Raw genomic sequence first — 115,343 nt, forward strand, 5'->3', positions numbered from 1 at the left:
CCCTCATCTTCCCACTCCCCACTCCCTACTCCCCTAATTCCTAACAATCAGGACAAAATAGCATGAGAGATATTTTAACCTACCCAAACGTGATAAATTTTATCACAAGTTTAGCAGATGGTGATCTGAACATAGCAACAGAATTAGTGTGGCTAATCATAGCAGTAGTATTGTCTATGGTCGGTGGTGCAATTGGTGGAATGCTGTTAGCTGGGAAAGATATAGGCTATCAGTTTTCAGCAATGCTTGGTGCATTACTTGCCCCTGCTGGTGTAATTCCCGCCATTCTCTTAGGGCTTGCTGCTTTAAACTTATTGACAAATTATTAGGAGAAAAGATGTTAGAAATAGGATGGTATTCTGCCAAGTTATTTTTCAAGGGAAAGCTAATACGCGATCCAGTATATTTTGTCAAGCAAACTACTATTGGTAGTGCTGTAGGTTTTTTACTGTTAGTGTTACTCGCACAAGCTCCAATTCCCTTCTACTTACCAATAATATTATCTAGCTTAGTGACGGGTATAATTATGCCATTTCTTCTTAAGGATTTCAAAATGAAGTAATTTGTCATTGGTCATTTATGAATAAGCAATGCCCAATGCCCAATGCCCAATGCCCAATGCCCAATGCCCAATGCCCCATGAGTAATGACAAAGCTTGAAGAATTAGTTCAGGAAATTAACCGCTTTGAGGCGATTATATCCGAGTGGGATGAAAGCCAAAGGTGCGTAGCAGTAGGACTGAAAAGAGCAATTGAGGCTTTGCATAAAGCTGCATTGACTAATTTAATTAAAAGCCTCAAACAAGAATCAATGTCAGCTTTACGCCATGCTGTTGCTGATGAAGTAGTGTATGGAGTGCTACTTTATCACGAACTAGTTAAACCACCAAAACCACCATTAGCACAGCGCATTCAGACAGCCCTTGAAGAAGTTCGCCCAGGTTTAAAAAGCCATAATGGGGATGTAGAACTAGTGGCAATTAAGCCACCAGATACCGTAGAAGTCAGATTAATAGGAACTTGCAGTAGTTGTCCGACTTCTACTTTAACTTTATCTCAGGGAATAGAACAGGCAATCAAAAACCATTGTCCCGAAGTTACCAAAATAGTTGCAGTAAATCACAACCCTACTGTTAACAACAGGAATTCTGGTTTAATCAGTCCATTCTCTTCAAAAATAACTTCTACCTGGATCAAAGTGGCAACTATTGATCAAGTTCCTGAATTTAGTATCTTGGCAGTACAACTTGCTGGTACTTCACTAATTTTACATCGTCAAGGTATAACGGTAAGATGTTACCGTAATGCTTGCAGTCATCTAGGATCTCCCTTAGAAAAAGGTAAAGTTGAAAATGGGGTTATTACCTGTCCTTCCCACGGATTCCAGTACAGTTTAGAGACAGGTAAATGTTTAACTGCACCTGATGTTTCGCTTCAGTCGTATCTAGTAAAGATTAAAGACGATAAGATTTTTGTGAAACTGCAAAAATGAGCATGCGAAGATAAGATTTCAGCAAATATACTTGACAATTAGTTAATCACCGCTAATTTGCTTTTTCATTTCAGTAGTTCGCGCATTCATTTTAGTGTTTTGTGCAAACAAAATGCCTGAATGCTTTCTCAATATTCCTGAATTCATTCTCATTTGTGTAATTTAGGTATTGATTTTAGTGTTTTGAGAAAGTAAAAAGCCATATTACTTTCTCAAAAGGTCATTTGACTTATTCAAACCCCACTTTGCTTACTCATTTTAGTGTTTTCCGCAAGCAAAATGAGCTTTTATTTATTCAAACTCCAGTTGTGCTTACTCATTTTAGTTTTTTCCGCAAGCAAAAGGTTATTTGACTTACTCATTTTAGTGTTTTCCGCAGGTAAAATAAGCTTTTACTTTCTCAAACCCCAGTTTGCTTTCTCATTTCTGTAAATCCCGCACTCATGCCAAAGATTCGTTATGTAGCAAAAGTTACTAAAAGCTATGTTGATTTTTTTAAGCTTGATTAATACATAAGTTGATTAGAGGTTTTAACTGAATTTGAAAAAAGCATAATGCAAAACCGTTACTGTTGTTACATGCTAATCAACATTAATGTTTTTAAATAATTATCAGCCTCTATCTGCGGTTCATGGATATCCCAATCAGAATTAATCCCATATCACGATTACCGCTAGAAGCAACAGAAAATCCTCAATATTTACCTCTATCACCTCAAGGTGCGAGGGTAATTTTAGGTAACATTATTGAACCAGAACAATTAGTCATACCTGTAGCACCCAATGCCACAACAATGTTTGGGCCTCGTGGTGCTTGCTTGTTATCAGAAACAGGCCCCTTATGGGTATCAGATACAGGACATCATCGATTATTAGGATGGCAGAATTTACCCACCAGAGATAGTCAATCGGCTGATTGGGTAATTGGACAACCTGACTTTTATCATGAGGGGCAAAATGCTAAAACTACACCGGGAAGGGCAACCTTAAGTGTACCAACAGGGATTTGTGCTTGCGGTGAAGGGTTAGCTGTAGCAGATGCTTGGAATCATCGGGTTTTGATTTGGAAAAACTTACCAGAAGATAACAATGTTCCAGCAGATTTGGTGTTAGGGCAAGTTAATTTTACCGATAATGAACCAAATCGAGGAAATCAAGCAGCATCTGCTAGTACAATGCACTGGCCCTATGGTGTTTTTTATCATCAAGGACAGCTATTTATTGCTGACACTGGTAATCGAAGAGTATTAATTTGGCATCAGTTACCAACAGAAAATGGTCAACCTGCTGATGTAGTTTTGGGACAACCAGATATGATATCTCGCAATGAAAATGGCGGTGGTTCTCCAACCGCAGCGAGTATGCGTTGGTGTCACGACATCACCTTTTGGGGAGAAAATCTGGTTGTTAGCGATGCAGGTAATCACCGGGTAATGATTTGGCAGAGAATACCCACAGAAAATAATACACCTTGTGCAGTAGTTTTAGGACAAAAAAGCTTTGATTTTGTGGAAATGAATCAAGGAGTTTATTTGCCAAGTGCTAGTAGTTTGAGTATGCCTTATGGTGTGGGTGTGGCTGGCGATTGGTTAGTAGTTGCAGATACTGCTAATTCTCGTTTGTTAGGATGGAAGAAGCCAGAATCAATTTTATCACTGCAAGGTGCGACGGCAGATGCGCTTGCAGGACAAATAAATTTTCAAAGTAAAGGTGAAAATCGTAATTTCGGACTACCAAAACGAGACAGCTTAAATTGGTGTTACGGGATAAAAATTTGTGGCAAAACAGCAGTCATAGCTGATTCTGGAAATAATCGAATTTTGCTATGGCAGTTTAATAATTCGTAATACTCGCCTCCGGCGAGAAGCAAGCTACGTAATTCGTAATTCGTAATTTTTGAAAGTCAGATTTATATGGCGACTGAAGAAATTAGAGTTCGCGGCACAGTTCAAGGAGTAGGATTTCGCCCTACCGTATATCGTCTGGCTAAAGCTTGCGGTTTGCGTGGAGATGTTTGTAATGATGGCCAAGGTGTATTAATTCGGGTATCTGGTAGTGAGGAGGCAATAACCGAATTTGTTGCCAGATTGCAAACAGAATGTCCACCGTTAGCAAAAATTAATCAACTAACAAGAATTATTTATAAAGGTGAATTTAAATTTGATAATTTTGTGATTTCTACTAGTGTCAGTAATGCCATTAAAACAGAAATTACCCCTGATGCAGCCACTTGTCCGCAATGTCAAAAAGAAATATTCGACCCTTTTAGCCGCTTTTATCGTTACCCATTTACTAACTGCACTCATTGCGGCCCCCGCTTGAGTATTATTCGTGCGATTCCATATGACAGAAGCAATACCAGTATGTCTGCGTTTGCTATATGTCCAGAATGTGCAAAGGAATACCACGATGTCGAAAACCGCCGTTTTCACGCTCAACCTGTTGCTTGTCATGCTTGCGGCCCTTCAGCTTGCTTAGAACGCGCCGATGGAAAATCGGTTACTGCTTCTATGTTCTCCATGTTGGATGATGTTGATGCCGTTTGTACCTTGTTGCAAAAGGGTGAGATTGTAGCAATTAAGGGCTTAGGTGGTATTCATCTGGCTTGCGATGCAACTCAGGAAACCGTTGTACAAAAACTGCGTCAGCGTAAAAAGCGCTATCATAAAGCCTTTGCTTTAATGGCGCGGGATATTGAAGTAATTGAACAATATTGTAGTGTCAACGCCAAAGAGAAAAAATTATTGACAAGTTCTGTTGCACCAATTGTTTTACTACAAGCGACAGGTAAAAAAGTAGTACCATCGATAGCATCGGGGCAAAATACCCTTGGTTTCATGCTACCTTATACACCCTTACATCATTTAATTTTGCGGCGGATGAATCGCCCAATTGTTTTAACAAGTGGCAATATTGCTGATGAACCACAATGTATTGATAATGATGAAGCGAGAGAAAAATTAGGGACAATTGCCGATTATTTTCTATTTCACAATCGAGAGATTATTAATCGGGTAGATGATTCGGTAGTGAGAGTTATCGGCGATAAAGTCCAAATAATTCGCCGTGCCAGAGGATATGCACCAGCACCAATTAATTTACCACCGGGATTTGAGAATGTACCGCAAATTTTAGCAATGGGTAGTGAGTTAAAAAATACCTTTTGCTTATTGCATGAAGGAGAAGCAATTCTCTCTCAACATCTGGGAGATTTAGAGAATGCTGCGGCTTTCAATGCTTACCGAGAAACTTTGAATTTATACCTAAATTTATTTGAGCATAAACCAGAAGTAATCGCTATAGATAAACATCCTGAATATCTCTCAAGCAAACTTGGGAAAGAACTTGCGGATACAAATAAAATCAAAATCTATCCAATTCAACATCATCACGCCCACATTGCCGCTTGTATGGCAGAAAATAGCATTTCTCTAGATTCGCCTCCAGTATTAGGCATTGCTTTAGATGGTTTAGGTTACGGTGATGATGGTACACTCTGGGGCGGAGAATTTCTTTTAGCAGATTATCGAAAGTTTCAGCGACTAGCAACATTTAAACCAGTAGCAATGATTGGTGGTGAACAAGCGATATATCAGCCTTGGCGTAATACCTATGCTCAATTAATATCTGCTAACTTTTGGGGTGATTGCCAACAACAGTATGCTGATTTAGAAATAGTAAAATTTCTGAAAAGTAAGCCACTCAAACTACTAAATCAACTTATAGAGAACAGAATTAACTCTCCTCCAGCCTCCTCAGTGGGGCGGTTGTTCGATGCGGTGGCTGCGGCTATCGGTATTTATAGAGATGAATGTAGCTATGAAGGACAAGCTGCGATCGCAATGGAAGCTATAGTAGATGTTAGCAGCTTAAATAATAATGAAGAAACGCTAATCTATCCTTTTAACTTTAGCTTTTCAGATAGGATTTATTATATAGACCCGCGTCCAATGTGGCAAGCATTGCTCTATGACTTACAGCAGCAGATTCCACAACCAGTTATAGCTGCCAAATTTCACAAAGGTTTAGCTAATGCGATTGTGCAAATGGTTAAACATCTTTCTCAAGAAAATCTGATTCATCAGGTAGCTTTAACAGGAGGAGTATTTCAAAATTGTATATTGTTAGAGCAAGTTACCAAACGATTACAAACATTGGGGATAAAAGTACTTACTCACAGCTTAGTACCAGCTAATGACGGCGGGTTATCTTTAGGAGAAGCAGTTATTGCAGCCGCACAATTCATACATGAGTCTTGATTTTTGAAAAAACTCACAAAGAATTCTCTCTGTGTTCTCCACGCCTCTGTGGTTAGTTTATCTTAAAAAATAAAAAAATGTGTTTAGGAATACCCGGACAAATTATAGAAATTACCAACGTTAACTATAAACTAGCCCTAGTTAACATTGGTGGTGTTAAGCGCGAAGTAAATATTGCTTGTATCGTAGATGAACAACATCCTCCCGAAGCTTGTATTGGCGATTGGGTACTAGTGCATGTTGGCTTTGCCATGAATCGAATTAACGAACAAGAAGCGGCAGAAACATTACAACTCTTCCAAGAATTAGCAGCAGCACAAGCAGTAATTAATACTTAAATAATATTTTTTCTCACACAGAAAAAGAGTTTCAAACATCTTTCTTTTTTTCTCTCTTCTCTACGAGACGCTACGCGAACGCGCCCTTCGCGGTTCGTTAAAAAACTCCCTACCACAAAAGCGAAATTAACAGATACATAAAACTCAATACTCCTCACTTCCTATGAAATATGTTGACGAATTCCGCGAACCAGAAAAAGCTGAAGCCATACGCCGCGAAATCGCCAAATTATGCAACCAGCTAGAGAAACCCATCAAAATCATGGAAGTATGTGGCGGGCATACCCATTCCATATTTAAATACGGTATCGAAGAAATATTACCCCAAACCATTGAACTAATTCATGGGCCTGGTTGTCCAGTATGCGTTATGCCAAAAGGGAGATTAGATGATGCGATCGCAATCTCCCAAAATCATAACGTCATTTTTGCCACCTTTGGCGACGCAATGCGAGTTCCTGGCTCCAAAACCACTTTACTGCAAGCCAGGGCACAAGGTGCAGACATTCGTATGGTGTACTCTCCCCTAGATAGCCTGCAAATTGCCAAAGATAACCCCGACAAAGAAGTAGTCTTCTTCGCATTAGGCTTTGAAACCACAGCCCCCAGCACCGCCTTCACCATCCTGCAAGCAGCAGCCGAAAAAATTCATAACTTTAGTCTGTTTAGCAATCACGTCCTCGTGATTCCCGCCCTCAAAGCACTATTAGATAACCCCGACTTACAACTAGATGGATTTGTTGGCCCTGGCCATGTCAGCATGGTAATTGGCACTGACCCTTATGAATTTATTTCCCAACAATATAATAAGCCAATTGTTGTCTCAGGATTTGAACCCTTAGATATTCTCCAATCAATTTGGATGCTGTTGCAACAGCTAGTAGAAAATCGTTGTGAAGTCGAAAACCAATATAACCGAATTGTCCAAAAAAGTGGGAACAAAGTAGCCCTGCAAGCCATAAACAAAGTTTTCGCCGTGCGAGATAGTTTTGATTGGCGTGGCTTAGGTGACATTCCCTATTCAGGATTAAAAATTCAACCTGAATATGCCCAATTTGATGCCGAACTTAAATTTACCATTCCTAATCTCAAAGTAGCCGACCATAAAGCTTGTAAATGTGGAGAAATTCTCAAAGGAGTCTTAAAGCCTTGGGAGTGCAAAGTATTCGGTACAGCTTGCACACCAGAAACACCAATCGGTACTTGCATGGTATCTTCCGAAGGCGCTTGTGCAGCCTATTACAAATATGGGCGACTCTCCACTATTGCCAAAAGAACAATTGCCCAAAAACCAAAAATAACTCAAGAACCTCTCCCCGCCTGCGGCTTCTCCTCAGACTTATAATACTCCGCGTACCTCTGCGCTTCCCAGCCTCGGCAAGCCGTAAAAGCGTCTACTGCGTCCCTTTGCGTTTAAAAAAATTTTAATATGAACATTTCCCCCACAAACCCAATACAAAATCCCCTATTCCAAAAAATAGAACAAGTCCGCCGTCGCCAAGGTAAAGTGCAAGACACTCATATAACTCTCGCACATGGTAGCGGTGGTAAAGCCATGCGTGATTTAATAGACGAAATCTTTGTCAGCAATTTTGATAACCCAATTCTCTCACAACTAGAAGACCAAGCCAGCCTCAATTTAGCCCCTCTCCTCCAACAAGGAGACAGACTCGCATTTACAACAGATTCTTATGTTGTAGACCCTTTATTTTTTCCCGGTAGTGATATAGGAGAATTAGCCGTCAACGGCACAGTTAATGATTTAGCTGTTAGCGGTGCTAAACCTTTATATCTAACTTGTAGCGTAATTTTAGAAGAAGGATTAGCTGTAGAAACCTTACGCCGTGTTGCAAACAGTATGAAAGCAGCCGCAGAAAAAGCGGGTATTCAAATTGTCACTGGTGACACAAAAGTTGTACATCGAGGTGCTGCCGATAAACTCTTTATTAATACTGCTGGTATTGGTATCATCCCGCGAGGAATTAGTATTTCTGCCCAGAATATTAAACCTGGAGATGCAATAATAATTAATGGTGAAATAGGTAATCATGGGACAGCAATTTTAGTTGCCCGTGGGGAATTAGCCTTAGAGACTAATATTGAAAGTGATTGTCAGCCGTTGCATAGTTTAGTAGAAAATATTCTCCATGTATGTCCCCAAGTTCATGCTATGCGAGATGCTACACGCGGTGGTTTAGCTACAGTATTAAATGAATTTGCCCTCAGTTCAAATGTGGGAATTCGTCTGTACGAAGAATCTATCCCAGTGCGAGAAGAAGTCAACGGAGTTTGCGAAATCCTCGGTTTAGACCCGTTGTATTTAGCTAATGAAGGTAAGTTAGTTGTAGTGGTTCCAAAAAAGAATGCTGAAAACGTTTTATCAGCTATGAAATTACACCCAGCAGGCAAAGATGCTTGTATTATTGGCGAAGTTATTCCTTCACCCGCAGGTATCGTATTATTAAAAACAGCTTTTGGTGCTGAAAGAATTGTTGATATGCTGGTAGGCGACCAATTGCCACGAATTTGTTAATATTTAATAGATATTATTGTATGCACGAACTTGGAATTACCCAAAATATTGTGGCAATTGTGACTGAACACGCCAAAGGCGCAAAAGTGCAGCGAGTTTTATTAGAAATTGGTAAACTTTCAGCCATTATGCCCGACGCTATTCGATTTTGCTTTGATATTTGCATTCAAGGCACAGTTTTAGAAGGGGCGACGTTAGAAATTTTGGAAATTCCTGGATTAGGGCGATGTCGCCAATGCGGTGCAGAAATTTTTTTAGATAAACTATTTGGTATCTGTAATTGTGGAAGCGTGCAATTAGATTTAATTACTGGTGAAGAACTGAAAATTAAAGAAATAGAAATAGAGGAATTATGTGTGTAACCTGCGGTTGTTCTGATGATGGCGAAATAAAAATTACGAATTTAGAAGCAGATGAAGGTGAACATAATCATACTCACACTTTACCAGATGGAACTATCATCAATCATTACCACAGTCATAACACTGATATAGAAGCACCTCAAATTCATGCCAAAATACACAATACAACGATATCCTTAGAGCAGGATATTTTAGCAAAAAATAACTTGATAGCTGCTCAAAATCGTGGATGGTTTAAAGGTCGAAATATTCTCGCCTTAAATTTAATGAGTTCTCCCGGTGCTGGGAAAACAACTCTTTTAACTCGCACTATTAATGATTTAAAGCATCAATTATCTATTAGTGTCATTGAAGGCGATCAAGAAACTGCTAATGATGCCAAAAAAATTAAAGAAACAGGTTCTAAAGTCATCCAAATAAATACCGGAACAGGTTGTCATTTAGATGCATCAATGATAGACAGGGGTTTACAACAACTAAATCCGCCACTAAATTCAGTTGTGATGATTGAAAATGTCGGAAATTTGGTTTGTCCAGCTTTATTTGATTTGGGAGAAAATGCAAAAGTCGTGATTCTCTCCGTCACGGAGGGAGAAGATAAGCCGCTAAAATATCCGCACATGTTCCGTGCTAGTGACATCATGATTCTCACGAAAATCGATTTGCTACCTTACGTGCAATTTGATGCTCAAAAGTGCATAGAATATGCTAAAAAAGTAAATCCCAAAATTCAGATTTTTCAGGTTTCTGCAACCACTGGTGCTGGGTTAGAAAATTGGTATGCGTGGCTAACTGTATCGTCATAGCAAAAACTTTGCGCCCCTCTGCCTTTAAATTCAAACCTATCATCACAAAATTAAGTCATCGATAATCCCTCTGCGGTTTGATGAAAAGTGGTGCTATTTGGAGAAGTAGCTTGGATAAAAATTGTAACACCCTGTACTTTAGGAGTACAGGGTGGAAGACAGCTATATTTAGTGTGATTCCCAGTTTCGATTTACCTCAAAGCCAATCTCGGTAAGCTGATATTTCATTTACGCTGATTTCAAAGGGCATCCCCTTGCCAAATGGCGGATAAACGCGGATTTTACCGTTGCTAGCAAACCGCTCTAACCTATTACCTAACTGAGCAATATTGCTGACTATATGCCAGTAAGATACTAAGTCAGGACAGTCAACAATTAATGTTAGAATGCTAGCATTTGTTGTGACATACCACTGACAATTAGATAACAGGACTCGCGTAATGCGATCGCAGGCTAGATAAAAGCATCTACCTGTAGACTGTTCTAGCTCCATTTGCAGCATTCCATCCTCTTTTGTTACCTCAGAGGGAGGTAAATCATCGGGAGGAAGCAGGTATAGTTTAGAAGACATAATTTCGCACCTCTTGGTTGTAGCGCGTCAAACTCTCCAGGTTTTTTTGCATATCCGAAGACGAGGGTTTGAGTGCTAACGTACCTAAATTTAATTCGTCTTGAAATTTCTTGATTTTGTCTCGACAAGTCTCCACATCACCAATAATTGAATTCTCAATCAAATAATCTTCGTCGAAACAAATGTTTGTGCGATCAAATGGTTTTTGGTTGGGATTCGCACTATTCTGTAATACTTCAGCCGAATTAGCTGTCATTTTCTTGCTAAATTGGCGGATGAAAGGTAATGCCTCACTCACTGCCTCATCAAATGTTTTGCCAACATAAAAAAAGCGTGCCAGCACGAAATTTTCCGCACCACTAGAATTTAAGGCTCGATATTTAGCAACAGTATCCTTCAATCTCTGTAGGGAGAATGGCGGCCCACCCATCAAGCTGAAGGAATGTTTAGCAGCAAACTCGATACCATCATCCCCGCCAGTGGCAACATACACTGGTATTTGACTCTGCAATGGTTTTGGGTAAATTGTTAAGCGATCGCATTGATAATACTTGCCATTAAATGATACATCAGTTTCATATAACAGCTTGTGAATCAGTGCGATCGCCTCTAGCATCCTGGGACGGGATTCACTTGGGAGTGTCGCAAAATGCTTATTTTGTTGGGGAAAGGGGCCGCCTTTAGCAACCCCAAATAATAATCGTCCATTGCACAGGTTATCCAGAGTGGCGATATCTTCCGCTACCCGAATCGGGTTATGGAATGGCAGTAACACCGCCGCAGTGGCTAATTGGATAGTTGAAGTCAGCCCCGCCAAATGTGCCATTAACAGCAACATAGAAGGGCTGAGATTGGATTCACTAAAATGATGCTCACTCACCCAGGCTGACTCAAAACCTAAACTTTCTGCCTGTTTTATCAGCGTGACTTGCTCAAAGATGGCACGATGAGCATCTTGGTGATGATTATCGTAATTGCAGAAAATTCCAGTTTTCATTACTTGCGTTAATACTTTGTGCTGGCTATTCTAATGGTCGATAGGTTCGTAGTAAGCACTTTAGTACTTAAATATTTGAGGACTAAAGTTTTCACTACAAACACCTTTACTCCTCTCAATTAATGCGATCAAAGACTAATTTGCAACCCACTGCAACTCCAACCATAGACGTGGGTTATTGTGTTTGATGTTCGACATCGGGTCGCGCAATAATCGTTTGGCATTCATGCAGACTACCTGTACTAGACCCATGTTGTCTGCTACTTCTCTGAGTATTTCTTTGTGGGCTTGCACACAGGAAATCATTTCGTCAGAGCAATAAATTCCTATATATTGCAAGCGTCTAGCAGGTCGTCCCCAAAAACAGGTGATGACTTTCACATAACACCCGTCTAGTAGTTCTCCAACTTTTGGGTAGTAGTCATTGAGGACTCTTGTGAATTCTTTGGCTAAGATATCTTCAGCAATCATTGGAACTGATATTTCTGTAGCGTCCATCACGCTATTTAATATAACATAATTTTATCAATTAAACATGACAAAATAGCCTAATAGGCTTAAAGAAAATATTAAACATTACGAAAAAAAGAGGCATACATTGTTTAGTATTACCTCAAATTTGCGTAAAGCATCTTTATATTTAAATATCAAACTGCAACGCCAGAGTCATTAGTCTAAGAGAAACCACACCCAGCTAAGGGCTTGCTCAGGGCATCGCAAGGAATATGGTTTTAATTAGCCTGATATCATCAAAGTATTGGTTTTAATACCCCTAGCCTTGATGAATAGAATGAGACTGTTGGCGAATTAATAGATAATCTAACTCATCAGTCCAAATCAATTTCAATTTCTTTAAGTTTAGTGCGCGTTTCAACGCACTTTAGCTATTAGCTCACAATTCATTGCAGGGCGGTAAAGCAACACCAAAACAAAGATTTTCTCGACACGGATATTGGCAAATGTAAGATGCACCCAAATACTCTAATAGCGAAAATTATGAATTCAAATAAAATGCATTTAAATAGCATATCTTAATATTGAATTCTAAATTTTGTCTTTTTAATTATTATCGAGCATTGCGTTCACAAGCTAAGACTTCCGCTACAATATCCGGCACATTTCCAAAGTCCGTAAATCCTTCAAAACCACGGATTGGTGATATAAATGTGTAGTTTGGATCACACACTCCATTGTCATATACTTGAATAAACCATCGATCGGGAAATCCTTCTACACCTAATTCTACAGTGTACCAACTCTCGCCAATTAGACGAGAGTTAAAGATTGTAAACCACTCCCGATTCTCTTCTGAAATATTCCAATCTGCCATCAGCAGTTCTAAAGCTATTTGTCCTGCATCCGTCGAAGTCAACAGCATTTTTACTCCTTATTTGCGGCTTCAGTGTTTGCAACTTCAGGATTGGCAACTTCTGGGTATAAACCCAGTTCTTTAGCTAGCTCACGCGCTACAAAAAATAAAAACTTAGCACCATCTTGATTGCCTTCATGGGCAAACATAGTCGCTACTTGTAGCATTGTTTCTACAAATCCAGAATCAATCAATTCTGGCTTACTTTGCAAAACTTCTGGTTCCTGACCATTAGGGCATTTGAGTAGCTCATCAATCAGATTGAAATACAGTTTTTGGCGTTGTTCTGACATAATAAGCTTCCTGATTTTAGTGAGTTAATTGTGAATTGGTTACTGTTCGATACTGTGCTGCCATAGCCTTTCCAACATTTCAACTTGTTCTTTTAAAACAGCAGCACGATGAACAAGATATCTGTCGTAAAAAAGAATCCCTAACCCAACACAAATAGGGGTTAGCAAGAAGAACCATTGTAGGATCGTGGCAAATTTATATTGTTCAGCAACAGTCAGCATTTGATGAATCACATTACGGTCAGAGGATTTGATGCTAGTCTGAGGGGAATGTGTACCCTCTGTCCGGGGATCCAAGATAGGAGCATCTCTACTAGTCTTGTTAACTTCGCAGGCTAAAATCTGGGATTTTACTAACTCCAAATGTCGCTCCCAAACTATGCCAAATACTACTACTCCTGGAGAAAGCACTACTAAGGTAACTACGCAAACTGTGAGAAGATTTAAAAGTTTGGCTTTCATCTCGGCTCTCCCTTGCTAGGTAGTATGCACTCAGCAAGAAAATATCTTTTGCTGTTTATCTTAAGTAGCTATATATTTCTACTTTTCAAACAGTTTTGATATTAAAATATGTGTAATCGGTAATTTTCCTAATCCTTAGTTGCCAGTCATTTTTATAGTTACCACTGACTACTGACCACTGAAAAGTTACCAAGATTTTCACAAAACGTAGGATTAATCAGTCATAAATAACGCACTCAGATTCAGAGAATGTGATTTCATCCTCTTATCAAAAGAGAGATTAAGAAGTCCCCCCTAGTTCACTAAGCTTTCGCTCAGGAATGTTGGGGGGTAGAGGGGAATCTCTGCGTAAATCCTATACGATTTATATCAGCAGCTCTCCACAAAACAGTTTACCTTAGCCCCGTTAAGATTATTAAATTCATTAGAATAGTACTCAAAGCCTGTAATCGTTGCCTGATAAGTCTTACAAAAATTAATTGGGGTATGGGTGCTAGTGTTTTTAGGACGGGGTTCTAGTGTTTACGAGGTGGGGTTCTGGTATTTCTGTACTCAACCTCAAAGCAGTGTAGGCAATGATTAAAGACTGTTTCTGATGCAGTTTTTATCTTCCAAAAAATGCACTCAAAATAAAATATCAATATCTTTTGATAAAGATAGACTAATAATTTGGAAAAAACAATTAAAGGTTTCGAAAGTAAATTATATTTCTATAACAAATAGAAGATATTGAAAATAATGGTAAAAATTATGCATATATACAGAATTCTGCCCAAAAAGCAATAGTCAGCAATTGCAAATGGTAAAATATAAGTATGGCAAGCTAGCCCTCTGCTGAAGTAAGAATCAATGGGAACGAACATCTAATAAAGGTTCTTCCTAAACTTTCAGATTTTGTGGTTGAGTTAGAATACATAGTATATGCACTCATTGATACCAAACTACAAATTAAATACACAAAAGCTTATTGTTACAAGTAAATACTCTGTACTAGGATTTAGAATTTTAGGAGTTAAATAATGCGGATTGCTCAAGACATAACAGAACTGATTGGACGAACTCCTTTAGTTCAACTGAACAAGATTCCTCAAGCTGAGGGAGTAGTAGCAAGGATAGTTGTCAAATTAGAAGGGATGAACCCAGCAGCTTCGGTGAAAGACCGCATTGCGTTAAGTATGGTACTCTCAGCAGAAGCTGCTGGCTCAATTTCCCCTGGAAAGACGATTTTAGTTGAGCCTACCTCTGGTAATACAGGAATTGCTCTAGCGATGGTAGCAGCCGCGCGTGGCTACCGTTTGATTTTGACAATGCCAGAAACCATGAGCCAAGAACGGCGGGCTATGCTCAGGGCTTATGGTGCTTCTTTGGAATTGACACCAGGCGTTGAGGGAATGCGGGGAGCTATTCGCAAAGCCGAAGAAATTGTGGCTAATACTCCTGATGCTTTTATGCTGCAACAGTTCCGCAACCCTGCCAATCCTAAAGTTCACCAAGAAACCACCGCCGAAGAAATTTGGGCAGATACAGACGGGGAAGTGGATATTGTCATTGCTGGGGTAGGTACTGGTGGGACAATTACTGGGGTTGCAGAAGTACTCAAACAGCGTAAGCCGACTTTTAAAGCGATCGCAGTTGAACCCAGCAATAGCCCAGTTCTCTCCGGTGGTGAAGCCGGGCCACACAAAATTCAAGGTATTGGTGCCGGATTTATCCCAGATGTTCTCCGCCTAGAATTGGTTGATGAAGTAATTAGAGTCAGCGATGAACAAGCGATCGCTTATGGGCGACGTTTAGCAAAAGAAGAAGGCTTATTATCTGGGATATCCTCTGGTGCAGCCTTGTGTGCTGCAATTCAAGTAGGTAAACGTCCAGAAAACGCCGGACGTTTAATCGTGATGATTCAACCTTCCTTTGGCGAACGTTACCTCAGCACACCCATGTTTCAAGATTTATCCTTAGAAACTGCTGGCGTCCGTTAAAGACAGAAGTAGGGGCATACAGCTGTATGTCCCTACTTCATGCAAATGAAAATTGCTGTAGTCAAGCTATGTCTTCTAAGAGTGGATGTTCGCACAGGAGAGTTTTGACAATGACAGAGACATTATCGGTTTCTCGCCGTCCACGATAAATGACGGTTTTACTACCGGAGTGAAGAGTTTCGAGGAGTTGATAACCAGATAAAGTAGCTATCATTGTTTTCTCTTGCAATATAAGCATTCTTAATATGCCCATGCAAGTTTAGCGTTGTAACATTTGTGACAAAACTCAGCATAGTTTCACGAGATGTTACAAAGATCACTCCAAAATTGTATGTTGATATTTGAGAGCATTGTTGCATCTTAGCCCCCTCCTCGCAAGCGGGGAGGGGGTTGAGGGTGGGGTTTAGTACCTACTCAACCGAGAACGGCCATATCCTGTACTAATGTTTACAGTTACCTTGCTTTTGGTGTTCATGATCATGTTCATGATGATGACCATGACCGTGGGAACAGCCTTGCAAATTCTCCTTCATCAGATTGTCGCTGATTTTTTGCAAGGATTCATCCAGAGCTTGTAAGCCAATCCAAGCATCAATTTTTTGTACATCAAATCCTACCTCGCGCTGTTCGCCTACTTCTAACAAAGGACGGCGAATCAACAACGGCTCTTTCAGCATCAGCGCCAAAGCGGTTTGTTCATCCACTTTTTCAGGAACCACCTCACCAGATTTTACCTTTGGAGCGGAAGGATTAAACCATTCAGCTACAGGGCGATCGCCAAAAAATGAACGCAACCGCTCAACTGTCCAAGGTTCTGTTAGCAGGTTGTATGGTATCACCTCATGACCAGCAGCTGTTAGCAAAACTTTTTGCTTAGTACCACCTTTACAGCCTGGTTTGCTATAAAAAATTACCCTTGCCATTCAACTACCTCGCTATAAAATACTATTCGTTTTTAAGGGCGCACAAATGTGCGCCTCTACCGCGTGATGCTAAAAGCTTTTAGCACTACACTTAACCGGGTCAAACTCAAATCTCTCATTTGGATCAGTTTCACCGTAGATATTAAAAGTCACAGTTGGTTCATCGCCCACTGCTTCTACACAGTGAATTGCATCGGGAGTGAAGCTAATAATATCCCCTGGAAATAGACTTATCTCTCCCGTCTGCTCAATTTTGTCCTGAAATTCTGGGCTAGGAGTGCGTCGCCAAAAACTATTTTTCTCCTGGCCTTGTAACACCGCCACTATTCCCCACGTCCCATGATTATGAATGTTTGATCGGGTTCCAGGTGCAAATGTTACTGTTTGCACCGTCAACGGAAAACCCAATTCATCATATAGGAGTAAAACAGAGGTTCCTGTTTTGGGCGAAGGTTCTAAACGTTGACTTCGCACCCAGTAGGAATTTACTATCAAGCGCCGGACGAGCATTCGGATTTCTGGTAGACGACTGGTTTCATCATCCGCATTATTGAGAACATCTTCGACCTCAGTTAAAAACCGATAAAGACGATAATTTTCTCTCAATAAATCCCATGCTCTTACAGCTTTACAGGCTTGATACTGACCGTCCCCCGTTAGCAGCCAATCCCTACCTTTCATAAGTTTCAAATTGATAGCTGAGAAGATTGGATGATAATGATCGGAGAGACATTAGGAATATTATTACCTCCAGGAAGTTTAGTAGGTATAGTAATAGAAGGAATGATAGAGTTGCTATCAGTAGCAACTCCTAATAGGGAGTATGAGGAATATGATGTAGTAGATAACCAATTGTTCATGATTGTTCACCTTGATGGTAGATTGTTGACTAATTAATCATCTTCTTCTGCTGGACGTGTCAAAATATCCAGGAGGATTCCGGCTCCAAAATCATGCTTTTCGTCTATCTCTTTGACTTTGGCGCTGATTTCTTTTGCCTGCTCAATTTCTCCTAAGTTGGCTAGCACTAATCCAGAAGCAGCATAAGCATTTAAGTACAATCGAATTTGTGGATCTTCTTTGCGATTGACTAATATAGGCTTAAGTTGCTCCCAGTCATCAGGCAATTTTTCTACTTCTTTAATTTTATCTAATAATTTAACTGTTGTTTGCAGTGCAAGAGAATAATTATTTTTATAATAGAAAAATCTATATGCTGCTACTAAGACATCTGTATTATCACCAGTTTGGGCTAAAGCTTGTTGAATATATTTTTCCGATTCTGATGTGTTCTCCCAATTTTGTGCAGCTAAAATTAAGAGATTTTTAACGTCATCTGGAACCTGGAACCATGAGAATTGGTTTGTATTAGCTTGCATAATGAACTCCTGGATAGTTATGAGTTAGGAGTTAGGAGTTATAAGTTAGGAATTATGAGTTAGAAATTGTGAATTCTTAACTCCTCACTTCTCACTCCTAACTTTTGTTAAAACAAAGTAAGAACGTACACCAAGGTGAATAAAACAATCCAAATAATGTCTACGAAGTGCCAGTAAATTTCTGTCATTTCGATGAAAGTATGATTGGTTGCAGAATATTCACCAGGAAGACGCGATCGCCACAATGCACGTAAGATCAATAACAATCCCACGAAAACGTGCAAACCGTGGAACCCTGTCATGATATAAAAGCAGTTAGCGAAGACGTTGGTAGTCAGTCCGTATCCTAATGTTGAGTACTCATAAACCTGACCACCTAAGAAAATTGCCCCCATGATTGCGGTAATTGCGTACCATAGTTGCATTCCCTTGACGTTATTCTTTTTAATTGCCGTATCACCGAAGTGAATGACGAAACTACTAGACACCAGGATAATGGTGTTAATCGTCGGCACGAGTAGTTCTACTTCGCTTCCTTCTGGAGGCCAAACTGCTGTAGTACTCCGGAAAAATAAATAAGTGGCAAAAAATCCCCCAAACATCAGGGATTCAGAAGCGAGGAACGTCAACAATCCCCAAACTCTTAAATCTGGATGTTCTTCGTGTCCTGCACTGTGAGCTTCGCTTGTCGTAGCTATGGTCATATTGTTTACCCTCAAAGGTGAAGCGTCGGGCAATTCAATTCTTCACAGTCCTGATTTGCTTGTGGGATGGGTGTTTCACTTGTTTTAAATTAAGGCAGGATGCCCAAGCCCACAAGAGTTATTTTTTAACTAAGTACAGCATTTCATTAATTCGTAGCGAATTAAATTTGGCAATACCCGACAATGTTAATGCGTTAGCTTGCATTGTTAATGCATTGGCTTACATTGTTAATGCATCGGCTTGCATTGTTAATGCGTTAGCTTGCATTGTTAATGCGTTAGCTTGCATTGTTAATGCATTGGCTTGCATTGTTAATGCGTTAGCTTACATTGTTAATGCATTGGCTTGCATTGTGAATGCATCGGCTTGCATTGTTAATGCATTGGCTGTTAATGCGTTGGCTTTTACGCAAAGCTGTACTAAGCACTAGCTTCCGGCGTTGCAGATGGCTGTACTTCATTACTATGACCATGACCGTAGTCATAAGGGCCATGAGTGACAATCGGCAACACTTCCCAGTTTTCAATTGCAGGTGGTGAGCTTGTTGTCCATTCTAAAGTCAAAGCTTGCCAAGGATTATCACCAGCCAAAGGCCCTTTCAACCAACTGTAGATCATGTTGATGGCGAAAGGAATTACGGATATCCCCAAGACAAATGAACCAAAGGTACAAATTTGATTCAGGTCGATAAATTGGGGGTCATACATTGCCACTCGTCGGGGCATTCCTTTCAAACCCAATTCGTGCATGGGTAAAAAAGTTAGATTAGTACCAATGAAGGTAAGGGCAAAGTGAATGCGTGCCAAGCTTTCATTCAGCATTCGTCCGGTCATTTTGGGGAACCAGTGATAAATGCCGGCGTAGATGCCAAACACGGAACCGCCAAACAGAACGTAATGGAAATGTCCTACTACATAATATGTGTCGTGGACATGAACATCAAAGGGGGCTGTTCCCATCGTCACGCCACTTAAGCCGCCCATGACAAACATGGACAACAAGCCAATGGCGAAAAGCATCGCACCTGTGAAGCGGATTTTACCACCCCAAAGGGTAGCAACCCAGGCAAAAATCTTAACGCCAGTGGGAACTGCAACTATAAGAGTGGAGATGGTGAAGAACATCCGCATCCAACCGGGTGTGCCACTGGTGAACATGTGGTGTACCCAGACGAACAAACCGACAACGCAGATTGCTACACTAGAATAAGCGATCGCTTTATAACCAAAGATTGGCTTACGGGCGTGAACTGGAATTACCTCCGACATGATGCCGAAGATAGGCAGAATCATTAAATATACAGCCGGGTGAGAATAAAACCAGAATAAGTGTTGATAAATTACAACGTTACCGCCTGCATCTGGTTTAAAGAAGGAGGTGCCAAAGTTGAGGTCAAACAACAGCAGAACTAAACCGGCTGCTAATACAGGTGTGGAGAGAAGTGCCAGCAGGGAGGTTGCCAAGATTGCCCAGCAAAATAGGGGAACTTGATCCCATTTCATGCTAGGAACCTTCATCATCAAAATGGTGATCACAAAGTTCAGTGAACCCAAAATTGAAGAAGTTCCCACCAAGACGATCGCAAGTATCCACATAGTTTGAGCAATTGGTGCTGTCACCAAACTCAAAGGTGGGTAAGCTGTCCAACCAGATTGCGAACCGCCAAAAATGAAACTACCTAATATGAGTAATCCTGCTGGTGGGTTTAACCAAAAGGCGATCGCGTTCAGCTTCGGGAAAGCCATATCCCTAGCACCGACCATCAACGGCACTAAATAGTTACCAAACCCCCCAATCGCGCTAGGAACAATCCACAGGAAGATCATGATCGTTCCGTGATTGGTCATGAAAGCGTTATACAAATTGGGATCGAGTACGTCTGCATCTGGTGTTGCTAATTCGACACGCAGAGCGATCGCCATCAGTCCGCCGATGAGATAGAAAACAAACGCCGTCACTAGATATTGGATACCAATAACCTTGTGGTCAACATTAAATGTAAAATAGTCCTGCCATTTCCACGCCTTCGGATGGGAGGTGTGGCCAGCCACCATTTCCGGTTTTTTTTCTTCTGGTGGAGTATTCCGTGGAAATTCTACCTGCGTCATATTTTTTACCCTTATGCAAAGTCCAGGGTCAAACATCCAAAGTAATTAAATTTGACTCTTGTACAGACGCGATTAATCGCGTCTCTCCTGACCAATGACCAATGACTCTAAAGTTGCTGCACTAATTCCCATATCATGGGTATGGGGCGCGAGAAACTCTGATGTTGATAAGTCGGCTGGATTAATTGCAACGACTTGATTTAAATTTTGCTGTTGAGCAATTTGGTTTTCTGTCCGCCAGTTATCATATTCTTCTGGTGTGTGGACAATTACTTGTGTCCGCATTGAACCGTGATAACCACCGCACAACTCAGCACAAACTACGGGATATGTACCTGGTTTGGTGGCGACAAATCGTAGTTCGGTAGGGATACCGGGAAGTGCATCTTGTTTCAAACGGAAGTTTGGCACCCAGAAGGAGTGAATTACATCTTGTGCTGAAAGGTTGAGTTGCACATCAGCACCGACGGGTATGTGCAATTCCCCAGAGGTAATGCCACTATCGGGGTAATTAAATATCCAGGCGTACTGTATGCCTTTGACATCAACAACTAAGTCGGCTGGTTTGTTTATAGTTTGAGGAGACGCGCCGATACCAATTGTTGGGGCAATTGTCGGAGCAATTGTTGGGGCAGTTGTTGTTTCAGTATCGCTTAATGTGGCTGCAATAGCACTCCCCGGTATATGAGCAACATGAGCTGCTGAATGAGGATGACCCGCAGGCTCAAAGCCGCCCATTTGGTTAAAAACATCTACACTGTAGATGCCCAAGCCGAGAACAATCACTGTTGGGATTGCTGTCCAAAAGATTTCTAAGGGAACGTTGCCTTCTACTCGCACACCATCGGTATCATCACCGCGACGGCGACGAAACTGAATCAAAAAAAGTACAATTGTTCCTTCTACAACTAAGAAGAGTGCGATCGCAATGGTAAACATGACGTTAAAAAAACCGTCTACCAAAGGCGCTTGTAACGATGCTTGCACCGGCATCAAAGTGTGATTCTGACCAATCCAAATACTGATTGCTGTAACTACTATCCCGGCAACCAGAGTCCATAGTGAAACAGGAACTTGTTGCATACATGCTACCTGTGTAAACAGTCTTTAAAGGTATAATTTTCTGGTATTAGGTATTTAGGCACTGGGCATTATTATCTATTCCCCATTCCCTATTCCCTATTCCCTTTTCACCTATTAACTTTCTAACGTGCAGCCATAAAAAATGGGGGAAACTTCCAGATTTTTTCCATATCTTTCCCCCAGAAACTTACAAATTATATTTCAACTCCTATGAAAAAGGTAGCCCCCCTGCTCCCAGAAAAGCTAGTTGTTCTAAGAGGGCACTGTTAGACCTAATATTGATTAGGCTATATTAGCAGCAAGTTTAAATTTGTTAATAACTGGCATTTTGCGATTTACGGATTTGTTTACTGTGAACTTTTTATTAGTTACAGTAAATATTTAATATTCCCCTCAAGTTACCTTGCCTAGCGCATTTGCGCTATATACAAACAGTGCCTCCTTGAATGAACAACAATTTTAACTAACTTCAAAAACCTTAGTTGTTTAATGCAACATGTGTGTAGCAATTCTTGGGGCAAATCCGTGAACACGCTTCACAACCAATGCAGTTCTCTGGAGAAGTAACTGCCATTACTTTCCGTTCAATTTCTTCATCATCTTCATCTTCTACAAATTCGCCTTCTTCATTGAGCGCCTTCAAACCTAGCACATTGTAACCGCATACTTTAACGCATCTGCCACAGCCGATACATTTATCTTTGTCAACTTCTTGAGCGAATTTTGGTGTCCAAGCTTTACCGCCAAATGTCAAACCTGTTAGTTGTGCCATGAATAATACCTCGGCAATCTTGCCTATCAATCTGTTTCTGCATTAATCATCATATTATCCTAATCTTTTATTGTTTTATATTCAAAAATTACTTTTTAATCATCAATTTTCGATGACTTTGAACACAAAATTACATTGTTTTTAATTTCAAATTATAGATCAAGCTTATTGATAATAATTGTCTAGGCGTAGGAGAGTAAAGTAGCCCGTCCATACTCTGTGTTGATTAAAAAAAGGATAATTATTATTTCCAGCAGATACAACTATCCTCATAAGAGTGATGATATTCTTTTTCAAATATTTTTATTATTAGGCAGATAAATGTATGCAAATAGTATTAGCTTATACTAAAAAAAATGTTCAATAGTTACATTTTTATATATGCAATATGTATTTTAAAAGCCAATAATTTCTAATTTATCTTTAATTAATTTATTTAGATAAATGATGACAAAACATATTATTTTTTTATTTAAAGAAAGTAAAGTTAATTATGAAGGAACTGTAAACTTAGTAGCAGAATTTTATCCTGCATTAAATATTAAAATCATTAATAAATCAAATGAAATCCAATTATGACAGACTTCAAAATTTCCCGAAAACACTTTATGGTCAAGCCTAAAATTTTAATTAGATGTAAATTTAAATAAATGTTAAGATTTTTTCTAAGCTCGGTACGAACAAATTAATCATTATTTTTATGAAATGTATAGTTAATAAATAAGTTTTATCCGGCTCAGTTTTAAAGCCTTAAATAGCTTTCAATTGGATGCGAGCAATATGGATGTGGGGAGGAAGTGTGGTGAGAAAAGATTATTCTCGCCAGAAAGATAATGTGGTAGCGAGTCATGAATAAACAGGACTCATCCAGGGGAGACCTGAGCCAGACATCTCAACGATTAGAGTGGGAAAAGAGCCAAATGCCTTATACAATTCCTAACAACAGTTGCGTTGGATGTGACAACTGCCGCCCCCAATGTCCTACGGGTGCAATCAGAATAGAGGACAATGAATACTGGATTGATCCTGGCCTTTGTAATAATTGTGAGGGCTATTATTCAGAACCGCAATGTGTAATAGCTTGTCCAACTAATTCTCCGATTCCTTGGCAGTCGAAAAAGGGGAGATGCAAAATAGAACCTAGAGATGCTAGCAGTTTAGACTTATTTTCTAACGGCAAGAATAATCCATTTGCTTCAGCGATCGCTATTTGGGAAGCTTGTAATGTGCTAGCACAACGCACATCGCTACATTGGGAAACCGACGAAGAAGGCTACATAAGTTACAGCCGGCAAATCAATCAGGGCCGAGGTGCGATCGCTTTTCACATCCAAGATCCATTCAAAGTTAACGACAAGGCCACAGATTTAGCAGCAATTGAGGGGCTTGATATCAGAGCCGCTTGCATACATCTAATTTTTGCAGCTTATGCCACAGCTTTAGAGCAACCTTGGGAGCAAGAATTTGCGATCGATGAGCGACAAATTGAGAAATATTTAGGGATGGAGAAACGCAAAGATTTAAGCAAAGCAGCCAAACTAGCTTTAATGAAAAATCTTGTCCAGCAAGCTTGCTCCCTGCTTATCTCCATTGACTGGCCTCAACAAGGCCGAATTAACGGATTCTCTATTACAGGTAGCCGCTTATGGCACTTAGTAGATATTCAGCACCATTTTCAAGAAGACAATCTTGGATGCAAATATCTTATTGGGCTAACTTTTAAAGTAAAAGCAGGTTTATGGGCACAATATTTCTTAAACAAACAAGCATGTAAAGAGCGAACCGCATTCTATCAATACGGCAGTCTTCCCAAAACATTGCTAACTACAGTCATGAGCATTTGGCAGCAACATGAAGGCGCAGTCCGATTAATGCTGTGGTTGCTGTTTAAAACCAAAATGGGCAAGGAACAACGCATTACTATTCCTACCTTGCTACGTATTGCTTACGGAGAAGAAAAAGTTGCCCTTGCATCCAGACAACGGGAAGAACGCAAACGTCTGCTGCGAACTTTTGAAAGCGATTTAGAAATTCTTAATCACTATGGAATGAAACCACTTTTCGATCCAGTTACCTACCCGCCAGAAATTCAACCTTTATGGGCAAAGTTAGTTGATCTTCCAGAAGATCCAGATGAAGCATTAGAATTTTGGACTAATGACGGTGGTGCTGAAACTCGCCTCACAGATACAGGCCCCCGTGGTAAGTGGAATCTCTTAATGAATGCGCGGATTTTGGCTTTTGAACTCCCACCAGAATGGGAACAGCAAATCTCAGAAGCGGAAAAGAAGCAACGGCGAACTGCTAAAGCTAAAAGGAAGCCTAAAGCTACAAACGATTTGCTTGGTGAACAGATTTTGCAAGCGCGAAAAAATTTGAATCTTTCCCAAAGAGAATTGGCAAAGCTTACAGGTAAAAGCCAAAGCTGGATTAGAGATATCGAAAATGGCCGTTTAAAAGCCAAATTAGAAGACCAAATACTTTTACGAAAAGTCTTAAATATGACTTAATCCTGATTCGGAATTTCAACGCAGAGGGGCGCAGTAGACGCTTTTGCGGCTTGCCGCAGGCTGGGAAACGCAAAGGTACGCAGAGATTTTATTACGAATTTGTGCAGCATTATACTAAATACAGCAATACTCCGCGTACCTCTGCGCTTCCTTTTGCGTCCCTCTGCGTTGAAAAACTCTCCTCTTTTAAGTACTATAACTCATCACCTTACTAGAAGTAAGCCAAAGACTACTTACAGCATATTTAGTAACTACCAACTCTCGTGTAGCATTGCATGAACTCTTCAGTTGTTGAGTCTTGTTTTCATCTCTCACAAGTTTAGCCTGGTAAGTGTAGAGAGAACCAGAAGGTTGTTCAAAACTTAGCTCACCCAGAATAGTATTATTATCTAAACTTTGCTCCAAAATTTTGCCTGCAACTTTGTAATTAAACCAATCCCATCCATTACAAAGCATTAGTTCTCTTTCCAAAACCTGAAGTGCAGCAGGCAGAATTCCCCAACCTCTATAGACTTTATTTAAGCATTGAATATTACCAGTACGAGTCAAAATCGATCTAAATGAATCTATATCTATACGACCGTAATATCTTCCTTCTGGCAAGTCTATAATTGTTGGTGCAAACCGATGTCCACCAAAGTGTGATGATTTCCAAATTCGCACATTATTCAAGCACAAATCAGCGTTCCTTGCTGTAACATTGAAGTAAAAAGGAGCGCCATATCTGGCACAACATTTATCATGGCTACCGTGGGTACAAACTAAAATATCTTTAGTTGCGGTGGTTTCTATCTCAGAATTAGAACTGATACCCCATAACCATTTTTGGACAACTGCTGCTACTTGCTCAATATTTGCTAGCTTAAACTCTTTTTTATGGTATCCATTACTTAACCCCTCTTCTTTTTGATAAATCAAGAGCGTAGTATGGTTTACTTTATGTGATACATCATTAGCAATTAAGAGGAATCTAATCGGTAGTTTAGCACGCTTCACTTCTTCTACCAAAATCCTCAAGTTTTGGGGTATCCATTTGGAATTAAAAGCTTCTGATGTCCAAGGTAAAGGGCACTCAACTAAAATATAAGTTTGATAATTGGTGGCGCTACCAATAACATCTTCTCCTACTTGCTGTGAATCGTCAGAACAAAAAAAAGTATTCATCTCGCTGTACTCATTAGCGTATTTTATGGACGAAAGGTATTACAAAATACAATTGTGTTCTTAGCTACAATATCCTTGGCTAAAGGAGATAAAAAAGAACAATATTCATTTCCCAGTTAAAACTAGGTATCCACTTTATAACATCATTACTGATCAAGGTCTTTCCGGTTAATAAAGTCTCCACAATAGAGATAAACAGCATCAAAATAGATTTTTCCGTATGCGCGGCGTTAATTTTGTATCTAGTTTTATTGTTATTTGGTATTTTCTAAACTTTCACTTGCTGAAACTCAGTTTTTCTAAACTTGGTTTCTTTCGCCAAATCAAATATGTTCAATCTTTTGCGTAGATGCATTAGCGTTCGCGCAGCGTCTCGCAGAGAAGGAGCGTCAGCAGCTTGTCGTCAGACATCGCTTGGAGAGTAACAGGCAATCAACTTGCTTACAATATAGATGTAGCTGATATTACAATCAAAAATATTGCTAGCACCAACATAGTTATTTAAAGTTTTGCTGAATTTTTTTACATAGTTAGTTACAGTTGTTGTTTTTACATATAAACATCTAATTTTATGTTGCTTTTGCGATAAATATATTCCTAAAAGTAGATGCGAGAACACCTGATAAACAGATAACACTTTGGTAAGGCAATACTGTTTTAAAACTTTTTTATCTGCTTTTAATGTATTTATCCATGTATGCATATTGAGAATAATTATCAATTAATTTAGAAAAAATAAAAACAATTAAATTAGGGGTAAATGCTTTGTGCCCCGTACTTCATGCACGATAAGTTAATGAGCAAAATTAGTGACTAATTATTAGCAGCGTCACTAACATCAACATTAACAAACCTGGTATTTACCCTTTTACCTAATCTAACTTCCTGAAGCTCATGTCAGGGTTTGATTATATGCCTCTGTCTTGACTGTAACTGAACTCAATAATAAATGCAAGTTTTTGAGAATCTTTCTAATTTATTTAGCGTTTTTCGCCTCTAGAAGGTTAGTTAAATCAAGGTTAACGGGCATCTTATAGCGGAAATAGCTCACTTGAGCAAGCATTGATTTTTTCAATACAATAGATAAAGCTTTGCAATTGTGACAAATTATTGCCAGTAAGGGGATACAGCAGCTCCTAGTAATCTAAAGATTTTTAAGTATGGCGATCGCATATTTCTTTTTTCATGGAGAATTGAATCATTTTTTACCACGGCATCATAAGCAGGTGAAAATCTCTCATTTTTTTGAGGAGAGGGCGTCAATTAAGGACATGATTGAGTCCTTGGGTGTCCCTCATCCAGAAGTTGCTTTTATCAATGTTAATGGTGAATATGTAAATTTTTCTTACATAGTTTCGGATGGAGATACTATCAATGTTTATCCAATTTCTGCTAGGGGTACTATTATAGCAAACGTTTCGGTTATGCCAGAACCGCTTAGTATTATCCACTTTGTTTTAGATATCCATTTGGGGAAGCTGGCGACATCTCTACGACTTTTAGGTTTTGATACTTTATACCGCAATGACTACGAGGATGAGAAATTAGCCCAGATATCCTACAGCCAAGCACGGATTCTCTTGACTCGTGACAAAGGTTTATTAATGCGTAGTTTGGTAACGTATGGATATTACGTTAGAAATACTAACCCTCAACAACAAATCATAGAAGTACTGCAACGCTACGACTTATTTAAATTAGTCTCACCATTTAAAAGGTGTTTGCGCTGCAATGGATTATTAGAACCTGTAGATAAGCAATCTATCGTTGACAAGCTACCAGAAACAGTGCGATCGCAGGTTGATATATTTCAGCGTTGCCAAGACTGCGATCGCATTTATTGGAAAGGTTCACATTATGAACGATTGCAACACTTTATTGATGGAGTACTTAACTCAGATAGAGATGAGTAAGCTAGTAATGGCAATATTCAACCAGCTGAAATATTGCCACTAATTATTTGACTACCCCCGATTCTTGGATTTTCATCTCCGCTATTCAAATCATCAGGAGTGGGGTTTAGCTTACTCTCTCCAGTAACTTCTTCTGGTTCAATGGGATCTGCCTCTTGAGCTTTATCGATATCAAGAGAGAGAGGAGGTTCTTTGGCGTGAGAGAAATCGATAAGTGGATTGGGTTGATCGGAAGTCATGAGTTGCTAAATTATACAGTCTTCTTTAGTGTTGAATTTATTTTGCTTGTCAACATCTTTCCTGAGAAATAAACCACCGATTATAAAAAACTATGACATTAATTTTAGCTCTCGATTTTGGCGGAACTAAATTGGCGGCAGGATTGGTAAATGTCGGTTCTAGAAAGTGGTTGCGTTATGAACGCCGTCTCTCGCCAGCGAATGCAAATGCTAGTACTGACTTGGAAATTATGCGATCGCTAATATACTCATTGCTAGAAGACACAAAACCTGCTGCGATCGGTGTTAGCTTTGGCAGCCCTGTAGATGCTTCTACGGGGACGGTGCGACTATCTCATCATGTAGCTGGATGGGAGAATATTCCTCTCAAAAGTTTGTTGGAGGGGGAGTTTGGCGTTCCTGTTGGTGTAGATAATGATGCTAACGTTGCTGCTTGGGAGAACATCGTTTTGGTGCGGGACAGGGGTACGATAGCCTGTTTTACATAACTATCAGCACTGGCGTGGGTGGTGGTTGGATACTCAACGGCCAGCCTTGGCGGGGTGCTAGTGGGATGGCTGAGGATAATTAGACATATCGTTGTAGATCCTCCTGGGCCAGTTTGTTTGTGTGGGAAACGTGGATGTGTGGAACGTTTGGGGTCAGGGCCTTATATGGCACAAAATGTTAGGGAAATTTTGGAGAACGAACCGCAGAGGCGCATACTCACAATTTCTAAGATCCTTTCACAATAAAACAACCGCATTCCCACTACATTTTCAAAGCTAGCTTGAATCGCTTTAAACTGTTCCCAACTTAATCCACGTTTGAAGAAGTGTTGTTCTTCTGGGAAGTTAACAGCATTTTATAACGTTTGAGTCATAATATTTTTTACTCTCGCAGTTAGTACTCACGAAATTTATCTTATTTCGATCCTAAATCAAAACCAAATTATCCCGATGAATCACGGTTTCCACACCCGCATAGCCTAAAATCACGGAAATTTCCCGCGAATGACAGCCGCGAATCTTTTGCAATTCATCGCTGTTGTAATTCACAAGTCCTCTGGCAATTTCGTTACCCTTGCTGTCACACAATTGCACTGCATCCTGTGTGCGAAACTCTCCTTCTACTACTTTAATTCCAGCTGCTAATAACGATTTTCCCGCCAGAGAAATTGCCGCGATTGCACCTTCATCTAAATACAATTTACCCATAGGTAAAAGTCCGTAAGCTATCCAACGTTTACGCGCCGAAGTTGGTTCAGGTTGCGGTTCAAAATGCGTCCCAATCAGTTCACCTTGGATAATTTTTTCGATATTCTGGGGAAATCGTCCTTGGGTAATTACGGTACGAACTCCCGCCGCGATCGCAATTCTTGCAGCCGAAATTTTTGTCACCATACCGCCAGTACCCCACTGAGAACCTTGGGAACCTGTTTGTATTTGTAATTGAGCTAATTCTTTAATGCTACTCACTAAAGCGATCGGCCGCGCATCTGGTACGGAACGCGGATCGGCTGAGTACAGTCTATCGACATCGGTAAGCAAAAATAGCCAATCTGCTTCTACTAGGCTGGCAACTAATGCCGAAAGGGTGTCATTATCACCAAATTTTAGTTCATCTATGGCTACGGTATCATTTTCATTGACTATAGGGATCACTCCCAGCCCTAATAGCTCCTGAAAAGTATTGTAGGCGTTGAGATAGCGGCTGCGCTGTACTAAGTCGCTGCGAGTCAGCAATACTTGAGCGATCGCCTGTTGCAAGGTAGTAAATAAATCATCGTATATCCGAATTAACCTGCCTTGTCCAACTGCTGCTACAGCCTGTTTTAGTGCGATCGCTTTGGGACGTTCAGTTAAGCCCAACCGCGCACAACCCACTCCCACAGCCCCAGAAGAAACCAAAATCACCCGGTGTCCTTGTCGTCTTAAATAACAGAGTGTTTCCGCCAAGGTAGCAATGGTAGAAAGTGCTAATTGTCCCGTTTCTGGTTGGGTTAGGCTCGAAGTGCCGATTTTGACAACAATTGTTAATGACATCTAAAAAGTGAGGAGTTAAGAGTGAGGAGTTAGGAGTTGAATTTAATTCATAACTCATAACTTCTAACTCCTAACTAAATTTGTAAAGCGCCAATCCCTCTATAGTGAAGGCTGACGCTTTACGGGTTTATATTTATTTTGTATGCTGTAGGGTCTTTTTTGGCTGACCCCATATTATTAATAATTATGATCCCCGATTTTTGAATTCCATTAAGATTCCTTAACCATTTCTTTAGATTTACTTTCCTGATGATTTTTTAGCTTTTGTGAATCTTAGTTTTTTTGGGGGTAATAGAGGCTCCCAGAATTTCAGATATCCAAACTTCAAAGTTGCGGACAGGATGAGAGCGCAGGGCTGCGTCTGCATGGACAATGGGTTCAACTAGAATGGTAAACATTCCCAAGCGATTACCTGCAATGACATCCGTAAATAAGCGATCGCCTACCATCCCCACTTGATGTACTGGTAGATCCATTCCCCTAAGTGCTGCTCTAATTTTGCGTCGGGAGGGCTTGGCTGCACCTAAGTAGTAAGGTAGGTTAAGCGATCGCGCAATTCCACCAATTCGCGCTTCACTCAGGTTGTTACTCACTAAACACAATGCAGTACAGGAACGAATTTGCTCCACCCAATCTTGTAGTTCTGGAGAAGCTATTCCTACTGTAAAGGGTACTAAGGTTTCATCTACATCCAATACCAGCCCTTTAAGCCCGTATTTTTGGATAATATCTGGTGTTAGGTTCAACACTGAACCTTCTAAAATCAAGTCAGGCTGTAAAAGATTGTTCCAGGCCATAGTCAACAGTCAAATTTAAGTAGCTTTAGACAAATGAGCATAACCCAATATAGTTTAGTTAGTCGAACTCGATTCTGGTATATCTCCCTGAACAGTTTGAGATAAAATCCCTAAAATCTTATCTATCTCTTTAATGTAATAATTATTCAAATCAATAAATATATCGTTTTCTTCTAACTTCAAAAACTTCCAAATATCCCCCGTTGTTACCGCGCCATAAATTTTCCTAATATCATTTCCTTCTCGTTGATTAAACAATTGTGCTGCCAACATTGTCGCCGCACATTGGCCTAATCCACCTTTAATATTTTCATTTTTCGCCTCAATAATAACCAACACAGGCACATTAATTGTTAATTGCTCTTTAGCACGACTGATAATAAAATCACAATAGCCATTTAGACCTTTTTCGGCATCTACATTAAAATCTGTTCCTGAAAATAAACTAATTGGATAATTAGCCCTGCGCCTTACCTCCAACAATATTGGAGTGATAATCATTTCTGAACGAGCTTTTTCAGTATTAATTGCTAAAGCCAGTTCTGTCGTTTCTTCTAAAGAATTTATGAGTTTTTCGCTTGGCTGTAAAGGTTTTATGTCGGCACATAAATCAGTTTCTTCATCAATGTGGATGCTGAATGACTTTTTAAATTTACTTAGTGTAAAGTCGCTATAAGCCATTGTCAGCACCTCATGCCAATTTTGGATTTTGCGGAAAGTTGTAAGGAGGGCTTCCCTCCGTAGCAAACTTTTCAAGAGGGATAATGGAATTAAAATCCCTAGCAAAATGCTTTTTTCCGAATCTTAAACAATACTAATTGTCCCAATTTAGTCTCAATGATTCATTGCTTCCACATTGAATGGGACATGGTAAAAGGTTTAGCTAGATTTTGATTACAATGAAAACTTTCAATTAAAAAATTCAAAATGAAAACGTTACATTTTGAATTTTTAATCTTATTCCACTTCATTAAAAAGATGTTCTTCTAACAGAGGTTGCACTTTACGAAACTCCTCTGGAGAAAGTAATTCAGGTTCACCTGTTTTTGTTATCCGTGCAAAAAACAACAGGGGATCGAGGGGTGTATAAATTGCATACTCCTGATCTTCATCATAGAAGCTAGCGAGTAGCTGTAATTGCTCCGGATCTAAATCCGCTTCTTCGTCTTCGATTTCTAAGGTGAAGAGTTCTGATTCTTCAACGGGCGGTAAATCACCTGCAACAGTCAGAGCATAAGCTGTATTCTTCAATATCAGGTTCTGCTCCGATAGTACAGCTTGGGCAGTGGCAAAAATTTGCTCAATAATGCTGTCATCTTCTACCAGAACCGCTTCTTCTTCCTCACCGTCACCTTCCCAAGAAAAAATTTCTACAGGTGAGTCTACAGGAAGAAGTAAAACGTATTCTTGTTCATCGACTTCGAGGGAATGCTCTATGTAACATTCGAGCGATCGCCCTTTGTCATCGGTTAAAGTGATGGAACCCGCATGAGCGTTATCATTTTCTTCAGGAAAAGGAGAGGAAAACATAGCCGAAATGTAGAAATTTAATAAATACCAGCAACATTGAAAATCGCTTAACTATTTAATGACATTATTATGCCAACCAAATAGCCTTATACGTAGATACAACTGCTGGCTAATCGTTTTCAGAATATCATGTTAAAAGGTATCAATATTCAATAGCCGCAACTGAACTGTGGGAGTTAGCACGCTTAACATCCAACCATTGTTGTAAAATCAAAGCGGCTGCCTTGCGGTCAATCAAACCTTTATGGCGTGACGGGGAGCGGTTCTCAGCTATCAGCAGTTGTTCTGCTTGAAACGAAGTTAATCGCTCATCCATATATTCCACAGGCAGTTTCAGTGCTTTAGCAAGTCTTGTAGTAAATTTTTGAACTTGACGCGCTTGAAATCCTACTGAGCCATCCATTGAATAAGGTAAGCCCATTACCAGGATTTGCACCTCGCGTTCATTAACTATTTGCCGGATTTGCTCCACATCCTGCTCAAAAGATGTGCGCTCAATTGTGGTAATCCCCGTGGCAATTAAACCCGTGCGATCGCACCCAGCCACACCAATGCGTTTGCGACCAAAATCTAGTCCTAACGCTGAAATAAAAGGTTTTGGTTGCTGTTGGGATATCACAATTAATTCTCCTGCTGTGCATCTGCTGATTCAGAAATCGGTGATGCTTCCATGCTAGGATTTTTTACCGAAAAGTTAATCGGTTCTGACAAGCTTTGCAGTGGTTTATCTGACGATGGCAGTTGTCCTGGTTGTATCCATGACATTCCACCTGGTATAGGTTTACGTGCCGGTTGTAAACCTTGCAGCATATCAGTCCACTGAATTCCTTCTAAGGAGACGAATTTAGACTCTCGTAGCTTGTGCCATACAGAGCGAGACATAACTAATGTATGTTCTATGCGTTTTGCCCCAATTCGCTCCAAATATTCTTCTCGCTCTGCTTGATAGTCCGAGGAAGCGAGTTGCAACCCTTGTTGGGGAAAATCTTGGGCAATACGAGCCAGTTGAGATAGTAATTCTGGGTACAGCCAAGTATAAGCAGGATGCACTGTCAGCGTTGCAACGTGGGGAACTTCACCCTTACGGTCAAGTTGCACCTGAAAATAGCCGATCGCAGCTTTGCGTTGCGGTTCAAATACGTAACCACTCACTACTTCTGTTTTGCTCGCCCATTGCATTACTGCATCAGTTAAAGCACCAAACAAACTGGTTTTAAAGTCGCGGGTATTACGGTCAAAAACCTGACGGACTAAAGGCGGCATTGATGCCGTATCTAGTTGATATAGCAACTGGGCATCAGCATTACTTACTGGCAAAAGGTTGGGTAAGTCTGGCTCTGCTTGCGCTAATTCAGCCAGTAATTCTGGCCCAATTTCCCAGTACGTCATTTCTGCCAGACGCTGGAATCCATTTTGCCGATATAGTGCCAGTGCCTCTATGTCATTGATGTTAACTTCCAGTAACCAAGTGCGAGCTTCCAGAATCGATTCAAAGCAATGACGCAAAAGTTGTGAGCCAGTTCCTTGTTTATCGACACCACGCTCTAACAGCACTTTATCAATGCGCCAAGTGCTGCGTGTCCGGTTAAAGGGTGACACTTGAATCATCCCTAAAAGCATCCGTCCTTGCTCTGCTATGTAGGCACAGAGGCGATACTGTAGCGGGTTAGGAAACCAACTCAAAAATTTGAGTAATCCATACCAGCGACGCAGCATGAGCATCTGGCTGATGGCAAAACCTGCTCCCTTGGGAGTGAGGGCTGAGAATGACTCTTGAGTTATGCGCTCAATTCCGTCCAGATCCCGGTATTGGACTGGTCGGATAACAACGCTGAGGTTTCTGGGAAGTAATGAAGTCATTTTTATTCGAGCCGCTATTTAGCCTTAACTAACTGCTCTTCAAAGGAACTGCTGCAATAATATTAACTGCTTTTTGCCCCTTACTATTGCGCCAAAAGGGTGATTTTACTAACTCAATACTTAAAAAAGCAGAAAAAGCAGACCTTATGAGAACACCATTGGCATTAACCCAACAACATCTGCCTTATATTTTATTGGAATTTTGATTAAAATTTGTATATATTTACAGCCCTTGTCGAGAAACTAGCTTTTCAAAGTTGGCTTGGGTTTGATGGAGTAATTGCTGGCGACTATCTACCAGTGTTTGCTTCAGGGTTGGAACAAGATTGCGAGCTTGCAGAGTCATGTGAAGTTGCAGGTTGGCGACATATTCACTGAAATCTTGATTCATTTCATCTGCGCTTGCATTCGTTAATAAATTTGATTCCATTGCCACTGTATTCTCCTGTGTTAATCCTGTGCTGTCTCTCTTTATGAACAAAAACTATCACGTTATTTTGACTAACTTCTTAATTTGCAATGAAGTTTAACGCTTCTTAGGAATAGCGATCGCAGTAGGGTTTGGGTTCAAGGTGGGAAATTTGCTCTTAAAAGGGCGATCGCCAGAAAAGCAAACGTTGTTAGACTCCTTTTTCGCCAGTGCTGAAACTCTTATTGGTTAATTAGCAGGCGATGCACAACGTTCTGCGATCTCTTGAACTACCGTGAGGAATTGGCGCAGCAAGATCGAATCGGTCGGTGCTGGCTCTAACAAAGCCTTGATATCTGCCCGTCGCCACACCACCGCAATTGCCCTTGTAAACGGGGTGTCTTGAAGCTCTCGGTACACCACACCTTGACGTTGAAGCGTTTGCACGTTATCCGGTAGAATCGAGACACCTACGCCTGCTGCCACTAAACTGAGGTTGATCACCATCCAAGTGGCTTTGACCGTTTCTAGCAATGTTGGCTTGAATCCCCGAAGCTCAAATTGCGATAAGACCACTTCGTAGGAGGGCACCGCATCAAGCGGTGGTAAAATCAACTGCTCGTCCTTGAGTGCTTCAAGTGGAATCTGCGATCGCGCCGTCAGGGGATGATGTTCTGGCAATGCAACCACAAAGGACTCTTGCACAATCGCAAGAAAGTTCAGAGTTGAATCACCTGAATAAGGATTGGGCAGATGTTCAAATCCAACATCGATGGAGTTATCCCGTAGTCCTTGGATCATTTCCTCGATCGTTATAGATCGCAGTTCTAATTCCACCTTCGGATAACGATCACGAAAGGTTTTGAGAATATCTGGAAGTAAACTATTCGCGATCGCAGTGTTCACCACCACAACCAGCTTGCCAATTTCGCCACGGCTGGCTTCTTGTGCCCGTGTCACCGCCCGTTCTAGTGCAGTGACGGCAACCTGAAGTTCGGTGAGAAAAACCTTTCCCGCCGCCGTCAACACCGGAGGGCGACGAGTGCGATCAAAGAGTTCGACGCTCAAGGCCCCTTCCAGGGCAGCGATCGTTTTGCTGAGGTAGGATTGTTCCACATCTAAACGTTCAGCCGCTTTGCTAAAGCTTTTTTTATCGCCCGTTTCTGCAACAAGCTCCATAAAATAGTGTAGCTGTCGCATTTCAAGCTGATTCCAAGGTCGAAGGATCATTTAACCAAAATAGTATGATTAAAATATCATACTAATATAATCAAAATCCTCTTACTATCATAATAATCATCTTCTAAGCTTGCTTTCATGAACTGATAACTCGCAACTAGGAGATTAATTATGAAAGTGCAACCTGGGATCGCTCTGACATCTAGCCGCTTAAATCGAGACATCGAACTACCGCCTGCGGTGAAAGCGCAAGAATCGGCAATCAATTCTAGAACAATCGCTTATTGTCACGAAGTCCTTGATCGCAGTCGTTTTTTTTGCCTGCTGAAAGCTGGAACCATTACTCCACCATTAATGCAATATGCCTTTCTCCAGTACCATTTTTGGCGCGATCGGCTGCATCAGTGGTTCGGCTTATGCATTATCAAAGCAGGAAGTTGTACTGACCCAGACCAAAAATCTGCGATTATGTCGTTGTCAGATCACACCTTCACCGACTTGCAAGATGATCATAGTGAGATGTACGTAGAATTTCTTCACGATCTGGGATTGAGTGATTCTGAAATTACGGCATCTCAACGGAGTGCCGCGACTGTATCGTATGAACGTTCATTTTTCAATGAATTCGGCTACGGAATCGACAACTTTTATGAAGCCTTGGCTGCGCTGAGTGGTCGAGAACTGTGTGTGTCAATCCGAAATGCCAGAATTCTCCAATCTTACTTTGATGCTCGTGGCATGAAGCACCCAACTTGGTTGAGCTTGCACGCGGAATTAGAGGTGAATCATTTCCAAGATTCTATTCGTCCGGTGCTGACTCGCTACGATGGGGATTCAGCCAAACTTCATAGCGTAATCAAAGCCGTCGAGCGTGGAATCGACCGACACGTACAATATTTCGAGGATCTGCTCCATGAGTACGAATCCCTTGGCAATGCTGTTTAGGACGCTACTCATTCATGTAAGTGAATTCTGACAATACTTCGCATATTTTCACCTTATCAAACGAATGAGAGTCACCTCGAAAAATGGTTTTGTCAAGCGTTTGATGAAACGAAAAACTTTCTAATACCGCAGCGATGTATGATAGCAGCGTCTTTATCTAGCGAAAAAACCGATTTGTAAAATGAGTTAGCAAATAATGTGGAGTTATTTGATGCGGCAGTTTTATTTTTTTCTTTCGGCTTTATTTGTCAGCGTTAGTGCAGTCGATCAAAGTGTTTCAGCACAAAACAATCAACCAGGCAGTAATCATGATTACAATCAAGCTCTGCTTCTAGCGACGAGCGCGATTGATGGCTGCTACCACTACAAAAGACTAGAGAGTGTGACAAACTCAATCAGATTAAAGCCACGTTGACGAATTGGTGTATTCAAGGAGACAAAAATGCCTGTGAACTTTACCCACTTGTGTCAGCTTATGAAACCATTGCACAGCTTTCAGAGATTCCCTAGGGTGAATTGAGAGAGTTAGATGCCGAATCAATGACGAACATTTGAGGATTGTAAGACTAGCCCTTTCAAGGTGAGCATCTGTACTATCCAAGTTTTTACAGCATTTCAGGCATTGGCTGGAATTGAGCAAAGAATCTATGCATTAGACTCCAAATTTTTCGACTGTAAATTAAGCGATGCCTACGGCGGACTACGCCTATGCAATCGCCAAAATCCCAAAATTGGGTTAAAAACATCATTGATTTTATAGTACAAAAGTTCACCTTGAAAGGGCTAGTTCTAAATTCAGGAGGTATTGTAGCAACCACAATTAACACTAGCTACTCTTATAAGCGGCACTCTTTTGGTGACTCTTTCCAATGCCCCTTAAAATCTCAAACCAACACCACCTTGTACAGAGATAGCTGTACCACCGCTATCACGGTAGGCATCAAAAGCAATAATGGCATTGCCAAAAAGCACAGTATTGCTATTTGGGATCATATAATCAATGCCCGGTTGTAAAGCAAAACTAATTTTGTCGCCTACAGGAGAAGATCCACCACCACCAGCCAACACTAACCCAGCACCCAGGTAAGCATCAGCTTGCCAGTTAAGGGGAAAATCGTAAGAAACCGTTGGTACAATTGCCGTATTATTACCAACTAACACTTGGGCACGCAGTGAAATCGGTGCTTCCAAAAGCTTATAGCGACCGGCTATAACCCCCCCCAATTGGATACCGTCAGTAAAACCAATAGCGGGGCCTATACCGATATAACTGCCATAGGCTACTTGAGCTTGTGCTGGTTTAGCACTTGCCAGACTCAAAACCAAGCCAGCCCCCAAAACTGAAACCAAATATGGAATATATTTCATAACCGAACTCCTCACACCAATTAGTCATTAGTCATTAGTCATTGGGCATTCGTTATTCGCCTTGTCTGCCTCATCTCCCTCATCTCCCTCATCCTCCCCTACCCCCTGCCCCTCTGCTCCCCTTCCCATTCTACGGGCAACTAGAATGAATGCCTCCTTGAGTACAAATGTATGCGATTTGCTTGGGATCTAAATTTTTGGCTTTAGAAAAATCAACCCCTTGGACTACGGCAGATACTGAGCCTAAATCTGGGGTTTCTACAAATTGATCGGCTGGATCTTGTTTACTAGGAGCGAGAATTGCTCCCTTAAAATCTGCTCCAGCAACATTTGCCCCCCGTAAATCTGCAAGACTCAGGTCGGCATTTTGCAAGTTAGCGTTTTCCATCTGGGCAGAACGCAAAACAGCACCAGCTAGACGAGTGGCGCGAAGGTTAGCATTGCTGAGATTAGCACGATCCAAATAGGCTCCTGATAAATCTGCCCCTTGCCAATCAGTGTTCATTAAGTTGGCAAAGGATAATTGTGTTCCTATGGCAGTGGCGCGACCTAAACGGGCAGCGTACAGATTGGCTTCATTCAGTTTAGCGTCACCTAAATCTGCTCCAGTCAAGCTGGCTTTTTCCAAAAGTGCGTTTCGTAGATCGGCTCCTACTAGTTGGGCGCTGTTGAGTTTAGCCTCATATAGACGTGCATTGGATAAGTTGGCTCTGTTGAGAGTGGCGCGGCTCAAATCGGTACGGTTCATCAAGACGCGACTGAGATTAGCATCAGTAAGATTGGCTTGCTGTAACTGAGCTTGGCTTAAATCAGCCATCACATCATCATAGGTATCCCAACGTCCATCTTCACCCACGTCTCGAAAACGGCTACCCTTAAAGCTGGCTTGGTTAAGATTTGCAGATTTAAATTTAACTCCTGACAAATCAAGGTTATCTAGTACCAAGTTGAAGAAGGAACTTCCTGGCGTCCCGCTTTGACCTAATTGGGTGCTACTAAGGTCAACGCCCTCGATTTTACCGCTATAAACAGAGAGAATCTTGTTAAGCGTTCGCTGGTTTCTTTGTAACCGCCCTTGCCGTAATTCCCGTTCTTGGGTTGCAGTACTACCCATAGACTCTAGTTCGCTAACCAAAAACTGATTCTTATTTTTTAGTTCTGGGATGGCTTTGGGCCCAACAGTTGTCAAAGCTTGTTGAATTGTATCCAAGAGGCTGGGGTTGGTTTCGCTAACCAAGAGATCAGTCAGAAATTTAGCGGACTGTGGGTGATTAATGCCACCCATAGCCAGAATTGTACTTTGGCGTTGCTCATTAGTCGCTCCAGAGTTGGAATTCCATTGGTTGCTAAGTTCGAGGGACTGTTCCCTGTTGATTTCCTCGGTTGCTCGCTGGGATTGTTGAATTTGGATATAAACTTGAGTACCTATTAAAGTTGCCAACACAGCAGTCATACTCGTAAGCCCTATCCCAAACAAAGTCAAATTAGGATTTTGCTGTATCCGCCGCCAAAGATTAGGCGACTGGTTGGTTTCGGCTGCCGCTAATTCTTCTCCCTCCTGCCATTCTTCTGCTTGATCATTACCATCAGCAGACTGAGCTTGTTTGTTATTAGCTAAAAGTGAGGATGGCAAGGGGCGAGTCGCATCTATTGTATAAGTGCCTGCAAGTTGATCGTGCAATGCGCGACGCCCCCGGCGCGACGGTAAGCCTATCCCTTCACCCACAATCATTAACAAAGATAAAAATATGAATAATCCTAAATTAGGAAAAGCAAAGCTGTAGCGCCACAGCAGATAGGCGATAGAAATGGGTACAGTCCAACGCCCAACTCCTTCTCTAATTACAACTGCCCCCAAACCAGGTGGTCTTCCTTGCTCGTTGACAACCCGCACTTTTAACCAACGTTTAGGAATTGTGCTACCAGTCTTAGCCAGTAAATACAATTGCCACCATGAAAGAGTTACAGGTGCTAACAGGGCGATTGTCCACAAAATATTAGTTGGCCATGCCACGTTACGGATGCCATAGCTAACAGGTAGAGCCAGGGGTCTAGCGATCGCTCTTTCTGTGACTACCAGCACGGGGTTAAGGGGCACTCGATTAAAATCGCTTCTAGAATCGGCATAAACACCAATGCTGAAGGGAATCAACCCACTTGTAACCACTAGTGTAATTTCAGCCGCCCAAGCAGCAAACCGCCTGCTTGCTAGTAGCAACGAATTGGCTCTTTCTGGTTGTTTAGACTGCCCAGATTGATTACTTCTTTTGACAATTGGTGTCGTCATCGCATAATTTCCTTTGAGATTATTTATACGCCATTTATACGCCGCGATCGGCACAGTTAAAATAGACTAAGCTAATCGGCAAAAAGAAAAGCATATTGAAATAGAATGCAGTCATAAGTCAGGAGCCTTTTTTATCATGGCTCCTGACTTTCATAACTACAGGTATGCAAAGTAAATGCATATCAGCTTATTACTTACGTTGAAAGCTACTGGACACAAAAATTTTGTATCCAACATACACTAACACTGCCAAAAGTGCCAAACTAATTACAGATGCAACCAGTTTAAACACTGCTTGCAGCATTGCCAAGCCTACTAGCACCGTCACACCCGAAACTACCAGCTTTTTTGTTCCAGATAAGCTGTTGAACCAAATCTGAAATCGCTCCAGTTGCAAATTAAATTTGGCAAAAATAGATGCCTCAGTTTGTTTTTGTGGTTGGGGAACCACTTCCGGCGAAGAATTAATCTCTGCCTCTAGCTTATTGAGGCGACGCTGCAAGTCTTCTTCTCTTTGAGGATTCATCAATCTTTTCTACCTCAGCTAGGTCACTTATTCCACAACAGACAACCAAATTATATTTTTGGTGGTTGTCTTAGTGATTTTAGCTAATGTCTGTGTATGCAATACCTTTCTAGGCAGTAAAAATTATGATGATTTTTGAAATATTAACGTACTACGGATTGAAGTGTAAAATGTATAGTAGAAAATTTTGGTGTAAAAGCGCCACTACACATAGATAATTTGCATAGTTAATGGTCTTTATACCCATCGTATCTTCACAAAAAATCCTTAAATGAATGGTATTGCTTTATACAGCAGATTTTGGAACCAAGATAGATTGCTGCCGTCTATTAAATCAGACGATATAACAATATTGCTCTAAAAAAAATTGGAGCATTAATTAAAATGAAAACGCTTAGGCTACTTACAATTGTTCCCACAGCTTTGGCGATGAGCTTGGTTTTTGCCCAGACTAATTTGGCACAGACACCAACAATCCAAATTAATCGGAATCTCCAAGCAGATCCACTGGTTTTGAAGGGAAAGTCTGGGGGAACTGTCAAAAGTAATTGTGGCAATATTACCACTGAACCTAATCACGTTATCCAGGTTACAGAATCACTACCTTATTTGCGATTAACAGTAGAGAGTGAAGGAAAGCCAACGCTATTGATCGATGGGCCTGGGGGGCGTTTTTGTGTAATGGCAGATAAATATTCTGGAGGCAAGCCAGAACTTTCTGGTTTCTGGCAAGCAGGAACATACTCGCTGTTTGTGGGCGAACAATCCCAAGGAAAGCCAAACTTTAACTACACCCTCTCAATCTCGCAAGAAACAAAGAAATAGTCATTTGTCCTTTGCTAATGACCAATGACTAATGACTAATGACTAATCTTCCAGTGATTTGCCTGGGATTTCGACAGCTTTGACATCAATTGTGCCTTCTGGTGTAAAGCGCTGAAAATGACTATTTTGTACTAAGAGTGACTCTCCACAGCTAGGGCACTGCAACTGACTGTTATTTAAACCTGTAAATTCATATCTACAGACGGGACACTGGTCAGCAACCAAGTTACGTTGCAGCCACCAACGAAAGCCAAAAAAAGCCACAATGGGTGCTAAAAACAGCAACCCGACAATAATTAGTAACGAATTAACCAACCAACCCAAGCCCAGTGATACCAGCAACCAAATAACTGCCAGCAGGGTAAGCCAAGGGCGGAGATTTAAAAGATTCAATTGGAATGACTTAAAGCTCATTTTTTAAATGTCGTCCTGCTCTCCTTCTAGGATAGCGATTTTAGTCATTGGCCATTTGTCATTTGTTATTTTGACTCAAATGGACTTCATTACTGAGGATAGAAGAACTTTTTGTAAGTGCTGTTGAAAGGCATCTATGCCAAACAGAGCGATCGCTTGTTCTCTTAGCCACTCTCCATTACATCGCTGGTCATTCCCTTGAAGCATTTCTATACAAGCCTCTGCTACAGCATCAGGACTGCGGTGTGGGACTCGCCATCCCAGTTTACCATCTTGCAAAGGATCGGCTGAACCATCGTCGTCACCGGATAATACAGGCACTCCACAAGCCATTGCTTCCAGATAAACTATGCCAAAGCCTTCTTGTGAAGGCATAATATAGGCATCAGCAAGGCGGTAATGTTCTATTAATTCTTCTGTTGCAACAAAACCAGCAAATACGACGCGATCGCTCACACCTAAATATTCAGCTAGTTTAGCTAATCGCGGTTGGTCATCACCGCGACCTATTACCAAATATTTCACTTCTGGGAAAACTTGAGCGACTTGTGGTAATGCCCGAATCGTTACATCTACACCCTTGTAAATATCTCCTGACCATAACCGCGCTACTGTCATTAGCACCTTAGCACCAGTTAAGCCATACTTTTGCACTAATTCTGGCTGCTTGGAACCAGGAGTAAATTTATCCCCATCAATTGCACAAGGCATCATTTGTACAATTTTCGGGTTTAGACTATTTGTAGCACAAGCGCGATCGCGGCTGTAACGACTAATTGTCCAAATTCCAGCTGCTGATGTCAGGGTGCGACGTTCTTGATTTTTGAGCGGTTCCCAGACTTCTTTGCCGTAAGTTAGCACTGTGTAAGGAATCCCCAAGGGCTGGCAAAGAGTTTGTACTAATACTCCTAAGTTAATATGACCGCAGAAAACTTGTTCTGGACGGTTTTGCAATAGACACTTAAGTAAAGCTGCTGCCATTTGCAATCTTCCCAAATAGGGAGACTGATTTTTAAAGTAATGAAATTTTAAGTTCTTGTCTTTAAACGGATTTAAGCTCTCAGGACTATCTCGCAGCAAAAAGACTTCCGCTTTGTAGACTTGGCTCAATCCCAGATAGGCGCGAAAAATATCTTTTATATATGATTGAATACCGCCTTCGTGGGCAAAAATTTCTAAAAACACGAAGACATGATTAGTTTTTTCGTTAATTTTATCACCTAACTTGAGGGTTTCTGTCACTGTAGTGATATGCATGTTAGGTTATTTACACTCGCGGTAAGGGTGCGATGCCTGCGGCAAAAACTTCATCCTACGCACCGCTTTTTAACCGCTCTAAATCTGTTTTTACCATTTTTTCTAAAAGTTCTTCAAAGCTCACTTGGGGTTCCCAACCAAGGTTTATTTTAGCTTTACTGGGGTTAGCTACTAGTTCAAAATGCTCATCTTGTCGCAATAAGCTGGTATTTAAAACTATATGCTGCGTCCAATCCAATCCGACAGACTCAAAGGCTGCGGCAACTAACTCTCTAACACTGTGCAGTTTACCAGTGCCTATCACATATTCTTCTGGTTCATCAACTTGCAACATTAACCACATTGCTTGCACGTAATCACCCGCAAACCCCCAATCGCGTTTGGCATCTAAATTACCCATTTCTAAGGTGTCAGTTAAACCCAATTTAATCGATGCGGCTGCCAAAGAAACTTTGCGTGTAACAAACTGAGGCGGACGTAGAGGAGACTCATGGTTATATAAAATTCCACTACAGGCAAATAACCCATAGCGCTGTCTGTGATGCACCATTGTCCAATGGGCGTGCATCTTGGCCGCAGCATAGGGATTTTTGGGGCGAAAAGGCGTTTCCTCATCTTGAGGCGAAATAAATACATCGCCAAACATTTCTGAGCTACTGGCTTGATAAAATCTAGTGGATAAACCAACCTTTCGTACTGCTTCCAAAAGCCTGGTAGCCGTACCAGTTATCAGATCCAGGGTTCCCAATGGGTCGTTCCAAGAATCATGTACAAAACTGGGAGCCGCCAAATTGTAAATTTCTTGGGGACGCAGTTGTTCAACTGCGGTCAACAGCGCCGTATTATCCCTTAAGTCAACCGTAAAAATTTCTACCTGATTTGCCAGTGTTCCCAGTTTGGTCAAATTAGGTTGTCGATGTGGGGGTACTAATCCTACAACTCTGTAACCACGGTTGAGGAGCAAATGGCTGAGATAGTAGCCATCTTGACCAGTTATGCCTGTAATTAGGGCTGTCTTAATCATATTTTCTCCCCCTATTTCCTCTATCTCTTTAAGCACAGAATGGCACTTGTTGGAGAATAAAAATAAGATTCTCAACACTGCTGACAAATATTAACAAGGGAGCTAGGGTAACTCGAATGTTATCTTTACTGTATTCCTTAATTCTTTTTATACAACAATATTCTTTGAGGCTTTACAAAATGCTCATTTATTATGAGCATTTTTAAGTAAAAAACATATTACCCTAATCCAGATAATATTAAAAAAGCAGTATACTTTTATCAATCAAATAACTATTTATTTAACCCACGACTCCTGCCGCTCGTGCTTCTGTTTTGATGCGAGTGGCACTACTTCTCTACGCTACGCCTTCGCTCAGAACCCAAAATTGGCATCAGAAGTATTCTTACTTTTGTGCTTCTTGAGAGTATTTGACGATGAGAAGGCAATTTCTACCATCTGCACCACGTTCGTATACAACACGATCAGCCAACCGCCGCAGGAGAAACCATCCATAACCGCCTACTTGCAGCGTACCTGGTTCTGGCTCTGCGATCGCATCAGGATTGAAAGGTTTTCCATAATCCCAAATTCTAATCTCTAGTCGGTCAATCCACAGATAAATGTTAATCTCAATGGTTGTTTCCGGGGGTAAAGCATGATGAGCATGACGAACAGCGTTGGTAAAGCCTTCTGCTAATGCTAAATTAAGGCGATCAAGTTGGGTTTTTGACCAGCCAAGTTGAGACAAATGTTGCAGACAAAATTGCTCAAACCATTCTTGCACCTGGTTTAGGAGACTGAGTTCGCTCTTAACCGTCAGATGGTCTTGCTGCACTATGCTAAACATTAACTGTGACTTAAATATAAGTAAACCCAAGTTGCTAGTTATTAAATTTTGCACTATTCGCAGAATTTCTTTGATATAGAAAAATCTAAATTTAGATATTCTATGTCCCAAAAGACAAAACATGAACGATTTTGGCATTTCGAGGGTTATAACTAGCAACTTACGTTAAGTAAGTGAAAATGTTTGTATTTGATGACTTTTGGTGAATTTAAATTTTGGAATAGCTTTTACGTCCAAAACTTCAGATCCTAGATGCAATCTGAATTATTAAAATTGACGCCTGTAAATTTCTTTCAAAAGCACATCTGCATCTGCTCTTGAAACTCACAGGCGTCAAAGCACTTTGTGCTGACTAATTTAGAATAGTCCCAAGGTCAAAGATTTATCCAATGGCAAGGCAGCACCAATACCCAGCCACAAGGTGATAAGGGTACCAAAGAGGAACACTGTGGTTGCAACTGGACGACGGAAGGGGTTTTGGAACTTATTAACGTTCTCAATAAAGGGAACGAGGATTAGCCCCACTGGTACGGAACCCATTGCTAACACTCCTAAAAGTTTGTTAGGAAGCGATCGCAAAATCTGGAAGACTGGATACAAGTACCACTCTGGCAAAATTTCCAATGGTGTGGCGAAAGGATTTGCTGGTTCACCGGTCATAGCGGGATCTAGCACCGCTAGAGCCACAATCGCAGCGAAGGAACCCATGATCACGATTGGAAAGACATAAAGTAGGTCATTAGGCCAAGCGGGTTCACCATAGTAGTTGTGACCCATGCCTTTAGCTAGTTTGGCTCTTAACTGAGGATCGCTCAGGTCAGGTTTTTTTTGTGTTGACATTTTGAAATATTCTCTCCTGCTTAAGTTAAATTAAAGCATTTGTGAAAGCTATCAGCTACTAGGCAACCCTAGCCTTGCGGCAAACAGTATTTGTCTATTTACACTCAGCCGCCTGGAGAGTCTCTACAGCTTTAGCCTTCAGATACAAGTGTTTGTTTTTTGGAACTTATGTACAATTAATTTCTTGTGTTTCATAAGTTTAAAACAAACAACTTCATCTGGGAACGGATAAATTTTGCCGAGGGCTAATAGCTGAGATTACAAAGGCCCGGAAATGCCTTGCTTACGAATCATCAAGAAGTGAAACAGCATGAAGACTGCAATCAACCAAGGCAGTACAAAGGTGTGTGCGCTATAGTAACGAGTTAGTGTTGCTTGACCAACACTCGAACCGCCGCGCAGCAAGTCGGAAATCAGAACGCCAACCACGGGAATTGCTTCTGGTACGCCGCTAACGATTTTCACAGCCCAGTAGCCAATTTGATCCCAAGGTAAGGAATAGCCTGTGACTCCAAAAGAAACTGTAATCACAGCCAGGATGACACCACTTATCCAGGTCAGTTCGCGGGGCTTTTTGAAACCACCAGTCAGATAAACCCGGAAGGTGTGCAAAATCATCATCAATACCATCATGCTGGCAGACCAGCGATGGATGGAGCGAATTAGCCAACCGAAGCTTACTTCATTCATGATGTACTCCACAGAGGAGAAAGCTTCAGTAACTGTTGGTCTGTAGTAGAACGTCATCGCAAATCCAGTGGCAAACTGGATGAGAAAGCAAACCAGGGTAATTCCACCCAAACAGTAGAAGATGTTGACGTGAGGAGGGACGTACTTACTAGTAACGTCTTCGGCGAGTGCCTGAATCTCCAGGCGTTCCTCAAACCAGTCGGAAACGTTGGCCATACAATCTCAAGTTCCTAAAAGTCGGTTGCGGTTGATAAATCCCGAAGTTCTGAATCGGCGACCAAAATTCTGATGAACTCAAGCCTCGGCATCCTGTGAGTTTGCCTTTAGGTTTTCCCGTTCGATAAAGGAAAGGGGTTGCCACAGGCTAGGGTAGCAGCAGAATTGTCTACGGACTTCTCATAAGCCGCCGCTCAGACTTCTCTCCCAATTAGCAATTTTGGGATTTTAGTAAAGACGAGTTTTTTTGCTTATCAGCTTTTGGCGTGCTAAGAGTCTTCAGAAACTTTACACTCTGTAAAGAAGGAATATATTGCGATCTCTTTACGCCCCTGCACAGAAAATGGTGGACACAAAGTAGATTTTATCCTTTGGTGAGTGGATACAACGCATCAGTTGACTGAACAACTTGATGAGAGGAATGCACCACTTCTATAAAAAAAGTAACATAATCGAGAGATAGATTTCATCAACAACAGAGGAAGTGGGCATTTCTAGGCAATTTGGGTTGAGGTGGAATTGATAATGGGGTTCATGAACAAACAAGTCTTTCGGGTTGGATTTTCATTGTTAATGGCGTTTTGGTTGGCGTTTGGTACGCTCACCCAGCCGGCGGTGGCTTTGACAACGGAACAAAAGCTGGTTTCGGAAGTTTGGCGAATTGTTAATCGCACTTATCTAGATGAAACCTTTAATCATCAAAACTGGGCAGCTGTGCGGCAAAAGGTTCTGGAGAAGCCACTAACAGACTCAAATGCCAGTTATGCGGCAATTGGGAAGATGCTCAAGAGCCTTGACGATCCTTTTACCCGCTTTTTAGATCCGGAACAGTACCGCAGCTTACAGGTTAATACTTCTGGGGAACTGACTGGAGTAGGATTACAAATTGCTCTAAATCCTGAGACTGGGAAGTTGGAAGTAGTGGCTCCGATAGCAGGTTCACCAGCAGATAAAGCGGGAATTAGATCACGCGATCGCATTCTCAAAATTGAAGGCGTTTCCACAGAAAATCTTACCCTAGATGAAGCTGCGACTAAAATGCGCGGCCCCAGTGGCAGCCTTGTTACTCTCCTCATCGAACGGGAGGGAGAGGCAGAAACAGAAATTAGACTGACACGCGATCGCATTGCTCTTAACCCTGTGGTTTCAGATTTGCGTGTTTCTCCTGAAGGTACGTCCATTGGCTACCTTCGTCTTACTCAATTCAATGCCAACGCCTCAACGGAATTGGCACACGCTATTTCTAGTCTAGAAAAAAAAGGCGCTGATGCCTACATTCTAGATTTACGAAATAATCCTGGGGGGTTATTACAATCAGGAATTGAAATCGCCCGTCTGTGGTTAGACTCTGGTACTATCGTCTACACTGTTAACCGACAAGGTATTCAAGGTAGTTTTGAAGCCTTTGGGCCACCCCTGACGACCGATCCTCTGGTGATTTTGGTGAATCAAGGAACTGCCAGTGCTAGTGAAATTCTTGCTGGCGCACTTCAAGATAATGGTCGTGCCCAGTTGGTAGGCGAAACTACTTTTGGAAAGGGCTTAATTCAATCTTTATTTGAATTATCAGATGGTTCGGGCTTGGCAGTCACAATTGCTAAGTATGAAACTCCTCAACACCGGGACATCAATAAACTAGGTATTAAGCCAGATAAAGTGATTTCCCAAGATCCAATTAACCGTGACCAGATTGGCACGGAAGCGGATCTGCAATATCAAGCAGCAATGGAACTTTTGAAGAAAAACGCGGTTGTGGCGGGGAAGGTGTAAAAAGTTAGGAGTTAGGAGTTAGGAGTTAGGAGTTAGGAGTTAGGAGTTAGGAGTTAGGAGTTAGGAGTTAAAAGTTTTTACTCTCCCCCTGCTCCCCCTGCTTCCCCTGCTCCCCCTGCTTCCCCTGCTCCCCCTGCTCCCCCTGCCCCTGCCCCTGCCTCAAAAAGGCTGTATCCGCAGCAAAGCTGATAAATCCTGAGAGGCGAGGTGTTGATAAGCTTGATCGATAACACGCTTGCCTCTGAGATAGCCTGTATTAGCACCGGGACAAATGTATCTAAGAGTTTCTGGTGTAAAATTTTTTAACAAGAATCGAAGACTCTGGATTTGCCTGGGCCAGTGAAAGGTTTTGGCTGTCCGTAATGGTACTGGCTCACCGTGCTGGTTAGGGAGTAAATGACGACCAGAAAACAATATACCTCCACGTTCTTTGTAGTATAAGCAAGATGAGCCGGGAGAATGACCTGGTGTCCAAATCAATTGGGCTACTGCATCAAGCGTAAATTCCTGCTTGAAGGTAGTTAAGGTTAAGCCTGGTAACAAATAAGCTTCTTGCTCTTGAATCAACACCTCGCAGCTAAAGATTTGCTGAAATTCAGCAGTTTTGCCAATCGCGCCTCGATGGGTGAGAAATAACCAACGCACGCCTCCATGCGATCGCAAAAAATCTTGATTTGTTTGGTCTAGGGCAGGGCAGTCTATCAGGATATTACCTTCATTTCTTACAATAAGATAAGAGGTTCCCCCTAATGTGTCCCGATTGGGTGGAAAAGCAAAAATGCTCTCTTGTGCGAAGTCCGATTGCAGAGAACCTGCGCTAGGAACTTCGTTAGGGAAAACAGCCCGTGGTGGCTTAGTTGTATGACTTGGCACTTGAGGTAGAGGGCACATAATCAAAGAAGCGGAACTGAGGAGTTGTAGACAATCTGGTTACAGTGTGGAAATTCTAAAGAATTGAAACTTGAGCGTTAACCAGCACTGTTAACCGTTGTGAAAAAAATTGGGATTTGAGGTCTGCCTTGTAGTTAATGCTATGGTGCTGAAGCTACTGGTGGGGCGTTTTGTCAAAATTACTGAAGATAACATGGCATTTTGGTTTCTATTTATCCTCCTACTGGGGCTAGCTACTTATCTAATGGTGCAGCACAGCGTCGCTCAGATCACCCGGACGCCAGTATGGTTGTTGTGGCTGGTTTTAATGGCACCAGCATTACTGTTGAGTGGATGGACGCTGGTGTATGGGCCGAAACAACCTCCACCGCCAGCGCTGATTCTTTGGTCGATATTTGTCTCCACAGTGTTGTACTGGACATTGTTTCAATGGGGGCGTCGATCGCCAACAAATACACAGGCCCAAACCCAACCCCAAGCCTCAGAATCACGGCCGACTATCCAGCCTATTGCAGAACCAATAGTGCGTCCCATTGAGCCAACGGAAGAAACTCAACTACGAAATTGTTTTCCTTGGTCTGTATACTACGTTCAAAATATTGAGTATCGACCACAAGCCGTGATTTGCCGTGGTCAGTTGCGAACTAAAGCTAGCAACGCCTACCAGCAGATTAAGACTAATATTGAAGCACAATTTGGCGATCGCTTCCTGCTAATTTTTCAAGAAGGTATGGATAGCAAGCCTTTCTTTGTGCTGGTTCCCAATACTCAAGCTGCAAAAGATAGAAATATACCACGACGCCAACAGGAACGCTTAACTCGTCCAGGATTAGCACTTCTACTGCTAGCAGCTACTTTTGTAACTACTACCTTGGTGGGAGTGGAAATTGCTGGTGTTTCTCTGCCGTCTATATGGCAAATTGGTTCTTTGTTCAAAGTTCTATCTAACCCAGATGTTCTATTCAAAGGATTGCCCTATGCTTTAGGGTTAATGACTATTTTGGGCATTCACGAACTTGGGCATTATTTAACAGCTAAATTCTACAAGATTCGCTCGACTTTGCCTTACTTTATTCCCATACCCTTCTTCTTGGGAACTTTTGGTGCATTTATTCAGATGCGTAGTCCAATTCCCAACCGCAAAGCTTTATTTGACATTAGTATCGCTGGGCCAATTGCAGGCTTTGTGGTGACTGTGCCATTACTAATATGGGGCTTGGCTCATTCTGATGTGGTTTCCATCCCTGAAAAAACCCAACTTTTAAATCCTGATGCCCTTAATCCCAAGTATTCCATTTTACTAGCGGTACTCTCGAAGTTAGCCTTGGGAAGTCAGTTAACGGCAAAATCAGCCCTTGATTTGCATCCAGTTGCAGTAGCTGGTTTTTTGGGACTAATTGTTACAGCCTTAAATTTAATGCCTGTAGGGCAGCTAGATGGAGGTCACATTGTCCATGCGATGTTTGGACAACGAACTGCGATGATTATTGGTCAAATTGCTCGCGTGTTGTTGCTATTACTGGCTTTAGTAAGAGAAGAATTTTTGGTGTGGGCAATTATCTTATTATTTATGCCATTGATTGATGAACCTGCACTGAATGATGTCAGTGAATTGGATAACCAACGTGACATTTGGGGATTACTGGCAATGGCGTTGTTGATTGTAATTATTTTGCCACTACCGCAGGCGATCGCTAACTTTTTGCAAATTTAAAAAGTTTCAACGCCAAGAGAAATATATCTAAGTTTTTTCCCCACTATGGAATCAACCACAGCTTGGTATTTTTTATTTGCACTTCTTCTAATATAAAAAGGTGCGTTATAGACATTAGTCCTAACGCACTGAAAAACGCAGTAAAAATTTAGGATGGTGCGTAAGAGAACGCCATAACACAGCCTCCAAAACTAACTCGATACTGAATTAGCCGCCTCGGAAGCCTTCGCAGCTGGTGGAAAACCACCCATGCGAATCTCAGAAGTAAAGGAAGCAATACTAAATCCATCAAAACTCTTGAGGACATTTACCCGCATTCGTAAATTGGGGCTAGCAAACCACAGACGCTCTTCTAACGACATGGTTTCATCCTCTATAGTTAGGATTAAAGCACCATCACTGTCAAATTTATAGTGTCCAGCAACTGGAGTTTTATTGGCATTAACCACTTCCCGCAGTAACTTACCTTCAGCTGGATTATCTGCATCAGTTACAGAAACTAACACAGTTGAACCACTGTGTTTTGCTTGATCTTTTTCTATTGTGCCATTCCAGCTAATTTTGGCAGCACAAGAGGCGGAACTAGGGTTAATTTCGTACTGTTGACACAGTTTTATCACTTGTGCATCATCTAGTGCCAGCGCCTCAATAATGATGTCTGACTTACTCTCTTCAGATTGGTTAAAAGCCAAATTTTGACTAGTACGATGAGAAAACCATTTACCAGTACTTAACTGAAAAAACTCTTCAATATTCATGAATAAAATTACCCTGCATCAAAATGCTAAAATTCCCACTTAATTATTATTAAAAGGTAGCAGGAAACTTTTATATTAAGCTTGATTGCCTATTTCCTCAAGCTTCTTGAGTCCAATCCTGGCTGCCTCAGCAACGTTGAAATGATTGTCTTTTTCTAGGTATTTTAAAGCTGAGACACTCTTGGGAGTAGGAAGATTACCCAAAGCTTCTGCCAAACGCTGCCTTACTAACCAATCATCTGATTGGGCGAAGCGCAGGATCTGATCGACTGACTCAATGTCTTGAATTTCTCCCAGTGCAGAGATTGCAGCTTGTTGCAACACTACTTCTTTGCTATCCAATGCCTGAATAAGTATTTGATGGGCACGAGGATCTTTAATATTACCAAGAGAAACGGCTGCACTAAAGCGTACTAGCCAATCAGTATCTTCATAAAATGCCCGTGAAAGCACCTCAAAGGCTCTGGCATCACCTAAATATCCTAAAGCACCAGCAGCATCAGCGCGTATTCCATAATCGGGGTCATTTTCGAGAATTCTGACCAAAATTGAATAACACTCTGGTGTCGGCTTGATTCCAAGGGCAAAAATTGCCATAGATCGCAGTTGCAAAGATTCGTCATCTAGTACCTTTTTAATCAAAGGAACTGCATCCTCCGCAGACGCATGACGCAGATTGGCTAAGGCTACCATGCGATCGCGTAAATTCGGACTTTCTAACTGAGTAGAAATTTCTTCTAAGCTTAGAGTTGCCATTTAATTTAAATCATTTTCTTTACTTATCTTAATTTACCCGATCCGTTCATCAGGCTGTCGCCATAGTGATGTAGGAGTTTGGCGACTTTACAAAATTGCTCAATTATGAGTGAAAAATAAATAAATGCTACCTAAACCATATTGCTTCTTACGATACCTTTCCTGCAGAACGCCAACGCAGTGTCAAAGCAATTTAAGAATATATTTGGCAATATCCTGCTATTTATTTAACCTGACTAATTGTATAAGTCTGGTTCAAACTATATATTTAGACTAGGTTTGAGAACGGAGAGGGAGAGATTCGAACTCTCGTAGACGTTTCCACCTAACAGACTTTCCAGGTCTGCGCCTTAAACCACTCGGCCACCTCTCCAGGTGTCACAAGTTACAATCATACTATAAAATCCTAGAAAATGCAAAGATAAAGAGAGAGATTTTAGATTGAATCTGAAAGTCCCATTCCAAAACGCAAATCCAGATGTCCCGTACATACACAATTAGAGTTCGCGATCGCGCCACTGGCAAAACCCACACCCTAGAAGTCCCAGAAGACCGCTACATCCTGCAAACTGGCGAAAAACAAGGGGTAGAACTGCCGTTTTCCTGCCGTAACGGGGCTTGTACCACTTGTGCGGTGAGAGTTTTATCAGGAGAAATTTACCAACCAGAGGCGATCGGATTGTCGCCACATTTACGTCGGCAAGGTTATGCCTTGTTATGTGTGAGTTACCCCCGTTCTGACTTGGAGGTGGAGACACAAGACGAAGATGAAGTCTACGAACTCCAGTTTGGCCGGTATTTTGCTAGGGGGAAAGTTAAAGCGGGTTTACCCTTAGATGAGGAATAAACAATTCAAAATCATCCTACCCCTACCGGGAAGTTACCTACGCACAGCAGCGAGCATAGGCGAAATTTTAATGCCTATGCGTCTTGGTGATTGGGTGCGAAAAATAGCGATTTTGGCTTGCTTGTTGCTCTTGGTAAGTTGCCAAGGTAAAAACCAACTGCCAAACAATGAGGCTCAGGTAAAAGTAGCGCGGATAGTTAGTGGGCAAAGTTTGGAAGTGATAGGCATGGCTGAACAACCAAATTTAATTTCCCAAGTGCGGTTAGTTGGCATTGATGCACCAGATTTGCGACAGCGCCCTTGGGGGGACGCAGCAAAAGAACAGTTAGAAAATCTAATTGGAGGTGCAGAACAATCGGTAACGCTGGAGTTTGATTTAGAAACAAAAGACAAAATCGGACGAACTCTAGCTTATGTGTGGAAAAATAAGGTGTTGTTAAATGAGGAATTAGTGAAACAAGGGAATGCAATGTTTGTTGAGCGATCGCCTAATCACAAATATGACCAGCGTTTAGAACGTGCCCAACAATGGGCTAGACTCATGGGCCAAGGAATCTGGAACCCAGAAAAACCCATGCACCTCACTCCTGCTGAGTTTCGCCGTCAAAATCTTTGAAAAGTGGGGAGTGGGAGGCGGGGGGCAGGGGGCAGGGAGCAGGGAGCAGGGGGCAGGGAGCAGGGAGCAGAGGGGCAGGGGGAGATGAGGGAGATGAGGGAGATGAGGGAGATGAGAGAGATGAGGGAGTAGGGGAAGAAGAATTATTGATTAATGCCCAATGACAAATGACTAATGACTAATGATTAATAACTAATGACTAATCTACAAATTTTTTTAGATATTGCTACTGAAGCGGCCTTAGCTGCTGGTGTCGTTTTGCAAGGTTATTTAGGTAAATTAGAAGACGCAATTATTGAAAAAGGTCGCCCTGGTGATTTAGTCACTGCTGCTGATAAAGCCTCAGAAGAAGTGATTTTAGAACTTTTGCGCCGCCACTTTCCCGATCATTCTATCCTTGCTGAAGAATCAGGAAAATTAGGTAATCAAGAGAATGAATACCTTTGGGCAATAGATCCCCTAGATGGCACAACCAACTACGCTCATCAATACCCATTTTTTGCTGTTTCTATTGGACTGTTAATTAATGGCGTTCCGCAACTTGGTGTAATTTATGACCCTTTCCATAATGAGCTATTCCGGGCTGCTGCTGGCTTGGGAGCAACGCGTAATCGTCGCTCCATTAAGGTTTCAGTAACATCGGAGCTGAATAAAAGCTTACTAGTCACAGGATTTGCTTACGATCGCCGCGAAACCTCTGATAACAATTACGCAGAATTTAGTCACCTGACTCATCTAACTCAAGGAGTCAGACGTAGTGGTTCTGCATCGCTAGATTTAGCATACGTTGCTTGTGGACGTGTCGATGGTTACTGGGAACGAGGGCTTTCTCCTTGGGATATTGCCGCCGGGATAATTTTGTTACAAGAGGCTGGGGGCAAAGTTACCGCTTACGATGGTACTTCTGTCAAAATCGAGTCAGGTAGAATTCTTGCTACAAATAGTTATATTCACGACACTCTCAGTAACGAACTTTTACAAGTTCCACCACTGTCAGCATGGGTTTAGCAGGTGGGAGCTTTCCCCCTTACTTTGGGTAAACTAAAAAGTATCTAACTGCTGCTTTGGTGCAAAACCTCTATATGTCTTTCAAAATAGATCGTGGACTATTTAAATATGATTTCATAGATTATCACGCAGTTTTATGCGTTCCAGTGGATGCGGATGTCAAAGAGATTCGCAAACGCTATCTCAAAATTGCCCGCCGCTTACACCCGGATAGTAGTTTTACTGAAAGTGCTAGTCACAAAGAGCTAGGGAACGAATTGTTATCAAAGCTGGTTAACCCAGCTTACGAAAAACTGTGTGGCGATCGCACTCGCACGGAATATATTTTAATTTTGTCGCAAATTGGCAAGCGCCTGCTACAAGAATCTACTTCAGTGACTCTCAACACCGAGTTGGCTAAACAGTTAGCCCAGACGCCTAATCTCGAGCATTTCTATAAAAGTGCGATCGCTAAAATCGGCGAAACCCAATATGATTCTTTAGAGCAAGCACTGCAAGTTATTGCCCAAGTTAGTGAGTTGAATTTAGTGTATTTAATGCGGAGTACAAGCAAACCATCCGCAGCACCGCGGCTACCTGCTCAACCCAAAGTCGAATCAGTTACGCCTCAGTCAAATACACTACCAGCAGCACCAGCGCCACCAAAAGAAGACTCGATTGTAGAACAATATATTCGTCGCGCTCAATCTTTGATTGATAAAAACCAATTTCCCCAAGCCAAAGTAGAGTTGCAGGATGCCCTGAAGCTAGAACCTAAAAATAGTCACTGCCATAGCTTAATTGCAATGGTGTATTTGAAGCAAAATCAGCTAAAAATGGCAAAAATCCACTTCGACAATGCCCTCAAATTAGACCCCAATGACAAAGCGGCTCTGCAATGGAAACCTAAAATAGATAGAGCTATAGGACAACAACCAAGTGATCATAAGGTGACTTCATCCGCCAATAATGGAGATAAGCAACCAGAGAAATCTGGTAGTGGTGGTTTGTTCGGTGGTTTGTTTGGTGGGAAGAAAAAATAATGGTGTATCAACCAGCAGCAGGAGCCAGGGATTTATTGCCCTTGGATGTGGAGAAAAAACGCTGGATTGAAGATAGATTACAGCAGGTGTTTCACCGTTGGGGATATCACAGGATTATCACCTCGACTTTAGAACGCATGGATACTCTGATGGCGGGGGAAGCAATCCAGCGCCAGATGGTGATTCAACTACAAAATGGCGAAGATGATGAATTAGGGCTACGCCCAGAATTAACAGCATCCATTGCTCGTACAGTTGTCACTCGCATGGCAAATGCAACTTATCCGCAACGGTTGTACTACAACGCTAATGTGTTTCGCCGCACTTGGGAAAGTAGACACAATCGCCAGCAAGAGTTTTATCAAGCTGGGGTGGAATTATTAGGTGCTGGCGGGTTGTTGGCGAATGCGGAAGTACTACTGTTAGTAGCAGATTGTTTAGCAGCACTAGGGTTGCGGGAATGGCATTTAATTTTAGGTGAAGCGGGAATTACCCGATCGCTCCTGAGTGCTTTTCCTGCTAATTTACAGGATAAAGTTCGCAGTGCGATCGCTCATCTTGATCGCATTACTATAGATACTTTACCTCTAAGTGATAAACTACGCGATCGCGCCCGAACCATGCTAGATTTGCGTGGCCCCAGTACAGACGTGTTGCAAAAAGTTAGTAGTTTGGATCTAGACGAAGAACAGCGAGAGGCAGTAAATAATCTCAAATGCCTAGTAGAATTACTAGAATCAGAGAAAAAATTTCCGTTAATCCTCGACCTCAGCCTTATCCAGACCATAGACTACTACACTGGTATCGTTTTTGAAGTTGTTAATGATACCGAATCCCAAGCTAGAGTTTTAGGGCGCGGTGGTCGCTACGACCAGCTTTTGGGGCTATATCATCCCCAAGGAGAAAACATTCCCGGTATTGGTTTTGGACTAAGTATAGAGGATTTATATCAAGTTCTATTGTCTACTCAGCAATTACCACAGGCAACTCCAACGAGTGACTGGTTGGTAGTACCAGAGACGGCTAGCGCTAACGCCTTTGCCTTTGCCTACGCGCAAAAACTCAGAGATTCTACTGATTTGGTGCGCGTAGAAATTGATTTAGGGGGAAGGGATGCAGACGCTATTCGCCAATATGCAAGCGATCGCGGCATTGCCCAAATTGTTTGGATGAAAGCTGATGGCTCCCCAAAAATTGAACCATTGCGTTAACTGAGTTGGGCATTGGGCATTGGGCATGGGGCATTGAGCATGGGTAAAAAAATCAATAGTTATTCTTCCCCTGCTCCCCCTGCCTCCCCTGCTTCCCCTGCTCTCCACTCCCACTCCCCTGCTAGGCTAGAAATAGCCGATACAGAAAAGAGGGAATCGAGAACATGCCGCACACAATTGTTACAGAAGTCTGTGAAGGCGTCGCTGACTGCGTAGATGCCTGTCCAGTAGCTTGTATTCATGATGGCCCAGGCAAAAATGCCAAGGGAACTGATTGGTACTGGATTGACTTTGCCACTTGCATCGATTGTGGTATATGTCTCCAAGTTTGCCCAGTAGAAGGGGCAATTCTTGCAGAAGAACGACCAGAGTTGCAAAAAACTCCTTAATAGTCCATAGTCAACAGTCAATAGCTATTTTTAACTTGACTGTTGACCAATGACAAATGACTATTTACTAGATGTCCAAAATGTCCACGCTGGATACATTAAAGATGTAGATATCCTGCAAGGTGTAAATTTCCGTGTTGCACCAGGCGAATTGGTAACTGTGATTGGCCCCAACGGCGCTGGTAAATCTACTTTAGCAAAAGCAATTTTTGGGCTTTTGATCCCTCACACAGGGACAATTACCTTCAAAGGTGAAAATCTCGTGGGGCTAAAGTCCAATGAAATAGTTCAGCGAGGAATGTGCTACGTACCGCAAATCGCCAATGTTTTCCCCTCCCTTAGTGTTGAAGAGAACTTGGAGATGGGTGCTTTTGTGCTTAACGTTCCTCTGAAACCAATTAAAGATAAAATATTTGCTATGTTCCCCAGACTAAGCGATCGCCGTCGTCAACGCGCTGGTACTCTCTCTGGGGGAGAACGCCAGATGCTAGCGATGGGTAAAGCTTTGATGTTGGAACCTAGTTTGCTGATTTTAGATGAACCATCTGCTGCTTTGTCCCCGATTTTGGTGACACAAGTGTTTGAGCAGATTAAACAAATTAATCAGGCGGGTACTGCAATCGTATTAGTGGAACAAAATGCCCGTAAGGCTTTAGAGATGGCTAATCGCGGCTATGTACTGGAGTCAGGACGCGATGCTATTTCAGGCCCAGGTCAAGAACTGTTGAATGATCCTAAAGTGGGTGAGCTATATCTGGGAGCAGGTAAAAGACATTAATCCGGATTTTCACTCTTGCCCCCATTCAACATAAAACCACTTTAATAAGGAAACTCCACCAGGCGATAGCGATGTTTAAGGCGGGGTGCGCCTACGCTATCTATAAACTAATACAAAAGCTATAACAATTCCTGCCACTGCCGCGACCGTCGTTTTCGATGCTCAAAGAATTCTCCCCAATAATCCTTGCGTTTCTAATCACATCTACAGTGAGTAAAAAGGTAAAACAGGACATTCATTCAGGAAAAAATCACCAAAATGCAAATTAACCGGATTGGGCAGAACCCCAATTCAACAGGAAAGCTTACTGAACTTCCTATATATAAAGTTCTGCATCAGTTTTTAATATACTGCTGAGTCGCAACAAATCCTGCAAAGCCGCTCCAGAGGAAACCTGGGGCGTTTTCTCATGGTATAAAAACGCCTATGTTTACCCAATCAAAATTGATTGAGTGCTTTTGGCAATTTGGCATCCAAAATTTTTCTGTTGCAGTTTTAATTGAGATATCAACAGGGTTACTGGGACATTGAGAAAATTCTACAAGGGATCGATTCCCGTCTCAAAAATCCCACCCAATGGCCAGTTGTTGACGCCCGTGTGAACTACCCTTTCAGGGTTAGATGCACTTAACAAGCACGAGCGTCACCGCTTCACCACAACTGGCTAGAAATCAAACAGAAAACACATAGTACAAATGGTCTAATATCATTTCACGAAATATCTGATATATAAGTAGGAGCGTATAGCTGTACGCTCTTACAGCCAATTCATTATAATATTGCAAAAATTTTTGGCGGAGGTATTAACATATTAAAGCGATCGCTACCATTTATTTAATCTGTAGCTGCCTGAGTTTATTATTTGCCGACAGTAGTAACTCTTGAGCTTTAAGATAGGCTGTAGTACCATTTTGCACTTTTTCTAACTGATTAATAATACTCTGCAATTGGCTCAATATCCGATTGTGCTGCACATCATGAGCATCAGCAGGAATTGAAGCTAACAAGCTTTCAATTTCTCGTTGTGCTGCTTCTAAAGCCTCCACAGCATCTGCCTCAGCTTGCCGCCTTACCTTAACTTGACCTAAATTAGCCTCATAAATTGCTAATAATTTCTGTGCCTCGGTATAACCAGCCACGTCTTTTGAAGGAATCTCTTTAAGCCGCTCAATTGCTTCTATCCACAAATTTTCTATCTGTCGCCATTCGGTTACGGTATGTGGTGGATTTTGACCAGCTTTGGCAGCTTGCCAGGAAAACTGCCGTGCTGCGGTAATTAAGGCGCTGATGCGATCGTTTCCAGCGGCCAATCCAACAACTTGCTGAAACTCACGCTTATAATTATCTAGTTGATTTTGTACAGTTTTTCCTGCCAGAGTTTGACCAGGAATCTGCTCTAATTGATTAAGCGCCGTCTGCCAACCAGTTGTTGCAGTTTGTTTATCAGTTACTGTTGCGGCGTGTTCATATTGTTGTTTTGCATTTAATAGGGTCTGCATATTATTGGTAAGCAAGGACTGAGCATTCTTTTCTTGGAAAACTTTAGCTTCTAGTTGTCCAACTTGACTCCGAAATGCATTAAAACCGTAGATGCTAAAGCGCGAATCGTACCACCAATATCTGTATTCAGACCAATCGTTAGCAAACGAAGTTGGTAACTGATCTAAATGTTTTTGTGCTTCGTGTAGCTTCTCTTCTCCCAAAGCCAAATCTGCTGGACTGGTAGCTTTTTCAATCAATTGTTCAGCTTGCTCGACTGATATCAACGCTTGTCGATAGTGATTATCCATACTTATATAGCTGGGTAGCAACAAAAAAGGTGCATGGAGCATAACCGGACGGCGAATCACCTGGTAAGGCTGGTTTGCCACCCAAATCACACCAACGGGAATACCGATAAGTATTATTATCCAAATAAGTCTACTACTTATACCCCGCTTGGCTTTGCTATGCACTTGCTGAGAAGATTTTTTGAGAGCCTGCCTCTCTAGCTCCATTTCATGCTCTAATTTAGCTAGGTTTTTGGGGGTTAATGGTGTTGTAGATTGTTGGATAGGGGCAGATGGATCTATCCCAGAGCTATTTTGAGAATTTTTACGTAGAAAATTCCAGTTGATTTTGTTTAAAAAAGCCATAAATATAGTCAATACTGTGTTGAGTATTCCCAAATAACACAGAAAATATATACGGGTGAATAATTAAAGGTTTGTAGTAAATACTTTAGTTCTAATAAAACTTGCTATGAGCGATGAATCGCTCACTACGAACTAGGATTTTCTTATATGTTTAGTTATGCCTATATAGTTAAGTGCTAAATTACGATGCTATCTGAAGATTAAATGACTCTTAAATCGTGTAAAAGGGTACTATTACATCTTGCTTAAGTCTGATATCTTCCTAAGAACAGCTTTGTTTTCTGGTAGATTGATGAGTCGAATTAATGGATTTGTAGGGCGACGTGATTTCTTAAAATTTGCCAGTTTAGTAGGTATTGCAGCTACTGCTTTTGGTGATAGTTTTTGGAATACAGAGCAAACTGCTATTGCTGATATTCATCCAGACAACCCTAATCCAGTTAGTCCTAATGAAGCTATCAGACGTTTACTGGATGGTAATCAACGATTTATCCAAGAAAAACGTAAATATCCCGATCAATCGCTAGAACATTTGCGATTAGTTGCTAAATCTCAATATCCCTTTGCTGCTATATTAGGGTGTGCAGATTCCAGAGTCCCTGCGGAAATCGTCTTCGATCAAGGGCTTGGAGATTTATTTGTTGTACGAGTTGCTGGTAATGTCGTCAGTGATACGGTTATAGGTAGTCTGGAATATTCTTCAACAGTTTTAGGTTCGCAGTTGATTGTAATTTTGGGTCATGAAAGATGCGGTGCAGTAGCAGAAGCAATCAAAAACGAACCACTTCCTGGCAGAATTGGTTTGATTATTGAGGGTATCAAACCATCTGTAGAAAGGGTAAAGTTAAGAACGGGTGATAATATGCAGAATGCAGTTATAGCCAATATTCAATATCAGGCTGAAAAATTGCAGGAAAGCTCAACAATTTTAACTAAATTGATCGGTGAAGGGAAACTAAAAATTGTTGGCGCTTGTTACGATATTGACACTGGTAAAGTCAACATTATTACTTGAAAATCTCATAAATTCTTGGCGTAGTATTCTTAGGTTAATTATGTTGCAAAAAATAATGAGTTATTCATAGTCTTGAAAATTAATAAAATTCATTGCTAAACTTAAAAAATATTTCTTATACCATTTAACGAAATACCTGTTACATATATATTGATAGGGGCGGTGATGCCTGAGTTAATCTACACTGACGCAAACTCATAAAAATTTAGAAAAATTTAAAAGCAAAGCACAGTCGTAGCTTGTAATAAATAAATCCGGCAGGGGCCATATAACAAGGCCGCCCGCCAGGAAGGTATAGTATATTCTGGCCATGTTTGATCAGGTTAGCGCTTATTTATAAAAAATAATTGCATATCCCTAGATACAATAACTAAATACTTTGGAAAACACAGTTAAGAAAAGTTACTAAATAGGTTAATTTCTAATTAAAACCAACAATTTCCCAAATGGGGAGATGAGTGAGCAGGAGGGACAAGGAACAACAAGGGGGAGAATAAAAAATTACATCGTTTCCCCTCTGCTTCGTGCCGCTCTGCCTCCTTCCAATGCCCAATGCCCCATAATATAAGAAAGCGCTTCACACTTCTTAAATAATCAGCTTTATTAGAACAATGGCAAGAGACTTGCGGGGATTCATTAAAATTTTGGAAGATAAGGGACAATTACGGCGAATTTCAGCTTTAGTTGACCCAGATTTAGAAATTGCTGAGATTTCCAACCGGATGCTGCAAAAAGGTGGCCCAGGATTGTTGTTTGAAAATGTCAAAGGCGCTTCTTTCCCTGTGGCGGTGAATTTGATGGGAACTGTGGAAAGGATTTGCTGGGCGATGAATATGCAGCATCCAGAGGAGTTGGAAACTCTGGGGAAAAAACTAAGTATGCTGCAACAGCCAAAACCGCCGAAGAAAATTTCCCAAGCGATAGATTTTGGAAAAGTCCTGTTTGATGTACTGAAAGCGAAACCAGGACGTGACTTTTTCCCTGCTTGTCAGCAAGTTGTAGTTCAAGGTAATGATTTAGATTTAAACAAGTTGCCCTTGATACGTCCTTATATTGGTGATGCTGGCAAGATTATCACGCTGGGACTAGTAATTACCAAAGATTGTGAGACGGGTACTCCAAATGTAGGCGTGTATCGCTTGCAACTACAATCCAAAAATACGATGACGGTTCATTGGTTATCGGTGCGGGGTGGGGCAAGGCATTTGCGAAAAGCGGCAGAACGTGGGAAGAAATTAGAAGTTGCGATCGCACTTGGTGTAGATCCTCTAATTATCATGGCAGCAGCTACACCTATACCTGTAGATTTATCAGAATGGCTGTTTGCTGGACTTTACGGCGGTTCTGGTGTGCAGTTAGCAAAGTGTAAAACTGTCGATTTAGAAGTTCCCGCAGATTCCGAATTTGTCTTGGAAGGAACGATTACACCAGGAGAAGTTTTATCGGATGGGCCTTTTGGCGACCACATGGGTTATTACGGCGGCGTGGAAGATTCACCCTTAGTACGCTTTGAGTGTATGACGCACCGGAAAAATCCGATTTACTTAACAACATTTAGCGGTCGTCCACCTAAAGAAGAAGCGATGATGGCGATCGCACTAAATCGTATTTATACGCCCATTCTGCGGCAACAAGTATCAGAAATCGTCGATTTCTTCCTACCAATGGAAGCTTTGAGTTACAAAGCGGCGATTATTTCCATAGATAAAGCATATCCGGGACAAGCGCGACGGGCGGCTTTAGCGTTTTGGAGTGCTTTACCACAATTTACATACACAAAATTTGTAATTGTTGTGGATAAAGACATAAATATTCGTGATCCGCGTCAAGTTGTGTGGGCAATTAGTTCTAAAGTTGACCCAGTGCGGGATGTTTTTATTCTGCCGAATACACCTTTTGATACCTTGGATTTTGCCAGTGAAAAGATTGGCTTAGGTGGACGCATGGGAATTGATGCGACTACGAAGATTCCGCCGGAAACAGACCATGAATGGGGTTCGCCTTTGGAATCTGATCCAGATGTGGCGGCGATGGTAGAAAGACGATGGGCGGAATATGGTTTGGCAGAGTTGCAGTTAGGAGAAGTAGACCCGAATTTGTTTGGCTACGATATGAGGTAATGTATTAGATAAAAACTGGTAAAAATCTATGCTGGCTATCGGCTTAATTGATTTTTATCAGTCAAATATAATTTTAGTTTGTTGTAGCGATCGCCGTCCTTATGCTGACTTATATGCTTTTAATTTACTAGATATAATTCCACCTTTTTCCCTATTTTTGTGTTCTGGAGATACGGAACCAGTTATAGATTTGCAGACATTGTTAAATGAGGTATATGATATCTACGGCTATGATTTGGTAGTAGATTATAGTCAACAGCTAGTACCAGGGTTGTCACAAGCAGATGCATGGGCGGATACACTTTTGTAGTATAAGGGTTTACGGTAACTCAAAATACTGTGAATTGTAAGCATATACTTATGCGATCGCAATATTACCTTGGTTTTTCCTTTACGCTTCGCACACACCCCCAAAAACCTCCTAATTAGCCCCCTCTCGAAGAGCGGGGAGGAGGTTGGGGCTGGGGTTCTATCTCTGCAACCAAGCACCAATATCCTACAACACCCCCTCTATCCTCTCCAGAACATCCTCATTTCTAAATCGCATAACCTGCAACCTCAAACTCTCCAAAAATTCTTGACGTATCGCATCTTCTACTTGGGTATAGTCATGAATTTCGCCATCCACTTCCACCACTAACCGCGCTTCATTACAGTAAAAATCGACGACAAAACGGTCAATTGTTTGCTGACGGCGGAACTTGAAACCCAAAAGTTGCTTGTGTCTCAACTTCTGCCAAAGTAGCTTTTCTGCTGGAGTTGGTTCACACCGCATCTGTCGCGCTAATGGCTTCAGTTTTTTCCAAAGTCATGTGGGGTTTGCCAAGGGTATCTCCGAACCCCACCCCCTAACCCCCTCTCCGCTCTTCGAGAGGGGGAACTGGAGTCGGTGAGAGGCTTTGGGTTGGAGTTGTGATTTTCGGTCATTTGCGATCTTGGTGGTTAACTAAATTAATATTTCATGTATTATTAAGAGCGATCGCACTCTCCCAACTCTTCAAAACTCTGGCATAATCAGACATGGCTGCACCTAAAAAGCTGATTTAAAGCTTTACGCCGAATGGATATTTTAATAGAATAATGTCATCAAAAGATTCGCAGAAACATAAATGGACTGGATTACACTACTGCGATCGCTACAGTCTGATTTTATTAAAAGGTTAACATCTGCTTCTCTGCTTCATTGTGAAACAGAAGGTCAATATAGTGAATTAACTATAATCTCTGGAGAAAGGTTAAAGGCACTACGGGAATTTTGCTGGCAAATGGCTGAGAAATATAAGCGTGTTTTGCCAGTCCGTGATGTTTTTCTTAGCTATCTTAAAGGGAAGTTGGGTGAGGAAGTTGTCAAAGAACGTCTAGCTGATTTTATTACTGAAGTCGATTATGAAAAGCGATTCGGCGGCGATGGCAATATAGATTTTACATTGACTTCTGACCCATCTATTGGTATTGAAGTTAAATCTCGTCACGGTAGTATTGATAGAGTTAGATGGTCAATTAGTTCTGAAGAGGTTGAAAAAAATGCAGTTGTAGTTTGCATTTTGATTCAAGAAGATGTAAGTGAAGCCCAATCTGAATATCACCTTTTCTTAGCTGGCTTTCTCCCAACTCGGATGATTAAGTTGAAGACTGGTAAAATATCATTTGGGATTGAACAATTACTGTATGGTGGTGGTTTATGGTGTTATCTAGAACAGTTACAATCTTCTATAAATAATTCTTCTAGGCAACAACCACCAATTTATAAATATCTCCCGAAGCAGGAAATTGCATCTAAGCCAACTATTAATCAGTTGAGTAAATCTTATTTTAAACCAGAATATAGTGATGAAAATTTAAATATACTTTATGTAAGATTAGGTGATGAATGTTTTGAGAAAGGAGAATATTCAAATGCGATCGCTAACTATAATCAAGCCTTACAAGTAAAATCTAGTGATACCGATTTATATTATAAACGAGGTTTAGCTCACTATCAAATAGGAGATTATGAGGCTGCGATCGCAGATTATTCTCAGGCAATTCAGATAAACCTTCATGATGCTAAATCTTACAATAAACGAGGTTTAGCTCTGTCTCAACTGGGAAGATTAGAAGAAGCAATTAATGATTATACTCAGGCTATCAGAATTAATCCTAATGTTGCCGTAGCTTATAAAAACCGGGCTGAAGCTCGTTCTCATGTAGGAGATAACCAAGGAGCAATTGAGGATTATACACAGGCTATTAAAATTAACCCCCATTATGCAGATGCTTATAAAAACCGTGGAATTGCTCGTTATTTATTAGACTCTCAACCGGGATTTCCCCAAGCAATCAAGATTAATCCTAAAGATGCTATCGCGTATAAAAAACGTGGTAATGCTCGTTCAGATTTAGGAGATTTTGAAGGAGCGATTGAAGATTATACTCAGGCAATACAGATTAATCCTAATTATGCAGATGCTTATTACAACCGTGGTAATGCTCGTTCAGATTTAGGGGATTTTCAGGGAGCGATTGAAGATTATACTCAAGCAATCCAGATTAATACAAATTATGCAGATGCTTATTACAATCGTGGCAATATCCGTTTAGAAATAGAAGATAAACAGGGAGCAATTGAAGATTTTCAAAAAGCGGCAGACATCTATCGTCAAGAAGGTAAGCTAGAATCGCTCAAAGATACACGAGAAATAATATTAGATTTAGAAATAGAAGAATCATTAGATATTTTAAACTTCTAAAAAGTTGAAAAATTCGTCTAATATCATGTCCGCATAATCAGTTATGATTCCCACAGTGATTATATGTCACCCTTATCCCCTCCTCGCTTGCGTGCGGGGAACTCGGGGCCCCCTCTAGGGATTAGGGGCAGGGAGACAAAGCGTAGCTTTGGCGGGATGGGGTTCTTCAGGTCTAATAACTAATCAGGCTCAAGCGGACATGATATAAGAGGATATTTGAAAAGTATTAGGCGAATAGAATTCGCTACTACAAAATTGTTCCAGTCTCTTTCAAATAAACCCGTGTAAATGGTTCATCATCACCCAAAGAATAATCTTCAATCAACCCTTTGCGACGAATAGAAATGTCGTTGCCTTTTCTCGTCACCACAGTCGAACTATCGAATACATCCCGCGCTAACATCATCTCAGTTTCGCTAGGATTATCCAAAACGACCATATTACTACTTCGGTAAAACATCCCCTCTTCATTGAGGATATCTTCCGCATACTCGGCAATCAGCAAATCAAGTTTTGGATGACGCAGCAAAGTTTGGACGTTGCTATTGTAATCCTTACTTAATACTTTTTTCGAGCGATTCACAAAAACTCCATCACGACAAATAGCGCCTATTGTCCAGTTTGGATGTTGCAAAAGGATATGGTCAATCGTTGCTTGCAGTTCTTCAACTGAGATTTTATTAAAGGTAATAATCGGTATCCTAGAATCTGTACCAGACTCAAAAAAGGTTTCTAAGATATAAGAAGGCACATCAACGCTTTCACCTTCAGAAGGTTTAAGATGCATTAAAACGCCTGGTGCAGCATTGATTTCCAAGATGGCAAAGTTACTAGACTTCCAAGATTCTGAGAGACTTTTGGTCATGACATCAATACCAAGGCAAGTCAGCTGGAAGTGTTGGGCAATATCTTGCGCCAAGATAATATTGTCATCATGAACCGTGTGCGTTGCATCAATGCTCATACCCCCAGCCGAAAGATTGGCAACTTTACGGAGGTAAACAGTGCGCCCCTTCTCAATAACGCTGTCCAATGATAAGCGCTGTTCCTCTAGATAGAGTTCCATCGCTTCATCGATTTGAATTTTACTCATCGGCGAGGTTGGCGTGTCTAAACGTGCAGGTTTCCGGTTCTCTAAGCGGATTAATTCTGCAAGGGTTAAATAGCCATCACCAACAACCGATGCTGGACGGCGTTCTGTGGCGGCGACAAATCTGCCATTGACACACAACAAACGAAAATCTGATCCGGAAATACTTTTCTCAACAATTATCCGAGTTAGCTGATCTTCGGGAATCGCTGCCAGTGACCTATTATAAGCAGCTACAAGTTCTTTTGAGTCCTGCACATCAGCTGTAACGCCAATTCCTTTGTGGCCTACCACTGGCTTAACTGCTACTGGGTAGCCAATTTGTCTTGCTACTGCCAAGGCTTCCTTTTCAGAAAAGACGATATCGCCTTCAGGGACTGGGAAACCCAACGTTTTCAAAAATGCCTTACAGTCGTCTTTGCGGGTGGTAAACTCCGAATCTAGATGACTATCACAGTTAAATGTTGTTGCCACCCCCCGGACATGTTTTTTTCCCAAGCCGTATTGCATTAATCCTTCTTCCCACAAATAAAAGGCGGGAATACCTTTTTCGTAGGCTGTTCGCAATAGGGCGTAAACTGTGGGGCCACCATAGACAGAGGCGCGGAATTTATTTTGCAGCCTTACCAACTGTTCATCAAAGGTAAAGTCTTCGTCTTGAGTAATGGCTTCAAACCAATCCCAAACAAAATAAGCTACCTCTCTAGTTGTGCGTTCATGTAGTGATTGAACGCTAATCCGCACGAAATTTGGATATGGTTTAACACTCCAACGGTTAAGGTGCAAATCCATGTCCAGTTTTCCCACTTCGGACACAACTTGGGCGAATAGATGAGCATAAGATTGGTAGCTTCGGCTACCCAAGTGGGGATAGCGATCGCCAATCTTTGCAATATAATCTTCTATGGGCAAAGGCTGTCTAGAGTCAACTAGAGCAAAGTCAAATACTAGCGTCCCTATATCTAAATAAGGGTTGGGCCCAATATAATGCTTGAATTTGAAAATATCGAATACATCCGTTCTTCTAGCATTAATGCGGACTAAATCACTACTTTTTTGTAGAACCATTGATTACTAACCTTTGGCTAAACACCCTGAAATTTAAATGCTGAGTTCTGGTTACTCAGACTTATTGATTGTAAATTAACTCACATTATTTTTTGAGAGTGATGGCAAAGCCATTGATCTAATCAGAACTTAGATTAAACCTATTAGTAAGCATTTTCAACTATCTCAAGGCATAATTAAATCCCCCTACCTCAGCAAAGAAAAAACTACAGTTAATTCATCCTCATGAATGCTCAAATATATAACCTTTGAAAGGTGTAATCCTCAGCCAATAAATTGTATAAATAAATATGCGGGATTCAAAAGACAGCAATAAAGACAGCAAAGTTATGAATAGCACACAAGCTGCTCTAAGAGAAGAAATTCGCGAACTTGCTGAGGAAGCTTTTCACCAAAAGCTGATTTCTGGGCATGGTGATGGCCCGGATATGAATGAGTATCAAATTGTCTACCAAGGCAAACCCAGGCATCTCCCACTAGAACAAGCACGTTTTTTCTTAACTAACTTGCTTTACAGAAGTCGCATTCATTAAGGCTTACCATTAGATATCTAATTGCATCCAGGGAAAGTTAATACCAGTTTTTGAATAATAATTGCACGATAAATTTCCAATCGGCAATTAGCAATGCCTCTAGAAAATTACTCTAGAGGCAGTTCTTGCTGTGGGTTTTATTAAGTCAACGAACGTTAATGAGGATAGCTATTTTCTGTGTAATTTTGAATATCAATACTACCTTATATCAAGTGATCTACCAAAGGGATGATTTGATAGTTGGAATTGTCATGGTTTAGTAAAATTTATTAACTCAAATAAGGGGACATCATGGTACAAACTAATTCTAAAGGGCAACTGGTAATTATTGGGGGAGCCGAAGACAAGGAAGGAGATTGCCAAATTCTGCGTGACTTTGTGCGACGCGCTGGGGGTACAAAGGCGTACATTGTAATTATGACGGCGGCGACAGAATTACCTAGAGAAGTGGGAGAAAATTATATTAGAGTATTTGAGCGCCTGGGAGCCGAAAATGCTCGGATTATTGATACAGAAACCCGCGAAGATGCATCTTCATCTACCGCATTGGAAGCAATTAGTAAAGCAACTGGCATATTTTTTACTGGGGGAGATCAAGCTCGCATCACCAACATCCTCAAGGGTACTGAAATAGATACGGCGATTCACCAACGGTTCTCTGAAGGTATAGTTGTCGCAGGCACAAGTGCCGGAGCAGCTGTGATGCCAGACGTAATGATTGTGGAAGGCGACTCAGAAACACATCCTCGCATTGAAACTGTTGAAATGGGCCCCGGTCTTGGTTTTCTACCAGGAGTGGTAATTGACCAGCATTTTTCCCAGCGTGGACGCTTGGGACGCTTAATCTCAGCTTTGATACTACAGCCTGCTGTTTTGGGATTCGGTATTGACGAAAATACTGCTATGGTCGTGACAGATAGCCAAGTTGAAATTATTGGTGCAGGTGCAGTCACGATTGTTGATGAATCAGAGGCTACATACAACAATATGGGCGAAATTTTGAAGGATGAGTCTTTGGCGATTTGCGGAGCAAAGCTTCATATTTTACCACATGGCTTCAAATTTGACTTGAAAAGCCGTCAGCCTATCCTAAATAATGGCTCTGTGGCAAATGTCTCTGTAGCTGTTGCTTAAATCAACACCTAACTTTTAGCAGGTGCATTTAAATTGAGCCAATAATTAATAATTGTAGATTACTGACATTTATTTCTTGAATATCCTCCCAAGTACTCTCAGAAAGAGCGGACATAGCCCGCATTTTCAGGAGGAAAAGGGGGATTTATTATTAATAAGCGATCGCAGTCTTAATTGCAAGATAAACTAATAATTTATACTTTAAAACGATTTACATACTCTACAAATATATCGTGATGTGAAATGAAAAAAATAGGGTGGTTCAGGCTTTTCTTAATTCTCCTGCGATGCCTACGGCGGTAAACTACGTAAATAGACCATGCTGTGCCCTTACGAAAGATGTGGTTTGAAACTTTACTCACAATTAGTGGTTTTGTCAATATATAAGTTTATTCATAAGCTTCACAACTGGTTAGCCAAATTTAAAATCTCTTTATCTCAACAAATCGTGCTGTAGTGGGGCAGTCTGTCAGAGTCTGTTGCTGATAATTTCCTAAGTCTGGAATACAAAAATTCCAATAAATAAGTCACGCTGTGCTAAATCAACCTGATGAAAGATACCTTGTGGTTTTGGGAACACTAGATTTAGCAGCAGACTTAACAGGAAAGGGCTGATGTCTAAAGGGGAATGGAATAACAAATCAAAAAATACAGTTCCCCTGCAATTACCCATAACATACTTAAAATCAGTGAAGCGTAATACAATTACCCATGAATTTGACTCTGGTTCACAAGCAGAAATACTACCTATACAGGAAAGTGACGACATATCCGAAGCATCCAAGCTACTAAGGCAAGGAATTCAACAGCAGCAAGCTGGTGAATTAATAGCGGCTTTGAAGTCTTTACAACAATCCTTGGGGCTGTTTCAGTCCGTTGGGGATTTGCAAAAACAGGCACAGGCACTTTCTTTTTTAGGATTGGTAACTTACACAGATGGAGACTACAAAGGTACTATCTCTTACTCCGAACAGTGTTTGTCTTTGGTCAAGAACTCCTCAGATTTTGTAGTGCACATGCAAGCACTTTCCCATTTAGGGAATGCATACCGTCACCTAAATGACCATAACAAGGCTATTGAATTTTTGGAAAAGTGTTTAAAAATAGCGCAACAGCTGCAAGACAAACGTAGTCAAGTAGCAGCACTGAATAATTTAGGATTGGTATATAAAGCTTCGGGTAACTTTATACAGGCAATTGAGTATCAGCAGCAAAGCCTAGAAATTCTCCGGGAACTCAAAGATAACTGGGGCGAAGAACAGGTACTCAAGAATTTAGGTAATGCTTGGTATGCTTTGGACAATTACCCAAAAGCGATCGCCTATTATGAGCAGTGTGTAGTACTAGCACGTTCCTTAAAACATGTTCGCAGTGCTTCTCAGGTGCTAAAGAATTTAGGGAATGCTTGTTATGCCTTAGGTGATTATGCTAAAGCTATTAAGTATTATGAAGAACGGTTGCAATTAGCTAGAGAAATTAAAGACAAGCGTAGCGAGGAACAGTCTTTAGGTAACTTAGGAGTTGCTTGTGAAGCTTTGGGTGACTATAACAAAGCCATTAAGTATTATGAAGAACGTTTGCTGTTAGCTAGAAGCATTAAAGATCGGCGCAGTGAAGAAGAAGCTCTTGATCGTCTGAAAGCTGCTTGCTACGCCTTGGGTGATTATGCCAAAGCTATGCAATACCAGCAAGGAACATCTTCAAATAATTTGTAATACTCGCCTCCGGCGAGCAAGCTACGTAATTCGCAATGGGGATTTAGAAAGAGCCACAAAATTTGCTAATGCCATTAGCTCTCTTGACAAAAGCGCCCAAAAATCGTTAAAAAGCAAGATAGGGAAAGGAATAATAAAGAGTTAATAATATAAAATTACTCGCATCGGTCAATTTCTCCCATTGTCTTTTGTTGCTGGAGATACGCGAGAACTTCTAATATATCTACTTGAGGAAATTCGGTGTAAAAATTACTTACACTCCAAAAGGGTTCCGGTGTTTGCAAGATAATGGTGCGATCGCCCCACTGTTCTAACCAGGGTAGCAAAGTTTGTGGCGCTACTGGAGTACATAGCCAAACTGCTGCTGGAGATAGGGTTTTGAGAGCATTTCCCGCTACCGCTATTGTCATACCTGTAGCAATGCCATCATCAACTAAGATCAGCGTAGCATTCTCTATATTCACCTGCGGACAAGCAGGAATTAATAAAGCCTCAAGAGACTTAGCAAGGTTTATCGCTTTATTTAAAGCTACTTCTCGCCACCGCGCATCATTTTTAAGGCGAGATAGCTTTTGATCAGCCCAAAGAACATTTCCAAAAGTAGTCACTGCACCAATTGCTAACTCTGGGTTTTCTGGATGGCTAATCTTTTTCGCCACAACAATTGTCAACGGACAATCCAAAAGACGGGCTATTGGTGCTGCTACTGGTACACCCCCTCTTGGCAAAGCATAAACAATTGGTACAGGCTTTACCCCAGAATCAATAGTTTGCTGAGTCAAAACATCATGAATCACTCGCGCCAATAACTCACCTGCATGGGTGCGATCAGCGAAAAGCGGGGTATGTGACATGGTTTTCCCCAGCATGTTAGGACGGTACTGCTTTTATGATGACTGAATTTTGTCTCAAATTAACTGATACAATAAGATTTGTATAAATAATTAAGTATTCAGCAAAAGTCTATTGATTCTGATAAATCTCCAACTAGAGCAGTATTTAACTCAGATAAAACAGATGGTGCTGATGCCAAAATCCTAATTTTCATGAGCAGCGAAACCCAACTCAGCCTCTTCGACGACTCAACCCTTAACCAACGAGAACTGATTCCCACAGACGCTAAAATTGCGATCGCTCCGGGAACTTATTCTGACATGACGGAGTTGGCACAGCATTGCAATAGCTGTCACCGTTGTGGATTGGGAGACACTCGGACTCATGCTGTTGTCGGACGCGGTAATCTCAAAGCACCAATTATGGTTATAGGGGAAGCGCCTGGTCAAAATGAAGACGAAACCGGCTTACCATTTGTAGGCAGATCGGGGCAGTTGCTGGAGAAAATTCTGGCATCCGTGAATCTGACTACAGAAGATGATGTATACATTGCCAATATTAACAAATGTCGCCCACCAGATAATAGAGTTCCTACACCTGTAGAAGTGGCGGCTTGTTTACCCTACTTACTAGAACAAATTCGTTTAGTTGACCCCAAAATAATCCTGTTAACAGGTGCAACTGCTGTCAAAGGCATCACAGGCGATAAGCGGGGGATTACAAAAATTCGCGGACAGTGGCTAGAGTGGGAAGGGCGTTTATGTATGCCAATTTTTCATCCTTCCTACTTGCTGCGTAATCCTTCTAAAGAAAGAGGTGCGCCGAAGTGGTTGATGTGGCAGGATATCCAGGCAGTGCGTGCCAAGTTAGACGAAATCCAAAATAATAGCTAATTTGGTAAATTTGCTTAAATTATATTGTATTTTACTAATTGCGATCGCCCCTTTTGATTTAAGTGGAAGCGATCGCTTTTGCTGAAGAAGTGTGATCGCAGTAGCCTAATCTTAAGAGGATGTTTAATATTTATGAAATATTGCTTACTAAGGACGAAAGGGATTTTTATATTGGACAAGCTAGTTTAGTTAAAAAAGAAATTATTAATTTTCTCTTCGGAATTTTTTTATTCAATACTAAAAATGGCTTAATAATTGTAGATGAACCTGAATTACAAAAGCTTTTTCCAAAAAATAGACGATGTGAGAAAGCAAGAAATTAATAAAATTGTATTTGATATTTTAGGAATACCTTGTCCTCAAGAAGAAGAAATTATAGAAAAATTGACTTTTTCTAGAGTACAGCCTTCTGAGTAGACTCTAAAGAACTAATCCATAGATTCACCGTAAACCCTTCTACCGTAACAGTGTATTAGCCCAAGCAGCATCTGCTTCTAATAAAGTTGGTACTGCCTCTTTGCTGTAATCTATTACCAAATCATAACTTGCACGGTCATAAATCCCAGCTAATAAATTCTGCAAATCTACTAACGGTTCACTATCACCCGTTTGCAAAGGCAAGAGAAATGAAGGAATTATATCTTGCAAATCAAAGGCATATAAATCAGATTGGGGACGATTTTCTGCTCGACTAACCAAAATACGATAAGTCAACTAACCCTTAGCACCTTGAGATTTCACCTGCGCCCAATGTCCCTGACAGCCGTATTCACAGCAATTCTTCTCACTTTTCGGCTTTCTTGACTGGTATCCTAATTTTACAAAATTTAGTCCTGCGATGTCTACGACGGGTTACGCCTACGCAGGTGGATGCAACACAACGATATGGAAGTTATTCTTGACAAGATGCGCTTACTTTGGCGCTTCTACCGTGATTCTTACTTGTGCTTGAAAAAGCGCAGAAAGTTTAAAATTTCTTCTATAGGACTTAAATAAAACATCCTATGAATTGAGGGTTAGCAAACACACGTCAGTTGATAACCCGCAACTTGGATTACTTATCAGCCTTAACAGCTTTTTTCAAACCTTGCCATCTTTCTCGCAGTCGCTTCAAGTTAGGACTATGACCACCATAACGCCAACTAACATAGGCTTGGCTAATCTCATCTATAACCTCAGCAGTTGCTGGAGCATGATGCTGATATGATCCTTTGGCATACTCTAAAGGTGTTTGTGCTGGATGTTTACCTAAACCTTTTTGGGTTGTCCATTGCAACATTTGTTGATAAAGGCTCTCCATTGCTGGCAATTTCTTTAACCATCGACGGTTGCGCCACTCTCGCCACTGACCCCAACCCAGCCAACCGAAGAAAGCTGCTGTAGTTGCCAAGATTAAGCCAGTCAATACGCCAAACCAACCTTGAGAAAATAAAGCTAAAAACCAAGCGATCGCTCCAATCACCCACTTAAATATTGTCTCAAATACATTATTCAACAAACCTGTCACTGGAGATGGTAGCCATCCTGCAACCCAATGCCACAATTGACGCAACACACTAAAAGTCTGGGTATCTTCCACTGATGGAGGTATGAGAGGATGATTGGGAATCGGGTCAAAGGCAAACCAGCCATATTTAGGAAAATATACTTCCGTCATCGCATAAGCATCAGTATTACGGACAACATATAGCCCAGTAAATGGATTAAATTCTCCTGCACTAAACCCTGCTACCAATCGGGCTGGGATGCCAATGGAACGCAACATTACTGTGAGAACTGTTGAGAAGTGGTCTGGATAACCGCCTTTATATTTGAATAAAAAAGCTTCTACTAAGTCATCTTTTTCTCCCAAATAAGGCAAATCTAAGGGATTTTGGGGAAGAGAGTAGCGTTGTTTTAAATGTTGAGCTAAGTAGAGAGCTTTTTCATAGGCTGAATCTAGACTTTTAGAAGACTTTGCTACTCGTTCTTGATTGTAGTTAGCAAGAATTTCTTCGGTACGTTGCCGAACTTTTTCGGCAATTTCGGGAGGAATTTGCAGATAATGCTGTTTAATATCTCGTGGATATTTACTAGAAGCTTCACCTAATTTAGTGCGATCGCGGTATGGTACTTCAGAAATTACTGTATAAGTGAGTCCTTCTGATAATTCCACAGGCGATCGCAACCCGTCTTCTTTATCAACCGCGATCATTGGTGTGGGAAAGTAAATCTCTTTTGGATAAGCCATCGCCGGAATTAGGTTAGGCAAATCCGCCACCACTGTATAAGTTTGTACTATCTCTTGGGTTTTACCAGCAATCAAAGGTCGATTCAGGAAAATTTGGTAAGACCAAGACGATCGCTTGATGGTTGTAACATCTTCATTACGGGAAACTTCCCATCCCTTACCCGTATAACGGTCAAATCCTAAAACTCGCCAAAAACCCTCAGCTTGCGATCGCACCCGCATCACAACTTTCGGTTTCATCTCGCCCCGCAGATTTTGGTTAATTTGGCTATTAAAACCGTAATAAAAGTTATTATCTACTTTACCTGGTTGACCAGTTTGATTTTGTCCCGTACCACTGCCTTGATTATCACCTTTACCTTGGCGGACATAACCGGGATTAATGATACTACGTCCTGTGAAATTACCTTTTATTGGAATCGCAGAACTTACAGGAAAATTCCGTAACTGATAGCCAGGAAATCTGGGTAAAACAGCAAAAATTGCCAGTCCCAGACCGACAATTAGGAAGAAATTCAGAATTAAAAATTTAAAATTAAGAGTTGAGGAATTCTTCTGATTGAATTTTCCCTTTTCAGTTTTTAATGGCTGTAAACCCAAGCGCGAGCGATAATCTAATACTAAAGTTGGGAGAGCGATCGCTAAAAATAACAGCAACACAGGTGCAAATGCTAAAGTCTGGCTTAACGTTGCCGCCACACCCAATAAAATTAATCCTATAACAATCGAATAGCCCAAATTTTTCCGGCGGGGTGTATCGAAGCTATGTAACACCTGGAGTTGAATTAATAACTCTGCCAAACCCAACCGTGTATCATTTAACTCTCCCACTAATCGGCCAAAGAAAGCACCCAGTGCCACTAACATTCCGATGGCGATACAAAACTTAATTGCAATATTGCGATCACGGCGACGATAGTAACTCCAAATCGCACCCAATAAACTCAAGGGTAACGCCCAAAAACTGAATGAAGTTTCGGCGGCGATATCCGTCGCCACAATTCCCAAAACAACCAACGCTAGCACCAGCACCCGCAAGGAAATTGAATCTTCTACTTCTATTAAAGGCGATCGCTGCGGATTTTGCCGCCAGAAATTACCTACAGGGACACGCCAAAACCGATTCATCCTGGATAAGTTGAGCATTTCAAGTCTAAGTAAAAATTCCACGGAAACAATGATGAGGACGAAACTGTTCGCCCTACTTTAAAGTATTCCCGTTAGAAGAAGCTTTCTTATCCTGCCTTGATGCATCTATCAAGGTTTAGCGCCTATTTTAAAAGTTAAAATCTTCCCAGGAGTTTCAAATGTTAAAAAAATTGACTTTACATCATAGCCCCTTTCGAAAAGCGGGGAGGCAGGGTGGTTTCATATAACGAGAAAAAAACTCAAACTGGGTTTCAAAGCCTCTCCCCGCTTGCCTAACGGCAGGCTGACGCCAACGGGGAGAGGTTTGGAGAGGGGTCAAAATCTATGGTTATAGATGAGAAATCAAGACTTATGTATTTTTCTTTTTTCGTATGAAACCACCCTGCTCTCGAAAAGCGGGGAGGGGCTTGGAGGTGGGGTTCTTAGGGTTTGATAAGTAATCAAGCGGACATGACATAACGTTACCGCGAAATGTAACGCCAAGCGCGAACATAATTTTGTATAAAAAAACCCAACCCAATAAACTCGTTGTGAAAAATTGGTGGCTTGGTAAAATAAAGGCGAAATCAGCACAACACAAAAAACTAACTCATTCCCCAGGCTTTCCTAATAATCGAGTGGACTGACGAGTACCCACAAAAAATGACTTATGGGGTAGAGGGTAAGTTTACTCCCACTGGTTAGTTATAACCACGCTTTAAGTATAAGTAAGCACCCTGTTGCTAGTATGATCTAGAGACAGAAAAAGCCCAAGGCAACAGCTAGGCAATAGTTACCTTAAGATATTCAGCATTACGTACTAGCGATGGCAATTAAGATTACACAGTGGGATTAATCACAAACAAAAGCGACTGTTCGTCTACTTCTGGAAACTCAACTTCCAAAGTATAAGTTGGGTTAAGTTGTTCGCAGCCTAACTCTACATTTAAGTATCCCGGAGTTGAAGATGTTGCCATTGCTAAAGTTCCACTTGTGCGAAGTGTCAAAGTTCCTTTAACAGGTAACTCAGCCTGAACAAGTAACTTCGTAATACCTACAGACTGATACTCTACTTTGATATTCAAATTACCGACAGTGGTTAGCCATTGTCTTTCTACCACTGGACTAGCTGCTGAAAGTGGTAGAGTCAGATTTTCCAGCAGTTGTTTAGCTGCCAGCAACGACAAAGCCATTTGTTGACGCGGTTGTAAATCTGAATAATCGCTCTGAATATTGGGCATATTCAAAGTACTTACAGACCGATACGTGCTTCTTAGCACCAATCCCGCGATATCATTTAGTGCTTGAGACTCGTTGGGAAAAAAGTTCTCCACCACTTGAACTAATTTTGCTCCCAGAGGCACTGAAGATGTCACCATTGATTGACATTTTTCTAGCAATTGCTGAAAAACTCTCTCCGGTAAAGGACGCGGCAGGTTTAGCTTCGACTGTTGTACCATCCACCCCCAGGCAGGAACGAGCGTCATTGACGGCTCATCAACACAATCGGGATAGTCGATTAATTGTGTTTCCCAAGGAAATAAAGGTGGGTGATCTTGGGCTTGGATTTGTAAGCGATTCTTAAGGACAGCTTGGAAACGATCTAGCACAGTAGGAATTTCTCCTAATTGAAAGGTCTGGGGCGTTCCTCCCAATTTTGGCTCACTGCTTTTTGAAGCAGTGGCTTCATTGTGGAGGTTTTTTACCCCGTCATTTTCCTCACATTCTAGAGATTGGTCGGTATTTTTGACATTATCTGTCAATAACCAACCGAGACACTGAGATTGTAAGGATTCTGAGTCACTATTCATGAGTAGATGCACCTGATCCGGACACTAATGAGTTACGAATTTCCCAAGCTTGCTCAAGAATCTTAAACCATCGTTTTTGAAGTTGTGCCATTGACAGCCCTAAAGTTTTTGCGATTTTTTCATCGGCTTGTCCTTGTTGCTTCAACTCTAGTAAAGATCGTTGCTTATTGTCCAGTTGTGCTGTGTATACTTGCCATTGCTGGGGAGTTAAGCCCAAATTGGTGTGTAAAGAAGCTTCTAGCCACTCGTGAACTAATTCCCAACGATGTAACAAGGCAAACCGAATCAAATGGTACTTGAAGCGCTGTTGTAAGTAATCTCTCTGACGAGGGGTTAAACCTAAAATTGACTCAATTTCCTGTGCTGATAAATCCTGGAGGCGGAGAGAAAAGTAATCAGCACAGTCAGATTGTTGTCGTTCTTCGAGATAATTCATTAATTCTGTAACTACAACGGAACGCAAGGTATCTTCTTCAGGTTCGGGTTCGGCTTGCGTTGCCATTGTGGAGCGTAATTGATGCACTGCTGGTTCTTCCCAACAACCATCGCCTTCATTATTGCTGCCTTCTGCGGCTTGTTCTATATCTACGCTGGTTTCTGGGGGCTGTTGTTGGGAAAAAGTTTGCGCCCGTAAGATAATTAGCTGCTGCTGACGGCCTGGTAAGGGAATGCGTCGTTTGCCGTAGCGCTCGGTAAATGCCATGTACTCGGACAGTTCTAGAAGCGTCTGAGGGCGATAAGTAGCACCAAGTTGATTTTCTCGCCGGAAAGCGTTCAATGCCTCTAAATAAAAACTCTGTAAAAAATCTTCAATTATAGTCAGTCGCCCTTGATAACTCAATTGCTTCTGAGGCGGGTTAATGTATCGATAAATAATTGCACTCAAAGTACTGTGTAATTCTACCCTGCCCCGGTTTGAACCCAACTGATAGTACCTGAGACACTGTTGTAGCCGATGCCGAGCTAGGGTCATCGCCGAGCTTTCTACAGATCCAGAAGCTTGGATACGCTTGCTTTCCTGGCAAATCCGATAGACTTCGGTGGTAATACGTCTTGCTACATCGTGGCAATTCTGTTCCGAAGCTTTGGTTGATTGTTGAAACTCCCTGGACAGGAGTTGAAAGATCACCTCCACGCCTTTAGAATTTTCTCCCAGAATATTTGCAGATGGAATAGTTGCGGTTGCGGCTGAATTCATAGTCTCGGTTTTCAAAAGACCCTAAGTATTTAAATACAACCTGTACGACTGTGGGTGTTGGCTTTTTCGGTTTTACGTATAAGCTAAACGCAGACCAATCCTATATTGAGAATGTGGCTGATTTTATTATTCCCAACTTCGATGGGATTGTTCACATTTTGATAGATGTTATTGCCATTACCCAGGAGCCGTATACAAGTCATTATGGATTTAGAAGCACAAATTCAATTGCTGATTGACAATGCACCCCGCGATGGTATGACACCAAATTTGATTGCAGCAATTGCTCCTGCCCTTAGAACGATCGCTCAAAAATTACGTCACTCCCAGTACTATATTCTCCAAAATTCAGAATCAAGCTGGGTTTTAACAACATTGAGCAATCTTACTAATCCAGGATTGGAAAAGCGCGTTGTTTACGCTTTCCCTACCATACAGGATGTCTCTCTAATTTCCCCTGCTGGGCTTGACCCTCAAATGCTAGCTAAAATTATCCCTGTCACCCATATTTTGTTCCAATTGGTGGCATTAGAACCCGTAGATAGTATCGTTTTTTTGGAGACGCCGGGTAAGACCACCCATACCGTTGAAATTCGACGAACTGAACTAGAAAAACTCATGCAGAAACACTTACGACAACAGCGATCGCCTAAACAGATACCCCCTGATATTGCATAGAAAAAACTTGGATGTGGGATTTTTTAGATACAATCCCACATCCAAAATTTTAAATCTCAAATTCGTTTGAAAAAGTTTTTGATGAAAATAAATTAATGCCAGTTACTAACCTTCTAGTTCTTTAAAGAAGCAAGCGATCGCTTTAATTTCCCGTCTAATCTAAAATTGGTTAACAAACAGTTATCAGTGAACATTTTTCAAATTTTAGCTGACTATTAAGCAAAATTTCTCCACTTAAGAACAGGTAGAAGGTTTCGCTTGGGGTCTAAAGTCCCATCTTGTACCTGTTAACTGGTAAATGATTTAATAAAGGCGGCTCAGTGTGTACTCAGCTATATTAATCAATGCTTGGTGGGATTCTGAGGGTGGGAGAACTGCAAGATGTTCAATTGCTAGCTTTGCATGGTGAGCAGCTAACTCTCGCGCCTGCTGTATACCTTGACTATCCTGAATTAGTGCTAGTGCTTGCTCTAAATCCCCCTCTTGAGCAAACTCTCGCTCAATTAGCACTTCCAAGGATGGTTTTTGGGCTAAAGCAAATAAAACAGGTGCAGTCAGATTACCACTTTTAAGATCCGACCCCACTGGTTTACCCAAGGTATCTGTTGTACTGGTGAAATCTAGAATGTCGTCAACAATTTGAAATGCTATACCAAAATGACGACCGTAGCTATATAGATGCTCAACAGTTTCTCGCGAAACTTCACTGAGTAACCCAGCAGCTTTAGAACTGTTGGCGATTAATGAAGCTGTTTTGTAATAACTCTTCTGAAGGTAAGTTTCAATAGAGATGCTAGCATCAAAACGATTCAGTCCCTGCTGGATCTCCCCAGTAGCCAGATCCATAATGACTTCTGAGAGGAGTTTTACTACCTCTAAATTGTCCAAGTTTGCTAAATACCAGGACGATTGGGCAAAAAGAAAATCTCCTGCTAATATGGCAATGCGATTACCGAACAAACTATGAACGGTAGGAACGCCTCGCCGCACATCTGATTCATCTACCACATCGTCATGTACCAAGCTAGCTGTGTGAATCATTTCTGTAATCTCAGCTAGGCGGCGATGACGCGGCGTGATGTCTTGTTCTAACATTGTTGCCCGCGATATTAGCAGGACAATTGCTGGTCTGATACGCTTTCCCCCAGCACCGAATAAATGTTCGGCTGCTGCAAACAGAATGGGGTGGCGATTTCCAACTAGCTGTTTTAGGTTATCTGCTAGTAGTCGCAGGTCTGCTTCCACAGGGGTAAACAGGGAGGTGGCTGGGGTCATGGATGGGCGGACTCTGACTTAGGTTACGAAAGTTTACATATCCTACACTCATTTTAAGATAACCCTGTGCCAGCGCAAAGTTTTCATAAGGTAATCCCATTTTCATGAGTCTATAGGTGATACTTAAGGTTAATAGTATATTTGTCAATAAGCAATTATGCTTAATTTTTTGTAACTCAGGTTTAAAAATAACTTCAAACACGAGTTATAAGTACATGGGAATAAATATCAGCTTAAATTATATTAAGTAGTTTCTCGGTACACCTTTCCCGCCACAGTTCAAATAAATTAAGGAATATTGCCTATTGACAAAATGAATTCAATTTAAATGAGTCACCAACGAGTCAGATTAAATTTATTCAGGACTGAAGTGTAGCTACTCAAAAAATTTGAAATTTAGCAGTCGAATAGGCTCAAAATTTAAGGTCGTTGTGTTACGCTAAAATATAGGAATTTTAAATTTTTCAGATATTCACACCCCAAAAGTAAGTCATTTAGTAGTTGATTTTACTGACTCGGTGATGTAAGTCTAAAATAATTAGTCGTAGTTTAAAATCAAGGAAATAATTCCTTTAATTTTTCCTACGATCCGGGAAAGTCCTGGTTTGGAGCTATGCGATATCCCTATGGGAAGCCGCTACACGTCTTCAGCGCACGTTGAGCGCAAGCATTGCTCCTTTCACAGCAATGTGAGCAAAAATAAAGCAGATCAAGTAGACCGCAAAGAATCATAGTTTTAGATTGCTTTTTAGGAATCTAACTGCTGTGGGATCTATGGTCTGCAATAAGTCGTATTAGCGAATAAATTATTTTTCTGTAGAGAATTTTATCTCTATAGGTAATTTTACCATTATGAAGCTACAGCCATCAAGATGCACTTGCTTGGCTGAGGTTCTACTAATTTTATGGAATTTTATATTTATTTAGAAAGGTGCTAGTAGAACAATGATTTACGGAAGTATACCTATGATGATTTTTATTTTAGCGTCTGGATATTTGTTCACAGTCTACCTGTTGTTAGCACTGGCAAAGCGAACGGGTACAAAGACTGTTCCGACAAGTTTCCCTTCATCTACCGAAGGAAAACACAAGCAGGAGATATCGGTAAGAGCAAAAGTGACTGAAGCAGTTAATAGTCAGTAGGGATTGGGGATTGGGCATTGATAAAGAGGCTCCAGGGGCGGGGTGCTGCTCTTGCTGAGGGGAAAACTCTTCTCCCCTGCTCCCTGCCCCCTGCCCCCTGCCTCCTTCAATGGAGTTGAGAAATAGCGGTATCAGTGAAGCAAACCTCTTCAACCATTGGGGTATAGCCTAGCCACTGCACTCCCGACTGGGAAAACTGTTTCGGACAACCACTAACAGCGAAGCGAGTTGGCAGTGGGAGATGGGTATTTTTTAAGCCTAGTAAGTCTAACTCTTGGGCACAAGCTACTACGACATGAACAGCTGGGTCAATCAGTTGGACATGGGAGGGCAGGAGCGATCGCAATACTGGTGTAAGGTGGGGATAATGGGTACAACCGTGAACTAAGGTGTCAATTTCCTGCTCTATTAAAGGCTTTAGGTAGGCTCGTGCTATTTCAGCAGTATAGGGGTCATGAATCCGGTTTTGCTCGATGAGTGGCACAAACTCTGGACATCCAACTTGCCAGACTTGAACTTCAGGAGCAATTTCGATTATTGCGTGCTTATAAGCATTACTCTTAGCCGTAGCGGGAGTGGCAATTACACCAATCCGCTTTCCTTGTTGCACCGCAGCTTTTGCACCCGGTAGGATTACTCCTAAAATGGGTATGTTGAATTCCTGACGCACGGTTTCTAGGGCTAGAGCAGAACTGGTATTACAAGCCATAATTACCATTTTTACCTGCTGCTGTTGTAGCCAGGTAATAATTTCACGCGTGAATTGTAAAATTTCTGCTTGGGAACGAATTCCGTAAGGAAGTCTAGCTGTATCCCCAAAGTAAATAATTGATTCATTGGGGAGTTGCCGATATAGTTGTCGCAGTACTGTCAGTCCACCCACACCACTGTCAAAGATGCCAATTGGGGCACGTTGGGGTTCTTGCTCGGAAAAAGTGTCAAGATTCGTTTCAAAGATCGAAGATGAATACACAGGCAGATATTAATTTAGGTTTTGGGATTTAAGATACAGAATTTAGCAGACAATCTCCAAATTGACCACTAAATTCTGGATGCCAAAGGAGTCTAAATACCACCTTTTAATTAGTAATTTTTACTATATTAATTAGCGCTGTAAGTATTTTAGGATGCCACGAGCGATCGCTTCTGCCATCTGATTTTGATACTCTGGTGTTCCCAATCTGGGATTGTCTTCTCGGCCACTCATATAACCTGTTTCTACTAAAATCGAGGGCATAGAGCTTTTTCTGAGGACGTAGAATCTGGCTTTGCGGGTTCCCCGGTCTTTGATTGTACCGATGTTCTGGAGGATACTATTGCGAACTACTTCAGCCAGAGCATAACCGCTATCGTAATAATATACTTCTAACCCATTAACATCAGGACGATTATCAACCGAATTAGCGTGAATGCTGACAAATGCAGTTGCATTAACTCGCTCGGCAATTTCTACCCGTCCCTGAAGTTCTACGAAAAAGTCAGCATCCCGTGTGAGTACCGCCTGTACACCATTTTGCTCTAAAATTGCTGCTACTCTTTTACCAATAGGCAGGATTACGTCCTTTTCTAAAAGTCCGCCTAGACCTGGGGCACCTGAGTCTTTTCCACCATGTCCTGGGTCAATCACAACTAGTAATTTCCCTCTGGGAACTGAGGGGCGCGGCTGTGGCTGGGAGATAGGACGGGGATTATCTGTGGGGTTTGGGAATTGACTTAGATTTGGCGATGGCAGAGGAGGTGTGACGCTACCAGAGCGTTGTAATTCTAAAGCCAAAAGCTGGTCGCCAACCTGATTGAGTTCCCCAATTTGTACCCCGGCTGCTGGTTGAATTAAGACGACGACAGTATTGGATTCTTGTGGTTGCAAACGGACTCGCAGGATAGGGCTATTAGCATTAAAAGTCGGACCTGTAACTCTGGGAGCTAACCGAGCATTGTTGATGGTAATGCGGAACAGACCAGAAGTTCTATCCCAGCCTCCTGTAGCAGATAAAGCTTGGTCGCCTCTAATGAGCAGTTGTGTGCCATTACCAGCCAATTGCACAGACTGAATGGTAGCAGTTGAGGTGTTACTAGATGGCATTGGGCGTGGACTATTACCTCCAGGCAACTGAGCAACGCCACGACTAGGCAGAACCACAAAACCACCAATGCTGCTAGTGGTTGCTCGCCAATTTTGACTATTTTCGTCCACCTGTAAAGTTATGCGAACAACAGACGGGCTTGTTTGTAGTTGGCTGAACTGAATGCGATTGACACCATAGCGATTAATCGGTAAATCGCGCTGCCCTAGATTTGGTGATAAAGTAGCGCCAGTAATATCAATGTTAACTGCCCTTTGATCGTTGCTAGGATTTACCTGAATCTGAGGATTACCACCATTGGTGCGGATGAAAAAACCATCCCCTGTGACTTGTAAGTTCTCAATTTGAGTAACCCTGGCGGCAAGCATTCTGTTTTTAGGCGGATTGACAGGGTTTGCTGTCACTACGTTGTAAATATTTCTTTGGGAGAACACTGGTGGAAATGTTCTCGGTGAAGTTTCTGTTGCTATAGCTTGTTCTTGTCGCCCCCCAGTATTTGAGGGGACATTCTCAGCTACTGGCGTAGGTAATTGTACCATCCAGCGATTGCCAGTTGTGCCAACAAATTGTACTGCCTTGGGGTCAAGAGTATAACCAGGAGTCAGTTCAACGACTATGCGCGTTGTTTGTTCGTCAAATTGCCCAACACGGATAGCGCGGATTGCACCGCCCACCTGTTGGGTTAACTGCGGACGCCCAAATGTGGTTCCTGGCAAATCAATTACCAAACGAGTGGGGTTAAAAATTAATTGTGCTTGGGGTTGAACATCCCCCAAGGTATTAATTTCCAGACGATTTTGGTTGGTATCAAAACGCCAAGATTGTAGTCTCGCGGCCATTGCCGGCGACGACAGCATGAAGATAGTTCCAATAGTACTGGATAGTAACCAGTGTAATTTCACAGTCCTTTCTCCTAATTCACATTCATGGGAGCCGTCAGCCCCTTTGGGGAAGTCAAAAGTCAAAAGTCAAAAGTCAAAAAATTTACCAAGCCTATAAATAAATTTATTTGCTCAGTACCTTTTTATTTCTGGTCAACATCTCAACATATTGGCAAATCCTCACACCGTCACCGCGCACACTTGAGTTTTGCGCTGTTATTAAGACACAGCTAATGGCGTAAAATATAGCACGCTCCTCTGATTTTGCCATGCCATGAGCCTATATAAATTTGACTGTCAATTTTAGATTTTAGATTCCTAATTTTAGATTTTTTGATTTTTGGTTCATAGCGGACTATCGCTTTGATACACTAACACTCCTTGTGGCGTGAAATAATTCCATCATCGAAAATTTAAAATTCTCAACCTCTATCCCTTTATTGGTGGGGTTAATCCAAAATCCAAAATCGCTTGGCTTGCAAATCATCAGATGACAATAACAAAGAAGCTACTCCTATCCCGCCGCAAAAATACTTAAATTGTTTACTACTAAATTGGATAAAAATGGTAAAGATTAGATGTATTTACTCAATAATTTCGACTAAATTACTTATCTTCTCTTTAGATACTGAAGAACGCCACGAGCGATCGCATCTGCCATTTGCTTTTGGTAAGCTGAGGTTCTGAGTTTAGCGTTATCATCTCGACCAGTCAAATAACCTGTTTCTACAAGAATAGAAGGCATGGAACTTTTTCTGAGGACAAAAAATCTGGCTCGCCGCACTCCCCTATCTCTGACATTTACACTTTGAAGAATACTTTTATGGACAGTGCGAGCTAGACCCAAACCACTGTCGTAATAATACGTTTCTAAGCCACTGACATCCGAACGACCTGGCCCAACTGCATTAGCATGAATGCTAACAAAGACATCAGCATTCGCTCGCTCTGCTAATTGCACCCGTCCCGGAAGGGTAACGAAATAGTCAGAATCCCGTGTCATAACTACTTGTACGCCATTCTGCTGCAAAACCTGAGCTATTCTTTTGCCAATAGACAAAATAATATCCTTTTCGCGTAATCCGCCAAGACCTACTGCTCCAGGGTCTTTACCGCCATGTCCGGGGTCAATCAGGACTACTACTCGTCCATTGGCAAGTGGGCGTTGTGGTTGTCTTAGGGGCTGGGGATTGGGATTGTTTGGGTCTGGGAATGGTCCCCGGTTTGGCGGTGGTAGCCCAGGTAAAGCAAAGGGTGGTCTTCCGGGGAGGGCAACAACTCGTCGAGAACCTTGTATTGATACCAAAAGCTGGTCACCGATTTGTTGAGGTTGCCCAAGTTGCACTCCGCCTGCTGGTTGAATTAAAACAACGACTGTGTTGGGTTGTTGGGGTTGCAGACGTACCCGGAGAATGGGGCTATTGGCAGTAAAAGTCGGACCTGTGACTCTGGGAGCTAATTTAGCATTGGTAATTGTGACGCGGAACACACCTAAGGATCTATCCCAGGTTCCCGTGGCAGATAAAGTTTGGTCGCCTCTAATTAGGAGTTGTCTGCCATTATCAGCCAGTTGTACAGACTCAATTGTTGCTGGGGAGTTGTTGGCAGATGGTCTGCTGGGAAAGGAAGGTGGTTGTGACTGATTGCCAGAATTATTATTTCCACCCAATCTAACAACGCGACTAGGTAGAACTACTAATCCACCACTGTTAGTATTAGTTGCTTGCCAGTCAGGGCTATTTTTATCTACCCGCAAAGTCAGGCGAACGCCAGGAGGTTGGCTTTGTAGTTGGGTAAATTCGACGCGGCTAACACCATGTCTGTTAACAGGGATATTATTCTGTTGCACCAGACGTGGTGATAAAGATGCGTCAGAGATATCCATGAAAATGGTAGCGCGATCGCGGCTGCGAATTACCCGAATCGGAGAATTACCACCACTGGTGCGGATGAACAACCCATCGCCTGTTACTTGTAAGCTCTCAATTTTAGTCGCCCCTCGTCTAGTAGTGGCAACCCTTGAAATACTAGGTTGAGGTTCAGTGTCTGGGGTAACAACAGTGTAGGCACTTCTGGGAGATAAAGTGGGAGATGAGGCTACTCTATCAACTTCTGGTTTAGGTAATTGCACCCTCCAGCGATCGCCAGTTGTACCTACAAATTGTACTCGTTTGGGGTCTAAAGTATAGCCAGGAGTCAGTTCCACAACTATACGGGTTGTTTCTGCATCAAACTGCCCAACCCGGATCGAGCGAATTCCACCGCCCACCTGTTGGGTTAGCTGCGGACGCCCAAATGTGGTTCCTGGCAAATCAATTACCAGCCGAGTTGGATTGAAAATTAGTTGTGCCTGGGGTTGAACTGTTCCTACAGTATTAATTTCCAGCCTGTTTTGATTGGCATCAAAGCGCCAAGATTCCAGTCTCGCAGCCATTACCGGCGACGATAGCATGAAGATAGTTCCAATAGTACTGGGTAGTAACCAGTGTAATTTCACAGTTCTTTCTCCTAATTCACGTTCATGGGAGCCGTCAATGAAGAAGCAGGGGGAAGGGGGCAGGGAGCAGGGGGAAATACTCCCATCAAGAACTGCTGTGGAATGAAGGGAAAAACATGGGTCTGAGTCCCCCACTTCTATTGAGTAGTTCTCGTTCAGGTGGGGTCAGATCCCCTTTCTGTTCTATCTCCCCTGCTCCCTGCTCCCTGCTCCCTTGCCTCTTGTTTAATATCTCAACTCATTGGTAAATCATCAGACCGTCACCACCTAAACTTGACCTTTGATGCCTTTTTTGATTTTTTAAAATGGTATAAAGACGCGCTTAAATCAGTTAGCAGGTTTCATATGGGACTAAATCCCCATGTGAAGTTTTCCACCTTCAGAGGTAGGAACTTTGACTCCCAAAGAAGCTAGAAAACTAATAACTGATAACCGTTCACTGATAACTGTTTTTTGTTTTTCGCCATCAATGTACTAAATAGATAATTCCCATTCTTTTGAGAAGATCTAGCAAAATTTATGGGTGTTACTCCCCAATTACCTGGAAGATTTTCAAATAAAGGCTCACAAGCCAAGGGAGACTAGAAATAAATAACATTCCAAATGCTGGTAGAAATTATAAACAGACGATTATTCTACAATCAGACGGGACGGAAATTTAGGAAGAGAAGTTTCCACTGCATAATCGCAAAACCTTTAAAGTATGGTAATAGTACTGAATTCAGAGTCCTAAGTTCTGAGCGAAAATCACTCAGAACTCAGTAAGAATTTACCCAAGACTTTGATTAGCGATCGCTAGATTCTGGGGTTACTTCCAAATTGCCACTGTCATTTGATGCTGGCACTCTTGACTGAGGCGGTTCAATTACTAACGAGGTTCCAGAGGAACCATCTAAAATCAGTTGGTCTGAGCCTGAATCCACAGTTTTTGGGTCTGGAAATACAAATCGTAACAAAGGAGGGGCTAAAAAGGTTGTCAAGATAACCATCATGATAATTGCTGCCCCTAATGGTTTCGAGAGAGCGCCACTGGCTGCACCGACACCAGCAAATACTAATCCAACTTCCCCTCTAGGAATCATCCCCACACCGATCGCTAAACGGTTGATTTCCGGTTGACCAAACACGCTTAAGCCTGTGATTACTTTACCAAGAATGGCTACTGTGATCAGGAAAGTTGCCATAATTAAACCTTCCCGATTATCGGGAATTGCTGGGTTTAGCACTCCTAAATCGGTTTTTGCCCCAACAGTCACAAAGAAAATTGGCACCAGCATATCAGCAATGGGTATGACTTGCTTTTGCAGTTCTTTGCGCTTATCTGTCTCTTCTAAGACTAAACCCGCCGCAAAAGCTCCCAGAATTGCTTCTAAGTGGATGACGGCGGCAAGGTATGCCATAGCAAAAGCGAAGATGAATGCTGGTATTACTAGTCCACCGCGTGTTTTGAGTTTATTAGCGATCGCTACAAAGGATTTATTGAAAACATTGCCTAGTAGGATTGCTCCCAAAATAAAACCAGTAGCGCTGATAATCAAATAAATAACTTTGCTGACATCCACCACACCATCTTTAGCTAGGCTGGCAACTACCGCTAAAACGATGATTCCTAATACATCGTCAATTACGGCAGCACCTAGAATAATCTGCCCTTCTTTAGAATTGAGTCGCCCCAATTCTGATAGCACTTTGGAAGTAATACCGATACTAGTGGCAGTCAAAGCCGCCCCGGCAAAAATTGCGGGTATAGCAGCAATACCAAACAAAGTCATCAGTCCCACAGTACCAGCTGCAAAGGGTACTACTACCCCCACTATTGCTACAACAGTGGCTTGGATACCAACTGCCATTAAATCTTTTAAGTTCGATTCCAAGCCGATTTCAAACAGTAGGATGATCACACCCAATTCTGCCAAAACCGAAATGACCTCAGACTGCGCTGCAAATACGGCTGGAGTGGCTTCAGGCGTTAAACCAGCAGTGATTTGAAGGAAGGACATGATCAAAGAGTTAGAACTGTCTGTGCCGCCTTCTGGAAACACCAAAAGGTGAAAAACAGAGATGCCAACTACCACACCACCTACGAGTTCGCCTAAGACAGGCGGTAAACCCACTTGGTTTGATAACTCTCCACCAACTTTGCTGGCGAGATAAACGACTACTAAGCTTAGTAACACTGCTGCTACTACCATTGAACTGTCTGCGGCTTCTGTTGCACTAGCCAGCAGAGGAAAAGAGAAGTTGATTGGATTTAACAAATACATGGGTTCCGTGAAAATCCTTCTCTTTGATTTTGACGCGTTTCTGAAAAACGTCTATCTATTTCCGCTGTGGCGTACTAGTGTAATTTTTTAGTTTCCAAAAATGTAACCATTTCAGCTTTTAACTATGGCAGTGTCAAAGTAAGAACATACAAATTGTATCTAGCGATCGCACTTAAGTTGTGAAAAACTTGTGGTAGCTGTTGAGAGTCAACAGCTACCACAATATTGCTACATACGTTTATTAAAAACATCTGTGGATACTTTGAGGAGTGCAAATCTTATGACCAGAGCCGCTTTATTCGGTTCTCAGTTTCCTAATGGAAAGCTGTGGAAAATGCTGCCTTTGACAATGCTTCTATGTATAACTTTTACACTACCTACATTTGCACAAGAAAAAGAGAAATTGTGGCGAACCCTCAGTGTCAGTGGTCGCGGAGTAGAAACAATTCCTACAACCTTGGCGCAAGTCAATTTAGGAGTGGAAATTCAGGGGAAAACAGCCCAGGAGGTACAGCAAGAAGCCGCCCGGAGGTCATCGGCTGTAGTTGCGTTCCTCAAGAGCCAAAATGTCGAAAAATTACAAACTACTGGTATCCAGCTTAATCCAGTTTACAGTTACACCAATAATGTGCAGCGCATTACAGGTTATGCTGCCAATAACACAGTAAGTTTTCGCATTCCTACCGAGAAAGCCGGTACATTATTAGATAATGCAGTCAAAGCGGGTGCGACACAAATTAACGGTATTAGTTTTGTTGCCAATGATGAAGCGATCGCGGCTGCTCAAAAACAAGCATTAAAAGAAGCTACCCAAGATGCCCAGCAGCAAGCTGATGCTGTTTTCAGTGCCTTGGGTTTTAAACGCAAAGAAGTGGTGAGCATTCAAGTTAATAATGCAAGTCCACCACCACCACCAATGTTTTTACGGGCTGAGGCTTCACAAAAGTTAGCCAACGCCGACACTTCCACCCCTGTCGTTGGTGGTGAACAGCAAGTAGAAGCATCGGTGACGCTGCAAATTAGTTATTAGTCATTAGTCATTAGTCATTGGTCATTAGCATTACTAAAAACTAATGACCAATGTCCAATTAAAAATGTTCTGAAGACATATCTCCTGAACCGCCCTCTCCATCACGCTTAGAGCCTAATAAATCCAGTTGATCTACTCTAATAATGGGTGTAGAACGGTTTGCTCCCGTTTGGCGATCGCTCCATGTGTCAAACTTCAAGGAACCCTTTATCCCAATTAGACTTCCCTTACGCACATAATTACCTGCTACCTCAGCCGTCTTATCCCATAATTCCAGAGTGAACCAGTCAGGTTCATCGCTGTTGCGCGATCGCCTTTTTACAGCTAGCGTCAATTTACACTTAACACTACCAGATTCAAAATATTTTATATCAGGGTCGCTACCTACACGACCAACAAGAGTGACAATATTGATACTCATGTGCGTTACCTTTTAGTACATGCGTACTTAGTAATTTAGACTTTCATCATAGCGAATTGTGAAACACTTGAAAATAATGTGTTAAACAGTTAACAATATAGTTGACTTGAAAAATTATACATATTACTTGGAGAAACACATAAAACTATACGGATATACTAAATTAACCAGAGAATATCAAAACATACATAGCTGAGACATCGTAAATATTCCTGGGAATCATATAAAAATATAGTCTAGTTTACTGAACTCAGGATATAAACATAATCAAATCAACTCTACCGTTGTAGTCAAGAAGTATCGCACATAGGGGGCTTATAGACGCGTGGGTATTTTTAGGAACTTTCGCACATCATGGGATATGGGTATCGACCTCGGTACCGCAAACACCCTGGTTTATGTATCAGGTAAAGGTATTGTACTGCAAGAGCCTTCTGTAGTTGCTATCGATGTCAACGAAAAGGTAGCACTGGCAGTAGGAGAAGAAGCCAAAAAAATGCTCGGCCGCACACCTGGAAACGTGATTGCCCTTCGCCCCTTGCGCGATGGTGTAATCGCTGATTTCGATATAGCCGAGCTGATGCTGAAAAGCTTTATTCAGCGTGTAAATGAAGGTAGGTCTTTGATTTTACCCCGGATTGTCATTGGTATTCCCAGTGGTGTCACAGGAGTAGAAAGGCGAGCTGTAATGGATGCTGCTCATCAAGCAGGAGCAAGAAAAGTTTATTTAATCGATGAACCTGTAGCTGCTGCCATTGGTGCAGGACTACCTGTTGCTGAACCGACTGGCAACATGATCATTGATATTGGTGGTGGTACAACAGAAGTTGCGGTGCTGAGTCTTCAAGGTACAGTGATCAGCGAATCAGTACGCATTGCTGGGGATGAACTGACTGAATCGATTATCCAGTATATTAAGAAAGTTCATAACTTAGTCATTGGTGAACGCACTGCCGAGGACATCAAGATTCGGCTCGGTTCTGCCTATCCTACTAATGATGATAATGACGCCATGATGGAAATCCGAGGCTTACACCTACTTTCTGGTCTTCCGCGAACTGTAACAATCAAAGCCCCAGAAATCCGTGAAAGTATGTTGGAACCGCTATCAGTAATCATAGAAGCTGTGAAGCGGACATTGGAACGTACACCTCCAGAACTGGCAGCAGACATTATTGACAGAGGTATTATGTTAGCTGGTGGTGGTGCTTTGCTCAAAGGCATAGACACCTTAATTAGCCATGAAACAGGGATTGTGACCCATATTGCCGCCGATCCTCTCTGCTGTGTTGTGCTGGGAACAGGTCGTGTGTTAGAAAACTTTAAACAGTTAGAACGAGTTGTTACTGAAAGCTCTCGCAATATGTAGCAAAAAAAATATCAGACTTGAGTTCTATTTGAGTTCTATTTGGGTTTTATATAAATAGAATCCAAGTAGAACTTAATTGTTTAAGTATATGAAGGTATATATGGTTACAATACGGCGTTGGTGGGATCATAAAGGATTACAAATCGGGTTGTTAGCTTTAGTAGTTGGTAGTGCTTGGGTATTGCGACAAACTCAAGGTGAACTGGTGCTTGAAACATACCACGTAATTACCCGTCCGTTAGAGATGTTGCAGTCAGGGCCAACTCCAGAAGAACGTCTTAGAGATGCGCGGATATTGGAATTGCAAACCCGTATAGTAGATTTGGAAAGTCAAAAGACCAAGCTACAAGATTTATTAGGCTATGTGGAAAAAGAGCCATTAGCATCACGGCCAATTCCAGCGCGGGTAGTAGGACGTAGTGCTGATCAGTGGTGGCAACAAGTTACCTTGAATCGCGGTGCGAATGCAGGGATTCAAGAAGGGTTCATAGTCAAGGCAGAAGGCGGATTAGTGGGTTTGGTGCAAAGTGTAACTCCCAATACTAGCCGCGTGTTGTTAATCAGCGATCTCAAAAGTCAAGTGGGTGTATCAGTTAGCCGCACAGCAGCTAAAGGTGTTTTGCGAGGAGATTCTTCAGCAGAAGCTGTGCTGGAGTTTTATGAAAAAGTCCCAAATGTCAAGGTAGGAGATTTAGTTTCCACATCTACTTATAGTCAGAAATTTCCATCTGGTTTGGCAGTAGGACGAATCAAATCGCTGGATTTAAAGAAACTTCCCGCATCAGTAGCGAAAATTGAGCTTTTTCCGCCAATCCGCTCTCTCGATTGGGTAGCTGTTTATCCAAAGCTAGAAAACCAAGAGTTGGAAACCCAAAAGTCGGTAAATCAAGTGCCGCAAAAGTCTAAGTAAATTCTTCAAAAAAATCCATAGAAAAATGAAGATTCCTGCATTTGGTGGTAGCAGGCAGAAAAAGCCAAAATTGTCAGACCGAAAATCGAAATTCCGAATCCAGCCACTTTCTCGTTGGCATCCCGGTGTACGTCAGTTGTTGGGTTGGATAGTGACGGCTATTTCTGTACTGTTATGTTTACTATTATTACCAACCCGCTTGCCGGGTATGGAACTATTGGGAATTGCCCCAAACTGGCTATTAATTTGGGTGGTAGCTTGGAGTGTGAAGCGCACGGTATTTGCCGGAGCATTGGCAGGTATAGTTCTGGGGCTACTTCAAGATTCAATGACATCACCTAACCCTACTCATGCCCTCAGTTTAGGTATAGTGGGAATTTTAACTGCTCTGCTCCAGAAGCAGCGTTTTATCGAAGAAGATTTTATTTCGATTGCTGTAATTGTCTTTGTTATGGCAGTTTTGGCAGAAACTATTTTTGGCTTGCAATTAACTTTGATGGGGAATGAGCGCAAGGTAACAGATATTTGGACATATTACCAGCGTGTCGCCTTAGCCTCTGCCATTCTTAGTAGTTTGTGGGCACCTGTGGTTTATTATCCGCTAAATCTTTGGTGGCAACGGATAAAATTATTGGAACAATAGTCAAAGGATTTTGGATTTTAAATTTTAGATTAACCACGATAATCAAACAACACCGTATCATGGTAGTTAGTAGCACTTATGTGTGATACTTTCTTTTTTGCCTTAAAAAATATCAGGTAAGTCATCTCCTGATTTACTTACGGCAAAATGTTGAAGCTTTCACTAAGTAATCTAATTGGAGAACGCTAATGTCGAAAGAAAGAAAAAGTAATAAAGAGGTTAAAAAACCTAAAAAAGATCCCAAAGACAAAAAGGAGAAAAACGACTCAAATAAATAGAAATATTTAGGTAAATCGCTTTAGCGAAGACCAAGAGTTGGATTTTTTTAATTGACAATACTTCGTCCATTAGGATTGGGTAGGAGAAGTTATTGTCAACAATCTATTCACCCTTGGTCAAGCCTCAAAATTTTATAATTTAGGTTAGTGCGTGCGATTGCAAGTAAATTAGGCAGGAGTAAACTTCAGCGAAACCCCATTCATGCAATAGCGCTTGCCTGTGGGTGCAGGGCCGTCATCAAAAACATGACCCAGATGTCCACCACAGCGACTACAATGCACTTCAGTTCTGGTCATAAACAACGACCGATCTACAGTAACTGCGATCGCACCTTCAATCGGGTTAAAGAAGCTAGGCCAGCCAGTACCACTGTTAAATTTGGTATCAGAGGTAAACAGTGGCAGTTCACACGCAGCACAATAATAAGTACCATTGTCGTATTCCTTATCCAATGGGCTGGTGTGGGGGCGTTCAGTCCCATGTTTACGCAATACCTTAAACTGTTCTGGCGTTAAAATCGTGCGCCACTCTTCTTCAGGTTTAGTAATTTCAAATCCACTATTAGAAGTTGTCATCGCTTCTGACCCCCAATTGATATACCTTGATAACAATGCTGTGCCGACTATTACTGCACCAGCCTGTAAAAAATACCGTTTGTCCATATATCTATTATTTTCTATTTTTGGGTTCACTGGGCAATCAACTCTAGTACGGAATTCCCTACATTAATCACTATAATTAGCGATCGCTCTGAATTCACCCTGATAAACTGATTAAAATTAGCTAAGAAATAACAAAATAAAGCCACCGTATATTAATGGCAATGTGCTTTTTTGGTCAGGTTAGCCAGTAAATTAAATATAGGGCGTAAAAAAATAAACTAAATGAAAGCGATGTCTAACGACAAGCCGCAAGCCGTCTGCGCTTCTGATTTTGCATCTATCGTCGGCGAAGAAAATGCTGTTTGTCTTTGGGAAAATATAGAACTAAGTCAGCAAAAACGTATCCAACAGGCGATTTCTAACGAGAAGTCGCAAGGGGTCTACGCTTCTGGAAATTCTCCCAGTTGTATCGTCTATCCCCGCACTCAAAAACAGTTAGCCGCAGTCATCGCTACAGCTTACACTAACAACTGGCGTGTCCTCCCCTGTGGTAGTGGCAGTAAACTTAGCTGGGGCGGTTTAGTTAAAGGCGTTGATATTGTAGTTAGTACAGAGCGTATTAACCAAGTGATTGAACACGCTGTTGGAGATTTGACTGTCACAGTAGAAGCTGGGATGAAGTTCTCTGATTTGCAAGCACTTTTAGTAAAGTCGCGGCAATTTCTCGCCCTTGACCCCACAGCACCAGAGTCAGCAACCATTGGCGGTATTGTTGCTACAGGTGATACAGGTTCTCTGCGACAACGTTATGGTAGTGTACGCGACCAGTTACTAGGTATTACCTTTGTGCGTGCTGATGGACAAATCGCTAAAGCTGGGGGAAGAGTAGTTAAAAATGTTGCCGGATATGACTTGATGAAGTTGCTTACTGGGTCTTATGGCACATTGGGCTTTATTAGTCAACTAACTTTTCGCGTGTATCCGCTACCAGAGGCATCGGGAACGGTGGTACTTACAGGTAGTGCAGAGGCTGTATCTCAAGCGGCTGATATCCTTCGAGGTTCGGCGTTAACACCAGTTCAGGCTGATTTGCTATCAGCTAAGTTGGTGTCTAGTTTAGGTTTGGGCCAAGGACTGGGATTAATTGCCCGCTTTCAAAGTATTAGTGAGAGTGTTAAGGAACAGTCAAACCGAGTTTTGGAAGTTGGGCAAAAGTTGGGTTTAGATGGAGCAATTTTTGCCGATGCTGATGAGGCTAATCTATGGCAGAGATTGCAAGAACGAATCCATACTACTGCCACAGAATCTGTAATTACTTGCAAAATAGGAGTGTTACCTACTGCTGCTGTAGAGATTTTGACTCAGGTGGAGTTGGGTTTAATTCATATAAGTAGTGGTTTGGGTTTGTTACAATTAGAGGATAAAAATCAAGTATTGAAAGTGCGCGATGAGCTACGCTCCGCCGGAGGCGATCGCACTCAAGCTAATAGAGGTTTTTTAACAATTCTGGAAGCACCAGTGGCGGTTAAAGAACAAATAGATGTTTGGGGCTACACGGGGAATGCTTTGCCGTTGATGCGCCGTATTAAGGAACAGTTTGATAGTAAGAATATTTTAAGTCCTGGTCGGTTTGTGGGTGGGATTTAATTTTAACTAACCGCAGAGACACAGAGAACGCTGAGATAGAGAGGGGAAAGGGAGAAATATGCAAGTTTCAGAAAATTCTGTTAATAATACGGCTAGTTTAAAGAATTTGAAGGGGTTTGATGAGAGTCATCCACCTGATCCAAAGTTGATTGATAGTTGTGTACATTGTGGGTTTTGTCTCTCGACTTGTCCCAGTTATCGAGTGCTTGGTAAGGAGATGGATTCTCCTAGAGGACGCATCTATTTAATGGATGCAATTAATGAGGGCGAGATTGCTTTAAATACGGCAACTGTAGAACATTTTGATTCTTGTTTGGGGTGTCTTGCTTGTGTGAGTACTTGTCCTTCTGGTGTGCAGTATGACAAGTTAATTTCTGCAACTCGTCATCAAGTTGAACGAAATTATCCTCGCAGTTTGCCAGATCAATTTTTTCGTCAACTGATATTTTCTTTGTTTCCTTATCCCAACCTTTTACGGGTTTTATTAGTTCCGTTGTTGGTTTATCAAAAGTTGGGGTTTGCAAAATTCTTTCGCGCTACGGGTTTACTCAATAAAATATCGCCCCGTTTGGCAGCAATGGAATCTATTCTGCCAGAAATTACTCTCAAATCTTTTCAGGATAACTTGCCTACTATTATTCGCGCCCAAGGTGAGAAGCGCTACCGAGTCGGAATGATTTTGGGTTGTGTACAACGGCTGTTTTTCTCGCCAGTGAATGAAGCAACAGTGCGGGTTTTAACAGCGAATGGTTGTGAAGTTGTGATTCCCAAATCTCAAGGTTGTTGTGCAGCGCTTCCCGAACACCAAGGACAAACAGAACAGGCGAAAGCTTTAGCAAGGCAGATGATTGATAGTTTTGCTAACACGGATGTAGATTTCGTGATTATCAATGCTGCTGGGTGTGGTCATACTTTGAAAGAATATGGTCACATTTTAGAAAGTGACCCAGAATATCGGGAAAAGGCAAAGGATTTTGCAGCTAAAGTGAAAGATGCTCAAGAGTTTTTGGCAACTGTTGGGTTAACAGCAAAACTATCGCCACTGACTGATAAACCCTTGAATTTAGTTTATCAAGATGCTTGTCATTTATTGCATGGACAAAAGATTAGTGTGCAACCGCGTCAGATATTGCGGCAAATTCCAGGGGTGAAGTTGAGAGAACCGATAGATGCAGCTTTATGTTGTGGCAGTGCTGGGGTTTATAATATGCTGCAACCAGAAGTTTCTGAAGAATTGGGTCGGCAAAAAGTGGAGAATTTGTTGAATACTGGTGCTGAGTTAATTGCTTCTGCTAATCCGGGGTGTACTTTGCAGATTACGAAGCATTTGCAGTTGCAAGGTAAGAAGATTTCAGTTATTCACCCAATGGAGTTATTAGATTATTCGATTCGCGGTGAAAAGTTGAAATTGTAGATATTTCTTGTGGGGTGGACATCTTGTCCGCCCTTGGTTGTAGGCGGGTGAGACACCCACCCCACAAAAAAAGTTAGATATTTTAATCAGTCAATCTAAAGAAGCTTTTTCCGAAATAGCGGCTTTATCGTCTGTATAATCACTGAAATGGGCAAGAGTGTCAGCCTAATTTTGGGTGATTTGTGATGAAACTAGATTTAGTCAGGTTTTTTCAAGCTTGCAACCCCAGTAAGACTCTGGTTGTGAGCAAACCGGAGGATAGACAATATTATATTGATTTCTCTAAAGTGCGTGGTGCCAAGATTATTGAAGAATTAGGGCGAACTATCACGCGCCTTTCACCTGAGCAGGCTACTTGTCAATTGTTTACAGGACATATCGGCTGTGGCAAGTCTACTGAATTACTGCGACTCAAAACAGAGTTAGAACAGCAGGGATTTCATGTGGTTTATTTTGAGTCTAGCCAAAGCCTGGATATGGCTGATATTGATGTTACAGATATTTTACTAGCGATCGCTCGTGAAGTGAGTCAAAGTCTAGAAGCAATAAAAATTAATTTGAAACCAGGATACTTTAAAAATTTATTTACTGAAATTTCAGAGTTTTTGCAAACGCCGTTAGATATTGGGGTTGAGGCTGAGTTATCTGTAGGTATTGCCAAGATTACCGCCAAAACTAAAGATAGTCCTAAACTTCGCGGACAGTTACGCCAATATTTAGAACCGCGTACCAATGGCATTTTAGAATCAATCAACAAAGAATTGCTCAAGCCTGCTATAGACAAACTGAAGCAGCAAGGTAAAAAAGGACTGGTGGTAATTATAGATAATCTCGACCGAGTGGATAATTCTTTAAAGCCTTCCGGTCATTACCAGCCAGAATATCTCTTTGTTGAACGCGGTGAACAGTTAAACCAGCTAAATTGTCATGTTGTTTATACTATTCCGTTAGTGTTGATTTTTTCTAACGCTTTAGGCAGGTTAACAAATCGCTTTGGCGCAGACCCCAAGGTTTTGCCAATGGTTCCTGTGCAATTACAAGATGGTTCGCAATTTTCAGAGGGAATCACGCTGCTGCAACAGATGGTCATGGCGAGGGCTTTTCCTGGTGTCAATTGGGAACAAAGCCAGTATTTGATTACTGAAGTTTTTGATAGTCCTGATAGTTTAGAGAGACTTTGCCGAGTTAGCGGCGGTCATTTGCGTAACTTGTTGATGTTATTGTTTCGCTGTCTTCAGCAAGAAGACCCACCTTTGTCGCAAGAGTGTGTAAATAGAGTGATTAAACAACGCCGTAATGAGCTAACTTTGGCAATTACGCCCGATGAATGGGAATTACTGCGTGAGGTAGCGCAAGAGAAAAACTTGAGAGGTCATGAAAGATATGAACTTTTGCTCCGCAGTATGTTTGTATTTGAATACCGGGATGAGGATGGTTCTTGGTTTGATATCAATCCGATTTTGGCTGAAGCGAAGGAATTTAAGTTGTAAATCGGCTGTAGGGGCGTAAAGTTGTAAGCCATTACCTATCATGTATTTTGTAAAATGGCACAACATTAACGCTGTCAGCAAGTGCGGGAGCTACATCAGCAAGTGTGGGAGCTACATCAGCAAGTGCGGGAGCTACATCAGTAAGTGTGGGAGCTATATCAACAAGTGCGGGAGCTACATCAGTAAGTGCGGGAGCTACATCAACAAGTGCGGGAGCTACATCAACAAGTGCGGGAGCTACATCAGCAAGTGCGGGAGCTACATCAGTAAGTGCGGGAGCTACATCAGTAAGTGCGGGAGCCGTGTCAGTTGTCATCTTCACAACTACAGCTTTTTACAACTAGCAGAAATCGTCCATCGTCCTTCCTGCCTCCTGCCTCAAAACCCGTAGCTTTGTACTTCATGCAAAGGAAAACTGCTATAGGACTAATATTTGATTTCTGAAAAAGCTCGGTACAGACCGAAAAGCCTAATTCCTTATTCCCTATTCCTTACTCCCCACTCCCCACTCCCCGCCCACGTAGATAATTTCAAAAATCAAATACGATTCCTATATATGTTATGAGTAATCAGCGAGAGCCAGAAAATTTAGCCTTTGACAATGAACGTTCATTGCAAACTCTGGTGCGAACAATTACCCTTTCTCAGGGGGAATTTTCGCTGATTTTGCTGCGCTGTAACTATGCTGATTTACGTCAGCGCATGGTAGAACGTCTGCACCAATTATCTCCTGTACACATTCACGAAATTACTTTACCTGCATCAGTCAAAACGCTTTACACAAATATACGCGAACAACTGGGAGATGAACAGCCACTTACATTAATGATTTTTGGTTTGGAGTCAGTTAAAGATATTGATACAGTTCTGACTTCAGCTAACCAAGTACGGGAGGAGTTTAGAAAGAATTTCCCGTTTCCGATATTGTTGTGGGTTAATGATTCACTTCTGCAAAAATTTATTCGATTAGCTACTGATTTAGAGAATTGGGCAACTATCATCGAGTTTGAAAACCCTACCGATGAGTTAGTCAATTTCCTTCAGCAAAAAAGTGATGAAATCTTTGCAGGTGATATAACGCCCAATCCCCAAATGTGCCGGGAACTAGAAACCGCCCGTCAAGATTTGCAAAATCGAGGAGAAGTATTAGAAGCAGCACTTCAAGCAAGTTTAGAGTTTCTGCTTGGTTTAAATGATTATCTACATGACCACATAGATTCTGCTTTAGCACATTATCAACAAAGTTTGGGGTTCTGGCAACAAAGTAATTATTTAGAGCGACAAGGTATATTACTCGTTAATATTGCTTCAGCTTATAATCGCCAATCTGAAAAAAATCAGACCGAAAATCAACGCTATTGGCAAGAGTCTAGAATTCACTTTCAACAAGCTATTGAAATTTTTGAACAAGCACAACGTTCAGATTTAGTTGCAAAACATATTACTAAACTGGGTGAAGTGCTACGACGTTTACAAGCATGGCCAGAGTTGCAAAGTCTTGTGGAAAAATCTCTGCCGCTACATCAAAATTATGGAACATCGTTGCAGTTGGCTCAAGATTACGGATTTTTGGCAGAGGTAGCCTTAGACCGGTCACAGTGGGATGAAGCTCATAAACACGCAGGGCAAGCATTGCAAATATTAGCTGCGATACCTAATTTACAACCAGATCAATTTGCTTTATATCGGTTTATTTTAGCAAAATCACAACAGGGTTTAGGTCAAATTCAAGCAGCAATTACTAATTTAGAAGCTGCAAAAAATGAAAGTAATCATCACTACAACCCACAATTATATATATCTATATTAGAGAGGTTACGCTTACTTTATTTTGAACAAGGTGAATATCTTAAAGCTTTTAATATTAAGCAAGAGCAATTACAAATTGAACAACAGTATGGTTTTCGCGCTTTTGTTGGTGCGTCTTATCTCAACCCACAGCGACAGGCAATTAATTCTGCACAGTTGCAGGTAGAAAATCCTAAAACAATTGCTCAAGAAATTGCTGCTTCTGGTCGAGGACAAGATGTTAAACGTTTGCGAGAAAGAATTGGCGGGACTGAGCATAAATTGACTGTAATTCATGGTCAGTCAGGAGTGGGGAAAAGCTCGATTTTGCAAGGTGGATTAATCCCGGCGTTGCAACAGCAAGCTATTGGTGAGCGAGATGCTTTACCCATTTTGTTGCGAGTTTATACAGATTGGGTGGGGATGTTGGGGCGATGTTTAGCTAAGGCTTTTGAGGAAGTCAGAGGTAATCAATTATTTGCTAATCTTGATTCTTCAGCAGCTATTTTAGGACAATTACGGAAAAATGCTGACCGAAATTTATTAACGGTTTTAATGTTTGACCAGTTTGAGGAGTTTTTCTTTGTTTATCCAGACCAAAGTCAACGACGAGAATTTTATGAGTTTTTGCGAGTTTGTCTAGATATTCCTTTTGTAAAAGTAATTCTGTCTTTGCGGGAAGATTATTTACATTATTTACTAGAGTTAGACCGTCTGTCTAATTTGACTGCAATTAATAATAATATTCTCGATAAAAATATTCGCTATTACTTGGGTAACTTTTCGCCAGCCCATGCTATGGCTGTTGTGCAGACTTTAACTGAACGCTCTCACTTCTACCTAGAGCCTGCACTGATTGATGAATTAGTGCGAGATTTAGCAGGCGAATTGGGGGAGGTTCGCCCGATTGAGTTACAAATTGTGGGGACGCAATTACAAACTGAGAAAATTACAACTTTAGAAAAGTATCGTCAGTTTGGCACTAAAGAAAAACTGGTGGAGCGATTTTTAGAAGAAGTCATCCATGATTGTGGCGCGGAGAATGAACAGGTTGCACAACTGGTTTTATATTTACTCACAGATGAGAATGGGACTCGTCCCCTGAAGACTCGTGCTGAGTTAGTCGCAGATTTGCCAGCAAAAGCCAATAAACTAGATTTGGTGTTAGAGATTTTTGTGGCATCAAGGTTAGTATTGCTGTTACCAGAATCGCCTGCTGACCGTTATCAATTGGTTCATGATTACCTTGTGTCGTTCATTCGCCAACAACAAGGCAATGAAATATTAGCAGAATTAGCTAGAGAGCGAGAACAACGCCTGCAAGCAGAAGAGAAGCTGAAGCTTGAACGAGATGCAAAGCAGATATTAGTTAATGCTCAACAAGAAGCCAAGCGGCAAATTCGCCAAGGGCGGATGCAGTTGAGAGTGAGTTCTGGGTTAGCGGTATGTCTATTATTATTTGCAGCTATATCATCTTTATATGCATTGAATCAAATTCAATTTGCTAAGAATGCTGATGGTAAAAAACAAGAGGCTGAAAATAAAGTTAAAACGGCTCAAGCTGAATTGCAAGCTACGCAAAAAACACAGCTAGAATTACAGAAGAAAGCGCAAGAATTAGAAACTAACAAGAAAGATGCAGAGCAAAAGTTTCAAGCAGCGCAGAAGAATCAGCAAGCCGCAGAAGTGAAATTTAAGGTAGCACAGGCAGACTTAGGGAAAGTAAACCAGCAAGCAGCAGAATTACAAAATAAAAATTCTCAAGCAGAGGAAAAAATTAAAACAGCTAACGAACAAGTCAAAACGGCTGAAGAGAAAGCACAACAGGCAAATAGACAACAACAGGAAGCGGAATCTAAAACTAAACAGGCTCAAACTATTTTGAGTCAAGCACAAGCAGCGCTACAAGGAGCAGAGACAGCACAAAAAGAAGCGCAAAAGGGAACGGAATTAGAACGGGCAGGTGTTAATGCTTTAAAACAGTTTGAATATACTGAGTTAGAATCGCTGGTGTCAGCAATGCAGAGTGGTAAAAAGTTAAAAACTTTGGTAAAAGATGGTCGCCCTCTAGAAGAATATCCAACTATCAGCCCTATCTATGCTTTGGATAGTATTCTCAATAAAATTAAAGAACGTAATCAGTTCCAAGGGCATCAAGGCACAGTCTTAAGTGTGAGTTTCAGCCCGGACGGCAAAACCATCGCCACAGCATCAGATGACAACACAGCGCGGTTGTGGACGCTCAATGGGCAACTGCTACAAGAATTAAAAGGGCATCAAGGCATAGTCTTAAGTGTGAGTTTCAGCCCGAACGGCAAAACCATCGCCACGGCATCAGATGACAACACAGCGCGGTTGTGGAACCTGCAAGGGCAACTGCTACAAGAATTAAAAGGGCATCAAGGCTTAGTCTTAAGTGTGAGTTTCAGCCCGGACGGCAAAACCATCGCCACGGCATCAGATGACAACACAGCGCGGTTGTGGACGCTCAACGGGCAACTGCTGCAAGAATTCAAAGGGTATCAAGGCGAAGTCTTAAGTGTGAGTTTCAGCCCGGACGGCAAAACCATCGCCACGGCATCAGATGACAACACAGCGCGGTTGTGGAACCTGCAAGGGCAACTGCTACAAGAATTCAAAGGGCATCAAGGCGAAGTCTTAAGTGTGAGTTTCAGCCCGGACGGCAAAACCATCGCCACGGCATCAGATGACAACACAGCGCGGTTGTGGAACCTGCAAGGGCAACTGCTGCAAGAATTTCAAGGACATCAAGGCTTAGTCTTAAGTGTGAGTTTCAGCCCGGACGGCAAAACCATCGCCACGGCATCAGCTGACAAAACAGCGCGGTTGTGGACGCTCAACGGGCAACTGCTGCAAGAATTCAAAGGGCATCAAGGCTTAGCCAGGGGTGTGAGTTTCAGTCCGGACGGCAAAACCATTGCCACGGCATCAGATGACAAAACAGCGCGGTTGTGGACGCTCAACGGGCAACTGCTGCAAGAATTCAAAGGGCATCAAAACTGGGTCTTAAGTGTGAGTTTCAGCCCAAACGGCAAAATCATCGCCACGGCATCAGATGACAACACAGCGCGGTTGTGGAACCTGCAAGGGCAACTACTGCAAGAATTCAAAGGGCATCAAGGCTTAGTCAGGGGTGTGAGTTTCAGCCCGGACGGCAAAACCATCGCCACGGCATCCTGGGACAAGACAGCGCGGTTGTGGAACCTGCAAGGGCAATTGCTGCAAGAATTCAAAGGGCATCAAGGCAGAGTCTTAAGTGTGAGTTTCAGCCCGGACGGCAAAACTATCGCCACGGCATCATCTGACAAGACAGCGCGGTTATGGAACCTGCAAGGGCAACTGCTGCAAGAATTCAAAGGGCATCAAGGCTATGTCTATAGTGTGAGTTTCAGCCCGGACGGCAAAACCATCGCCACGGCATCCTGGGACAAGACAGCGCGGTTGTGGAACCTGCAAGGGCAACTGCTACAAGAATTCAAAGGACATCAAGGTTATGTCTATAGTGTGAGTTTTAGCCCGGACGGCAAAACCATCGCCACGGCATCATCTGATAACACAGCGCGGTTATGGAACCTGCAAGGGCAACTGCTGCAAGAATTCAAAAGGCATCAAGGCACAGTCTTCTATAGTGTGAGTTTCAGCCCGGACGGCAAAACCATCGCCACGGCATCAGATGACAAGACAGCGCGGTTGTGGACGCTCAACGGGCAACTGCTACAAGAATTCAAAGGGCATCAAGGCAGTGTCTGGGGTGTAAGTTTCAGCCCGGACGGCAAAACCATCGCCACGGCATCAGATGACAACACAGCGCGGTTGTGGCCTGTGGAGAATTTAGACCACTTGTTGGTGCGGGGTTGCAATTGGTTGCATGATTATTTACAGAATAACTCGAATTTGGGTGAGAGTGACAAGCGTCTCTGCGATGATATCAAGTAATTCGTAATTCGTAATTCGTAATTCGTAATTCGTAATTCGCCTCCAGCAAGAAGCAAGCTACGCATTAATTAACGCGTAGCGAACAAGATGCTTTCAATGCCACACCCGTCGCAAATTCAAGACAAAACCCGGCAACACCGCTTCACCCGACAACTCAGCAGGATTCTCCAACACTTCCACATCCTTACCCAGTCGATAAATTTCCACCCGTCGCTGCTGCGGATCGATTAACCAACCAAGTTTAGTGCCATTGTCGATATACTCCCTCAATTTATCTTGCAGGGACTTGAGGGTATCTGAACTAGAGCGTAACTCAACCACAAAATCGGGGCAGATATTAGCAAACGTTCCTTTTTGTGCCGAAGTAAGCGCCTGCCATCGTTCTCCACTCACCCAAGAGGCATCGGGGGAGCGAGTTGCACCATTGGGTAAAATGAAGCCTGTAGAAGAGTCAAAGGCTTCACCAGGTTCGCCCGCATTACGCCACCACAAATACAATTCTCCCGAAATACTCCAATTACGTCTCCCAGTTTCCCAGCCTGTTGGTGGGTTCACTATTAATTCTCCTTGTGCGGTTCTTTCCAGCCTCAAGTCTCGGTTGGCTGCGGCTAAAGCAGCAAACTGTTCTTGGGTAACATACAGCCCAATCGACTTAGGCAACTCAATCAATAGGGTTTCGGTTTCTGGACTAGCGGGTGTTTGTACCATCTTGATCTCTTACCAATAGGGATTCGGTAAATGATGCCTACCCTATTAACTAACAAATTCTACAAGCTTTCTTAGCGTCCGCCTCCGGCACTGTACGATCGCCTAAGCACCTCGAACGCGATCGCAATTGCAGATATAGCAGGCAACAGGCAACAGCTTGAAAGTATTATGGTGTAAGGGTTTTACGATAAGGTTATGTCTTAACCTAACTGGCAATTGCTATAATTATAAGTGATCGCCATCTCTTCTCTAACCCTTTTCTCTTCTCATAGAATGATCCAGAAGATTTGCTACGCCACTATGACTCTTCTATTCTGGGCGCAAATGCTTAGATACTAAAAGGGTAAGCGATCGCTTTACTAGCACAATCATACACACTTTAGATATGTACAAGAAAATTGCCGTGCAAGACAAAGCGAAAAATTATGCATCGCCGGATTAACATCACCTTGCCAGATGAGACAATTGAACTAATTGATCGAGTCATTAAAAAAGGCTATTCTCTAGAGGAGATGCTATGCGATTCTCCAGAGGAGAGGCTACGCGATCGCTGTCGATTCATCAACGAAGCAGTGGAATATTATATTGCTCAAAAAGCCTTAGTGAATATTAGAGAACAGTTAAAAGAGGGAGCCATCCAACGGGCGAAACGCGATTTGGAGTTGGTGAAGTTTTGAGGCGATGTCTTGCGACAAGCTGCTACGCGTCTATGCACTTTCTAGAATTATTACACGCGATGCCTACGGGGTAAACTACGCTACCTTTTTAACTTGTGCTAAAGCGTTTGTCGTTTACGTCTTGGGAAGATTTTTAGTTATATTCTCTAACAAACTTAGACGGCTAACTGTTAATAACTAACAGCTAATCATCGTAAAAAATTAGCAATTAGACATTAACAATTAGCCGTCAACCCCCTTGGGGAGTATTTAAAATTCAAAACTTAATTTTGAATTGTAGTGTAGACGCCTGTCAGAAATATTTCCGCAGGATAGCATCTCTCAAACACGCTCATCAAATTTAGTGTATGCACTACCAGATTTTATCCAGTATTGTTTCAAAGTATGATGAGGCGTATGTAAACTAGCTTTTGCCTGATATAAAATTACTTGGCGATGATCGCCCATCCAAATTTTATTAATCGGTTCAACGGATATTACTGTTCCTCCTAAAGAAGCGACACATTGAGAAAATCTTTCAATGGTCGTATATTCTAATGTCTCGAAAATAAAAAAGTTGCCCGAACAAATCAAGTGGCGACTGCGAATCCAGCAGCGCATCTTTTTTTCAGCTTGTGGAGGTAACATTTTAGATTTAATAGATTCAAGCTGAATCGACATAAAGCGCTCACCACGGGTAATTCATCAGCAAAACTTTCCCGTTCTTCAAACCGCAAAGGGCTAGGGGTTGACTCCCATATTTGATCGTGGGTTTGAATATCCATACCTTTATCTAGACTTGTCCAAACAGATTTCTACTACCACCGCCGACTTATCGACGGATTGAGACTCAATGTCAGTGCTAGAAAGCACTTGTTCAAAGTGGGCGAATGCTAGATAACGATCGCACCATAGCGATCGCCATTGTCCAGTTGAAAGTTCAAAGAATTCAGTAATTTCCATTAGAAAAGTGATTTAAAAAGGTAGCTTACAATCCAAGAGGTATTTTGGCTAAAAAGTTATTTTCCTAGCCTCTTTGATCATAACCGCATTCAGCAGTGCTAAGTATTGTTAACGAGAGCGGGGTGTTGAGCCAGTGCTGAGTTGCCTAAAAAACTATTTGATATCTGCGTTCAGGGTTTAAAAGATGAAGATGTCACATTGAATTTTGGACTTATTTCGCCCACAGCGCGGCTTGTAGCTAAAATCTACAATTGGTACGGTCAAACACTTAAACTTTCACGAGTTATTGTGCGTAAATCTGCATTTCAAGTAGTTAACTTAGCATATAGCAACATTCTTGAGGATGGTCATCGGGCCTTGGGCTTTGAGAATCTCCATTTCTGCTGCATTCCGCACTAGTAAAGCACCAGCGAATCCTAATGAATTCACAGATATAGACTGGAAATGCTCCTGCGATCGCGGTACGATCAACATCCATTCTCGTGTCGCTAGCAAATTATAAGTACCAGATCCCACAGAATGCAGCAAAGTATGATAAACTTCCAGCGTTGCTTGTGCCCCTGCGAATGGCGATCGCACCCAATGGGGATTTAATGGTGCGAAAGCGTGTACAAAAGGAAATTTTGCTATTGCGTTGGTAAAGCCTACCGTTGGCGTAGCGGATGCACCAGAAGGTATCGATTCCTGAAATTGTGCTGCTGTTAGCAGAGGTTCAATAGGTATCTGCGGCCCCGAAGGTACAAGTGGAAGCGGCACTAATTGCAAATGTTTATGTCGCTGACTAGCACCTGCGGTTTTGCCACTGTTGTAAAATGCTAAACCATCAAAATCAGCCAAACATGCCCACATAGCTGTAAAATCTTCCAGGGTAAGTAAGCTTTCCTGTTCCTCGAAGGCACGGGTGATGATTAGCAGGTGATAATCAACAACATTAAATTTATTTAAAATACATACATGGGTATCGGAAATATCCGCCACAAATAAATCCTCTTCGTAGGGCAAAAAAGGATTAAACTCTTGACCAGAAGTAGCAGATTGTTTTTCTTGTTTCTTCTTGTCTGCTTTTTTGCGATTCAAGTTAGACAAAATCCGCACCAAAAACCGCACCCCATCCTGTTCAACAAATTCAAATTCTGTCGGAATCGACAGAAGTGCCCCGCATCGCAAAGCATGTTCAGTTCGTTCTTTAACACTTGTCCATAAAGTGCCAGGTTTAAGTAAGATTTTCCCCTGTGCCATTTTTATTCCTTCAGGCATAGTATAGAACACGCAGCGCTGTGCGCGTCTACAAATGACTATATTCCAAAACGGTTTAGTAAAATACCAAAGCTTTCACAACAACGCAATACCTTCGCAACAAAACTGTCACAAATTATATCTACATTAGTAATACATCTAAATATCCTTCCAGACAGCAATGCAAAACGAATCTCGCGACAGAGAACACCCATCAAATAGCATTTCACGTAACACTACTGAAGCCAAATACCCTAATCGAGCGCCCTGGAAAAAGGCTGCTGCCTCTCTATCGCTGGTGCTTCTGGGATCAGGTATGACATTAGCAGGCGGCTATATGGCTGGACATTCTCGGCAGGTGTCTGAGAGTGCATCTAATTTGGCAGTTAGTCGAGTAAATGCTGCTCCTCCATTACTAGCTGCCACAGATCCTAACTTTGTAACACGGGTGGTGCAAAAGGTCGGGCCAGCAGTAGTGCGGATTAACTCTTCCCGAACGGTAAGAAGCCGGATACCAGATGAATTTAACGATCCGTTTTTTCGCCGCTTTTTTGGTTCCCAACTGCCACAATCAAGAGAAAGGGTAGAACGGGGTACTGGTTCAGGTTTTATCATCAGTGCCGATGGTCGGATTCTCACTAATGCCCATGTGGTAGATGGTGCCGATACAGTTACAGTGACACTCAAGGATGGGCGCACCTTGCAAGGTAAGGTGTTAGGAAAAGATGAATTAACCGATGTTGCTGTTATCAAGGTTCAGGCAGAGAATCTACCTTCAGTAGCTTTGGGTAACTCAGATCAACTGCAACCGGGAGAATGGGCGATCGCGATCGGCAACCCCCTTGGACTAGATAATACAGTAACTACCGGAATCATTAGTGCTACCGGACGCAGTAGCAATCAAATCGGCGCTTCTGATAAGCGAGTAGAGTATATTCAAACTGACGCAGCGATTAATCCTGGTAACTCTGGCGGCCCCCTGCTAAATTCTCGTGGCGAGGTGATTGCCATGAATACAGCAATTATCCAAGGGGCACAAGGATTAGGCTTTGCTATTCCTATCAACACAGTCCAACGTATTTCCAGTCAACTAATAGCTACAGGCAAAGTAGAACATCCTTATCTGGGAATTCAGATGGTAGGGTTAACGCCTCAGCTAAAACAAAATATCAACTCAGATCCCAATAGCGGTTTGAGTGTGAATGAAGATAAAGGTGTATTAGTTGTGACAGTTGTCCCAAATTCACCAGCTGCTAAAGCAGGGATACGTGCTGGGGATGTGATTCAAAAGCTTGGCGGGCAAACAGTCACAGATGCCAGCAGTGTTCAAAAGGCAGTAGAAAATAGCCAAGTCGGGGGCGATTTACGCATGGAATTACGTCGCAATGGGCAAAGTCTTAACATAGCCGTGCAACCTGGTGCTTTCCCCACCCAAGTACAATAAAAAAATTTTGCTATCAATTGCATAAAAGTTAATTTTCTGGGATGGGTATTTTGCTCATCCTTTTTTTATCAAAAGATATTTGAGAAGCTTGGTGGTTATAAGTAGCAGCTACACTGAGAAAACCTGTAAAATAGACTGGGGATTAGGGACTAGAGATTGGGTCACAAGCTGATAAATACAAACTTTTACTTGCCAGAAGTGCTTCTGCTGTCTCGTAGCTTAGGGGCTTAGAGAACAGGTAACCTTGACCAAATTTGCATCCAAGTTGCTGTAACCATTGAAGTTGCTGTGGTGTTTCGATACCTTCTGCAACAACGGCTAGTTCAAGTTGATTGCTTAAAGCAATAATGGTACTAACAACCTGATAATTACGGTTTCCTTTCTGCATCTGACTCACAAAGGAGCGATCAATCTTCAAATTATCAGCCGGTAAACGATGGAGATAATTGAGCGATGAATAACCACTACCAAAGTCATCAATGCTGATTTGAATCTTTCTGGCCTTTAATTGGGTTAATAAATCAATTGTCTTACTGATATTATGAATCAACATACTCTCGGTGATTTCTAGGGTAATAAAATCGCCTTGTAAACCCGTTTGGGCTAGAGTTTTATCGATGTTTTCAATTAAGCTGGCTTGGCGAATATTTTGAGCAGAGAGGTTAATACTAATCTTGAGCGGAAAGTGACTAGCAAACTTGGTTTTCCAGTTTGCTATTTGTTGACAAGCACTCGAGAACATCCAGCGATCAATTTGCACAATTAGCCCAGTTTCTTCGGCAATAGGAATAAATTGCTCCGGCAAAATAAAGCCGCAAGTTGGGTGTTGCCAGCGTACCAATGCCTCAAATCCAATCAGCCGATATGCTTGCAGCTGCGCTTCTCTACAAGACGCTTGGCAAATGCGTTGGCTTTGCTCGTCGTAGACATCGCTAAGTATGTCAACAATGGGCTGATAGTATATAACGAACTCTTCTCGTTCTAGAGCTTTACGGATATCGGTTTCTAAAGTTAGTCGCTTTACGGCTTGAGTGTGCATTTCTATATCAAAAATTTTGTATGAACTTCTTTCTTCAGCTTTGGCTCTATACATGGCAATATCGGCATCTCGAAGTAAATCGGAGGCTTGAGAATAATCCTTTGTTCCTAAGACAATACCGATGCTCGTACTGATAACCACTTTGGAATCATTAAGTATCAATGGTGTTTGAAAATCTGTCAGGATACGTTCAGTAATTTGAATAGCCTTTTCAAGACCGGAAATATCCTCCAGCAGAATTACGAATTCGTCACCACCGATTCGAGCGACTAAATCAACCCCCCGCAGATGAGTTTTTAGCTTCTGAGCAATGGTCTTTAGTAGTTGATCTCCAGCTAAGTGTCCTAAGCTGTCATTGATCACTTTGAACCGATCTAGGTCGAGAAATAAGACGGCGTAACGGTAGGTTTCTGCTCGTTTAGCTCGGTTAATGGCTAGTTCCAGCCGCTCCACTAAAAGTGTCCGATTTGGTAAATCCGTCAATGGATCGTGCAAAGCATTGTGAGTAATCAGTTCTTGTGCATGTTTGCGATCGCTCACATCTAATAAAACACCATGCCACACAATATCCCCATTTTCTCGACACTCTGAACGAGCACTTGCCTGTACCCACTTAAGTTTGCCAGAGGGTGTAACTAATCGCCATTCATGAGAGAATGGTTTTAAAGTTTGAGCGCTTTCTTTGGCAGCTATATAACATCCAGCCCGGTCATCAACATGAATTTGTTCAAAGCAAAGAGAGGCATTTTCTAAAATTTGCTCTGGTGTTAACTCTAGAAGGTCTAGACAGCCTAAACTGATGTACTCAAAGACAACAGAACCATTAAAATGATGCACAAAGCTGTAAATTATTCCCGGTATATTAGACGCTAATGTTTGTAGCAGATTTTGGGCTTGTTTGCGCTCTACCCGCACCTGAGCATCCCGAAGTTCTCGACGCACCGCCACTGGCAATCGATTTAAGTTGTCTTTCATTAAATAATCGTGAGCACCCGCTTTCATCATTTCCACAGCAGATACTTCGCCGATTGTGCCAGAAACCAGAATGAAAGGAATATCTTTCTGACTCTGCTGGGCTATTTCCAGAGCCATAGGAGCATTGAAGCCAGGCAATCGGTAATCTGAAATTATGACATCCCAAGTACGGCTATTTAGGGCTGTGTGTAGTTCTTGAGCCGTTTGGACACGTTGCCAGATTGGATTGAAACCACCGCGACGCAGTTCACAGATAATTAACATGGCATCGGTTTCTGAATCTTCAACCATCAGGACATTCAAGGGTTCACTCATATCTCATACCTCATAATCTCCTTGATAAAATTTGAGTTAATCCGCCACATTTTCATCCCACAACACTGATTGGCTGCTAAGAAATATGGTCAACAGATGCGCCAACGATTTGCAAGCTGGCGAGTGAACGGGTGTTCAAGTGGCTGGCTAATCTCGCCTTTGTCTAAGCTCAAGAGAGAAATAACAAATAGTTTCTTTAGATATACCCGCTTAGTTAACTTGATACTGCCCCTAATATAGTTCAGCAGGAGTTTACCCAATACGGTTTGGATAAGCTCTTGAGGCAGGCGGTGCAGGGGAGGCAGGCGAGGAAAGAGAGTTATTATTAAGCAATTTCTCTCCCCCTGCTTCTTTTCTCCCCCTGCAACGCCAGCTCGCCTCAACAGATAACTTTGATTAACCGAACCGTATTGATAGTAACTGGATTTACGCCGTACTGTACTCTAGATAAATGAATTAATCAGGGGTTCGACTATTATATAATCGGGCTTATGAGTCAACCCTGCATTGCCCCTCAGTGTATCAATTTAAGGCGGTTGAACCATGCTAGAAATTCCTGAATATAAAATTTGGGCAAAAATCCATGAAAGTGCTAATTCACGGGTCTATCGGGGAATTCGTGAACGGGATAATTTGCCTTTAATCTTCAAAATTTTGAAGAAAGACTACCCCACCCCAGAGGAAATCACACGCTATAAGCTCGAATACGAAATTACGCGCAGCTTATCATTGGAAGGCGTTATCCAGGCTTACGGCTTGCAGCAATATCAAAGTACTTTTGTGATCATTCTGGAGGATTTTGGAGGGGAATCTTTAACAAAAATTATAGCGATAAGAAGGTTTTCCTTAACAGAGTTTCTGAAGTTAGCTGTTCAGATCGCTGAAGCTTTAGGTGAAATTCATACCGCAAATATTATTCATAAGGATATTAATCCATCTAATATTGTTTTAAATATAGAAACACAA

The 115,343-nt window shown here is 41.8% G+C and carries 106 protein-coding genes, 1 tRNA gene and 1 pseudogene (1 of these 108 only partly in view); 48 read left to right on the forward strand and 60 right to left on the reverse strand.

The genetic code is table 11. The features are described from left to right. The first annotated feature begins 62 nt into the window (after window positions 1-62). From LC608_RS13310 to hypB, 10 genes are all read left to right on the forward strand, one after another. On the forward strand, window positions 63-329 hold the full coding sequence (locus tag LC608_RS13310; RefSeq protein ID WP_229553993.1) for a hypothetical protein: 267 nt from the start codon (window positions 63-65) through the stop codon (window positions 327-329). A gap of 8 nt (window positions 330-337) precedes the next feature. Next, entirely contained in the window at window positions 338-562 is a 225-nt protein-coding gene (locus LC608_RS13315; RefSeq protein WP_229553994.1) for a hypothetical protein, read from the forward strand. 84 nt (window positions 563-646) lie between these two features. Further along, on the forward strand, window positions 647-1,492 hold the full coding sequence (locus LC608_RS13320; RefSeq protein ID WP_229553995.1) for a NifU family protein: 846 nt from the start codon (window positions 647-649) through the stop codon (window positions 1,490-1,492). 631 nt (window positions 1,493-2,123) lie between these two features. Continuing rightward, window positions 2,124-3,338 (forward strand): hypothetical protein, encoded by a 1,215-nt coding sequence (locus LC608_RS13325; protein ID WP_229553996.1) that lies wholly within the window; start codon window positions 2,124-2,126, stop codon window positions 3,336-3,338. A gap of 66 nt (window positions 3,339-3,404) precedes the next feature. Further along, window positions 3,405-5,750: a carbamoyltransferase HypF gene (gene hypF, locus LC608_RS13330; RefSeq protein WP_229553997.1), complete on the forward strand. Its 2,346-nt coding sequence runs from the start codon at window positions 3,405-3,407 to the stop codon at window positions 5,748-5,750. A 77-nt stretch (window positions 5,751-5,827) separates the two neighbouring features. After that, a complete protein-coding gene (locus tag LC608_RS13335) occupies window positions 5,828-6,088 on the forward strand; it encodes a HypC/HybG/HupF family hydrogenase formation chaperone (RefSeq protein ID WP_229553998.1) in 261 nt (86 codons plus the stop codon). A 163-nt stretch (window positions 6,089-6,251) separates the two neighbouring features. Then, window positions 6,252-7,433, forward strand: coding sequence for a hydrogenase formation protein HypD (gene hypD / locus LC608_RS13340; protein WP_229553999.1), 1,182 nt, complete (start codon window positions 6,252-6,254; stop codon window positions 7,431-7,433). 84 nt (window positions 7,434-7,517) lie between these two features. Continuing rightward, window positions 7,518-8,621: a hydrogenase expression/formation protein HypE gene (hypE, locus tag LC608_RS13345; protein WP_229554000.1), complete on the forward strand. Its 1,104-nt coding sequence runs from the start codon at window positions 7,518-7,520 to the stop codon at window positions 8,619-8,621. 20 nt (window positions 8,622-8,641) lie between these two features. After that, window positions 8,642-8,983, forward strand: a complete 342-nt coding sequence (locus LC608_RS13350; RefSeq protein ID WP_229554001.1) for a hydrogenase maturation nickel metallochaperone HypA — start codon at window positions 8,642-8,644, stop codon at window positions 8,981-8,983. Next, entirely contained in the window at window positions 8,974-9,789 is an 816-nt protein-coding gene (gene hypB / locus LC608_RS13355; protein WP_229554002.1) for a hydrogenase nickel incorporation protein HypB, read from the forward strand. The genes LC608_RS13350 and hypB overlap by 10 nt, the downstream gene beginning before the upstream one ends. A 196-nt stretch (window positions 9,790-9,985) precedes the next feature. Here hypB and LC608_RS13360 read toward each other — a convergent pair whose 3' ends face one another. From LC608_RS13360 to LC608_RS13385, 6 genes are all read right to left on the reverse strand, one after another. Next, window positions 9,986-10,360, reverse strand: a complete 375-nt coding sequence (locus LC608_RS13360; RefSeq protein WP_229554003.1) for a hypothetical protein — start codon at window positions 10,358-10,360, stop codon at window positions 9,986-9,988. Next, on the reverse strand, window positions 10,350-11,357 hold the full coding sequence (locus LC608_RS13365; protein WP_229554004.1) for an LLM class flavin-dependent oxidoreductase: 1,008 nt from the start codon (window positions 11,355-11,357) through the stop codon (window positions 10,350-10,352). Before LC608_RS13365 ends, LC608_RS13360 begins: the two co-directional genes overlap by 11 nt. A gap of 135 nt (window positions 11,358-11,492) precedes the next feature. Then, a complete protein-coding gene (locus tag LC608_RS13370; RefSeq protein WP_167407650.1) occupies window positions 11,493-11,855 on the reverse strand; it encodes a hypothetical protein in 363 nt (120 codons plus the stop codon). Between the two features lie 568 nt (window positions 11,856-12,423). Further along, window positions 12,424-12,735 carry a hypothetical protein gene (locus LC608_RS13375; protein ID WP_229554005.1) on the reverse strand — a complete coding sequence of 104 codons (312 nt, stop codon included), beginning with the start codon at window positions 12,733-12,735 and terminating at the stop codon, window positions 12,424-12,426. A 2-nt stretch (window positions 12,736-12,737) separates the two neighbouring features. Continuing rightward, window positions 12,738-13,019, reverse strand: coding sequence for a hypothetical protein (locus LC608_RS13380; protein ID WP_229554006.1), 282 nt, complete (start codon window positions 13,017-13,019; stop codon window positions 12,738-12,740). 39 nt (window positions 13,020-13,058) lie between these two features. Then, window positions 13,059-13,481 (reverse strand): hypothetical protein, encoded by a 423-nt coding sequence (locus tag LC608_RS13385; protein ID WP_229554007.1) that lies wholly within the window; start codon window positions 13,479-13,481, stop codon window positions 13,059-13,061. 1,019 nt (window positions 13,482-14,500) lie between these two features. Between LC608_RS13385 and cysK the strand changes: the two genes are divergently transcribed. Beyond that, entirely contained in the window at window positions 14,501-15,460 is a 960-nt protein-coding gene (gene cysK, locus LC608_RS13390) for a cysteine synthase A (RefSeq protein WP_229554008.1), read from the forward strand. A gap of 61 nt (window positions 15,461-15,521) precedes the next feature. Here the strand turns inward: cysK and LC608_RS13395 are convergent, their stop codons facing one another. From LC608_RS13395 to LC608_RS13405, 3 genes are all read right to left on the reverse strand, one after another. Then, window positions 15,522-15,674 carry a hypothetical protein gene (locus LC608_RS13395; RefSeq protein ID WP_229554009.1) on the reverse strand — a complete coding sequence of 51 codons (153 nt, stop codon included), beginning with the start codon at window positions 15,672-15,674 and terminating at the stop codon, window positions 15,522-15,524. A 226-nt stretch (window positions 15,675-15,900) separates the two neighbouring features. Then, window positions 15,901-16,383 (reverse strand): ArsC/Spx/MgsR family protein, encoded by a 483-nt coding sequence (locus LC608_RS13400; protein ID WP_229554010.1) that lies wholly within the window; start codon window positions 16,381-16,383, stop codon window positions 15,901-15,903. Between the two features lie 69 nt (window positions 16,384-16,452). Continuing rightward, window positions 16,453-17,064 (reverse strand): cupin, encoded by a 612-nt coding sequence (locus LC608_RS13405; RefSeq protein WP_229554011.1) that lies wholly within the window; start codon window positions 17,062-17,064, stop codon window positions 16,453-16,455. Window positions 17,065-17,094: 30 nt separating this feature from the next. On the opposite strand from LC608_RS13405, the gene LC608_RS13410 reads away from it, so the two are divergent. After that, window positions 17,095-17,280 (forward strand): hypothetical protein, encoded by a 186-nt coding sequence (locus LC608_RS13410; protein WP_229554012.1) that lies wholly within the window; start codon window positions 17,095-17,097, stop codon window positions 17,278-17,280. Here the strand turns inward: LC608_RS13410 and LC608_RS13415 are convergent. The 5 genes from LC608_RS13415 to fdxB form a co-directional block, all read right to left on the reverse strand. Continuing rightward, window positions 17,277-17,762 (reverse strand): hypothetical protein, encoded by a 486-nt coding sequence (locus LC608_RS13415; RefSeq protein ID WP_229554013.1) that lies wholly within the window; start codon window positions 17,760-17,762, stop codon window positions 17,277-17,279. The genes LC608_RS13410 and LC608_RS13415 overlap by 4 nt on opposite strands. A gap of 107 nt (window positions 17,763-17,869) precedes the next feature. After that, a complete protein-coding gene (locus LC608_RS13420) occupies window positions 17,870-18,466 on the reverse strand; it encodes a heme-copper oxidase subunit III (RefSeq protein WP_229554014.1) in 597 nt (198 codons plus the stop codon). A 420-nt stretch (window positions 18,467-18,886) separates the two neighbouring features. Further along, window positions 18,887-20,575 (reverse strand): cytochrome c oxidase subunit I, encoded by a 1,689-nt coding sequence (gene ctaD, locus LC608_RS13425; protein ID WP_229554015.1) that lies wholly within the window; start codon window positions 20,573-20,575, stop codon window positions 18,887-18,889. A gap of 72 nt (window positions 20,576-20,647) precedes the next feature. After that, window positions 20,648-21,658, reverse strand: coding sequence for a cytochrome c oxidase subunit II (locus LC608_RS13430; protein ID WP_229554016.1), 1,011 nt, complete (start codon window positions 21,656-21,658; stop codon window positions 20,648-20,650). Between the two features lie 478 nt (window positions 21,659-22,136). Further along, complete coding sequence (gene fdxB / locus LC608_RS13435) at window positions 22,137-22,430, reverse strand: ferredoxin III, nif-specific (RefSeq protein ID WP_229554017.1); 294 nt, start codon at window positions 22,428-22,430, stop codon at window positions 22,137-22,139. A gap of 920 nt (window positions 22,431-23,350) precedes the next feature. On the opposite strand from fdxB, the gene LC608_RS13440 reads away from it, so the two are divergent. Continuing rightward, window positions 23,351-24,940: a helix-turn-helix domain-containing protein gene (locus LC608_RS13440; protein ID WP_229554102.1), complete on the forward strand. Its 1,590-nt coding sequence runs from the start codon at window positions 23,351-23,353 to the stop codon at window positions 24,938-24,940. Window positions 24,941-25,126: 186 nt separating this feature from the next. Here the strand turns inward: LC608_RS13440 and LC608_RS13445 are convergent, their stop codons facing one another. Then, window positions 25,127-26,104: a sucrase ferredoxin gene (locus LC608_RS13445; RefSeq protein ID WP_229554018.1), complete on the reverse strand. Its 978-nt coding sequence runs from the start codon at window positions 26,102-26,104 to the stop codon at window positions 25,127-25,129. A gap of 1,160 nt (window positions 26,105-27,264) precedes the next feature. On the opposite strand from LC608_RS13445, the gene LC608_RS13450 reads away from it, so the two are divergent. Next, on the forward strand, window positions 27,265-28,017 hold the full coding sequence (locus tag LC608_RS13450; RefSeq protein ID WP_229554019.1) for a Mut7-C RNAse domain-containing protein: 753 nt from the start codon (window positions 27,265-27,267) through the stop codon (window positions 28,015-28,017). Window positions 28,018-28,034: 17 nt separating this feature from the next. Here the strand turns inward: LC608_RS13450 and LC608_RS13455 are convergent, their stop codons facing one another. Continuing rightward, window positions 28,035-28,256: a hypothetical protein gene (locus tag LC608_RS13455; protein WP_229554020.1), complete on the reverse strand. Its 222-nt coding sequence runs from the start codon at window positions 28,254-28,256 to the stop codon at window positions 28,035-28,037. 92 nt (window positions 28,257-28,348) lie between these two features. On the opposite strand from LC608_RS13455, the pseudogene LC608_RS13460 reads away from it, so the two are divergent. After that, window positions 28,349-28,954, forward strand: a pseudogene (locus LC608_RS13460) (ROK family protein); the annotation flags it as partial. 216 nt (window positions 28,955-29,170) lie between these two features. Here the strand turns inward: LC608_RS13460 and proB are convergent. From proB to LC608_RS13500, 8 genes are all read right to left on the reverse strand, one after another. After that, window positions 29,171-30,280 carry a glutamate 5-kinase gene (proB, locus tag LC608_RS13465; RefSeq protein ID WP_229554021.1) on the reverse strand — a complete coding sequence of 370 codons (1,110 nt, stop codon included), beginning with the start codon at window positions 30,278-30,280 and terminating at the stop codon, window positions 29,171-29,173. 257 nt (window positions 30,281-30,537) lie between these two features. Continuing rightward, window positions 30,538-31,077, reverse strand: coding sequence for a YqeG family HAD IIIA-type phosphatase (locus LC608_RS13470; protein WP_229554022.1), 540 nt, complete (start codon window positions 31,075-31,077; stop codon window positions 30,538-30,540). Window positions 31,078-31,131: 54 nt separating this feature from the next. After that, complete coding sequence (locus LC608_RS13475; protein WP_229554023.1) at window positions 31,132-31,758, reverse strand: hypothetical protein; 627 nt, start codon at window positions 31,756-31,758, stop codon at window positions 31,132-31,134. Between the two features lie 276 nt (window positions 31,759-32,034). Continuing rightward, window positions 32,035-32,607, reverse strand: a complete 573-nt coding sequence (locus LC608_RS13480; protein ID WP_100900591.1) for a DUF3727 domain-containing protein — start codon at window positions 32,605-32,607, stop codon at window positions 32,035-32,037. A gap of 142 nt (window positions 32,608-32,749) precedes the next feature. Beyond that, window positions 32,750-33,226 carry a Holliday junction resolvase RuvX gene (ruvX, locus tag LC608_RS13485; protein ID WP_229554024.1) on the reverse strand — a complete coding sequence of 159 codons (477 nt, stop codon included), beginning with the start codon at window positions 33,224-33,226 and terminating at the stop codon, window positions 32,750-32,752. 2 nt (window positions 33,227-33,228) lie between these two features. Next, window positions 33,229-34,467 (reverse strand): GNAT family N-acetyltransferase, encoded by a 1,239-nt coding sequence (locus tag LC608_RS13490; RefSeq protein ID WP_229554025.1) that lies wholly within the window; start codon window positions 34,465-34,467, stop codon window positions 33,229-33,231. A 223-nt stretch (window positions 34,468-34,690) separates the two neighbouring features. Continuing rightward, window positions 34,691-34,897 carry a hypothetical protein gene (locus tag LC608_RS13495; protein ID WP_229554026.1) on the reverse strand — a complete coding sequence of 69 codons (207 nt, stop codon included), beginning with the start codon at window positions 34,895-34,897 and terminating at the stop codon, window positions 34,691-34,693. A gap of 228 nt (window positions 34,898-35,125) precedes the next feature. Beyond that, the gene (locus LC608_RS13500; RefSeq protein ID WP_229554027.1) at window positions 35,126-36,076 is read right to left on the reverse strand and encodes a LysR family transcriptional regulator; all 951 of its coding nucleotides are present in this window, start codon (window positions 36,074-36,076) and stop codon (window positions 35,126-35,128) included. A gap of 150 nt (window positions 36,077-36,226) precedes the next feature. Between LC608_RS13500 and LC608_RS13505 the strand changes: the two genes are divergently transcribed. Continuing rightward, entirely contained in the window at window positions 36,227-37,000 is a 774-nt protein-coding gene (locus tag LC608_RS13505; protein WP_229554028.1) for an iron-containing redox enzyme family protein, read from the forward strand. Window positions 37,001-37,876: 876 nt separating this feature from the next. Here LC608_RS13505 and LC608_RS13510 read toward each other — a convergent pair. From LC608_RS13510 to LC608_RS13520, 3 genes are all read right to left on the reverse strand, one after another. Then, entirely contained in the window at window positions 37,877-38,368 is a 492-nt protein-coding gene (locus LC608_RS13510; RefSeq protein ID WP_229554029.1) for a hypothetical protein, read from the reverse strand. 130 nt (window positions 38,369-38,498) lie between these two features. Next, complete coding sequence (locus LC608_RS13515; RefSeq protein ID WP_229554030.1) at window positions 38,499-40,655, reverse strand: pentapeptide repeat-containing protein; 2,157 nt, start codon at window positions 40,653-40,655, stop codon at window positions 38,499-38,501. A gap of 190 nt (window positions 40,656-40,845) precedes the next feature. Beyond that, window positions 40,846-41,181 (reverse strand): hypothetical protein, encoded by a 336-nt coding sequence (locus tag LC608_RS13520; protein ID WP_229554031.1) that lies wholly within the window; start codon window positions 41,179-41,181, stop codon window positions 40,846-40,848. Window positions 41,182-41,565: 384 nt separating this feature from the next. Between LC608_RS13520 and LC608_RS13525 the strand changes: the two genes are divergently transcribed. Continuing rightward, window positions 41,566-42,006, forward strand: a complete 441-nt coding sequence (locus LC608_RS13525; RefSeq protein WP_229554032.1) for a hypothetical protein — start codon at window positions 41,566-41,568, stop codon at window positions 42,004-42,006. 42 nt (window positions 42,007-42,048) lie between these two features. Here the strand turns inward: LC608_RS13525 and LC608_RS13530 are convergent, their stop codons facing one another. The 6 genes from LC608_RS13530 to petB all read right to left on the reverse strand — a co-directional run bounded on the left by LC608_RS13530 (window position 42,049) and on the right by petB (window position 47,276). Beyond that, complete coding sequence (locus LC608_RS13530; RefSeq protein ID WP_229554033.1) at window positions 42,049-42,420, reverse strand: hypothetical protein; 372 nt, start codon at window positions 42,418-42,420, stop codon at window positions 42,049-42,051. Between the two features lie 75 nt (window positions 42,421-42,495). Beyond that, the gene (locus LC608_RS13535) at window positions 42,496-43,677 is read right to left on the reverse strand and encodes a glycosyltransferase (protein ID WP_229554034.1); all 1,182 of its coding nucleotides are present in this window, start codon (window positions 43,675-43,677) and stop codon (window positions 42,496-42,498) included. Window positions 43,678-43,732: 55 nt separating this feature from the next. Further along, window positions 43,733-44,701 (reverse strand): GDP-mannose 4,6-dehydratase, encoded by a 969-nt coding sequence (locus tag LC608_RS13540; RefSeq protein WP_229554035.1) that lies wholly within the window; start codon window positions 44,699-44,701, stop codon window positions 43,733-43,735. A 385-nt stretch (window positions 44,702-45,086) separates the two neighbouring features. Beyond that, window positions 45,087-45,530, reverse strand: a complete 444-nt coding sequence (locus tag LC608_RS13545; protein ID WP_109012771.1) for an anti-sigma regulatory factor — start codon at window positions 45,528-45,530, stop codon at window positions 45,087-45,089. 357 nt (window positions 45,531-45,887) lie between these two features. Continuing rightward, window positions 45,888-46,370: a cytochrome b6-f complex subunit IV gene (gene petD / locus LC608_RS13550; protein WP_229554036.1), complete on the reverse strand. Its 483-nt coding sequence runs from the start codon at window positions 46,368-46,370 to the stop codon at window positions 45,888-45,890. Window positions 46,371-46,628: 258 nt separating this feature from the next. After that, on the reverse strand, window positions 46,629-47,276 hold the full coding sequence (petB, locus tag LC608_RS13555) for a cytochrome b6 (protein ID WP_100900603.1): 648 nt from the start codon (window positions 47,274-47,276) through the stop codon (window positions 46,629-46,631). A 525-nt stretch (window positions 47,277-47,801) separates the two neighbouring features. On the opposite strand from petB, the gene ctpA reads away from it, so the two are divergent. After that, window positions 47,802-49,046: a carboxyl-terminal processing protease CtpA gene (gene ctpA, locus LC608_RS13560; RefSeq protein ID WP_229554037.1), complete on the forward strand. Its 1,245-nt coding sequence runs from the start codon at window positions 47,802-47,804 to the stop codon at window positions 49,044-49,046. A gap of 159 nt (window positions 49,047-49,205) precedes the next feature. Here the strand turns inward: ctpA and LC608_RS13565 are convergent, their stop codons facing one another. Further along, window positions 49,206-49,937: an MBL fold metallo-hydrolase gene (locus LC608_RS13565; protein WP_229554038.1), complete on the reverse strand. Its 732-nt coding sequence runs from the start codon at window positions 49,935-49,937 to the stop codon at window positions 49,206-49,208. A 193-nt stretch (window positions 49,938-50,130) separates the two neighbouring features. Here LC608_RS13565 and LC608_RS13570 point away from each other — a divergent pair, with 193 nt between their 5' ends. After that, window positions 50,131-51,651, forward strand: a complete 1,521-nt coding sequence (locus tag LC608_RS13570; protein ID WP_229554103.1) for a site-2 protease family protein — start codon at window positions 50,131-50,133, stop codon at window positions 51,649-51,651. A gap of 191 nt (window positions 51,652-51,842) precedes the next feature. Here LC608_RS13570 and LC608_RS13575 read toward each other — a convergent pair whose 3' ends face one another. From LC608_RS13575 to LC608_RS13585, 3 genes are all read right to left on the reverse strand, one after another. After that, entirely contained in the window at window positions 51,843-52,409 is a 567-nt protein-coding gene (locus tag LC608_RS13575; protein ID WP_229554039.1) for a phycobiliprotein lyase, read from the reverse strand. A gap of 75 nt (window positions 52,410-52,484) precedes the next feature. Next, window positions 52,485-53,165: a HEAT repeat domain-containing protein gene (locus LC608_RS13580; protein ID WP_229554040.1), complete on the reverse strand. Its 681-nt coding sequence runs from the start codon at window positions 53,163-53,165 to the stop codon at window positions 52,485-52,487. Between the two features lie 286 nt (window positions 53,166-53,451). Next, window positions 53,452-53,538, reverse strand: a tRNA-Ser gene (locus LC608_RS13585). Between the two features lie 105 nt (window positions 53,539-53,643). Between LC608_RS13585 and LC608_RS13590 the strand changes: the two genes are divergently transcribed. From LC608_RS13590 to LC608_RS13625, 8 genes are all read left to right on the forward strand, one after another. Further along, entirely contained in the window at window positions 53,644-54,012 is a 369-nt protein-coding gene (locus LC608_RS13590) for a 2Fe-2S iron-sulfur cluster-binding protein (protein WP_229554041.1), read from the forward strand. 70 nt (window positions 54,013-54,082) lie between these two features. After that, entirely contained in the window at window positions 54,083-54,628 is a 546-nt protein-coding gene (locus LC608_RS13595) for a thermonuclease family protein (protein WP_229554104.1), read from the forward strand. Further along, entirely contained in the window at window positions 54,625-54,792 is a 168-nt protein-coding gene (locus LC608_RS13600) for a hypothetical protein (RefSeq protein ID WP_229554042.1), read from the forward strand. The genes LC608_RS13595 and LC608_RS13600 overlap by 4 nt, the downstream gene beginning before the upstream one ends. A 31-nt stretch (window positions 54,793-54,823) precedes the next feature. After that, complete coding sequence (locus tag LC608_RS13605; protein WP_229554043.1) at window positions 54,824-55,636, forward strand: inositol monophosphatase family protein; 813 nt, start codon at window positions 54,824-54,826, stop codon at window positions 55,634-55,636. Between the two features lie 74 nt (window positions 55,637-55,710). Continuing rightward, entirely contained in the window at window positions 55,711-56,658 is a 948-nt protein-coding gene (locus LC608_RS13610; protein WP_229554044.1) for a J domain-containing protein, read from the forward strand. Further along, on the forward strand, window positions 56,658-57,869 hold the full coding sequence (locus LC608_RS13615) for an ATP phosphoribosyltransferase regulatory subunit (RefSeq protein WP_229554045.1): 1,212 nt from the start codon (window positions 56,658-56,660) through the stop codon (window positions 57,867-57,869). The genes LC608_RS13610 and LC608_RS13615 overlap by 1 nt, the downstream gene beginning before the upstream one ends. A gap of 164 nt (window positions 57,870-58,033) precedes the next feature. After that, complete coding sequence (locus tag LC608_RS13620; RefSeq protein ID WP_012407913.1) at window positions 58,034-58,258, forward strand: ferredoxin family protein; 225 nt, start codon at window positions 58,034-58,036, stop codon at window positions 58,256-58,258. Window positions 58,259-58,307: 49 nt separating this feature from the next. Beyond that, entirely contained in the window at window positions 58,308-59,036 is a 729-nt protein-coding gene (locus LC608_RS13625) for an ABC transporter ATP-binding protein (protein WP_229554046.1), read from the forward strand. Between the two features lie 830 nt (window positions 59,037-59,866). Here the strand turns inward: LC608_RS13625 and LC608_RS13630 are convergent. Further along, entirely contained in the window at window positions 59,867-61,171 is a 1,305-nt protein-coding gene (locus LC608_RS13630; RefSeq protein ID WP_229554047.1) for a hypothetical protein, read from the reverse strand. A 292-nt stretch (window positions 61,172-61,463) separates the two neighbouring features. Between LC608_RS13630 and LC608_RS13635 the strand changes: the two genes are divergently transcribed. From LC608_RS13635 to LC608_RS13645, 3 genes are all read left to right on the forward strand, one after another. Beyond that, window positions 61,464-62,186 (forward strand): carbonic anhydrase, encoded by a 723-nt coding sequence (locus LC608_RS13635; protein WP_229554048.1) that lies wholly within the window; start codon window positions 61,464-61,466, stop codon window positions 62,184-62,186. 611 nt (window positions 62,187-62,797) lie between these two features. Then, complete coding sequence (locus LC608_RS13640; protein WP_229554049.1) at window positions 62,798-64,306, forward strand: UbiD family decarboxylase; 1,509 nt, start codon at window positions 62,798-62,800, stop codon at window positions 64,304-64,306. Window positions 64,307-64,334: 28 nt separating this feature from the next. Then, window positions 64,335-64,616 carry a DUF4058 family protein gene (locus tag LC608_RS13645; RefSeq protein ID WP_229554050.1) on the forward strand — a complete coding sequence of 94 codons (282 nt, stop codon included), beginning with the start codon at window positions 64,335-64,337 and terminating at the stop codon, window positions 64,614-64,616. Between the two features lie 186 nt (window positions 64,617-64,802). Here LC608_RS13645 and LC608_RS13650 read toward each other — a convergent pair whose 3' ends face one another. Further along, window positions 64,803-65,102, reverse strand: coding sequence for an endonuclease domain-containing protein (locus LC608_RS13650; protein WP_267871080.1), 300 nt, complete (start codon window positions 65,100-65,102; stop codon window positions 64,803-64,805). Between the two features lie 313 nt (window positions 65,103-65,415). On the opposite strand from LC608_RS13650, the gene LC608_RS13655 reads away from it, so the two are divergent. After that, window positions 65,416-67,035 carry a tetratricopeptide repeat protein gene (locus LC608_RS13655; RefSeq protein WP_229554052.1) on the forward strand — a complete coding sequence of 540 codons (1,620 nt, stop codon included), beginning with the start codon at window positions 65,416-65,418 and terminating at the stop codon, window positions 67,033-67,035. A 247-nt stretch (window positions 67,036-67,282) separates the two neighbouring features. On the opposite strand, the gene LC608_RS13660 is transcribed toward LC608_RS13655, so the two are convergent. Next, window positions 67,283-69,193 (reverse strand): acetate--CoA ligase family protein, encoded by a 1,911-nt coding sequence (locus LC608_RS13660; RefSeq protein ID WP_229554053.1) that lies wholly within the window; start codon window positions 69,191-69,193, stop codon window positions 67,283-67,285. A 329-nt stretch (window positions 69,194-69,522) separates the two neighbouring features. Here LC608_RS13660 and LC608_RS13665 point away from each other — a divergent pair, with 329 nt between their 5' ends. From LC608_RS13665 to LC608_RS13675, 3 genes are all read left to right on the forward strand, one after another. After that, window positions 69,523-69,726 (forward strand): hypothetical protein, encoded by a 204-nt coding sequence (locus LC608_RS13665; RefSeq protein ID WP_229554054.1) that lies wholly within the window; start codon window positions 69,523-69,525, stop codon window positions 69,724-69,726. Between the two features lie 291 nt (window positions 69,727-70,017). Next, window positions 70,018-70,860, forward strand: a complete 843-nt coding sequence (locus LC608_RS13670) for a cyanophycinase (protein WP_229554055.1) — start codon at window positions 70,018-70,020, stop codon at window positions 70,858-70,860. Between the two features lie 614 nt (window positions 70,861-71,474). Then, window positions 71,475-72,575: a tetratricopeptide repeat protein gene (locus LC608_RS13675; RefSeq protein ID WP_229554056.1), complete on the forward strand. Its 1,101-nt coding sequence runs from the start codon at window positions 71,475-71,477 to the stop codon at window positions 72,573-72,575. Window positions 72,576-72,730: 155 nt separating this feature from the next. Here the strand turns inward: LC608_RS13675 and LC608_RS13680 are convergent, their stop codons facing one another. Further along, window positions 72,731-73,429: a phosphoribosyltransferase gene (locus tag LC608_RS13680; RefSeq protein WP_229554057.1), complete on the reverse strand. Its 699-nt coding sequence runs from the start codon at window positions 73,427-73,429 to the stop codon at window positions 72,731-72,733. A 192-nt stretch (window positions 73,430-73,621) separates the two neighbouring features. Here LC608_RS13680 and LC608_RS13685 point away from each other — a divergent pair, with 192 nt between their 5' ends. Continuing rightward, the gene (locus tag LC608_RS13685) at window positions 73,622-74,302 is read left to right on the forward strand and encodes a uracil-DNA glycosylase family protein (protein ID WP_229554058.1); all 681 of its coding nucleotides are present in this window, start codon (window positions 73,622-73,624) and stop codon (window positions 74,300-74,302) included. A 456-nt stretch (window positions 74,303-74,758) separates the two neighbouring features. Here LC608_RS13685 and LC608_RS13690 read toward each other — a convergent pair whose 3' ends face one another. From LC608_RS13690 to hetZ, 4 genes are all read right to left on the reverse strand, one after another. After that, window positions 74,759-75,016, reverse strand: a complete 258-nt coding sequence (locus LC608_RS13690) for a DUF4058 family protein (protein ID WP_308189868.1) — start codon at window positions 75,014-75,016, stop codon at window positions 74,759-74,761. A 340-nt stretch (window positions 75,017-75,356) separates the two neighbouring features. Next, window positions 75,357-77,660, reverse strand: a complete 2,304-nt coding sequence (locus LC608_RS13695; RefSeq protein WP_229554059.1) for a DUF3488 and DUF4129 domain-containing transglutaminase family protein — start codon at window positions 77,658-77,660, stop codon at window positions 75,357-75,359. An 839-nt stretch (window positions 77,661-78,499) separates the two neighbouring features. Beyond that, entirely contained in the window at window positions 78,500-79,471 is a 972-nt protein-coding gene (locus LC608_RS13700) for a PatU (RefSeq protein ID WP_229554060.1), read from the reverse strand. Then, on the reverse strand, window positions 79,464-80,669 hold the full coding sequence (gene hetZ, locus LC608_RS13705; RefSeq protein ID WP_229554061.1) for a heterocyst differentiation protein HetZ: 1,206 nt from the start codon (window positions 80,667-80,669) through the stop codon (window positions 79,464-79,466). The genes LC608_RS13700 and hetZ overlap by 8 nt, the downstream gene beginning before the upstream one ends. 204 nt (window positions 80,670-80,873) lie before the next feature. On the opposite strand from hetZ, the gene LC608_RS13710 reads away from it, so the two are divergent. After that, complete coding sequence (locus tag LC608_RS13710) at window positions 80,874-81,347, forward strand: hypothetical protein (protein ID WP_109012329.1); 474 nt, start codon at window positions 80,874-80,876, stop codon at window positions 81,345-81,347. Window positions 81,348-81,650: 303 nt separating this feature from the next. Here LC608_RS13710 and sds read toward each other — a convergent pair whose 3' ends face one another. Then, entirely contained in the window at window positions 81,651-82,622 is a 972-nt protein-coding gene (sds, locus tag LC608_RS13715) for a solanesyl diphosphate synthase (RefSeq protein ID WP_118163220.1), read from the reverse strand. 945 nt (window positions 82,623-83,567) lie between these two features. Between sds and LC608_RS13720 the strand changes: the two genes are divergently transcribed. Next, on the forward strand, window positions 83,568-83,765 hold the full coding sequence (locus tag LC608_RS13720; protein ID WP_229483934.1) for a hypothetical protein: 198 nt from the start codon (window positions 83,568-83,570) through the stop codon (window positions 83,763-83,765). Between the two features lie 106 nt (window positions 83,766-83,871). Here LC608_RS13720 and murI read toward each other — a convergent pair whose 3' ends face one another. From murI to LC608_RS36860, 5 genes are all read right to left on the reverse strand, one after another. After that, window positions 83,872-84,738, reverse strand: coding sequence for a glutamate racemase (murI, locus tag LC608_RS13725; protein ID WP_229554062.1), 867 nt, complete (start codon window positions 84,736-84,738; stop codon window positions 83,872-83,874). 132 nt (window positions 84,739-84,870) lie between these two features. Continuing rightward, the gene (locus tag LC608_RS13730) at window positions 84,871-86,751 is read right to left on the reverse strand and encodes an N-acetylmuramoyl-L-alanine amidase (RefSeq protein ID WP_229554063.1); all 1,881 of its coding nucleotides are present in this window, start codon (window positions 86,749-86,751) and stop codon (window positions 84,871-84,873) included. 589 nt (window positions 86,752-87,340) lie between these two features. Next, window positions 87,341-89,227, reverse strand: coding sequence for an N-acetylmuramoyl-L-alanine amidase (locus tag LC608_RS13735; RefSeq protein WP_229554064.1), 1,887 nt, complete (start codon window positions 89,225-89,227; stop codon window positions 87,341-87,343). 785 nt (window positions 89,228-90,012) lie between these two features. Beyond that, window positions 90,013-91,491, reverse strand: a complete 1,479-nt coding sequence (locus LC608_RS13740; RefSeq protein ID WP_229554065.1) for a cation:proton antiporter — start codon at window positions 91,489-91,491, stop codon at window positions 90,013-90,015. A gap of 122 nt (window positions 91,492-91,613) precedes the next feature. Continuing rightward, a complete protein-coding gene (locus tag LC608_RS36860; RefSeq protein WP_267871071.1) occupies window positions 91,614-91,742 on the reverse strand; it encodes a hypothetical protein in 129 nt (42 codons plus the stop codon). 29 nt (window positions 91,743-91,771) lie between these two features. Between LC608_RS36860 and LC608_RS13745 the strand changes: the two genes are divergently transcribed. Continuing rightward, complete coding sequence (locus tag LC608_RS13745) at window positions 91,772-92,521, forward strand: SIMPL domain-containing protein (protein ID WP_229554066.1); 750 nt, start codon at window positions 91,772-91,774, stop codon at window positions 92,519-92,521. Between the two features lie 58 nt (window positions 92,522-92,579). On the opposite strand, the gene LC608_RS13750 is transcribed toward LC608_RS13745, so the two are convergent. Then, window positions 92,580-92,942 carry a single-stranded DNA-binding protein gene (locus tag LC608_RS13750; RefSeq protein WP_229554067.1) on the reverse strand — a complete coding sequence of 121 codons (363 nt, stop codon included), beginning with the start codon at window positions 92,940-92,942 and terminating at the stop codon, window positions 92,580-92,582. 361 nt (window positions 92,943-93,303) lie between these two features. Between LC608_RS13750 and LC608_RS13755 the strand changes: the two genes are divergently transcribed. From LC608_RS13755 to mreD, 3 genes are all read left to right on the forward strand, one after another. Then, a complete protein-coding gene (locus tag LC608_RS13755; protein ID WP_229554105.1) occupies window positions 93,304-94,311 on the forward strand; it encodes a rod shape-determining protein in 1,008 nt (335 codons plus the stop codon). 100 nt (window positions 94,312-94,411) lie between these two features. Then, the gene (gene mreC / locus LC608_RS13760; protein WP_229554068.1) at window positions 94,412-95,221 is read left to right on the forward strand and encodes a rod shape-determining protein MreC; all 810 of its coding nucleotides are present in this window, start codon (window positions 94,412-94,414) and stop codon (window positions 95,219-95,221) included. 25 nt (window positions 95,222-95,246) lie between these two features. Then, window positions 95,247-95,864, forward strand: a complete 618-nt coding sequence (gene mreD, locus LC608_RS13765) for a rod shape-determining protein MreD (protein WP_229554069.1) — start codon at window positions 95,247-95,249, stop codon at window positions 95,862-95,864. Between the two features lie 446 nt (window positions 95,865-96,310). Here the strand turns inward: mreD and msrB are convergent, their stop codons facing one another. After that, window positions 96,311-96,805: a peptide-methionine (R)-S-oxide reductase MsrB gene (gene msrB / locus LC608_RS13770; protein WP_229554070.1), complete on the reverse strand. Its 495-nt coding sequence runs from the start codon at window positions 96,803-96,805 to the stop codon at window positions 96,311-96,313. Between the two features lie 222 nt (window positions 96,806-97,027). On the opposite strand from msrB, the gene LC608_RS13775 reads away from it, so the two are divergent. The 3 genes from LC608_RS13775 to LC608_RS13785 all read left to right on the forward strand — a co-directional run bounded on the left by LC608_RS13775 (window position 97,028) and on the right by LC608_RS13785 (window position 101,296). After that, window positions 97,028-98,392: an FAD-binding oxidoreductase gene (locus tag LC608_RS13775; RefSeq protein ID WP_229554071.1), complete on the forward strand. Its 1,365-nt coding sequence runs from the start codon at window positions 97,028-97,030 to the stop codon at window positions 98,390-98,392. 58 nt (window positions 98,393-98,450) lie between these two features. After that, window positions 98,451-99,806 carry a (Fe-S)-binding protein gene (locus LC608_RS13780; protein WP_229554072.1) on the forward strand — a complete coding sequence of 452 codons (1,356 nt, stop codon included), beginning with the start codon at window positions 98,451-98,453 and terminating at the stop codon, window positions 99,804-99,806. Window positions 99,807-99,991: 185 nt separating this feature from the next. Beyond that, on the forward strand, window positions 99,992-101,296 hold the full coding sequence (locus LC608_RS13785; RefSeq protein ID WP_229554073.1) for a P-loop NTPase fold protein: 1,305 nt from the start codon (window positions 99,992-99,994) through the stop codon (window positions 101,294-101,296). Between the two features lie 31 nt (window positions 101,297-101,327). Here LC608_RS13785 and LC608_RS13790 read toward each other — a convergent pair whose 3' ends face one another. After that, on the reverse strand, window positions 101,328-101,612 hold the full coding sequence (locus LC608_RS13790; RefSeq protein WP_229554074.1) for a hypothetical protein: 285 nt from the start codon (window positions 101,610-101,612) through the stop codon (window positions 101,328-101,330). 245 nt (window positions 101,613-101,857) lie between these two features. Here LC608_RS13790 and LC608_RS13795 point away from each other — a divergent pair, with 245 nt between their 5' ends. After that, entirely contained in the window at window positions 101,858-107,041 is a 5,184-nt protein-coding gene (locus LC608_RS13795; RefSeq protein WP_229554075.1) for a hypothetical protein, read from the forward strand. Window positions 107,042-107,134: 93 nt separating this feature from the next. Here the strand turns inward: LC608_RS13795 and LC608_RS13800 are convergent, their stop codons facing one another. Next, complete coding sequence (locus LC608_RS13800; protein WP_229554076.1) at window positions 107,135-107,749, reverse strand: Uma2 family endonuclease; 615 nt, start codon at window positions 107,747-107,749, stop codon at window positions 107,135-107,137. Between the two features lie 425 nt (window positions 107,750-108,174). Here LC608_RS13800 and LC608_RS13805 point away from each other — a divergent pair, with 425 nt between their 5' ends. Further along, the gene (locus LC608_RS13805) at window positions 108,175-108,426 is read left to right on the forward strand and encodes a hypothetical protein (RefSeq protein ID WP_229554077.1); all 252 of its coding nucleotides are present in this window, start codon (window positions 108,175-108,177) and stop codon (window positions 108,424-108,426) included. A 321-nt stretch (window positions 108,427-108,747) separates the two neighbouring features. On the opposite strand, the gene LC608_RS13810 is transcribed toward LC608_RS13805, so the two are convergent. The 4 genes from LC608_RS13810 to LC608_RS13820 all read right to left on the reverse strand — a co-directional run bounded on the left by LC608_RS13810 (window position 108,748) and on the right by LC608_RS13820 (window position 110,607). Further along, window positions 108,748-109,086: a CpeR family transcriptional regulator gene (locus tag LC608_RS13810; RefSeq protein ID WP_229554078.1), complete on the reverse strand. Its 339-nt coding sequence runs from the start codon at window positions 109,084-109,086 to the stop codon at window positions 108,748-108,750. Continuing rightward, complete coding sequence (locus LC608_RS37270; RefSeq protein WP_308189870.1) at window positions 108,996-109,190, reverse strand: hypothetical protein; 195 nt, start codon at window positions 109,188-109,190, stop codon at window positions 108,996-108,998. The genes LC608_RS13810 and LC608_RS37270 overlap by 91 nt, the downstream gene beginning before the upstream one ends. Window positions 109,191-109,194: 4 nt before the next feature. Beyond that, complete coding sequence (locus tag LC608_RS13815; RefSeq protein WP_229554079.1) at window positions 109,195-109,368, reverse strand: phycobiliprotein lyase; 174 nt, start codon at window positions 109,366-109,368, stop codon at window positions 109,195-109,197. A gap of 318 nt (window positions 109,369-109,686) precedes the next feature. Beyond that, window positions 109,687-110,607: a phosphorylase gene (locus LC608_RS13820; RefSeq protein ID WP_229554080.1), complete on the reverse strand. Its 921-nt coding sequence runs from the start codon at window positions 110,605-110,607 to the stop codon at window positions 109,687-109,689. A 178-nt stretch (window positions 110,608-110,785) separates the two neighbouring features. On the opposite strand from LC608_RS13820, the gene LC608_RS13825 reads away from it, so the two are divergent. Then, window positions 110,786-112,048, forward strand: coding sequence for an HhoA/HhoB/HtrA family serine endopeptidase (locus tag LC608_RS13825; RefSeq protein ID WP_229554081.1), 1,263 nt, complete (start codon window positions 110,786-110,788; stop codon window positions 112,046-112,048). Between the two features lie 142 nt (window positions 112,049-112,190). Here LC608_RS13825 and LC608_RS13830 read toward each other — a convergent pair whose 3' ends face one another. Next, on the reverse strand, window positions 112,191-114,377 hold the full coding sequence (locus LC608_RS13830; RefSeq protein ID WP_229554082.1) for an EAL domain-containing protein: 2,187 nt from the start codon (window positions 114,375-114,377) through the stop codon (window positions 112,191-112,193). A 543-nt stretch (window positions 114,378-114,920) separates the two neighbouring features. On the opposite strand from LC608_RS13830, the gene LC608_RS13835 reads away from it, so the two are divergent. Beyond that, window positions 114,921-115,343, forward strand: the 5' portion of a protein-coding gene (locus tag LC608_RS13835; RefSeq protein ID WP_229554083.1) for an AAA family ATPase. The gene runs 5,217 nt beyond the window's last position; 423 of the gene's 5,640 nt are visible here — the first part of the coding sequence; it begins with the start codon at window positions 114,921-114,923; the stop codon falls past the right edge of the window.

This window comes from Nostoc sp. XA010 (genome assembly GCF_020829625.1).
Taxonomy (GTDB): Bacteria; Cyanobacteriota; Cyanobacteriia; order Cyanobacteriales; family Nostocaceae; genus Nostoc.

Bases quoted from the DNA above. Each gene is read 5' to 3' on its own strand.
- LC608_RS13680 (WP_229554057.1), bottom strand. From the start codon at position 73,429: ATGTCACATACCCCGCTTTTCGCTGATCGCACCCATGCAGGTGAGTTA.
- mreC (WP_229554068.1), top strand. From the start codon at position 94,412: ATGGTTACAATACGGCGTTGGTGGGATCATAAAGGATTACAAATCGGG.
- LC608_RS13660 (WP_229554053.1), bottom strand. From the start codon at position 69,193: ATGGTTCTACAAAAAAGTAGTGATTTAGTCCGCATTAATGCTAGAAGA.
- LC608_RS13400 (WP_229554010.1), bottom strand. From the start codon at position 16,383: ATGGCAAGGGTAATTTTTTATAGCAAACCAGGCTGTAAAGGTGGTACT.
- LC608_RS13490 (WP_229554025.1), bottom strand. From the start codon at position 34,467: ATGACTTCATTACTTCCCAGAAACCTCAGCGTTGTTATCCGACCAGTC.
- LC608_RS13695 (WP_229554059.1), bottom strand. From the start codon at position 77,660: ATGAATCGGTTTTGGCGTGTCCCTGTAGGTAATTTCTGGCGGCAAAAT.
- hypB (WP_229554002.1), top strand. From the start codon at position 8,974: ATGTGTGTAACCTGCGGTTGTTCTGATGATGGCGAAATAAAAATTACG.
- LC608_RS13455 (WP_229554020.1), bottom strand. From the start codon at position 28,256: ATGACTTCCGATCAACCCAATCCACTTATCGATTTCTCTCACGCCAAA.
- LC608_RS13375 (WP_229554005.1), bottom strand. From the start codon at position 12,735: ATGCTGTTGACTTCGACGGATGCAGGACAAATAGCTTTAGAACTGCTG.
- LC608_RS13800 (WP_229554076.1), bottom strand. From the start codon at position 107,749: ATGGTACAAACACCCGCTAGTCCAGAAACCGAAACCCTATTGATTGAG.
- LC608_RS13595 (WP_229554104.1), top strand. From the start codon at position 54,083: ATGCCTATGCGTCTTGGTGATTGGGTGCGAAAAATAGCGATTTTGGCT.
- hypD (WP_229553999.1), top strand. From the start codon at position 6,252: ATGAAATATGTTGACGAATTCCGCGAACCAGAAAAAGCTGAAGCCATA.
- LC608_RS13420 (WP_229554014.1), bottom strand. From the start codon at position 18,466: ATGACCATAGCTACGACAAGCGAAGCTCACAGTGCAGGACACGAAGAA.
- petB (WP_100900603.1), bottom strand. From the start codon at position 47,276: ATGGCCAACGTTTCCGACTGGTTTGAGGAACGCCTGGAGATTCAGGCA.
- LC608_RS13360 (WP_229554003.1), bottom strand. From the start codon at position 10,360: ATGTCTTCTAAACTATACCTGCTTCCTCCCGATGATTTACCTCCCTCT.
- proB (WP_229554021.1), bottom strand. From the start codon at position 30,280: ATGTCATTAACAATTGTTGTCAAAATCGGCACTTCGAGCCTAACCCAA.
- LC608_RS13475 (WP_229554023.1), bottom strand. From the start codon at position 31,758: ATGGCTTATAGCGACTTTACACTAAGTAAATTTAAAAAGTCATTCAGC.
- LC608_RS13755 (WP_229554105.1), top strand. From the start codon at position 93,304: ATGGGTATCGACCTCGGTACCGCAAACACCCTGGTTTATGTATCAGGT.
- LC608_RS13325 (WP_229553996.1), top strand. From the start codon at position 2,124: ATGGATATCCCAATCAGAATTAATCCCATATCACGATTACCGCTAGAA.
- LC608_RS13830 (WP_229554082.1), bottom strand. From the start codon at position 114,377: ATGAGTGAACCCTTGAATGTCCTGATGGTTGAAGATTCAGAAACCGAT.
- LC608_RS13495 (WP_229554026.1), bottom strand. From the start codon at position 34,897: ATGGAATCAAATTTATTAACGAATGCAAGCGCAGATGAAATGAATCAA.
- LC608_RS13700 (WP_229554060.1), bottom strand. From the start codon at position 79,471: ATGAATAGTGACTCAGAATCCTTACAATCTCAGTGTCTCGGTTGGTTA.
- LC608_RS13540 (WP_229554035.1), bottom strand. From the start codon at position 44,701: ATGATTAAGACAGCCCTAATTACAGGCATAACTGGTCAAGATGGCTAC.
- LC608_RS13625 (WP_229554046.1), top strand. From the start codon at position 58,308: ATGACAAATGACTATTTACTAGATGTCCAAAATGTCCACGCTGGATAC.
- LC608_RS13610 (WP_229554044.1), top strand. From the start codon at position 55,711: ATGTCTTTCAAAATAGATCGTGGACTATTTAAATATGATTTCATAGAT.
- LC608_RS13370 (WP_167407650.1), bottom strand. From the start codon at position 11,855: ATGGACGCTACAGAAATATCAGTTCCAATGATTGCTGAAGATATCTTA.
- LC608_RS13820 (WP_229554080.1), bottom strand. From the start codon at position 110,607: ATGGCACAGGGGAAAATCTTACTTAAACCTGGCACTTTATGGACAAGT.
- LC608_RS13605 (WP_229554043.1), top strand. From the start codon at position 54,824: ATGACTAATCTACAAATTTTTTTAGATATTGCTACTGAAGCGGCCTTA.
- LC608_RS13675 (WP_229554056.1), top strand. From the start codon at position 71,475: ATGTCTAAAGGGGAATGGAATAACAAATCAAAAAATACAGTTCCCCTG.
- LC608_RS13535 (WP_229554034.1), bottom strand. From the start codon at position 43,677: ATGCATATCACTACAGTGACAGAAACCCTCAAGTTAGGTGATAAAATT.
- LC608_RS13545 (WP_109012771.1), bottom strand. From the start codon at position 45,530: ATGTTTAGCATAGTGCAGCAAGACCATCTGACGGTTAAGAGCGAACTC.
- hetZ (WP_229554061.1), bottom strand. From the start codon at position 80,669: ATGAATTCAGCCGCAACCGCAACTATTCCATCTGCAAATATTCTGGGA.
- LC608_RS13635 (WP_229554048.1), top strand. From the start codon at position 61,464: ATGAGTCGAATTAATGGATTTGTAGGGCGACGTGATTTCTTAAAATTT.
- LC608_RS13480 (WP_100900591.1), bottom strand. From the start codon at position 32,607: ATGTTTTCCTCTCCTTTTCCTGAAGAAAATGATAACGCTCATGCGGGT.
- LC608_RS13395 (WP_229554009.1), bottom strand. From the start codon at position 15,674: ATGATAGCTACTTTATCTGGTTATCAACTCCTCGAAACTCTTCACTCC.
- LC608_RS13720 (WP_229483934.1), top strand. From the start codon at position 83,568: ATGATTTACGGAAGTATACCTATGATGATTTTTATTTTAGCGTCTGGA.
- LC608_RS13430 (WP_229554016.1), bottom strand. From the start codon at position 21,658: ATGCAACAAGTTCCTGTTTCACTATGGACTCTGGTTGCCGGGATAGTA.
- LC608_RS13470 (WP_229554022.1), bottom strand. From the start codon at position 31,077: ATGGCCTGGAACAATCTTTTACAGCCTGACTTGATTTTAGAAGGTTCA.
- LC608_RS13750 (WP_229554067.1), bottom strand. From the start codon at position 92,942: ATGAGTATCAATATTGTCACTCTTGTTGGTCGTGTAGGTAGCGACCCT.
- LC608_RS13445 (WP_229554018.1), bottom strand. From the start codon at position 26,104: ATGAATACTTTTTTTTGTTCTGACGATTCACAGCAAGTAGGAGAAGAT.
- LC608_RS13565 (WP_229554038.1), bottom strand. From the start codon at position 49,937: ATGTGCCCTCTACCTCAAGTGCCAAGTCATACAACTAAGCCACCACGG.
- sds (WP_118163220.1), bottom strand. From the start codon at position 82,622: ATGACCCCAGCCACCTCCCTGTTTACCCCTGTGGAAGCAGACCTGCGA.
- LC608_RS13415 (WP_229554013.1), bottom strand. From the start codon at position 17,762: ATGCAAGCTAATACAAACCAATTCTCATGGTTCCAGGTTCCAGATGAC.
- LC608_RS13520 (WP_229554031.1), bottom strand. From the start codon at position 41,181: ATGAATCCTCAAAGAGAAGAAGACTTGCAGCGTCGCCTCAATAAGCTA.
- cysK (WP_229554008.1), top strand. From the start codon at position 14,501: ATGCGGATTGCTCAAGACATAACAGAACTGATTGGACGAACTCCTTTA.
- LC608_RS13615 (WP_229554045.1), top strand. From the start codon at position 56,658: ATGGTGTATCAACCAGCAGCAGGAGCCAGGGATTTATTGCCCTTGGAT.
- LC608_RS13570 (WP_229554103.1), top strand. From the start codon at position 50,131: ATGGCATTTTGGTTTCTATTTATCCTCCTACTGGGGCTAGCTACTTAT.
- LC608_RS13620 (WP_012407913.1), top strand. From the start codon at position 58,034: ATGCCGCACACAATTGTTACAGAAGTCTGTGAAGGCGTCGCTGACTGC.
- ctpA (WP_229554037.1), top strand. From the start codon at position 47,802: ATGGGGTTCATGAACAAACAAGTCTTTCGGGTTGGATTTTCATTGTTA.
- LC608_RS13310 (WP_229553993.1), top strand. From the start codon at position 63: ATGAGAGATATTTTAACCTACCCAAACGTGATAAATTTTATCACAAGT.
- LC608_RS13655 (WP_229554052.1), top strand. From the start codon at position 65,416: ATGGACTGGATTACACTACTGCGATCGCTACAGTCTGATTTTATTAAA.
- LC608_RS13710 (WP_109012329.1), top strand. From the start codon at position 80,874: ATGGATTTAGAAGCACAAATTCAATTGCTGATTGACAATGCACCCCGC.
- LC608_RS13780 (WP_229554072.1), top strand. From the start codon at position 98,451: ATGCAAGTTTCAGAAAATTCTGTTAATAATACGGCTAGTTTAAAGAAT.
- petD (WP_229554036.1), bottom strand. From the start codon at position 46,370: ATGTCAACACAAAAAAAACCTGACCTGAGCGATCCTCAGTTAAGAGCC.
- LC608_RS13630 (WP_229554047.1), bottom strand. From the start codon at position 61,171: ATGGCTTTTTTAAACAAAATCAACTGGAATTTTCTACGTAAAAATTCT.
- LC608_RS13665 (WP_229554054.1), top strand. From the start codon at position 69,523: ATGAATAGCACACAAGCTGCTCTAAGAGAAGAAATTCGCGAACTTGCT.
- LC608_RS13685 (WP_229554058.1), top strand. From the start codon at position 73,622: ATGAGCAGCGAAACCCAACTCAGCCTCTTCGACGACTCAACCCTTAAC.
- LC608_RS13350 (WP_229554001.1), top strand. From the start codon at position 8,642: ATGCACGAACTTGGAATTACCCAAAATATTGTGGCAATTGTGACTGAA.
- ctaD (WP_229554015.1), bottom strand. From the start codon at position 20,575: ATGACGCAGGTAGAATTTCCACGGAATACTCCACCAGAAGAAAAAAAA.
- LC608_RS13380 (WP_229554006.1), bottom strand. From the start codon at position 13,019: ATGTCAGAACAACGCCAAAAACTGTATTTCAATCTGATTGATGAGCTA.
- LC608_RS13510 (WP_229554029.1), bottom strand. From the start codon at position 38,368: ATGAAATATATTCCATATTTGGTTTCAGTTTTGGGGGCTGGCTTGGTT.
- LC608_RS13410 (WP_229554012.1), top strand. From the start codon at position 17,095: ATGATAATGATCGGAGAGACATTAGGAATATTATTACCTCCAGGAAGT.
- LC608_RS13405 (WP_229554011.1), bottom strand. From the start codon at position 17,064: ATGAAAGGTAGGGATTGGCTGCTAACGGGGGACGGTCAGTATCAAGCC.
- LC608_RS13805 (WP_229554077.1), top strand. From the start codon at position 108,175: ATGCATCGCCGGATTAACATCACCTTGCCAGATGAGACAATTGAACTA.
- LC608_RS13525 (WP_229554032.1), top strand. From the start codon at position 41,566: ATGAAAACGCTTAGGCTACTTACAATTGTTCCCACAGCTTTGGCGATG.
- LC608_RS13785 (WP_229554073.1), top strand. From the start codon at position 99,992: ATGAAACTAGATTTAGTCAGGTTTTTTCAAGCTTGCAACCCCAGTAAG.
- LC608_RS13315 (WP_229553994.1), top strand. From the start codon at position 338: ATGTTAGAAATAGGATGGTATTCTGCCAAGTTATTTTTCAAGGGAAAG.
- LC608_RS13745 (WP_229554066.1), top strand. From the start codon at position 91,772: ATGACCAGAGCCGCTTTATTCGGTTCTCAGTTTCCTAATGGAAAGCTG.
- LC608_RS13440 (WP_229554102.1), top strand. From the start codon at position 23,351: ATGCCTTATACAATTCCTAACAACAGTTGCGTTGGATGTGACAACTGC.
- mreD (WP_229554069.1), top strand. From the start codon at position 95,247: ATGAAGATTCCTGCATTTGGTGGTAGCAGGCAGAAAAAGCCAAAATTG.
- fdxB (WP_229554017.1), bottom strand. From the start codon at position 22,430: ATGGCACAACTAACAGGTTTGACATTTGGCGGTAAAGCTTGGACACCA.
- LC608_RS13385 (WP_229554007.1), bottom strand. From the start codon at position 13,481: ATGAAAGCCAAACTTTTAAATCTTCTCACAGTTTGCGTAGTTACCTTA.
- msrB (WP_229554070.1), bottom strand. From the start codon at position 96,805: ATGGACAAACGGTATTTTTTACAGGCTGGTGCAGTAATAGTCGGCACA.
- LC608_RS13815 (WP_229554079.1), bottom strand. From the start codon at position 109,368: ATGGAAATTACTGAATTCTTTGAACTTTCAACTGGACAATGGCGATCG.
- LC608_RS13515 (WP_229554030.1), bottom strand. From the start codon at position 40,655: ATGACGACACCAATTGTCAAAAGAAGTAATCAATCTGGGCAGTCTAAA.
- LC608_RS13645 (WP_229554050.1), top strand. From the start codon at position 64,335: ATGCTGGCTATCGGCTTAATTGATTTTTATCAGTCAAATATAATTTTA.
- LC608_RS13825 (WP_229554081.1), top strand. From the start codon at position 110,786: ATGCAAAACGAATCTCGCGACAGAGAACACCCATCAAATAGCATTTCA.
- LC608_RS13775 (WP_229554071.1), top strand. From the start codon at position 97,028: ATGAAAGCGATGTCTAACGACAAGCCGCAAGCCGTCTGCGCTTCTGAT.
- LC608_RS13640 (WP_229554049.1), top strand. From the start codon at position 62,798: ATGGCAAGAGACTTGCGGGGATTCATTAAAATTTTGGAAGATAAGGGA.
- LC608_RS13335 (WP_229553998.1), top strand. From the start codon at position 5,828: ATGTGTTTAGGAATACCCGGACAAATTATAGAAATTACCAACGTTAAC.
- LC608_RS13500 (WP_229554027.1), bottom strand. From the start codon at position 36,076: ATGCGACAGCTACACTATTTTATGGAGCTTGTTGCAGAAACGGGCGAT.
- LC608_RS13450 (WP_229554019.1), top strand. From the start codon at position 27,265: ATGGCGATCGCATATTTCTTTTTTCATGGAGAATTGAATCATTTTTTA.
- LC608_RS13575 (WP_229554039.1), bottom strand. From the start codon at position 52,409: ATGAATATTGAAGAGTTTTTTCAGTTAAGTACTGGTAAATGGTTTTCT.
- hypF (WP_229553997.1), top strand. From the start codon at position 3,405: ATGGCGACTGAAGAAATTAGAGTTCGCGGCACAGTTCAAGGAGTAGGA.
- LC608_RS13580 (WP_229554040.1), bottom strand. From the start codon at position 53,165: ATGGCAACTCTAAGCTTAGAAGAAATTTCTACTCAGTTAGAAAGTCCG.
- hypE (WP_229554000.1), top strand. From the start codon at position 7,518: ATGAACATTTCCCCCACAAACCCAATACAAAATCCCCTATTCCAAAAA.
- LC608_RS13530 (WP_229554033.1), bottom strand. From the start codon at position 42,420: ATGAGCTTTAAGTCATTCCAATTGAATCTTTTAAATCTCCGCCCTTGG.
- LC608_RS36860 (WP_267871071.1), bottom strand. From the start codon at position 91,742: ATGTTTTTAATAAACGTATGTAGCAATATTGTGGTAGCTGTTGACTCT.
- LC608_RS37270 (WP_308189870.1), bottom strand. From the start codon at position 109,190: ATGGATATTCAAACCCACGATCAAATATGGGAGTCAACCCCTAGCCCT.
- LC608_RS13590 (WP_229554041.1), top strand. From the start codon at position 53,644: ATGTCCCGTACATACACAATTAGAGTTCGCGATCGCGCCACTGGCAAA.
- LC608_RS13795 (WP_229554075.1), top strand. From the start codon at position 101,858: ATGAGTAATCAGCGAGAGCCAGAAAATTTAGCCTTTGACAATGAACGT.
- LC608_RS13790 (WP_229554074.1), bottom strand. From the start codon at position 101,612: ATGACAACTGACACGGCTCCCGCACTTACTGATGTAGCTCCCGCACTT.
- LC608_RS13670 (WP_229554055.1), top strand. From the start codon at position 70,018: ATGGTACAAACTAATTCTAAAGGGCAACTGGTAATTATTGGGGGAGCC.
- LC608_RS13740 (WP_229554065.1), bottom strand. From the start codon at position 91,491: ATGTATTTGTTAAATCCAATCAACTTCTCTTTTCCTCTGCTGGCTAGT.
- LC608_RS13810 (WP_229554078.1), bottom strand. From the start codon at position 109,086: ATGTCGATTCAGCTTGAATCTATTAAATCTAAAATGTTACCTCCACAA.
- LC608_RS13505 (WP_229554028.1), top strand. From the start codon at position 36,227: ATGAAAGTGCAACCTGGGATCGCTCTGACATCTAGCCGCTTAAATCGA.
- LC608_RS13320 (WP_229553995.1), top strand. From the start codon at position 647: ATGACAAAGCTTGAAGAATTAGTTCAGGAAATTAACCGCTTTGAGGCG.
- LC608_RS13365 (WP_229554004.1), bottom strand. From the start codon at position 11,357: ATGAAAACTGGAATTTTCTGCAATTACGATAATCATCACCAAGATGCT.